Source organism: Microbacterium sp. HM-570, from assembly GCF_054165885.1.
The window spans coordinates 343067-457538 of record NZ_CM135111.1 but is presented as its reverse complement, the minus strand read 5'-3'; the positions used below and the strand labels follow the sequence as shown (position 1 = coordinate 457538).

The 114472-nt window shown below is 66.5% G+C and carries 99 protein-coding genes, 3 tRNA genes and 3 pseudogenes (1 of these 105 only partly in view); 59 read left to right on the top strand and 46 right to left on the bottom strand.

The window, feature by feature from the left end:
* Both ACT9TC_RS02160 and ACT9TC_RS02155 read right to left on the bottom strand, forming a co-directional pair.
* Nucleotides 1–234: the beginning of a hypothetical protein gene (locus ACT9TC_RS02160; protein WP_458041817.1), read on the bottom strand. Its footprint begins 351 nt before the window's first position; 234 of the gene's 585 nt are visible here — the first part of the coding sequence; the start codon lies at nt 232–234; its stop codon lies beyond the left edge, outside the window.
* Between the two features lie 10 nt (nt 235–244).
* On the bottom strand, nt 245–1084 hold the full coding sequence (locus tag ACT9TC_RS02155) for an inositol monophosphatase family protein (RefSeq protein WP_458041816.1): 840 nt from the start codon (nt 1082–1084) through the stop codon (nt 245–247).
* A gap of 100 nt (nt 1085–1184) precedes the next feature.
* On the opposite strand from ACT9TC_RS02155, the gene ACT9TC_RS02150 reads away from it, so the two are divergent.
* Nucleotides 1185–1257 (top strand) — tRNA-Lys (locus ACT9TC_RS02150).
* Nucleotides 1258–1543: 286 nt separating this feature from the next.
* On the opposite strand, the gene ACT9TC_RS02145 is transcribed toward ACT9TC_RS02150, so the two are convergent.
* From ACT9TC_RS02145 to ACT9TC_RS02130, 4 genes are all read right to left on the bottom strand, one after another.
* Nucleotides 1544–1792 (bottom strand): hypothetical protein, encoded by a 249-nt coding sequence (locus ACT9TC_RS02145; RefSeq protein ID WP_458041815.1) that lies wholly within the window; start codon nt 1790–1792, stop codon nt 1544–1546.
* Nucleotides 1793–1838: 46 nt separating this feature from the next.
* The gene (locus tag ACT9TC_RS02140; RefSeq protein WP_458041814.1) at nt 1839–2213 is read right to left on the bottom strand and encodes a hypothetical protein; all 375 of its coding nucleotides are present in this window, start codon (nt 2211–2213) and stop codon (nt 1839–1841) included.
* A gap of 108 nt (nt 2214–2321) precedes the next feature.
* On the bottom strand, nt 2322–3371 hold the full coding sequence (locus tag ACT9TC_RS02135; protein WP_458041813.1) for a zinc-dependent alcohol dehydrogenase family protein: 1050 nt from the start codon (nt 3369–3371) through the stop codon (nt 2322–2324).
* A gap of 242 nt (nt 3372–3613) precedes the next feature.
* The gene (locus tag ACT9TC_RS02130; RefSeq protein ID WP_458041812.1) at nt 3614–4396 is read right to left on the bottom strand and encodes an IclR family transcriptional regulator; all 783 of its coding nucleotides are present in this window, start codon (nt 4394–4396) and stop codon (nt 3614–3616) included.
* 195 nt (nt 4397–4591) lie between these two features.
* Between ACT9TC_RS02130 and ACT9TC_RS02125 the strand changes: the two genes are divergently transcribed.
* From ACT9TC_RS02125 to serA, 14 genes are all read left to right on the top strand, one after another.
* On the top strand, nt 4592–5371 hold the full coding sequence (locus ACT9TC_RS02125) for a CoA transferase subunit A (protein ID WP_458041811.1): 780 nt from the start codon (nt 4592–4594) through the stop codon (nt 5369–5371).
* Between the two features lies 1 nt (nt 5372).
* Nucleotides 5373–6026 carry a 3-oxoacid CoA-transferase subunit B gene (locus tag ACT9TC_RS02120; protein WP_458041810.1) on the top strand — a complete coding sequence of 218 codons (654 nt, stop codon included), beginning with the start codon at nt 5373–5375 and terminating at the stop codon, nt 6024–6026.
* Nucleotides 6023–7228 carry an acetyl-CoA C-acetyltransferase gene (locus ACT9TC_RS02115; RefSeq protein WP_458041809.1) on the top strand — a complete coding sequence of 402 codons (1206 nt, stop codon included), beginning with the start codon at nt 6023–6025 and terminating at the stop codon, nt 7226–7228. The genes ACT9TC_RS02120 and ACT9TC_RS02115 overlap by 4 nt, the downstream gene beginning before the upstream one ends.
* A 209-nt stretch (nt 7229–7437) precedes the next feature.
* Nucleotides 7438–8163 carry a GNAT family N-acetyltransferase gene (locus ACT9TC_RS02110; RefSeq protein ID WP_458041808.1) on the top strand — a complete coding sequence of 242 codons (726 nt, stop codon included), beginning with the start codon at nt 7438–7440 and terminating at the stop codon, nt 8161–8163.
* Between the two features lie 47 nt (nt 8164–8210).
* Nucleotides 8211–9659, top strand: a complete 1449-nt coding sequence (locus tag ACT9TC_RS02105) for an alpha,alpha-trehalose-phosphate synthase (UDP-forming) (RefSeq protein WP_458041807.1) — start codon at nt 8211–8213, stop codon at nt 9657–9659.
* On the top strand, nt 9656–10504 hold the full coding sequence (locus tag ACT9TC_RS02100) for a trehalose-phosphatase (protein WP_458041806.1): 849 nt from the start codon (nt 9656–9658) through the stop codon (nt 10502–10504). The genes ACT9TC_RS02105 and ACT9TC_RS02100 overlap by 4 nt, the downstream gene beginning before the upstream one ends.
* Before the next feature lie 9 nt (nt 10505–10513).
* Nucleotides 10514–12232 (top strand): dihydroxy-acid dehydratase, encoded by a 1719-nt coding sequence (gene ilvD / locus ACT9TC_RS02095; RefSeq protein ID WP_458041805.1) that lies wholly within the window; start codon nt 10514–10516, stop codon nt 12230–12232.
* Between the two features lie 81 nt (nt 12233–12313).
* Entirely contained in the window at nt 12314–14116 is a 1803-nt protein-coding gene (locus tag ACT9TC_RS02090; RefSeq protein WP_458041804.1) for an acetolactate synthase large subunit, read from the top strand.
* A gap of 2 nt (nt 14117–14118) precedes the next feature.
* Nucleotides 14119–14628: an acetolactate synthase small subunit gene (gene ilvN, locus ACT9TC_RS02085; protein ID WP_458041803.1), complete on the top strand. Its 510-nt coding sequence runs from the start codon at nt 14119–14121 to the stop codon at nt 14626–14628.
* An 85-nt stretch (nt 14629–14713) separates the two neighbouring features.
* Nucleotides 14714–15739 carry a ketol-acid reductoisomerase gene (gene ilvC, locus ACT9TC_RS02080; RefSeq protein ID WP_458041802.1) on the top strand — a complete coding sequence of 342 codons (1026 nt, stop codon included), beginning with the start codon at nt 14714–14716 and terminating at the stop codon, nt 15737–15739.
* A 386-nt stretch (nt 15740–16125) separates the two neighbouring features.
* Nucleotides 16126–17076, top strand: a complete 951-nt coding sequence (locus tag ACT9TC_RS02075; RefSeq protein WP_458041801.1) for a CAP domain-containing protein — start codon at nt 16126–16128, stop codon at nt 17074–17076.
* Between the two features lie 139 nt (nt 17077–17215).
* Complete coding sequence (locus ACT9TC_RS02070; protein WP_458041800.1) at nt 17216–17848, top strand: DNA polymerase III subunit gamma/tau; 633 nt, start codon at nt 17216–17218, stop codon at nt 17846–17848.
* Nucleotides 17845–18180 carry a bacitracin resistance protein gene (locus tag ACT9TC_RS02065; RefSeq protein ID WP_458041799.1) on the top strand — a complete coding sequence of 112 codons (336 nt, stop codon included), beginning with the start codon at nt 17845–17847 and terminating at the stop codon, nt 18178–18180. Before ACT9TC_RS02070 ends, ACT9TC_RS02065 begins: the two co-directional genes overlap by 4 nt.
* Nucleotides 18181–18422: 242 nt before the next feature.
* A complete protein-coding gene (serA, locus tag ACT9TC_RS02060) occupies nt 18423–20012 on the top strand; it encodes a phosphoglycerate dehydrogenase (RefSeq protein WP_458041798.1) in 1590 nt (529 codons plus the stop codon).
* A 30-nt stretch (nt 20013–20042) separates the two neighbouring features.
* Here serA and ACT9TC_RS02055 read toward each other — a convergent pair whose 3' ends face one another.
* Complete coding sequence (locus ACT9TC_RS02055; protein ID WP_458041797.1) at nt 20043–20588, bottom strand: TetR/AcrR family transcriptional regulator; 546 nt, start codon at nt 20586–20588, stop codon at nt 20043–20045.
* Between the two features lie 88 nt (nt 20589–20676).
* Between ACT9TC_RS02055 and ACT9TC_RS02050 the strand changes: the two genes are divergently transcribed.
* From ACT9TC_RS02050 to ACT9TC_RS02020, 7 genes are all read left to right on the top strand, one after another.
* Nucleotides 20677–22284 (top strand): MFS transporter, encoded by a 1608-nt coding sequence (locus ACT9TC_RS02050; protein WP_458041796.1) that lies wholly within the window; start codon nt 20677–20679, stop codon nt 22282–22284.
* Nucleotides 22247–23293, top strand: coding sequence for a 3-isopropylmalate dehydrogenase (locus ACT9TC_RS02045; RefSeq protein ID WP_458041795.1), 1047 nt, complete (start codon nt 22247–22249; stop codon nt 23291–23293). Before ACT9TC_RS02050 ends, ACT9TC_RS02045 begins: the two co-directional genes overlap by 38 nt.
* 77 nt (nt 23294–23370) lie before the next feature.
* The gene (locus ACT9TC_RS02040; protein ID WP_458041794.1) at nt 23371–24492 is read left to right on the top strand and encodes a branched-chain amino acid aminotransferase; all 1122 of its coding nucleotides are present in this window, start codon (nt 23371–23373) and stop codon (nt 24490–24492) included.
* A gap of 128 nt (nt 24493–24620) precedes the next feature.
* A complete protein-coding gene (locus ACT9TC_RS02035; protein ID WP_458041793.1) occupies nt 24621–25385 on the top strand; it encodes a fumarylacetoacetate hydrolase family protein in 765 nt (254 codons plus the stop codon).
* 9 nt (nt 25386–25394) lie between these two features.
* Nucleotides 25395–26642, top strand: coding sequence for an MFS transporter (locus tag ACT9TC_RS02030; RefSeq protein WP_458041792.1), 1248 nt, complete (start codon nt 25395–25397; stop codon nt 26640–26642).
* 225 nt (nt 26643–26867) lie between these two features.
* Complete coding sequence (gene gltX / locus ACT9TC_RS02025) at nt 26868–28403, top strand: glutamate--tRNA ligase (protein WP_458041791.1); 1536 nt, start codon at nt 26868–26870, stop codon at nt 28401–28403.
* 79 nt (nt 28404–28482) lie between these two features.
* A tRNA-Gln gene (locus ACT9TC_RS02020) sits at nt 28483–28554 on the top strand.
* A gap of 58 nt (nt 28555–28612) precedes the next feature.
* On the opposite strand, the gene ACT9TC_RS02015 is transcribed toward ACT9TC_RS02020, so the two are convergent.
* A complete protein-coding gene (locus ACT9TC_RS02015) occupies nt 28613–29200 on the bottom strand; it encodes a TetR/AcrR family transcriptional regulator (protein ID WP_458041790.1) in 588 nt (195 codons plus the stop codon).
* 124 nt (nt 29201–29324) lie between these two features.
* Between ACT9TC_RS02015 and ACT9TC_RS02010 the strand changes: the two genes are divergently transcribed.
* On the top strand, nt 29325–31841 hold the full coding sequence (locus ACT9TC_RS02010) for an MMPL family transporter (RefSeq protein ID WP_458041789.1): 2517 nt from the start codon (nt 29325–29327) through the stop codon (nt 31839–31841).
* A 350-nt stretch (nt 31842–32191) separates the two neighbouring features.
* Here the strand turns inward: ACT9TC_RS02010 and ACT9TC_RS02005 are convergent, their stop codons facing one another.
* A complete protein-coding gene (locus tag ACT9TC_RS02005) occupies nt 32192–32512 on the bottom strand; it encodes an ATP-binding cassette domain-containing protein (RefSeq protein WP_458041788.1) in 321 nt (106 codons plus the stop codon).
* A gap of 118 nt (nt 32513–32630) precedes the next feature.
* On the opposite strand from ACT9TC_RS02005, the gene ACT9TC_RS02000 reads away from it, so the two are divergent.
* Both ACT9TC_RS02000 and ACT9TC_RS01995 read left to right on the top strand, forming a co-directional pair.
* Nucleotides 32631–32798 carry a hypothetical protein gene (locus tag ACT9TC_RS02000; protein ID WP_458041787.1) on the top strand — a complete coding sequence of 56 codons (168 nt, stop codon included), beginning with the start codon at nt 32631–32633 and terminating at the stop codon, nt 32796–32798.
* 108 nt (nt 32799–32906) lie between these two features.
* Nucleotides 32907–33065 (top strand): hypothetical protein, encoded by a 159-nt coding sequence (locus tag ACT9TC_RS01995; protein WP_458041786.1) that lies wholly within the window; start codon nt 32907–32909, stop codon nt 33063–33065.
* A gap of 6 nt (nt 33066–33071) precedes the next feature.
* On the opposite strand, the gene ACT9TC_RS01990 is transcribed toward ACT9TC_RS01995, so the two are convergent.
* Nucleotides 33072–35105 carry a GmrSD restriction endonuclease domain-containing protein gene (locus tag ACT9TC_RS01990; protein WP_458041785.1) on the bottom strand — a complete coding sequence of 678 codons (2034 nt, stop codon included), beginning with the start codon at nt 35103–35105 and terminating at the stop codon, nt 33072–33074.
* Nucleotides 35106–35489: 384 nt separating this feature from the next.
* Between ACT9TC_RS01990 and ACT9TC_RS01985 the strand changes: the two genes are divergently transcribed.
* Complete coding sequence (locus ACT9TC_RS01985) at nt 35490–36263, top strand: hypothetical protein (RefSeq protein ID WP_458041784.1); 774 nt, start codon at nt 35490–35492, stop codon at nt 36261–36263.
* A gap of 140 nt (nt 36264–36403) precedes the next feature.
* On the opposite strand, the gene ACT9TC_RS01980 is transcribed toward ACT9TC_RS01985, so the two are convergent.
* Both ACT9TC_RS01980 and ACT9TC_RS01975 read right to left on the bottom strand, forming a co-directional pair.
* Nucleotides 36404–37702, bottom strand: coding sequence for an ABC transporter permease (locus tag ACT9TC_RS01980; RefSeq protein WP_458041783.1), 1299 nt, complete (start codon nt 37700–37702; stop codon nt 36404–36406).
* Complete coding sequence (locus ACT9TC_RS01975; RefSeq protein WP_458041782.1) at nt 37699–38394, bottom strand: ABC transporter ATP-binding protein; 696 nt, start codon at nt 38392–38394, stop codon at nt 37699–37701. The genes ACT9TC_RS01980 and ACT9TC_RS01975 overlap by 4 nt, the downstream gene beginning before the upstream one ends.
* A gap of 159 nt (nt 38395–38553) precedes the next feature.
* On the opposite strand from ACT9TC_RS01975, the gene ACT9TC_RS01970 reads away from it, so the two are divergent.
* The 6 genes from ACT9TC_RS01970 (at nt 38554) to ACT9TC_RS01945 (ending at nt 45455) form a co-directional block, all read left to right on the top strand.
* A complete protein-coding gene (locus ACT9TC_RS01970; RefSeq protein WP_458041781.1) occupies nt 38554–39759 on the top strand; it encodes a sensor histidine kinase in 1206 nt (401 codons plus the stop codon).
* The gene (locus ACT9TC_RS01965; protein WP_458041780.1) at nt 39756–40424 is read left to right on the top strand and encodes a response regulator; all 669 of its coding nucleotides are present in this window, start codon (nt 39756–39758) and stop codon (nt 40422–40424) included. The genes ACT9TC_RS01970 and ACT9TC_RS01965 overlap by 4 nt, the downstream gene beginning before the upstream one ends.
* 99 nt (nt 40425–40523) lie before the next feature.
* Nucleotides 40524–41351: a hypothetical protein gene (locus tag ACT9TC_RS01960; protein WP_458041779.1), complete on the top strand. Its 828-nt coding sequence runs from the start codon at nt 40524–40526 to the stop codon at nt 41349–41351.
* 257 nt (nt 41352–41608) lie between these two features.
* On the top strand, nt 41609–42394 hold the full coding sequence (locus ACT9TC_RS01955; RefSeq protein ID WP_458041778.1) for a DeoR/GlpR family DNA-binding transcription regulator: 786 nt from the start codon (nt 41609–41611) through the stop codon (nt 42392–42394).
* Nucleotides 42391–43350, top strand: coding sequence for a 1-phosphofructokinase family hexose kinase (locus ACT9TC_RS01950; protein ID WP_458041777.1), 960 nt, complete (start codon nt 42391–42393; stop codon nt 43348–43350). Before ACT9TC_RS01955 ends, ACT9TC_RS01950 begins: the two co-directional genes overlap by 4 nt.
* 38 nt (nt 43351–43388) lie before the next feature.
* Nucleotides 43389–45455: a PTS fructose transporter subunit IIABC gene (locus ACT9TC_RS01945; RefSeq protein WP_458041776.1), complete on the top strand. Its 2067-nt coding sequence runs from the start codon at nt 43389–43391 to the stop codon at nt 45453–45455.
* Between the two features lie 76 nt (nt 45456–45531).
* On the opposite strand, the gene ACT9TC_RS01940 is transcribed toward ACT9TC_RS01945, so the two are convergent.
* The 5 genes from ACT9TC_RS01940 to ACT9TC_RS01920 form a co-directional block, all read right to left on the bottom strand.
* On the bottom strand, nt 45532–46185 hold the full coding sequence (locus ACT9TC_RS01940; protein WP_458041775.1) for a TMEM175 family protein: 654 nt from the start codon (nt 46183–46185) through the stop codon (nt 45532–45534).
* Between the two features lie 79 nt (nt 46186–46264).
* On the bottom strand, nt 46265–47530 hold the full coding sequence (locus ACT9TC_RS01935; protein WP_458041774.1) for a DUF222 domain-containing protein: 1266 nt from the start codon (nt 47528–47530) through the stop codon (nt 46265–46267).
* A gap of 202 nt (nt 47531–47732) precedes the next feature.
* Complete coding sequence (locus ACT9TC_RS01930) at nt 47733–47861, bottom strand: hypothetical protein (RefSeq protein ID WP_458041773.1); 129 nt, start codon at nt 47859–47861, stop codon at nt 47733–47735.
* 8 nt (nt 47862–47869) lie between these two features.
* The gene (locus ACT9TC_RS01925; RefSeq protein WP_458041772.1) at nt 47870–48508 is read right to left on the bottom strand and encodes an MBL fold metallo-hydrolase; all 639 of its coding nucleotides are present in this window, start codon (nt 48506–48508) and stop codon (nt 47870–47872) included.
* 135 nt (nt 48509–48643) lie between these two features.
* Nucleotides 48644–49867 carry an integrase catalytic domain-containing protein gene (locus ACT9TC_RS01920; RefSeq protein ID WP_458040749.1) on the bottom strand — a complete coding sequence of 408 codons (1224 nt, stop codon included), beginning with the start codon at nt 49865–49867 and terminating at the stop codon, nt 48644–48646.
* 162 nt (nt 49868–50029) lie between these two features.
* Between ACT9TC_RS01920 and ACT9TC_RS01915 the strand changes: the two genes are divergently transcribed.
* A tRNA-Glu gene (locus ACT9TC_RS01915) sits at nt 50030–50102 on the top strand.
* A gap of 287 nt (nt 50103–50389) precedes the next feature.
* Here the strand turns inward: ACT9TC_RS01915 and vapC are convergent.
* The 4 genes from vapC to ACT9TC_RS01895 all read right to left on the bottom strand — a co-directional run bounded on the left by vapC (nt 50390) and on the right by ACT9TC_RS01895 (nt 53188).
* Nucleotides 50390–50794 carry a type II toxin-antitoxin system VapC family toxin gene (gene vapC / locus ACT9TC_RS01910; RefSeq protein ID WP_458041771.1) on the bottom strand — a complete coding sequence of 135 codons (405 nt, stop codon included), beginning with the start codon at nt 50792–50794 and terminating at the stop codon, nt 50390–50392.
* Nucleotides 50791–50991, bottom strand: coding sequence for a type II toxin-antitoxin system VapB family antitoxin (locus ACT9TC_RS01905; RefSeq protein ID WP_458041770.1), 201 nt, complete (start codon nt 50989–50991; stop codon nt 50791–50793). The genes vapC and ACT9TC_RS01905 overlap by 4 nt, the downstream gene beginning before the upstream one ends.
* A 146-nt stretch (nt 50992–51137) precedes the next feature.
* Nucleotides 51138–52175, bottom strand: a complete 1038-nt coding sequence (locus ACT9TC_RS01900) for a methionine synthase (RefSeq protein WP_458042984.1) — start codon at nt 52173–52175, stop codon at nt 51138–51140.
* 20 nt (nt 52176–52195) lie between these two features.
* A complete protein-coding gene (locus ACT9TC_RS01895) occupies nt 52196–53188 on the bottom strand; it encodes a DUF1852 domain-containing protein (protein ID WP_458041769.1) in 993 nt (330 codons plus the stop codon).
* A 124-nt stretch (nt 53189–53312) separates the two neighbouring features.
* Between ACT9TC_RS01895 and ACT9TC_RS01890 the strand changes: the two genes are divergently transcribed.
* From ACT9TC_RS01890 to ACT9TC_RS01875, 4 genes are all read left to right on the top strand, one after another.
* Nucleotides 53313–54254, top strand: a complete 942-nt coding sequence (locus ACT9TC_RS01890; RefSeq protein WP_458041768.1) for a LysR family transcriptional regulator — start codon at nt 53313–53315, stop codon at nt 54252–54254.
* Between the two features lie 83 nt (nt 54255–54337).
* Nucleotides 54338–54643 (top strand): nucleotidyltransferase family protein, encoded by a 306-nt coding sequence (locus ACT9TC_RS01885; protein ID WP_458041767.1) that lies wholly within the window; start codon nt 54338–54340, stop codon nt 54641–54643.
* Entirely contained in the window at nt 54633–54983 is a 351-nt protein-coding gene (locus ACT9TC_RS01880; protein ID WP_458041766.1) for a HepT-like ribonuclease domain-containing protein, read from the top strand. Before ACT9TC_RS01885 ends, ACT9TC_RS01880 begins: the two co-directional genes overlap by 11 nt.
* 172 nt (nt 54984–55155) lie before the next feature.
* Nucleotides 55156–55437, top strand: a complete 282-nt coding sequence (locus ACT9TC_RS01875; RefSeq protein WP_458041765.1) for a HigA family addiction module antitoxin — start codon at nt 55156–55158, stop codon at nt 55435–55437.
* Between the two features lie 91 nt (nt 55438–55528).
* Here the strand turns inward: ACT9TC_RS01875 and ACT9TC_RS01870 are convergent, their stop codons facing one another.
* The 3 genes from ACT9TC_RS01870 to ACT9TC_RS01860 are packed head-to-tail and all read right to left on the bottom strand — an operon-like array spanning nt 55529 to nt 64017.
* On the bottom strand, nt 55529–56932 hold the full coding sequence (locus tag ACT9TC_RS01870; protein WP_458041764.1) for a DUF2130 domain-containing protein: 1404 nt from the start codon (nt 56930–56932) through the stop codon (nt 55529–55531).
* Nucleotides 56933–56983: 51 nt separating this feature from the next.
* On the bottom strand, nt 56984–59170 hold the full coding sequence (locus tag ACT9TC_RS01865) for an ATP-dependent nuclease (protein ID WP_458041763.1): 2187 nt from the start codon (nt 59168–59170) through the stop codon (nt 56984–56986).
* A 26-nt stretch (nt 59171–59196) separates the two neighbouring features.
* A complete protein-coding gene (locus ACT9TC_RS01860) occupies nt 59197–64017 on the bottom strand; it encodes a DEAD/DEAH box helicase (protein ID WP_458041762.1) in 4821 nt (1606 codons plus the stop codon).
* Between the two features lie 547 nt (nt 64018–64564).
* Between ACT9TC_RS01860 and ACT9TC_RS01855 the strand changes: the two genes are divergently transcribed.
* The 4 genes from ACT9TC_RS01855 to ACT9TC_RS01840 all read left to right on the top strand — a co-directional run bounded on the left by ACT9TC_RS01855 (nt 64565) and on the right by ACT9TC_RS01840 (nt 73417).
* Nucleotides 64565–65197 carry a nucleotidyltransferase family protein gene (locus tag ACT9TC_RS01855; protein ID WP_458041761.1) on the top strand — a complete coding sequence of 211 codons (633 nt, stop codon included), beginning with the start codon at nt 64565–64567 and terminating at the stop codon, nt 65195–65197.
* Nucleotides 65194–65391, top strand: a complete 198-nt coding sequence (locus ACT9TC_RS01850; RefSeq protein WP_458041760.1) for a hypothetical protein — start codon at nt 65194–65196, stop codon at nt 65389–65391. Before ACT9TC_RS01855 ends, ACT9TC_RS01850 begins: the two co-directional genes overlap by 4 nt.
* Nucleotides 65392–65510: 119 nt before the next feature.
* Entirely contained in the window at nt 65511–72140 is a 6630-nt protein-coding gene (locus ACT9TC_RS01845) for a DUF4011 domain-containing protein (RefSeq protein ID WP_458041759.1), read from the top strand.
* A gap of 71 nt (nt 72141–72211) precedes the next feature.
* On the top strand, nt 72212–73417 hold the full coding sequence (locus ACT9TC_RS01840) for an exonuclease domain-containing protein (RefSeq protein ID WP_458041758.1): 1206 nt from the start codon (nt 72212–72214) through the stop codon (nt 73415–73417).
* Nucleotides 73418–73979: 562 nt separating this feature from the next.
* On the opposite strand, the gene ACT9TC_RS01835 is transcribed toward ACT9TC_RS01840, so the two are convergent.
* Entirely contained in the window at nt 73980–74108 is a 129-nt protein-coding gene (locus ACT9TC_RS01835; protein WP_458041757.1) for a hypothetical protein, read from the bottom strand.
* A gap of 152 nt (nt 74109–74260) precedes the next feature.
* Nucleotides 74261–75043: a hypothetical protein gene (locus ACT9TC_RS01830; RefSeq protein ID WP_458041756.1), complete on the bottom strand. Its 783-nt coding sequence runs from the start codon at nt 75041–75043 to the stop codon at nt 74261–74263.
* A 194-nt stretch (nt 75044–75237) separates the two neighbouring features.
* On the opposite strand from ACT9TC_RS01830, the gene ACT9TC_RS01825 reads away from it, so the two are divergent.
* On the top strand, nt 75238–75510 hold the full coding sequence (locus ACT9TC_RS01825) for a nucleotidyltransferase domain-containing protein (RefSeq protein WP_458041755.1): 273 nt from the start codon (nt 75238–75240) through the stop codon (nt 75508–75510).
* Nucleotides 75507–75728 (top strand): hypothetical protein, encoded by a 222-nt coding sequence (locus ACT9TC_RS01820; protein ID WP_458041754.1) that lies wholly within the window; start codon nt 75507–75509, stop codon nt 75726–75728. Before ACT9TC_RS01825 ends, ACT9TC_RS01820 begins: the two co-directional genes overlap by 4 nt.
* Before the next feature lie 20 nt (nt 75729–75748).
* Here the strand turns inward: ACT9TC_RS01820 and ACT9TC_RS01815 are convergent, their stop codons facing one another.
* The 9 genes and pseudogenes from ACT9TC_RS01815 to ACT9TC_RS01775 all read right to left on the bottom strand — a co-directional run bounded on the left by ACT9TC_RS01815 (nt 75749) and on the right by ACT9TC_RS01775 (nt 87388).
* Complete coding sequence (locus ACT9TC_RS01815) at nt 75749–77029, bottom strand: APC family permease (RefSeq protein WP_458041753.1); 1281 nt, start codon at nt 77027–77029, stop codon at nt 75749–75751.
* A gap of 192 nt (nt 77030–77221) precedes the next feature.
* A complete protein-coding gene (locus ACT9TC_RS01810) occupies nt 77222–77962 on the bottom strand; it encodes a CocE/NonD family hydrolase C-terminal non-catalytic domain-containing protein (protein ID WP_458042983.1) in 741 nt (246 codons plus the stop codon).
* 100 nt (nt 77963–78062) lie between these two features.
* Nucleotides 78063–78551 (bottom strand): annotated as a pseudogene (locus ACT9TC_RS01805) (CocE/NonD family hydrolase); the annotation flags it as partial.
* A 275-nt stretch (nt 78552–78826) separates the two neighbouring features.
* Nucleotides 78827–78973, bottom strand: coding sequence for a hypothetical protein (locus ACT9TC_RS01800; RefSeq protein ID WP_458041752.1), 147 nt, complete (start codon nt 78971–78973; stop codon nt 78827–78829).
* Nucleotides 78974–79151: 178 nt separating this feature from the next.
* A complete protein-coding gene (locus ACT9TC_RS01795; protein ID WP_458041751.1) occupies nt 79152–80723 on the bottom strand; it encodes a multicopper oxidase family protein in 1572 nt (523 codons plus the stop codon).
* Nucleotides 80723–81781 (bottom strand): type II glyceraldehyde-3-phosphate dehydrogenase, encoded by a 1059-nt coding sequence (locus ACT9TC_RS01790; protein WP_458041750.1) that lies wholly within the window; start codon nt 81779–81781, stop codon nt 80723–80725. The genes ACT9TC_RS01795 and ACT9TC_RS01790 overlap by 1 nt, the downstream gene beginning before the upstream one ends.
* A gap of 48 nt (nt 81782–81829) precedes the next feature.
* A complete protein-coding gene (locus ACT9TC_RS01785) occupies nt 81830–82318 on the bottom strand; it encodes an AarF/UbiB family protein (RefSeq protein ID WP_458041749.1) in 489 nt (162 codons plus the stop codon).
* On the bottom strand, nt 82315–84840 hold the full coding sequence (locus ACT9TC_RS01780) for a glycoside hydrolase family 65 protein (protein WP_458041748.1): 2526 nt from the start codon (nt 84838–84840) through the stop codon (nt 82315–82317). The genes ACT9TC_RS01785 and ACT9TC_RS01780 overlap by 4 nt, the downstream gene beginning before the upstream one ends.
* Before the next feature lie 130 nt (nt 84841–84970).
* Nucleotides 84971–87388 carry a heavy metal translocating P-type ATPase gene (locus tag ACT9TC_RS01775; protein ID WP_458041747.1) on the bottom strand — a complete coding sequence of 806 codons (2418 nt, stop codon included), beginning with the start codon at nt 87386–87388 and terminating at the stop codon, nt 84971–84973.
* A 263-nt stretch (nt 87389–87651) separates the two neighbouring features.
* On the opposite strand from ACT9TC_RS01775, the gene ACT9TC_RS01770 reads away from it, so the two are divergent.
* From ACT9TC_RS01770 to ACT9TC_RS01755, 4 genes and pseudogenes are all read left to right on the top strand, one after another.
* On the top strand, nt 87652–88227 hold the full coding sequence (locus ACT9TC_RS01770) for a hypothetical protein (protein ID WP_458041746.1): 576 nt from the start codon (nt 87652–87654) through the stop codon (nt 88225–88227).
* A complete protein-coding gene (locus tag ACT9TC_RS01765; RefSeq protein WP_458041745.1) occupies nt 88208–89320 on the top strand; it encodes a cytochrome b in 1113 nt (370 codons plus the stop codon). The genes ACT9TC_RS01770 and ACT9TC_RS01765 overlap by 20 nt, the downstream gene beginning before the upstream one ends.
* Complete coding sequence (locus ACT9TC_RS01760) at nt 89320–89652, top strand: hypothetical protein (RefSeq protein ID WP_458041744.1); 333 nt, start codon at nt 89320–89322, stop codon at nt 89650–89652. The genes ACT9TC_RS01765 and ACT9TC_RS01760 overlap by 1 nt, the downstream gene beginning before the upstream one ends.
* A 322-nt stretch (nt 89653–89974) precedes the next feature.
* Nucleotides 89975–90136 (top strand): annotated as a pseudogene (locus tag ACT9TC_RS01755) (pyridoxamine 5'-phosphate oxidase family protein); the annotation flags it as partial.
* A 536-nt stretch (nt 90137–90672) separates the two neighbouring features.
* Here the strand turns inward: ACT9TC_RS01755 and ACT9TC_RS01750 are convergent.
* Nucleotides 90673–92253, bottom strand: coding sequence for a DHA2 family efflux MFS transporter permease subunit (locus tag ACT9TC_RS01750; RefSeq protein ID WP_458041743.1), 1581 nt, complete (start codon nt 92251–92253; stop codon nt 90673–90675).
* Nucleotides 92254–92610: 357 nt separating this feature from the next.
* Between ACT9TC_RS01750 and ACT9TC_RS01745 the strand changes: the two genes are divergently transcribed.
* The 7 genes and pseudogenes from ACT9TC_RS01745 to ACT9TC_RS01715 form a co-directional block, all read left to right on the top strand.
* Nucleotides 92611–92862: an SHOCT domain-containing protein gene (locus ACT9TC_RS01745; protein ID WP_458041742.1), complete on the top strand. Its 252-nt coding sequence runs from the start codon at nt 92611–92613 to the stop codon at nt 92860–92862.
* Entirely contained in the window at nt 92859–93128 is a 270-nt protein-coding gene (locus ACT9TC_RS01740; protein WP_458041741.1) for a YgaP family membrane protein, read from the top strand. Before ACT9TC_RS01745 ends, ACT9TC_RS01740 begins: the two co-directional genes overlap by 4 nt.
* Entirely contained in the window at nt 93125–93364 is a 240-nt protein-coding gene (locus tag ACT9TC_RS01735; RefSeq protein ID WP_458041740.1) for a hypothetical protein, read from the top strand. The genes ACT9TC_RS01740 and ACT9TC_RS01735 overlap by 4 nt, the downstream gene beginning before the upstream one ends.
* Nucleotides 93365–93574: 210 nt before the next feature.
* Nucleotides 93575–95845 (top strand): formate C-acetyltransferase, encoded by a 2271-nt coding sequence (gene pflB, locus ACT9TC_RS01730; protein WP_458041739.1) that lies wholly within the window; start codon nt 93575–93577, stop codon nt 95843–95845.
* Between the two features lie 67 nt (nt 95846–95912).
* A complete protein-coding gene (gene pflA, locus ACT9TC_RS01725) occupies nt 95913–96629 on the top strand; it encodes a pyruvate formate-lyase-activating protein (protein WP_458041738.1) in 717 nt (238 codons plus the stop codon).
* Nucleotides 96630–96988: 359 nt separating this feature from the next.
* A complete protein-coding gene (locus tag ACT9TC_RS01720) occupies nt 96989–97243 on the top strand; it encodes an ATP-binding cassette domain-containing protein (protein WP_458041737.1) in 255 nt (84 codons plus the stop codon).
* Between the two features lie 597 nt (nt 97244–97840).
* Nucleotides 97841–97951 (top strand): annotated as a pseudogene (locus ACT9TC_RS01715) (integrase core domain-containing protein); the annotation flags it as partial.
* A gap of 150 nt (nt 97952–98101) precedes the next feature.
* Here the strand turns inward: ACT9TC_RS01715 and ACT9TC_RS01710 are convergent.
* The 6 genes from ACT9TC_RS01710 to ACT9TC_RS01685 form a co-directional block, all read right to left on the bottom strand.
* Entirely contained in the window at nt 98102–99328 is a 1227-nt protein-coding gene (locus ACT9TC_RS01710) for an IS110 family RNA-guided transposase (RefSeq protein ID WP_458041736.1), read from the bottom strand.
* 120 nt (nt 99329–99448) lie between these two features.
* Nucleotides 99449–101953, bottom strand: coding sequence for a phosphoketolase family protein (locus ACT9TC_RS01705; RefSeq protein ID WP_458041735.1), 2505 nt, complete (start codon nt 101951–101953; stop codon nt 99449–99451).
* A 500-nt stretch (nt 101954–102453) separates the two neighbouring features.
* A complete protein-coding gene (locus tag ACT9TC_RS01700) occupies nt 102454–102972 on the bottom strand; it encodes a universal stress protein (RefSeq protein ID WP_458041734.1) in 519 nt (172 codons plus the stop codon).
* A 62-nt stretch (nt 102973–103034) separates the two neighbouring features.
* A complete protein-coding gene (locus tag ACT9TC_RS01695; RefSeq protein WP_458041733.1) occupies nt 103035–103361 on the bottom strand; it encodes a universal stress protein in 327 nt (108 codons plus the stop codon).
* Nucleotides 103362–103450: 89 nt separating this feature from the next.
* A complete protein-coding gene (locus ACT9TC_RS01690; RefSeq protein WP_458041732.1) occupies nt 103451–104086 on the bottom strand; it encodes a response regulator in 636 nt (211 codons plus the stop codon).
* A complete protein-coding gene (locus ACT9TC_RS01685) occupies nt 104083–105783 on the bottom strand; it encodes a sensor histidine kinase (protein ID WP_458041731.1) in 1701 nt (566 codons plus the stop codon). The genes ACT9TC_RS01690 and ACT9TC_RS01685 overlap by 4 nt, the downstream gene beginning before the upstream one ends.
* Before the next feature lie 110 nt (nt 105784–105893).
* On the opposite strand from ACT9TC_RS01685, the gene ACT9TC_RS01680 reads away from it, so the two are divergent.
* Nucleotides 105894–106757, top strand: coding sequence for a universal stress protein (locus ACT9TC_RS01680; RefSeq protein ID WP_458041730.1), 864 nt, complete (start codon nt 105894–105896; stop codon nt 106755–106757).
* Between the two features lie 172 nt (nt 106758–106929).
* On the opposite strand, the gene ACT9TC_RS01675 is transcribed toward ACT9TC_RS01680, so the two are convergent.
* The gene (locus ACT9TC_RS01675; protein ID WP_458041729.1) at nt 106930–107796 is read right to left on the bottom strand and encodes a DUF222 domain-containing protein; all 867 of its coding nucleotides are present in this window, start codon (nt 107794–107796) and stop codon (nt 106930–106932) included.
* 127 nt (nt 107797–107923) lie between these two features.
* Between ACT9TC_RS01675 and ACT9TC_RS01670 the strand changes: the two genes are divergently transcribed.
* The 3 genes from ACT9TC_RS01670 (at nt 107924) to ACT9TC_RS01660 (ending at nt 110868) form a co-directional block, all read left to right on the top strand.
* Nucleotides 107924–108265, top strand: a complete 342-nt coding sequence (locus tag ACT9TC_RS01670; protein ID WP_458041728.1) for a MerR family transcriptional regulator — start codon at nt 107924–107926, stop codon at nt 108263–108265.
* Nucleotides 108266–108401: 136 nt separating this feature from the next.
* On the top strand, nt 108402–109034 hold the full coding sequence (locus ACT9TC_RS01665) for a PadR family transcriptional regulator (protein ID WP_458041727.1): 633 nt from the start codon (nt 108402–108404) through the stop codon (nt 109032–109034).
* 88 nt (nt 109035–109122) lie between these two features.
* Nucleotides 109123–110868 carry an ABC1 kinase family protein gene (locus tag ACT9TC_RS01660; protein ID WP_458042982.1) on the top strand — a complete coding sequence of 582 codons (1746 nt, stop codon included), beginning with the start codon at nt 109123–109125 and terminating at the stop codon, nt 110866–110868.
* Between the two features lie 143 nt (nt 110869–111011).
* On the opposite strand, the gene ACT9TC_RS01655 is transcribed toward ACT9TC_RS01660, so the two are convergent.
* Nucleotides 111012–112085, bottom strand: a complete 1074-nt coding sequence (locus ACT9TC_RS01655; protein ID WP_458041726.1) for a DNA polymerase IV — start codon at nt 112083–112085, stop codon at nt 111012–111014.
* A 46-nt stretch (nt 112086–112131) separates the two neighbouring features.
* Here ACT9TC_RS01655 and ACT9TC_RS01650 point away from each other — a divergent pair, with 46 nt between their 5' ends.
* Entirely contained in the window at nt 112132–112476 is a 345-nt protein-coding gene (locus tag ACT9TC_RS01650) for a DUF2200 domain-containing protein (protein WP_458041725.1), read from the top strand.
* Nucleotides 112477–112508: 32 nt separating this feature from the next.
* Here ACT9TC_RS01650 and ACT9TC_RS01645 read toward each other — a convergent pair whose 3' ends face one another.
* Both ACT9TC_RS01645 and ACT9TC_RS01640 read right to left on the bottom strand, forming a co-directional pair.
* Nucleotides 112509–113555, bottom strand: a complete 1047-nt coding sequence (locus tag ACT9TC_RS01645) for an aggregation-promoting factor C-terminal-like domain-containing protein (RefSeq protein ID WP_458041724.1) — start codon at nt 113553–113555, stop codon at nt 112509–112511.
* A gap of 195 nt (nt 113556–113750) precedes the next feature.
* Nucleotides 113751–114464: a hypothetical protein gene (locus ACT9TC_RS01640; protein ID WP_458041723.1), complete on the bottom strand. Its 714-nt coding sequence runs from the start codon at nt 114462–114464 to the stop codon at nt 113751–113753.
* Nucleotides 114465–114472 lie beyond the last annotated feature (8 nt).

Here is a 114472-nt window from a genome sequence, read left to right as displayed (position 1 = left end):
CGCGGCGACGAGGTCGGGTGCGATGAGTGTTTCGCAGGTGAGGTCTTCGGGGCGCGCCACAGGCACGATTGCTGTGCGCGTCGGTGTGGGGGTGGCGGTGGGAGCAGCACTGGACGGCGGCACGGATGGCTCAGCATCCGGTGTCGACGCGCAGCCCGACAGCACCAGCGCGGTCACGAGCGCCGAGGCGCCGAGGGCCGTGCGGGAAAGGTGGAGCGCGCGGGAACGAGTCATGGCGTCCAGATCAGGGGGCCGACGTCGGGGAGTGGACGAAATCGAGGAAGTCTTGGTGCAGGATGCCGTTGGTCGCCATCACCGAACGTGCCGAGAGCGTCTGCTCGCCCTCGAATGACGTGACGCACCCGCCGGCCTCGGTGATGATCGGAACGACGGCGGCGATGTCGTATTCCTGTACGCCGAACTCGGCGACGAACTCGAGGCGCCCCTCGGCGAGCAGCATGTAGGGCCAGACATCGCCGTAGCCGCGGTCGCGCTTGACCCGGCGCGTCAGGGCGATCAGGGCGTCGAGATGACCCGTCTCGTCCCATTGCGCGATGCTCTGGAAGCTGACGCTGGACTCGTCGAGGGTGTCGATCGCCGATACCCGCAGGCGTCGCTCGCCACCCTCGGGGGTATCGGTCCAGGAGCCGAGCCCTTCGGCACCCCACCAGCGGCGTCCGATCGCCGGGATGCCGACGACGCCGACGACGGGCAGCCCGTCGACCGCAAGGGCGGTCAGGTTTCCCCACATCGGGATGCCGCGGACATAGTTGGCGGTTCCGTCGATCGGATCGATGATCCACTGGCGGCGGCTGTCACCTGTTGTGCCGAACTCTTCGCCGAGGATCCCGTCGCCGGGTCGCTCTGTGGCGAGGATGTCGCGGATGGCCCGCTCGGCAGCCAGATCCGCCTCGGACACGGGCGAGGCATCGGGCTTTGTCTGCACGTCCAAGTCCACGGCGTCGAACCGTGCCATGGAGGCCAAAGCCGCGGCATCCGCGAGTCGGAGCGCGAGGGAAAGGTCGTCGGCACGCGAGTGTTCGGTGTGCGCGACGCCGGGGACGGGCGACGTGGGGGAAGTCACGGCCCCAGGATACCGGCGTTTGCCTGGACGATTAGCGAGTGACGTAACCGTGATGGTAACGTTGATCCTCGGTTCGCCCGGCTCCACCTGGGCGGCCTCTGCACCTCTAGCTCAATCGGCAGAGCAACTGACTCTTAATCAGTGGGTTCTCGGTTCAAGTCCGAGGGGGTGCACTGGGAAGCCTCTGAGATCTCGCCATCTCGGAGGCTTTTCTTGTTCTTGGTCAGAGGCTATTTCTGCTCACCGGCATCCCTGCCTCTCGCGCTCCAGGGGGCTGAGCGCGACTCCGCGCGAATCTGCACCGTGCAATCCACGTGCATCCCAGGCTCTGGAATCGCCCATCATCGGCCTGCTGACCGTGCACGGACCGAGGGTGTCAACGTGCTCGATCTGCGCCGGTAAAAGCGTCCGTCCAATTGATCGTGCAATCTGCTGATCAGGTCTTCGACTGAGTAGCGCTCAGAGCGCATCAGCATCGTCACTGCGAGGAGTCCCCCCGCTGTTCGCCGTCTTCCTCAGGGAGCGCATCCTGCCATGGCCGACGACGTAGGACCCACAGCAGATGCCAGACACGATGAACCCGCCGATACCGATAGCGATGGCCCAGCCCAGAGCGAGCCCCAGTTCCAGCGCTCCGGGGTACGCCCCCGCGCCACAACCGATCGCGATGAACACGGTCCAGAACCAAGCCCACGCCTTTGAGGACATCAAGGCACTGTATGCGCGAAGCATCGCGCTTGGATATTCGGCTCGATCACGCGGGCTGTGAGGTGTTGAGTAGGCCCGCCAGGTCGGCACCGAGCCCACCCTGCCCGGACCGGTCGAAACGGTCTGGCCACACGAGCGTCGACGCTCTGATCAGGGCCACCCAGCCCATCAGCACAAAGAACACGCCCACGACGAACAGAAGCCCGGGCGTCAGGAAGTCGACGCTCGGGAAGGGGGTCGGCTCGGGCTTCGGGGCGTTGAAGAACCGTAGATTGCTCACCACAATCCACAGTGCCCATCCGCCGACTCCGAACAGGAGTTGGATGGCTTGCAGCACCGCAACTGTCGTGCCCCCGATAAGCGCGAGTCCTCCGGAAACGAAGAGAGCGGCCGCGGCCGGGCCTCGTCGCCACCGAGTCATCGCTTCCCCCGCCCGTTTGTTCTGCGGAAGTCTGACACGGGCCACATTCTGGGGCCCGCATATCTTGGCGGGTCGAATAACCCGCGCGGCGTGAAGCGAGGGGCGCGATCAGGGCTTCAGGAGGACCTTGATGGCGCGGCGCTCGTCCATCGCGGCATAGGCCTCGGCGACCTCGGCCAGCGGCAGGGTGAGGTCGAAGACGCGACCGGGCTGAAGACGGCCGCTCCAGACATCCGGCAACAGTTCTTCGATGTAGTTGCGGACCGGCGCGACGCCCCCGCTCAGAGCGATGTTGGCACCGAACAGGGCGCCGACCGGCACCGAGTTGCCCTCGGCGGGAACGCCCACGAACCCGACAGTGCCGCCGGGGCGGACGGTCGCGATGGCTTGGTCCATGCTCTCGGAGGTACCAACGCACTCGAGCACGGCGTCGGGGCCGATGTCGTCGAACAGGGCCTTCGCCGCGGCGATGCCCTCGTCGCCGCGCTCGGCGATGACATCGGTCGCGCCGAACTCGCGGCCGAGCGCCTGGCGCGATTCGTGCCGTGACATCAGCACGATGCGTTCGGCGCCGAGACGCTTCGAGGCGAGCACGGCACAGAGGCCGACCGCGCCGTCACCGATAACGACGACCGTGCTGCCGGGACCGACCCCGCCGGACAGCGCGGCGTGGTGGCCGGTGCCGAAGACATCCGACAGCGTCAGCAGATGGGGGATCAGGTCGTCGGACGGATACTCGGGGGTCTTCACGAGCGTCCCGTCGGCGTGCGGCACACGGACGAATTCGCCCTGGGCGCCGTCGGCGAAGTCGCCGAAGTGATCGCGCGAGCCCCACCAGGAGTGCTCGAGACATGAGGTGGAGACGCCGTTGCGGCAGTTCACGCAGGTCATGTCGCAGTCGTAGAACGGCGCGATGACGAAATCGCCGACGGCGACGTTCTCGACATCGTCTCCGATCGCCTCGACGACGCCGACGAACTCGTGCCCGATGCGCGAGCCGGGCTTCGGGGCCCGCACGCCGCGGTAGCTCCACAGGTCCGAGCCGCACACGCAGGCCGCGACGATGCGGACGATCGCGTCACGCCCCGAGCTGAGCACGGGGTCGGGCACCTCTTCGATTCGGACATCACCGGCTGCATGGATCGTCGTTGCACGCATGGTTTCAGCCTACGGCGTGGGTCCGGGGCGCGAGGGTGCCCATTCCGCGTGCGAGGGTGCTTGTCCCATGGCGCGAGGGTGCTTGTCCCATGGCGCGAGGGTGCCCGTTCGGACTGCGGAACGGGCACTCCCGGGTGGCGGAACGGGCACTCTCGGGTGGCGGAACGGGAACTCTCGGGTGGCGGAACGGGAACTCTCGGGCGTGAAATAGGCACCCTCGCGCCGCGGGCGCCGGCGGAGGGTCAGCGTCCCGCGGCGGCGATGCGGGTCGAGAGCTGGTGGGCGTGCGCGAGCAGGGTGCGGCCCAAGCCCGCGAGGCGATCCGGGCCGAAACGAAACTGAACCCCCGTCAGGCTCAGCGCCCACTCCGGATGCCCCGCTCGGTTGAACACCGCGGCGCCGACGCCCCAGCTGCCCTCGACGATCAGGCCCGGGTTGACGGCATAGCCGCGGTCACGGGTTTCGGTCAGCCGCGTGCGGAGCGGGTCGAGGCGGTGTGTCGGGCCCCACGATTCGTCCAGGTCGGGGTGGCGGTCGAGGTATGCGTCGACCTCGGGTTCGGGCAGGAACGCCAGGATCGCGAGCCCGGCGGAGGCGACGCCGAGCGGAAAACGGACGCCCTCGCTGAGCACGAATGAGCGGATGGGAAAGGCCCCCTCCTCGCGCAGTAGGCACACGGTCTCGTCGGCCCGCCGCACGGACAGAAACGCACTCTCTTCGGTCTTGACCGCGAGTGAGCGCACGATGTCGCGCGCCAGGGTCGTGATGTCGTACCGGGCTGCGGCGACGGTTCCCATCAGATAGAGCTCGGGCCCGGGCATCCATCGTCCGGTGGTGGCGTCCTGATCGACCAGTCCCTCGGCCCGCAGGGCGGACAGCAGTCGATGCGCCGTCGAACGCGACAGGTCGGCGCGGCGCGCGAGGTCGGCGGTCGGGGCACCGCTCGTGCCGGTGGCCGTGACGAGGCGCAGCAGGTGCGCCGCCCGGCCGATCGCCTGGGCGCCGGGCACCGTGGAGGTGTTCATAATGTGGACGTTATAGGCCACGGCATCCATATCGCAAGGCACCGATTGCCGTTTGTGGAGCTGGTCGACAGGCTGTAGTTGGGAATCGGGCGGCGGATGCATCCGCAGTATCTGTCCGAATCGTGGACACACCAAATCGCCCAGTATGTGTGCCCGAACGTTCGACAAGCCGGACGTGAAACAAAGGAGTGACGCGTGATCGACAAACAGGTGGCAACCGCGGCCGAGGCCGTGGCCGACATCCCGGACGGCGCATCTCTCGCCGTCGGCGGGTTCGGGCTCTCGGGCAATCCAATCGCCCTCATCGAGGCGTTGCTCGCGCAGGGCACGACGGATCTCAGCATCGTCAGCAACAACTGCGGCGTGGATGACTGGGGTCTGGGTGTGCTGCTGAACGCCCACCGCATCCGCAAGATGACGTCGTCGTACGTGGGTGAGAACAAGGAGTTCGAGCGGCAGTTCCTCTCGGGCGAACTCGAACTCGAGCTGACCCCGCAGGGCACGCTCGCCGAGAAGCTGCGCGCGGGTGGTTCGGGCGTCGCGGCGTTCTACACGCAGACGGGCGTCGGCACGCAGGTCGCCGAGGGCGGGCTGCCGCGCCGCTATGACGGCTCGGGCGGAGTCGCCGTCGCGTCCCCGCCGAAGGATGTCCGCGTCTTCGACGTGAATGGTGTGCCTCGCGAGCACGTGCTCGAAGAGGCAATCGTGACCGACTTTGCGCTCGTCCACGCCCTCCGCGGCGACCGACACGGCAATCTGATCTTCAACAAGGCTGCCCGCAACTTCAACCTCCTCGCGGCGATGGCCGGGCGCGTCTGCATCGCCCAGGTCGAAGAGCTCGTCGAGCCCGGCGAGCTCGACCCCGACCAGGTCCATCTGCCCGGGGTCTACGTCCACCGCATTCTTGAGGTGGGCACCGACATCGAAAAGCGCATCGAGCGTCGCACGGTGCGCGCCGGTTCGGAAGGGAACTGACATGGCTCTCGATCGCTTGCAGATGGCCGCGCGTGCCGCCGCCGAGCTGACGGATGGCTCGTACGTCAACCTCGGGATCGGGTTGCCGACCCTGATCCCCAACTATGTGCCGGACGACGTCACGGTCGTGCTGCAGTCCGAGAACGGCATCCTCGGCGTCGGCCCGTACCCGGCGGACGCGGATGTCGACCCCGACCTGATCAACGCCGGAAAAGAGACCGTGACGACGCTCGCGGGATCCTCGTTCTTCGACTCGGCGACGAGCTTCGGGATGATCCGCGGCGGCAAGATCGACGTCGCAGTGCTCGGCGCGATGCAGGTTTCGCGCACGGGGGACCTCGCGAACTGGATGATCCCCGGAAAGATGGTCAAGGGGCCGGGCGGCGCGATGGACCTCGTCCACGGCGCCGCGAGGGTCATCGTGTTAATGGAGCACGTCGCGAAGGATGGTTCGGCGAAGATCGTCGACGAGTGCTCACTGCCCCTCACCGGGCGCGGCGTGGTCGACCGGATCATCACGGACCTTGCCGTGATCGACGTCACCCCCGACGGACTCGTGCTGGTGGAGGTGGCCTCGGGGGTGACCGTGGCCGAGGTGATAGCGGCGACCGAGCCACCCCTGACCGTTTCACCCGCACTGGAGGAGAAGGCATGAGCGCCCCGACGCAGGACCCACACGCCGACGACATCGTGATCGTCGCCGCCGCCCGTACCCCGCAGGGCCGACTCAAAGGCCAGCTCGCGTCGTTCACCGCGTCCCAGCTCGGCGGTTTCGCCATCCGCGGCGCGCTCGAGAAGGCCGGCATCGCACCGGACGCCGTCGACGCCGTTGTGCTCGGTCAGGTTCTGCCCGCCGGGTCGGGCCAGAACCCCGCACGTCAGGCGTCGCTCGCGGCGGGCATCGGATGGGATGTGCCGGCGTCATCCGTCAACAAGGTCTGCTTGTCGGGTCTCACAGCGATCATCGATGCCGCGCGCATGATCCGGGTCGGCGACGCCGATGTCGTCGTGGCCGGCGGCATGGAGTCGATGACCCGCGCGCCGCACCTGCTGATGGGCTCGCGCGATGGCTGGCAGTACGGCAGCGTCGAGGTGCTCGACCACATGGCGCTCGACGGCCTGACCGACGCGTACGACAACGAGAGCATGGGCGCGTCGACCGAGCGCCACAACGAGCGGTTCGAGGTGACCCGCGAGCAGCAGGATGCCGCTTCCGCCCGATCCCATCAGCGCGCGGCGGCCGCGACCGAGGCAGGCGTCTTCGTCGACGAGATCGTGCCGGTCGAGGTGCCACAGCGGCGCGGCGATCCTGTGCTCGTGTCAGCGGATGAAGGCATCCGTCCCGACACGACCGTCGAGACGCTCGGACGGCTCCGACCCGCGTTTGCCGAGGGTGGGTCGATCACCGCCGGCAACTCGTCGCAGATTTCGGATGGCGCGGCCGCCGTGGTCCTGACGCACCGCGCCCACGCCGAGGCACAGGGATGGCCCGTGCTCGCCGTCGTCGGCGCGAGCGGCCAGGTCGCTGGGCCCGACAACTCGCTGCACGCGCAGCCCGCCCGGGCGATTGCGAAGGCGCTCGAGAAGCAGGGGCTGACGCCGGCCGACCTCGACGTCGTCGAGATCAACGAGGCATTCGGTGCCGTGCTGGTGCGCTCGCAGGCCGAGCTCGGGCTCGCCGATGACGTCGTCAACATTCATGGCGGTGGCATGGCCATCGGGCACCCGATCGGCGCGTCCGGCGCGCGGCTCGTCGTACACGCCGTGCACGAGCTCGGGCGGCGGGGGAGCGGCACGGCTGCGGTCGGGCTCTGCGGCGGCGGCGGACAGGGCGAGGCACTGATCCTCACGCTCTGAGCCGAACATCTCGGCCGCGGTCGGGGCGCGAGATCGCCCCTTAGCGTCGAGCGCGCCGGTTGTTGGCGGGGAATACGCGGCGATTTCGACGCCAAGCGGTGTTCTCGGTGCGCCAAGCGGCGCTCTCGGTGCGCCAAGCGGCGCTCTCGGTGCAACGAGGGGCGCGGGGTGCGTAGTCTGCCGGAGTCAGCAGCACAGACGCGGGACCCGTGATCAGACCGATCAGCGCCGACGACCACGCCGAGTGGCTCGACCTGTGGAACGCCTACATCGCGTTCTACGAGGCATCCGTTCCCGACGAGGTCACGGCGTTCACCTTTGGTCGGCTGATCAACGACGACGAGGCGATGTACGGAGCGATGGCACGGGATGCCTCGGGCTGGGCGGTCGGGATCGTGCGCTGGTTGACGCATTCGGCGACCTGGTCACGCGTTCCCGACGTCTACCTCGAAGACCTGTACGTCTACCTCGAAGACCTGTACGTCGATCCGGCGGCGCGCGGCGGAGGTGTCGGGCGTGCCCTGATGGGGCATGTCGAGCGGTGGGCGCGGGAGCGGGGCGCTGCGAAGGTGCTATTTACGCAGACGCTTCTTGAGGAGTTTCTCTTCCTTGCCGTGAACCGGAGAGTCGTCGGCGATCGTGTGGCCGCGAGATGCGCGTTGCGTGTCCACGATCGCACCGATGACAAGTGCCGCGGTGATCAGCCAGTTGAGCCACGCCAGTGCCTCGCGCCAAGTGAACTCGCTGTCACGCGAACCGCGCATCAGGGTGATGCCGCCGGTGACCGCAGAGATAAGGCCTGTGCCGAAGAGGTACTTGCGCATGGACCCACGCTACCCAAGGTCCGAGCTCCGCGCCCCTGGTTGACAATTCGGTTCGGGTTCCTCAGCCATCCGAAGTCTCGCGACACATCCCTCGCGCGAAGCGCCAGATAACCTGGAGGAAGCACGCCTGCCCGTCCCGATGCTCGTGAGAGGCCCCCGTGACGACCGATCTGCCCGATCGCGCCGACTTTGTCATCGTCGCCAATCGACTGCCTGTCGACCGCGCCGAGGACGGTGAATGGCGGCGCTCACCGGGAGGACTGGTCACGGCCCTCGAGCCGATGATGCGCCGTGCCGATGGCGCATGGGTGGGATGGCCCGGTCAGGCAGAGCTCGAGCTGGAACCCTTCGAATTCGACGGCACCCACCTCGTGCCGATCGCGCTCAGTGCGGACGACGTCGAGCTGTACTACGAGGGGTTCTCCAACGACACGATCTGGCCGCTGTATCACGACGTGATCGCGGCACCTCGCTACAGCCGCCTGTGGTGGGAGGCCTATGTTCGCGTCAACCGGCGCTTCGCCGAGGCCGCCGCCGCCGTGTCCGCCGAAGGCGCGACAGTCTGGGTGCAGGACTACCAGTTGCAGCTCGTACCGAAGATGCTGCGCGAGCTGCGCCCCGACCTGACGATCGGCTACTTCCACCACATCCCGTTCCCGGCATATGGGCTGTACTCGCAGCTGCCGTGGCGCAAGCAAGTGCTCGAAGGTCTGCTCGGAGCGGATGTCATCGGGTTCCAGCGCGTCGCGGATGCCGGAAACTTCGCCCGCGCCGTGCGGCGCCAGCTGCGGTACGACACCAAGGCTTCGGGGATCTCGGTGCCTGTCGGCGATGGCCGCACCCGCATCGCGCTCGCGAAGGCCTTCCCGATCTCGATCGATGCCGAGTCGTATGCCGAGCTTGCCCGCTCACCCGAGGTGCAGGCTCGCGCCAGAGAGATTCGCGAGGGCCTGGGCAATCCGCGGAAGATCCTGCTCGGCGTCGATCGCCTGGACTACACCAAGGGCATCCGGCACCGGATGAAGGCGTTCGGTGAGCTCTTGACCGACGGCAAGCTCGATACCTCCGATGTCACGCTCGTCCAGGTCGCGAGCCCGAGCCGCGAGCGAGTCGTCGCCTACGCCCAACTGCGCGACGAGATCGAGCTGACGGTCGGGCGCATCAACGGAACGTTCGACACGATGGGCCACACGGCCATCCGGTATCTGCACCATGGCTATCCCCGCGAAGAGATGGTCGCGCTGTTCCTCGCCGCAGACGTGATGCTCGTGACGGCTCTCCGAGACGGCATGAACCTCGTCGCCAAGGAATATGTCGCCTCGCGCATCGACAACCGCGGTGTGCTCGTGCTGAGCGAGTTCGCCGGAGCCGCGGACGAGCTCGGCAGCGCCCTGCTGATCAACCCGCACGACATCGAGGGGCTGAAGGAATCGATCATGCGTGCCGTCGAAATGCCCGGTGCCGAACAGGGCCGCCGGATGCGCTCGCTCCGTCGCCGCGTGTTCGAACACGACGTCGAGGCGTGGTCGCAGAGCTTCGTCGCGGCGCTCGACGCCGCACGCCGACGAGACCGGGGACCGGCCCCGAGAGAGGTGGCACCCGCGTGAGCGCCGAAACAAGCGATCTGACGGTGGAGCTCGAGAAGCTCGCCGCAACACCCGTCCTGCTGGTCGCGCTGGACTTCGACGGCACTCTCGCACCCCTCATCGACGAGCCGATGAAGGCGCGTGCCCTACCCGTGTCGAAGGATGCCGTGGCGCAACTCGCGGCGCTGCCCGACACGATCGTGGCTTTTGTCTCGGGACGGATGCTCGCGGACCTTCGCGTCATCGGCGAGCACGCCGACGACTCGCGGATCTATCTGGCCGGATCGCACGGTGCCGAGTTCTGGTACCCGGCCCATTCGCGCGACGCGAGGACTTCGGCGGCGGAAGAGGACTCTGCGGCGGAGCGAGTCCTCTCGCCGAGCGGAACTCCTCTCGACGGGCAAGACGACGTGGACGCCGACGCTGTCCGGGCGGCCGCGGACGCCGTCGTCGCTGACATCGACGGTGCATGGATCGAGCACAAGGCCTTCGGGTTTGCGCTGCACTCGCGCCTCAGCACGCCCGACGACGCCGCGCGGGCAACACGCGAGATCGATGCACTCGTGGTCGAGCGCGCCCCGGGTTGGCGGCGCCGCACGGGCCAGGACATCCTCGAGTTCTCGACGAGTCATGCGGGGAAGGATGCCGCGATCGCCGCATTGCGAGAGGTCACGGGCGCGACGGCGGTGTTCTTCGCGGGCGACGACGTGACGGACGAGGACGCGATCGCTCAGCTAACCGAAGTCGACCTGGGCGTGCGCGTCGGGCCGGGCGAGACATCCGCTCGCGCACGTGTCGCAGACGCCCAAGAACTGGCCGGAGTGTTGTCGACCCTCGCGCGGATGCGGTCGGCCTCGCGGGAATAGACTGGCAGGATGGCTCCGTACGACCCGTCACACAATTCCCCCGTCGACATCAAGCCCCGATCGCGCGTCGTCACAGACGGAATCGAGGCCACGACCTCCCGCGGAATGCTCCGCGGCGTCGGGATGGGCGACGCGGATTGGGAGAAGCCCCAGATCGGCATCGCGTCGAGCTGGAACGAGATCACCCCCTGCAACCTGAGCCTGGATCGCCTGGCACAGGGTGCAAAAGAGGGCGTGCACTCGGGCGGCGGTTACCCGCTGCAGTTCGGCACGATCTCGGTGTCGGATGGCATCTCGATGGGCCATGAGGGCATGCACTTCTCGCTCGTCTCGCGCGAGGTCATCGCCGATTCGGTCGAGACCGTGATGATGGCCGAGCGCCTCGATGGCAGTGTGCTGCTCGCCGGCTGCGACAAGTCGATCCCCGGCATGCTCATGGCGTCCGCGCGCCTCGACCTCTCGAGCGTGTTCCTCTACGCCGGTTCCATCGCACCGGGCTGGGTCAAGCTCAGCGACGGCACCGAGAAGGACATCACGATCATCGACTCGTTCGAGGCCGTTGGCGCGTGTCTGGCCGGCAAGATGAGCGAAGCCGACCTGAAGCGCATCGAGTGCGCCTTCGCTCCCGGTGAGGGTGCCTGTGGCGGCATGTACACGGCCAACACGATGGCGTCCGTCGCCGAAGCTCTCGGGCTCAGCCTGCCGGGTTCGGCCGCGCCGCCCTCGGCTGACCGCCGTCGTGACGCCTTCGCGCACCGCTCGGGCGAGGCCGTCGTCAACCTGTTGCGCCTCGGTATCACGACCCGCGACATCCTGACCAAAGAGGCTTTCGAGAACGCGATCGCGCTGGCGATGGCGCTCGGCGGCTCGACGAATGTCGTGCTCCACCTGCTGGCGATCGCCCGCGAGGCCGACGTCGACATCACGCTGCACGACTTCAACCGCATCGGCGACAAGACGCCGCACGTTGCCGATATGAAGCCGTTCGGGCAGTACGTCATGAACGATGTCGACCGCCACGGCGGGATCCCCGTCGTCATGAAGGCGATGCTCGACGAGGGTCTGCTGCACGGAGACGCCCTCACCGTCACGGGAAAGACGCTCGCCGAGAACCTCGCCGACCTCGACCCCGACCCGGTCGATGGCAAGGTCATCCACACGTTCGACAACCCGATCCACGCGACCGGCGGCATCACGATCCTGCACGGATCGCTCGCCCCCGAGGGCGCGGTCGTGAAGACCGCCGGGTTCGACGCCAGTGTCTTCGAGGGCCCCGCGCGCGTGTTCGAGCGCGAGCGCGCCGCGATGGACGCGCTCGAGCAGGGTGACATCGCCCCGGGCAGCGTCCTGGTCATCCGCTACGAGGGCCCGAAGGGTGGCCCCGGAATGCGCGAAATGCTCGCGATCACCGCCGCCATCAAGGGTGCCGGGCTCGGAAAAGATGTACTACTCTTGACGGACGGACGATTCTCAGGCGGCACAACCGGCCTCTGCATCGGCCACATAGCACCCGAAGCGGTGGACGCAGGTCCTATCGCCTTCGTGCGCGATGGTGATCTGATACGGGTCGATATCGCGGCTCGCACTCTCGACCTACTCGTCGATGACGCTGAGCTCAGCTCCCGCCGCTCTGGCTGGGAACCGCTGCCCCCGCGCTACACCCGAGGCGTTCTGGCCAAATATTCCAAGCTCGTGCACTCCGCCGCGGAGGGCGCGGTTACGGGATAGCCCGCGTCCGACGGATGCGGCGTCTCGTCGGTCCTCTGCCGGCGATTCATCACAGTCATTCCGATCGCAAGGATTCTCACCATGCCCGCCGAATCTGCCACGGCCATTCCCCGGCCGCCCGCTCGCACCGCGTCCGCGCCCGTGCTCACGGGTGCGCAGGCGGTCGTCCGCTCCCTCGAATTGCTCGGCGTCACCGACGTGTTCGGGCTGCCGGGTGGAGCCATCCTGCCCGTCTACGACCCGCTCATGGATTCGACCGATCTGCGCCACATCCTCGTCCGCCACGAACAGGGTGCTGGTCACGCCGCCGAGGGTTACGCCTCGGCATCCGGACGCATCGGTGTCGCCATCGCGACGTCCGGTCCGGGCGCGACCAACCTCGTCACGGCCATCGCCGATGCCTACATGGACTCGGTGCCGATCGTCTGTATCACCGGTCAGGTGTTCAGCACGCTGATGGGAACGGATGCGTTCCAAGAGGCCGACATCGTGGGCATCACGATGCCGATCACGAAGCACTCGATCCTGGTCAAGAAGGCCGAAGAGATCCCGGCCGCGATCGCCTCGGCGTTCGAGATCGCGGGCACCGGTCGCCCCGGTCCCGTGCTCGTCGACATCACGAAGGACGCCCAGCAGGCCGAGGCACCCTTCATCTGGCCGCCGAAGATCGACCTGCCCGGGTACCGCCCGGTCACGAAGGCCCACGGCAAGCAGATCCAGGCTGCTGCGCAGCTGCTGGCAGCGGCCAAGAAACCGGTGCTCTATGTCGGCGGTGGTGTGATCCGCTCGAAGGCGTCCGCCGAACTGCTGCGCCTGGCCGAGGCGACCGGTGCGCCGGTCGTCACGACGCTCATGGCTCGCGGCGCTTTCCCCGACTCCCACCAGCAGCAGCTAGGCATGCCCGGCATGCACGGCACGGTGCCCGCGGTGCTCGCGCTGCAAGAGGCCGACCTGCTCGTCTCGCTCGGCGCGCGGTTCGATGACCGTGTAACCGGCAAGGCCGCGCTGTTCGCCCCGAACGCCAAGGTCGTACACGTCGACATCGACCCGGCCGAGATCGGCAAGATCCGTGCCGCCGACGTGCCGATCGTGGGGGACCTGCGCGACGTGCTGATCGACCTCGAGGGCGCCTACGCCGCGGCTGCTGCCGAGACGACCCCCGACATCTCGGAGTGGTGGTCGTACCTCGACGGGCTCCGCGAAGAGTTCCCCCTGGGCTACGCGCCGACGACGGATGGCCTGATGGCGCCGCAGTACGTGATCCAACGGATCGGCGAGCTGACCGGTCCCGAGGGCATCTACGCCTCGGGCGTGGGACAGCACCAGATGTGGTCGGCGCAGTTCATCAAGTACGAGCGTCCGAACGCCTGGCTGAACTCCGGCGGTGCCGGCACGATGGGTTACTCGGTTCCCGCCGCGATGGGCGCGAAGGTTGCCGAACCCGAGCGTGTCGTGTGGGCGATCGACGGTGACGGATGCTTCCAGATGACCAATCAGGAGCTCGCGACCTGCACGATCAACAACATTCCGATCAAGGTCGCGATCATCAACAACTCGTCTCTCGGCATGGTGCGCCAGTGGCAGACGCTGTTCTACGACGGCCGCTATTCGCACACCAGCCTCAACACGGGCCATGGCACTGTGCGTATCCCCGACTTCGTCAAGCTCGCCGAGTCCTATGGATGCCTCGCCATCCGCGTCGAGAAGGAAGAAGACGTGGACGCCGCCATCAAGCTCGCCCTCGAGACCAACGACCGTCCGGTCGTGATCGACTTCGTCGTGAGCGCCGACGCGATGGTGTGGCCGATGGTGCCGCAGGGCGTCAGCAACAGCTTCGTCCAGTACGCACGCGAGCACTCGCCGGCATTCGGACAGGAGGACTGATCGTGAGCAAGCACGTACTGAGCCTGCTGGTCGAGGACAAGCCGGGTCTGCTGACCCGCGTCGCCGGCCTGTTCGCGCGCCGAGGATTCAACATCGAATCCCTCGCCGTGGGCGTGACCGAGGTGCCGGGTCTCTCGCGCATCACGGTCGTCGTCGACGTCGAAGAGCTGCCGCTCGAGCAGGTCACCAAGCAGCTCAACAAGCTGATCAACGTGATCAAGATCGTCGAGCTCGACTTCTCGACATCCGTCCAGCGCGAACACATGCTCGTGAAGGTGCGCGCCGACAACTCGACGCGGTCGAACGTGATCGAGGTCGTGAACCTCTTCCGCGCCTCGGTCGTCGACTACTCGACCGACGCTCTCGTGATCGAAGTGACCGGCGACCACGGCAAGATCGACGCGTTCCTGCGCGCCGTCGAGCCGTTCGGCGTGAAGGAGCTGGCTCAGTCGGGCCTGCTCGCGATCGGTCGTGGCGGCAAGAGCATCACCGAGCGCGTCCTGCGCGGCTGACACAGACCCCGCTGCCTCGCTCCGGTCGTTGAGCGAGCGTAGCGAGACGAAACGACGACAACACATATCAAGGAGAACCACACTTATGGCCGAGATGTTCTATGACTCCGACGCCGACCTCGCGCTCATCCAGGGCAAGAAGGTCGCGATCGTCGGCTACGGCTCGCAGGGCCACGCCCACGCCCAGAACCTGCGCGACTCGGGCGTCGAGGTCGTCATCGCCCTCAAGGAGGGGTCGAAGTCGGCCCCCAAGGCGTCGGAAGACGGATTCCCCGTCAAGACTGTGGCCGAGGCTGCCGAGTGGGCCGACCTCATCATGATTCTCGCGCCCGACCAGCACCAGCGCGGCATCTACAAGAACGAGATCGCCCCGCACCTGACCGCCGGTAAGACCCTCGCGTTCGCGCACGGCTTCAACATCCGCTTCGGTTACATCCAGGCTCCCGAGGGCGTCGACGTCATCCTCGTCGCGCCGAAGGCCCCCGGCCACACCGTGCGTCGCGAGTTCGTCGCGGGTCGCGGTATCCCCGACATCATTGCCGTCGAGCAGGATGCCTCGGGCCAGGCTTGGGATATCGCCAAGTCGTACGCCAAGGCCATCGGTGGCACCCGCGCGGGCGTCATCAAGACGACCTTCACGGAAGAGACCGAGACCGACCTGTTCGGTGAGCAGGCCGTGCTCTGCGGTGGTGTTTCGCAGCTCGTCCAGTACGGCTTCGAGACCCTCACCGAGGCCGGCTACCAGCCGCAGATCGCATACTTCGAGGTGCTGCACGAGCTCAAGCTGATCGTCGACCTCATGTGGGAGGGTGGCATCGCCAAGCAGCGCTGGTCGGTCTCCGACACCGCCGAGTACGGCGACTACGTCTCGGGCCCCCGCGTCATCGACCCGAGCGTCAAGGAGAACATGCAGGCCGTTCTCGGAGACATCCAGTCGGGCGCGTTCGCCGAGCGGTTCATCGCGGACCAGGATGCCGGAGCCCCCGAGTTCCTCGCGCTCCGCGAAAAGGGTGCCCAGCACCCCATCGAAGAGGTCGGCCGCGAGCTGCGCGCCCTCTTCGCGTGGAAGCAGCAGGACGCCGACTACACCGAGGGCAGCGCTGCGCGCTGACACTTGTCGGTCGTTGAGCGAGCGCAGCGAGACGAAACGTAGCTGCCGCACCGCCTGACGCACACAGACCAGTCGTCCCACCAGGCTCGACTGAGCCCGGCCGTCACGCCCCCGCAACCCGGGGTGTGGCGGCCGGGCCTTTTTCGTCGACGGCCCCTGAGCTTGTCGAAGGGAGCGCCGGATCCCTGCTCCGGCCGTTGGCGCGTAAATCTGAAAGGAAATCCGTGCGGCGGATGCCGCGTAAAGCCCGGATCCGGGTCGTCCCGCCGCGAGATTCCTCTCAGATTTACATTCACCGCGCGCAACCCCATCGCGGGAAGCCGACACGACTCAACGCCTGGGCGCGGAAGCGGTCGAGGAGCCCGATCGTCGCCTAGCGTCAATGCATGCGCGATCTCGACCGTCAAACGAACCGTGCCCTCTGGCGGGGGAAGGCGGTCTTCGCCCGCCTCATGGTGACGGCGGCTCTCGTGCTGGGGCTCGGAGTCGGGGGAGCGGCGAGCCCCGCCACAGCGTACGACGAGGGCACGATCGTCTCTCTGGCGAACCAGGCGCGAGCACAGAATGGGCTCGGAGGACTCGTCCGTAACGGCTCGCTCGACGCGGTGGCGCTGAACTGGGCCAACCAAATGGCAGCGAGCGGCACGCTCTCGCACAACCCGTCGGTCGGATCACAGATACCCGGCGGGTGGCGCGGATGGGGTGAAAACGTCGCGCAGGGCTACGGCAGCGGGGCCGCCGTGCACAACGGTTGGATGAGCTCCTCCGGGCACCGCGCGAACATCCTCGGCAACTTCACCGACATCGGCACGGCGCTGATCGAGGCCAACGGCACCACCTGGGCCGTACAGGTCTTCGCGAACTACCCGGGCAGCGGGTTGCCCGCTCCGGCTCCGCCCGCTCCTGCGCCGGCCCCCGCGGCGCCCGCCCCGGCCCCCGCGGCTCCGGCTGCTCCGGCCCCAGTCCCGGCCGAGCCGTTGCCCGCCGAACAAGCCGCGGCTGACCAGGCCGCCGCCGATCAGGCCGATGCGGCCGCTGCCGCCGCGGCTGACGAGGCTGCCGCTGCGGAGGCCGCTGAGGCGGAACAGAAGGCCGCGGCGGTCATGACGCCGTCGCCCGCGCCCTCGCCGACCCACGCGGTGAGCTCGGCCCCGACGCCCGGGCCCCAGGCATCCGAATCGGCGCCTCTCTCCACCGCCGGGCCGTGGGTCGCCTTCGGGGCGTTCACGGTCGCGGCCGCGATCGCCGCCCTGTGGCCGTGGACCGTGTCTCGGTTACGTCAACGCCGTGCCATCGCCGGGCCCGATCCTGGCGTCGAGCGCGACGCCAGCGCTTAGCCTCCCGTCTGCCGTCCTTCCGCGAGCGCACGACATCAGACCGAGCGCACGGATTTTGTCGCGCACCGAAGCCGTGCACTCGCGCGTGGGGCGTGCAGTCGGCGGAGTCGGCGCGGCCATGCCGGGTTACCCTGGGGTCATGGCGCGACGCGATGAGGACGCCCTCAGCTGGGGCGGCGACGACGACCCCACGCTCGACACGGGGGCTCCGGCCGCCGCGGATGACCCGGTCACCGACCCTGCGTCGCTGCCCGACGGCTGGACCCCGGTCGGCCGGGGGAGCGGGAGCGTTGCGCACAGTGGGCCGCCGGCTCCTGCCGCTCCGCCCCTGCCGACGCCCAACACGGATGACCCTGCCGCGATGAACACCCCCGCCGCGACGGACAGCCCCGTCGCGACGGACGCTCCCGAGGCCTCGATGCCCGAAGCATCCGTCTCCACGGACGCAGAGCCCGAACCGGAGGGGCTCGGCACCGTGGCCCTGGTCTCGATCGGCGTGCTCGGTGGCGTGTACCTGCTGTTCGCAATCGGCTGGCTCGTGGGCGGACTGCGAGTACAAGCACGGAACGAAGACGTGAATCCGCTTGCTTCAGTTGATTTCATGTACCAGGGCGCTCTCTGGCTCGCGACTGCCGCGCCGCTGATCTGGTTCGCCACGACGCTCTTCGCCACCCGCAAGACGCGTTCCTGGATGCGCTGGTTGTGGCTGGCGCTCGGGGTGCTGCTGCTCATCCCGTGGCCGTTTCTCATGATCGGAGCAGTGGGACGATGACGGATGCCTCGGTCCGGACGACCCGGACACCCACCTGGATTCTCGTCGCCATCGGCGGCTTCTTCGCTCTTTTCTATGCCTACGCACTGTGGCAGGCGGTCGGCAACACGATTCAGGCAGCGCAGATCGGGCTGAATGCGCTCGGCTGGCTCATCTGGATCTTCGCGATCCTGTTCCCCGTGATCGCCTTCGCAGTGTCGTTCGCTCTCAGCTACCGACGCGGCGTTGCGATATACGCCCTGGTGCTGCTGAGCGGACTCGGACTCGTCGCGGTGTTCTGGCTCAACGTCATCGCCTATACGAGCTTGAACACGTCGTCCCTCGTCGCCTGAGGCATCCGTTTCGTCTCGATGTGAGTCAACTGCGTCACGATGACCTTCTACGGACGTCACACGCACAAGGCGCGCGTTCGGAGCCGATAGGCTTTTTCTCGCCTCGCCCCGTTGTATCGCAGGCGTGCGGCGCGGCCCACAAGACTCCCGCGCGCTGAGCACGGGGTCGAAGAACCGCCACGTGCCGCGCGCAGACAACATCGCGTGCGCGCACGCAACACAGCGCAACACGAAGGAACACCGTGACGAAGCCCGTCGTCCTGCTCGCCGAAGAACTTTCGCCCGCCACCATCGACGCGCTCGGTCCGGAGTTCGACGTCCGCCACGTCGATGGCACCGACCGCCCGGCGCTGCTCGCCGCTCTCGCCGACGCGAGTGCCGTGCTGGTGCGCTCGGCTACGCAGATCGACGCCGAGGCCCTCGCGGCAGCGCCCGTGCTGAAGGTCGTGGCGCGGGCCGGTGTCGGGCTCGACAACGTCGACATCAAGGCGGCCACCACGGCCGGTGTCATGGTCGTCAACGCGCCGACCTCGAACATCGTGTCGGCTGCGGAATTGACCGTGGGGCACATCCTGAGCCTCGCCCGCAACATCCCGGCGGCGCATGCGTCGCTCGCCGAGGGACAGTGGAAGCGCAGCAGCTTCACGGGCACCGAGCTATATGAGAAGACCGTCGGCATCATCGGGCTCGGACGCATCGGCGCCCTGATCGCCGCCCGCCTGCAGGCGTTCGACATGCGCGTCGTCGCTTACGACCCGTATGTCACACCCGCGCGCGCCCAGCAGCTGCACGTCGAGCTGCTGTCGTTGGAAGAGCTGCTGCGCACGAGCGACTTCATCACGATCCACATGCCGAAGACGCCCGAGACGACGGGCATGATCGGCGATGCCGAGCTCGCCATGATGAAGGAAACGGCGTACGTCGTAAACGTCGCCCGCGGTGGCCTGATCGACGAGGACGCCCTGTTCCGGGCTCTCTCGGCCGGTACCATCGCCGGCGCGGGTCTCGACGTCTTCGTCGAAGAGCCCCCGAAGAACTCGCCGCTCCTCGCCCTGGCGAACGTGGTCGTCACGCCGCACCTGGGCGCCTCCACGGATGAGGCGCAAGAGAAGGCCGGCGTATCGGTCGCGCGCTCGGTCAAGCTCGCCCTCGAGGGAGACCTCGTTCCGGATGCGGTCAACGTGGCCGGCGGCGTGATTGATCCGTTCGTCCGGCCCGGTATCGCGCTCGTAGAAAAGCTCGGTCAGGTCTTCAGCGGCATGTCGCACGCGGCGCTCACGAACCTCGACATCGAGGTGCGGGGCGAACTCGCGGCCTACGACGTGAGCGTCTACAAGCTCGCGGCGCTGAAGGGGATCTTCACGAGCATCGTCAGCGAGAACGTGTCGTACGTCAACGCGCCCCTGTTCGCCGAGCAGCGAGGGATCGAGACCCGCCTGATCGTCGACCCGGTCAGCGAGGACTATCGCAACATCACGACCCTCCGCGGAACGCTCGCGGACGGCACCGTGCTGGCGGTGTCGGGCACCCTCTCGGGCACACGCATGGTCGAGAAGATCGTCGGGTTCAACGACTACGAGATCGAGGTGCCGATCGCTCAGCACCACATCGTCATGCTGTACACCGATCGCCCCGGGATCGTCGCGATCTACGGTCAGAAGTTCGGTGATGCCGGCATCAACATCGCGGGGCTCCAGGTGGCGCGCAGCCAGCGCGGAGCGCAGCTGTCGGTGCTGACGGTCGACTCGCGCGTGCCCGAGGAGCTGCTCGACGAGGTGCGCGAGGCGATTCAGGCCGACCTGCTGGTGCAGCTGGAGATCACCGAGGCCTGAGTGCGTCGGGAACGGCGAGGGTGGGCGGGCTCAGGCGCGGGCGGAGGCCTCGACCAGGGCGATCAGCGCGTCCATCTCGGAGCCGCGGGGGACCGGACCCGGGATGTTGCCACCCTCGAGCGCATTGTTGAAGTAGAGGCCGTCGCTCACGAGCATCACGAGGTCGAGGGATGCCGCGTTATGGGTATGCGGACGTAGCGCGTCGCCCCACCGCTCCCGGATGCGGCGCAGCGCCGCGCTGGCGGACGCGTTGCCTCCCTGCGCGAGACGCGACGTGGAGAGGATGGCCCGGTCGAGGGGATCGTTCTCCATCACGGACGTGCGGAGGAAGTAGGCGATCGGCCCTTCGGTGGCGCTCGTCATGGCCTCGATATCCGCGTCCACCAGTGCGTCTAGCCGCTCGATGACGCCCGCCTCGAGGGCGTCCTTCGACGCGAAGTGGTAGAGAAGTCCGCCCTTCGAGACCCCGGCCGCTTTTGCCGTGGCGTCCATCGTCGCTGCTCGCTCGCCTTCGCCGATGAGCAGCGATTCGTAGGCGTCGAGCACGATTTCGCGGGCGTGAGGGGGTCGGCTCATGCGCTCGATCGTACCCAGTGATTGCCCAGCCAAAATTTGTCCACGTCTGTTACTGTACCGGCTAGACGGTTTACTTACGGAACGGAAAATGGCTACACAATTCGCGGCGTCACGGCACGCCGACACGACCCCGCTGGCGATGAGCGGAAAAGCGGGGCCCCGCGCGTGGACGGCCCTCGCGGTGCTCATGCTGCCCGTGCTGCTCGTCTCGGTCGACAACACGGTGCTGAGCTTCGCGCTGCCTCAGATCGCCTTGCATCTCGAGCCGACGAGCGCTCAGCAGCTCTGGATCGTGGATGCCTACCCGCTCGTCCTCGCGGGCCTGCTCGTCACGATGGGTTCGCTCGGTGATCGATTCGGTCGCCGTCGAATGCTGCTGATCGGCGCATCCGGATTCGGTGTTCTCTCGATCGCCGCAGCCTTCGCGCCGTCCGCCGAACTGCTGATCGCGGCCCGCGTCGGCCTCGGCTTCTTCGGCGCCATGCTCATGCCCGCGACGCTGTCGTTGCTGCGTACGATCTTCCGCGACCGCGAACAGCGCCGCCTGGCCATCGCGATCTGGGCGGCCGGCTTCAGCGCCGGGATGGCGCTGGGCCCGATCGTCGGAGGGTTCCTGCTCGAGCACTTCGCCTGGGGCTCCGTGTTCCTGCTCGCCGTGCCCGTGCTGCTGCCGTTGCTCGTGCTCGCGCCGATTCTCGTGCCCGAGAGCCGCGACCCGCACCCGGGCCGTATCGACCTCCTGAGCATCCTCCTGTCGCTCGGCGCCATGGTGCCGTTCGTCGCCGCGATCAAGTCCCTGGCCGTCGAAGGCTTCGCGGGACCCGCGCTGCCGCTGGCGGGCGTCGGCCTGTTGCTCGCGGTGCTGTTCGTCCGCCGTCAGCTGCGGCTCGAAACGCCGCTGCTCGACATGTCGCTGTTCCGTCGCGGTGCGTTCAGCGGTGCCATCCTCGTCAACCTGCTGAGCGTGATCGGCCTGGTCGGCTTCCTGTACTTCGTCGCCCAACACCTGCAGCTGGTCCTGGGGCTCAGCCCGATGGACGCGGGCATCGCCCTGCTTCCCGGCCTGGTGGTCATGGTGATCGCGGGCCTCGGCGTCGTGCCGCTCGCCCGCCGTCTCGCCCCGCGGGTTCTGGTTCCCGCGGCCCTCGGGCTCTCGGTGCTCGGTTACCTCCTCGTCGCCCTCACCGCGGGTGACGGGTCGCTTGCCATGCTCACCGTGGCGTTCATGTCGCTCGGCGCCGGCATCGGCATGGCCGAAACGGTCTCGAACGAACTGATCCTGTGGAACGCTCCGCCGGCCAAGGCGGGTGCGGCGTCTGCCGTGTCCGAGACGGCCTACGAGCTCGGAGCGGTGCTCGGCACGGCGATCATGGGAGGCATCCTCACGGCGTACTACCGTGCCAACCTGTTGCTGCCTCCGGGCCTCACCCAGGACGCGGCGGATGCTTCGCGCGAAACGCTCGCGGGCGCCATGGCGTCGGCCGAGGGGCTACCCGCGCCGATCGCCGACGGCCTGCGTGCCGCTGCGGCTCACGCCTTCGATGGGGGTGTTGTCATCACTTCGCTGATCGGTGCGCTGCTGATCGTGATCGCCGCGGTGATCGCGGCCACTACCCTGGGAGCATCCCGACCCACCGCACCCCAGGAGCATTTGAGCAATGACGCGCGTCGTGAAGCTGGCACTCATACCCGGTGACGGGATCGGACCCGAGGTCGTCGGCGAGGCCGAGAAGGTCCTCGACGCGGCCGTCGCGGGAACGGATGTCTCGTTCGAGAAGACGCACTTCTCGCTCGGCGCCGCGCGGTTCCTCGAGACCGGTGACACCCTGACCGACGACGATCTGGCCAGCATCGCGGCGCACGACGCGATCCTGCTGGGTGCCGTCGGGGGAGTGCCGGGCGACTCGCGCCTGAAGAACGCGAATATCGAGCGCGGCCTGCTGCTGAAGCTCCGGTTCGAACTCGACCACTACGTCAACCTGCGTCCGTCCAAGCTCTACCCGAGCGTCCCCGGACCGCTCGCGGATACCGGCGCCGTCGACTTCGTCGTCGTGCGCGAGGGCACCGAGGGCCCCTACGTCGGTAACGGCGGGTCGCTCCGCACGGGCACCCCGCACGAGGTCGCGACCGAGGTGTCTGTCAACACCGCGTTCGGTATCGAGCGGGTCGTCCGGTACGCGTTCGACCTGGCCGAGAAGCGGTCGAAGAAGGTCACCTGGGTGCACAAGACGAATGTGCTCGTATACGCCGGGTCGATTTGGCAGCGCGTGGTGGCGGCGGTTGCGGCGGAGCATCCGGATGTCGCCGTAGACTACCTGCACGTCGATGCGGCAACGATCTTCCTGGTCACAAACCCGTCCCGCTTCGACGTGATCGTCACCGACAACCTGTTCGGCGACATTTTGACCGATCTGGCCGGAGCGATCACCGGTGGCATCGGTCTCGCCGCCTCCGGGAACATCAACCCGGATGGCGCATTCCCGTCGATGTTCGAGCCCGTCCACGGATCGGCGCCAGACATCGCGGGGCAGCAGAAGGCCGACCCGACGGCGGCGATCCTCTCCGTTGCTCTGCTGCTCGATCACCTCGGACTCACCGAGCAGGCCGCCCGCGTCACCCGCGCGGTCGAGGCCGACATCGCGGGCCGCGACGGCGGATTCCGCACCACGAGCGCCGTCGGCGACGCGATCACGGCTCGGCTGTAATCAGAATGCGCCCGCTGTAGCCTGAGATATTCAGGGTTTCGGGACGCGCCGCCCCACCTTCGACCGGCAGGACTGACATGACTCTTCTCGACAACGCCAACACGGGCAACGACCCCGACGCGGGCCTCGCGCCGCTCCCGTTCCTCGTTTCGCGTAATCTCCGAGCCAAGAGCGCCGACCAGCGCGCCGAGATCCTCACGGACCCCGGCTTCGGTGTGCACTTCACCGACCACATGGTCGACGTCTGCTGGTCGGTCGGCGGAGGTTGGCACCGCCCGCGCGTGCAGCCCTACGGACCCATCAGCCTCGACCCCGCCGCATCCGTGCTGCACTACGGGCAAGAGATCTTCGAGGGCATCAAGGCCTATCGGCACGCGGATGGCTCGATCCACACGTTCCGACCCGACCAGAACGGTCGTCGGCTGCAGCGTTCCGCGCGGCGCCTGGCGCTGCCCGAGCTGCCCGTGTCGTACTTCATCCAGTCGCTGCGCGAACTGATCGCGGTCGACGGTGCGTGGGTTCCGGATGCCCCGGACCAGAGCCTGTACCTGCGCCCTTTCATGTTCGCCAAGGAGGCATTCCTCGGTGTGCGTCCCGCCAACAAGGTCAACTACTACGTCATCGCCTCGCCCGCGGGGGCGTACTTCCCGGGTGGGGTGAAGCCCGTCACGATCTGGCTCTCGGAGGACTACGCGCGCGCGGGCAAGGGCGGTACCGGAGCGGCCAAGACCGGCGGCAACTACGCCGCGAGCCTGTTGCCCCAGGCCGAGGCGTACGAGAACGGCTGCGACCAGGTCGTCTTCCTCGATCAGGACGGCAACGTCGAAGAGCTCGGCGGCATGAATGTCGTGTTCGTCTACAAGGACGGCACCGTTGTCACGCCGATGTCGGACTCGATCCTCGAGGGCATCACACGCGACTCGATCCTGCAGCTCGCCGAAGACCGGGGGCACAAGGTCGTCGGCCGGTCGGTTTCGCTCGCCGAATGGCGTGAGGGTGTGGCATCCGGCGACATCGTCGAGGTGTTCGCCTGCGGCACGGCCGCCGTCATCACACCGATCGGTGGCCTCAAGGGGCGCAACTTCTTCGACGAGCAGCCCGCGGGATCGCTCGCGCTATCGCTCCGCAAAGAGCTGACCGACATCCAGTACGGCCGTCGTGAAGACCGCCACGGCTGGATGCTGCGCCTCGACGCCTGATTCGGTTGGCGTCGTTTCGTCTCGCTGTGCTCGCTCAACGACCGAGGCTCGCTCCCGGTCGTTGAGCGACGAGCGGAGCGAGGAGACGAAACGACGAACCTGTAAACCGTCGCCAGTAGGCTGAACCGGTGAAGATCGTACGTTTCAGCCACGAAGAAACCATCCGCTACGGCATCGTCGACGGGACCGATCTGGTCGTGCTCGAGGGCGACCCCATGTTCGCCGGCTTCGGCACGACGGGGGAGCGCGTGGCGCTCGGCGAGGTGTCGCTGCTCGCCCCGGTCATCCCGCGGTCCAAGGTCGTGTGCGTCGGCAAGAACTACCACGACCACGCCGCCGAGATGGGCGGCGAAGCACCCGCAGAGCCTCTGCTGTTCCTCAAGCCCAACACCTCGGTGATCGGCCCCGGCGACTCCATCGTCCGCCCGCCGCAGTCGAGCCGGACGGATTTCGAGGGCGAGCTCGCCGTCGTGATCGGTCGGATCGCCAAGAATGTGCCCGCGGCATCCGCTCTCGACTATGTCTTCGGTTACACGCTCGGCAACGACGTCACCGCCCGCGACCTGCAGAAGAGCGACGGGCAGTGGGCGCGAGCCAAGGGGTTCGACACGTTCTGCCCGCTCGGACCGGCCATCGAGACGGACTTCGACTCCGCAGCAGCGACCCTGCAGACGCGCGTGAACGGCGAGGTCAAGCAGAGCGCCCCGCTGACCGACATGATCCACTCGGTCGCCGACATCATCGCCTACGCTTCGGCCGTCTTCACGCTGTTGCCCGGCGACGTGATTCTGACAGGCACACCGGCCGGTATCGGTCCGGTCGTCGCCGGTGACGTCGTCGAGGTCGAGATCTCGGGCCTCGGCGTGCTGCGCAACCCCGTGCGCGACGCGTAGGACGAGCGGATGTCTGAGCCCGTTGCCGCGGCGCCACCCACCGACATCGCGGCGGTCCAGCGCCGCACCGTGCTCGTGCTCGCGTCGGGGCAGGTGCTCGGCGGGCTCGCCCTCGGTGCCACGATCTCGCTCGGCGCGCTGCTCGCGGCCGACGTGTCGGGCGACGATTCGCTCTCGGGCCTGGCGACCGCGTCGCTGACGCTCGGGTCGGCCGCGCTCGCGGTGCCCTTGGCCGCGCTCGCTCGTCGGCGGGGACGGCGGATCTCGCTCGCCTCGGGCATGGTGATCGCGCTCGCGGGCGTCGCGGTCGTGATCACGGCGGCGGCGCTGCGGTCTTTCCCGCTGCTGCTGGTCGGCTTCGTGCTGATCGGGTCGGGAACCGCGGCGAACCTGCAGTCACGCTTCGCGGCCGCGGATCTGGCGACGGATGCCACCCGAGGGCGAGACCTCTCGCTCGTCGTCTGGGCGACGACGATCGGCGCGGTGCTCGGCCCGAACCTCGTGGGCCCGGGTGAGGCGCTCGGCGGGGCGCTCGGCATGCCGACGCTGACGGGGCCCTACGTCTTCACGATCGGCGCGCAGCTGCTCGCGATCGTGCTCTATCTGCTGGCGCTCCGGCCGGACCCGCTCCTGCTCGCCGCGCGGCTCCGGGACGCCCTGACCGACGATGCGCGCACCCGGGCCGTGATGCATCCGGATCGGCCCACGTTGGCCCGCTTCGCGATTTTCGCGGTTGCCGCAAGCCACGGGGTGATGGTTGCGGTCATGGCCATGACGCCCGTGCATCTGTTGCACCACGGGGCGAGTCTGTCGGTGATCGGCCTGACGATCAGCCTGCACATCGCCGGGATGTACGCGCTGAGCCCCGTGTTCGGAATCCTCGCCGACCGGGTCGGGCGCCTGCAGACGATCGCGATCGGGCAGGCGCTGCTGCTCGCGTCGCTGCTGACGGCATGGCTGTGGTCCGAGGTGTCGGGTGCGGTCACCGTGTCGCTGATTCTGCTGGGAATCGGATGGAGCGCTGCGACAGTTGCCGGATCGGCGCTGCTGACCGAGGCGACGGCCGAGCCCCTGCGCACGCGGCGCCAGGGACGCAGCGACCTGGCGATGAACCTCGTCGGTGCTGCCGGCGCGATCGGCGCGGGCTTCGTGCTCGCGTGGATCGGCTACGGCGGGCTCGCGTTCGTCTCGATCGTCGCCGTCGTGGCGGTCGTCGCTGGCCTCGGTCTGATGTGGCGACGGGGCCGCGTGGCCTGAGGCATCCGCGTTCCGTGCCCGCTGCAGCGCGTTCATAATTCAGTCTCGACGACTTGTCGGCCGAGGCACTTCCGCAGAATCCCGCCACACTCCGCATCGGGGCCACACGCACAGACTGAATACGGCACACCGTGGACCCCGTGATCCGAGGCGAGGGGCGTGAGGAGTCGCGGATGCCCGGGTGCGAGCACCGCGCGGACGGCCCCCCGGTAGGCTGAGGTCGCCATGTCTGAAGCCCCCGCATCCGTTTCCCCCGCCAGCGCCTACTCCACCACGACCGCGACGGGACCGGACGTGCGTGTGCGCTTCTGCCCCTCGCCGACGGGGCTTCCGCACGTCGGTCTCGTGCGCACCGCCCTGTTCAACTGGGGGTACGCGCGCCATCACGGCGGCAAGATGATCTTTCGCATCGAAGACACGGATGCCGCGCGCGACAGCGAAGAGAGCTACGCACAGCTGCTCGATGCGCTGCGGTGGCTGAAGATCGACTGGGACGAGGGCGTCGAGGTCGGGGGACCGCACGCGCCCTACCGGCAGTCCCAGCGGCACGAGATCTACCGCGACGTGCTCGACAAGCTCATCGCCGCGGGCGCCGTGTACGAGAGTTTCTCGAACGCCGAAGAGATCGACGCGCGCAACGCGGCCAACGGCCGGGCGAAGCAGCTCGGCTACGACAACTACGACCGCACCCTGACGGATGAGCAGAAGGCCGCGTTCCGTGCCGAGGGCCGCGAGCCCGCTTGGCGCCTGCGCGTGCCCGACGAAGATGTCACGTACGAGGATCTGATCCGCGGTGAGGTGACCTTCCCGGCCGGATCCTTCCCGGACTTCGTGATCGTCCGGGCCGGTGGTATCCCGCTGTACACGTTCGTCAACCCGGTCGACGACGCGCTCATGGGTATCACCCACGTGCTGCGCGGCGAAGACCTGATGCCCTCCACAGCCCGGCAGCTGTCGCTGTACCGTGCTCTGATCGACGCGGGGGTCACGACGTTCATCCCGCGCTTCGGCCACATGCCCCTCGTGCTCGGCGACGGCAACAAGAAGCTCTCGAAGCGCGACCCCCGCGCCGACCTGTTTCTCCAGCGTGAGAAGGGCTTCATCCCCGAGGGGTTGCTGAACTATCTCTCGCTGCTCGGCTGGTCGCTCTCGCACGATCGCGACATCTTCTCGCTCGACGAGTTCGTCGCCGCGTTCGACATCGTCAACGTCAATCCGAACCCGGCTCGCTTCGATCAGAAGAAGGCCGAGTCGATCAACGGCGACCACATCCGGATGCTGGAGCCCGCCGATTTCGCGGAGCGCATCCTGCCGTACCTGGCGTCCGCGGGACTGATCTCGACACCGCCAACCACCCGCGAGCGGGAGCTGATCGACGCATCCGCTCCTCTCGTGCAGGAGCGCATTCCGTTGCTCGGCGATGTGCCCGGGATGCTGGGCTTCTTGTTCGTCGACGAGGTCGCGTACGACGATGATGCGCTCGCGGGGCTGCCCGAGAACGCGGCCGAGGTGCTCGTAGCTTCGGTCGGTGCGCTCGAGCTGGTGCCCGAGAGCGAGTTCCGGGCCGCCGCGATCAAGGAGGCGCTCGATTCGGCGCTCGTCGAGGGACTGGGGCTGAAGCCCCGTATCGCGTTCGGGCCGCCGCGCGTCGCGATCTCGGGGCGCCGCGTGTCGCCGCCCCTGTTCGAGTCGATGGAGCTGCTCGGCAAGGCCGAGTCACTCAAGCGGCTCGCCGCGCTCGTCGCACACCGCTCGAACTAGGTGGGCATGCGGGGGTGGTTTGGAAGGGCCCTCGCGGTCGTCTAGACTAGGTCGTCGGCACGGTTTCGATCGTGACCGGTGGGGTATGGTGTAATTGGCAACACGGCGGTTTCTGGTTCCGTTGTTCTTGGTTCGAGTCCAGGTACCCCAGCAAGTAAGTCTCTCGATTTCGGGGGTCTTTCGTGTTGCACGCCGATGCCGGCCGAAGGTCAGGGACGTGTTCGCTCCGAGCCGAGCACCGCGTCGAGCAAGCGCTCCGCGTCGCCCGGCTGGATGGGCTCGCGGCTGAGCGCGCGGAGCAGCACGGCGCCGATCAGCGCCTCGGCGAGCTGCTCGACCGGCGCACCCTCGGGCAGGTTCGGCATCGTGCCGATGGAGCGCAAGAGGCGCCCCGAGACGGACTCGGATCCCGACAGGCTGTCGCGTAGGCGGCGTCCCACTTCGGCGTACTCTGCCGCCGCCGCAATCAGCGAGCGCAGGATGCACTCACCCTGAGGAGTCTCAAGGAGCGTGAAGATCTCGTTCAACCACACGGTCAGGTCGCGGCGGATGTCTCCGGTATCCGGCAATTGGAGCTGGCCCGCGAGTAGCTTGCCCTCGAGCAGGCACTCCGCGATCACGGCGCCCTTCGACGGCCACCAGCGGTAGATGGTCTGCTTGCCGACGCCCGCGGTGGCGGCGATGCCCTCCATCGTCAGATGGTCATAGCCTCGCTCGGCCAGAAGCAGGGTCGCAGCGTCGAGGATCGCTTGTCGCGCGGCCTCGCTGCGCACGGGCCCGCTGCGGGGGAGCGTCATGACGGTGACCCTTCGATGAACGGACAGATCAGACGAGACGGTGCGTGTTATCTTATCCAAGCTGATCGACGTGGAGCCAGCCTCCTCGTTCGGAGGCGCCTCTTCACGGATACGAGGGAGAGTCGTGGCTGAACTGCTGCATCGTCTGGGATCGTTCGCGGCGCGCCGCGCGTGGACCGTCATCGTCGGGTGGCTGGTCATCCTCGGCCTCGCGGGCGGTGGGTTCGCGCTCGGCTTCGCTGGACTCAGTTCGAGCTTCGACATCCCCGGCACGGCTTCCGGCGACGTCGTCGACGAGTTGCAGGAGCAGCTTCCTGATTTCAGTGGGGCGTCCGGAATCGTGGTGTTCCACACCGAGGATGGCTCGGCGCTGAGCGACGAGCAGCGCGCAGACATCGCGGCGCTGGCGAAGTCGGCGCGCGACCTGCCCGACGTCTCGGACGTGATCGATCCGTTCGCGACCGAGCAACAGATCGCGGACCAGAAGCAGCAGCTCGAGGAAGGGCGCGACCAGATCGCGGACGCCCGCGCCCAGGCCGAGGCGGGCCAGGCCCAGCTCGACGCGGGGCAGGCGCAGCTCGACGCGGGGCAGGCGCAGCTCGACGCCGCGAAGGCTCGACTCGACGCGCGGGGACTGCCGGCCACCGCACTGGAAGCGCAGCAGACCGCACTCGACGCACAGCAGGCGGCTCTCGACGATCAGCGCCAACAGCTGACGGATGGCCTGACCACGATCGACGCGAACGAGACCAAGATCGAACGCGGCGCCGAGCTGCTCTCGTTTGCCGACGGCATCCGCGTCGTCTCGGAAGATGGCGCAACGGCGCTGGTCAACGTGCAGTTCTCGGAGCCGCGACTCGAACTCGCGCAGAGTTCGAAAGACGCCGTTGTCGAGCACTTCGAGTCCGACTCGATCGAGGGCGTCGAGGTGGCGTTCTCGACCGATATCTCACAGGGCGTTCCCGAGATCCTCGGGGTGGGTGAGGCTGTCGGCGTGGCCGTCGCCGCGATCGTCCTCGTCGTCGTGCTCGGTTCGCTCCTCGCGGCCGCGTTCCCGATCGTCACCGCAGTCGTGGGCGTCGCGATCGGTGCGATGGCGACGCTCGCCTTCTCGGGCGTCGTGCAGATGGCATCCGTGACCTCGATCCTCGGTGTGATGCTCGGTCTCGCCGTCGGAATCGACTACTCGCTCTTCATCATCTATCGGCACCGACGGCAGCTGCTCGCGGGAGCGGACGTGCACGAGTCGATCGGCCTCGCCAACGGCACCGCCGGCAACGCGGTCGTCTTCGCGGGGGCGACGGTCATCGTCGCGCTCCTGGCGCTCAACATCACCGGCGTTCCGTTCCTCGGGGTGATGGGCACCGCGGGCGCGGTCAGTGTCGCCGTCGCGGTGCTGATCGCTGTGTCGCTCACGCCCGCGCTGCTCGGGCTGGCCAAGTACCGCATCCTGAGTCGGCGAGCGATCGCGCGTGCGCGCGCGGCGGGTTCGGATGCCGCCGCCCGACCGAACGCATCCGTCCGTCCCATGTCGACTCTGCGTGCCGTGCTGACCGTCGTTGTGGCAACCGTGGCGCTGCTGGTCGTGGCGATCCCCGCCCTGTCGATGCGTCTGGGCCTGCCTGATGGCGGGTCGGAGGCGGCGGATTCTTCCGCGTACCGCGCCTTCACCCTGACGGACGAGGCGTTCGGTGCCGGAGCCAACGGCCCGCTGCTCGTTACGGCGGCGCTTCGGGCGGGCCTCGACGATGACGGCGCGCTCGACGCCCAGCTGAGCGTCGCCCGCGAACTCGCGGCGCAGGACGATGTGGTCTCGGTGGCCCCGGTCGCCATCTCGGACGACAATCGTCTCGCCGCGTTCCAGCTGGTGCCGTCCGAGGGGCCGAACAGCACCTCGACCGAGGCGCTCGTGCGAGACCTGCGCGACCTGCCACCGGTCGACGGCGACATCACCCTCGGCGTCGCGGGCCAGGCGGCCATCAACATCGACATCTCGGAGGGGCTCGCTGATGTGCTGCCGCTCTACCTGGTGGTCGTGGTCGGGCTGTCGTTCCTCATCATGATGATGGTGTTCCGATCGCTGCTCGTGCCGCTCATCGCGACCGCAGGGTTCGTCCTATCGCTGTTCGCGACATACGGGGCCGTCACCGCGGTGTTCCAGTGGGGCTGGCTCGGCGAGCTGCTCGGGGTGCACAACCCCGGGCCGATCCTGAGCTTCCTGCCCGTGATCCTCGTCGGCATTCTCTTCGGCCTCGCGATGGACTACCAACTCTTCCTCGCATCGGGCATGCGCGAGGCGTGGGCGCACGGAGCCCCGGCGCGACTCGCGGTGGCGCAGGGTTTCCGGGCCGGGCGCACCGTCGTGACGGCCGCCGCGCTGATCATGGTCGCGGTGTTCTCGGGCTTCATCACCTCCGAGTCGGTCATCATCAAGTCAATGGGTCTCGGCCTGGCCCTCGGTGTGCTGTTCGACGCGTTCGTCGTGAGGATGCTGCTGATGCCCGCGCTCATGCACCTGCTCGGCCGGTCGGCCTGGTGGTTGCCGCGCTGGCTCGATCGCATCGTGCCGAACGTGGATGTGGAGGGCTCGGCTCTCGAGCGCAGGCATCCGGTGCATCACGCGGGCGTCGCCGGTCGCTGAGCACGCTGCCCTGCGACTTCTCGGCCTTGAGGGTCTGCTCCGCCGAGCGCAGCGCGCGCTGCGCTGCTTCTTGCTCCGACGCGAGCTGTTCGCGGTACGCGCTGTAGGGCCCGCCGTAGACCGACAGAGAACCGGCGCGGAGCTCAGCGGTGCTGTCCATGAGCTCGAGCAGCGCGACGTCGTGGCTGACGACGATGAGGGTGCCGCGCCATCCGCGCACCAACTCGTAGGCCCGCTCGCGTGCGTCCGTGTCGAGGTTGTTGGTGGGTTCGTCGAGCAGCGCTATGTCGGCGCGGCGCAGAGATACACCGACGAGCGCGGCGACCGACCGAGCCTCGACATCCCAGTCGTCACCGACCAGATCGAACAGGTCTTGTTCGATCGTGCCGTCCTCGATCGCGCGAATGGCCGAGGATGTCTCGCACGCCCAGCAGGTCGGCGACGGTGTTGTGCGGACGGAGCGTCACGTTCTGCGCCAGGTAGTCGACGACACGGTTCGTCGTCACGCTGCCGCTCGTCGGGGTGAGGTCACCCGCGATGGCGCGCAGCAGGGTCGACTTGCCGACACCGTTCAGGCCGATCAGGCCCGTGCGGCCGCGGTCGAAGGCGCCCGCGACATGATCGAGGGCAGGGGAGCCGTCCGGCCAGGCAAAAGTGAGGTCGTGAAGCACGACAGAAGGACGAAAAGCGGGCATGCGAATCTCCGGTTTGTGTCAGGGGGTGCTGACACGAGAGACGCAAGAGGGTGCGCGAGTCGGTCAGCGATGTACGCCGGAACCGAAGCCCGCCATGACCCATCCTTCGATTCGCTCCCTCTCACACGCGGCCGGAGTGCCGCAGGAGCGCGGCAGCAAGTTTGCCACACGAGCCGCGGCCGGTCACGCCTTCACGAACGGTCCCGACATGCCGCGCGGCATCGAACTACACGGCGTGTCGCGTCCGCTCGCGAACGCGTGACCCGCGAGCGGGCGCGCAACGGGCGAGGTAGGCCGACGAGCTGCTACTCGCGATAACAGCGCCGTCAACCCCCTCGCGTGAGCCCACACCCAGGGCGAAGATGAGCACATGAACTCTCAGGACGACAAGGACGACAAGATCGACGGTCCGATCGGTAAGCCCAGCCAGGCCGAGGGCGGTGAGCCCGGACCTGCGTCACAGGCCGCCGAACCACTGCCCGGCGAGGGACACCCCTCGCCGGCCGACGGTGGAGAGCCCGACGCGTGACTCTCGCTACATCGCGGCGCCGGTGTAGGAGTACTTGACGAAGACCTCCGACGCGATGCCGGCTTCGTCGAGCACGCCCTGCACGGCGGTCAGCATGTACCTCGAGTCCCACCCCATGTACAGGAACGTCGACTCGTCGAGCGCATCCCACTGTCCGTTCCAGGCCTGTTCGGGGTAGAGCGGCCCACCGCGGCGGGCGCTGAAGGCGACGACGTGCTCGCGGCCGTCGGCCCAGAGGCGCTTGAAAATGCGGTTGAAGAGGTACTTGATGTCGTAGACCTCCCAGTGCTCGCCGCGGTACTCGACGTACTCGAATTCGCGCTCCCACCCGCGTGGCCAGCCGCGTCGGCGCACGGCATCGAGGATCGGCGTCAGCCCGTCGTCGTCGATCGCGATGACCTGCGGCCGCGCCCAGATCTCGACGAACGCCTCGGTCAGTGCTGCGGTACGCGCGGTGATCGCTGCGGTGCCCCAGGCATCCGTTCCCATGATCGCGGTCGTGAGAGTCACCCGGCTCTGCGGATACAGCGCGTCCCGCTTCTCGGGGAAGGATGCGTCGAACCCGCGCTCGGCGAGCGGCGTCTCGACGAGCGTGAGGTTGCCGAGGGTCGGGGCGAGGGCGCGGTGACTGTTCTGCTCGTCTTCGCTGTAGTCGGCCCAGGTGCGTTCGCCGTCGCCCGTCCAGGTGTCGGCGGGCGCGAGGGGGAAGACGTGCTCGAGCTCCAGTCCGTCGTGGCTCTCGACACCCGCGAGGCGCCCCAGTACGTAGGCGGCGTGGGGGAGAGCGCCGTACTTGAGCTCGACGCGGACGCGCTCGTTCGACGGCATGATCCGCGCGATCGCCCGGACCAACGCATCCGGTCCGTCCTCTCGAGCGCGGCAGAGGCGGGCGACCAGCCGGTCGTTCGACAAGCCAGAGACCGTGCGGCGCAGCAGGAGCGACTGGATGTTCTCGAGCGTCGCGATCAGTTCGGCACGTTCGATCACCCCGAGCGCATAGTCGCGGTAGGCGCGCATGACCAGCGGATATATGGCGCGGCCGAAGGTGTTGACATAGCCCAGTTGGCGGCTGATTTCGGCGTCCGGCTCCTGCGACGGATCGAGCAGGATGCGGTAGATGTCGGAGTAGTCGCGCCACTCGGCCGCATTCGCTCGCAGCGTGTCGAGATCGAGGCGCGGGAAGCGCTGACGGAAGGCGTCGTAGACGCTGCGTTCGCCCGCTACGGCGACTTCGCGGCCGGTCGTCATGACGAGGAAGTGGCGCCAGAAACTCGCGATCGCCTCGCCCGTGTTGCGCTCGATCGGCACCCAGTAGGCGTCTTCTATCTCACTCTGCTCGGCGTGCGAGAGGCCCATCAGCACGTAGTTGTGGATCAGCTCGTGGTCGCGCAGGGGCTCGCCCGTGGAGTTCAGGCTCTCGAAGATCTGCTGGGCGTTCGCGCCCGACCCGAGCGTGATCGCGACATGCTCGAGCTTCTGCAGCCCACGCCAGATGCGGGGCACTTCGTCCAGCCGGACCTGGCTGCGGAAGAACGCGTAGTTGTCGTCGAATCTCGACTCGCGGTAGGCGTCTTCTGGCTCGCGCTGCTCGCCTCGCCGGTCGAGCACGACGCTCTCGAACACGCGGGCCCACGCCCGGTGCGGGCGGAGCTTCGTGTGATCGGGGTCGTCTGCCCGCACGAGCACCCGTTCTAGTTCGGCGGCGAGCTCGGGGTCGTCGTCCTGCACGGTGTGGTGGAGGGCCGCGACGAGCAGCATGAGCGTGGTGATGCGCTGTTGCCCATCGATCAGCACGAGCTCACCGGGGGCGGTCGAGGCATCCGTGTCCGCGCTCACGGTCGAGAGGATCGACCCAATGAAGTGCATGTTGCGGTCGTCGAGGTCTGCGACCGCACGGATGTCGCCGAGCAACTGTTCGCACCCGCCGATGTCCCAGCGGTACTGGCGCTGATAGACGGGGACGACGATCGCGGTCTCGGGTGCCGAGAGCCAGGCGACCGTGTTGACCGCGACGGCGTCGACGTTGGTGGCACTGCCCATGGTGTCGCTCAGCCCCTCGCAATACGTCGGAATCGCCGGGGTCGCCCCGCGCGGGCTCCAGTCTAGGCATCCGTCCTTCGCGCGCCCTCGCCCACTCGCCGCCCCGTGCCCCTCGCGGCCCTGGGCCCGCTCACCTGACGCAATGTGTCGGCTGACGGATGCCCGAGGCGACACTTTGCGTCGGGCGAGCCGCTCGGCTGTCACACATCGACCGTGCGACGCGTGCGGAAGGTCGATGTGCGACAGCGGAGCGGATCCGGGAGTGGATCCGGGGCGGGGTTATTCACGGCGGGGGTCAGGGGCGCGAAAAGGGCGCGGAGGTAGGCTTACCTAAGTTGGGCCTGTTAAAACGTGCTGGCCCTCTGACGAAAGGCATGTCACCTCATGGGTTACATCAAATCCGCCGCGCTCGAAGAGACCGGCTATGTCGTGCTCGACTCCTACAACCAGGAGCTCGACCCGAAGGAATGGCTCGACATCGAGTACAACGACTGGAAGTCCTCGGGCGACACGCGCTTCGCGCCGCTCGCCAGCGCTTTCGGTGACATCGAGTGCAACGGCTTCTGGAACCACAAGCCGCCGCGCACCGACAAGGACGGCGTCTGGATCGACTCGCAGATCGAGAAGGCGCCCAACCTCACGCGTCGCGCCATGGAGCCGGGCGCGAACGTCGGCCGCTGCCGCGTGATCGAACTGCAGCCGAACACCTACGCCGACTGCCTCTACAACCTGCACCAGGACGACAACAACCGTCTGAACCCGGATGGCACGGGCTGGGTCGTTCGCGGATTCTTCAACCTCACCGACGACAAGACGAGCTACTTCGTGCTGCGCGACAACCGCACCGACCCCGAGGGTGAGGTGCGTATCGCCCTCCCCGCAGGTGCCCAGCTGATCGTCGACACGCAGCGCCTCTGGCACGCCGCGACCCACCCGGGTACCGAGCCGCGCTACTGCCTGATCACGTCGTGGACGTCGGGCCCCGAGCTCGACGCCTACATCGAGAAGTACAACGGTGTGGCTCACGTTCCGAGCTTCGAGGTTCCGCAGGACGAGCTCGACGCAGGCCAGGCCGAGCAGACCCGCCGCCTCGCAGCGCGTGCCGCGTTCTACGCCGCCAAGGGTCAGGCCGAGAAGGTGGCGATGAGCGAGGCCTGAGCCCCGCGCATCCGCGGGCGTTTCGTCTCGGCCTGCGGCCTCGCTCAACGACCGGGGGTTTGTGCGGCCTCGCTCAACGACCGGGGCCACGCAACCCTCGGTCGTTGAGCGAGCTCAGCGAGTCGAAACGCCCGCCCCCGTTACTCGTAGCGCAGCGACTCGACCGGGTCGGCGTTTGCGGCCCGGGCCGCGGGCAGGGTTCCGGCGAGGAACGCGATTCCCATGACGATCAGGATGACCGTCGCGATCGAGATCGGGTCGAACGCCAGGAGCGTGAGGCCCGGCAGGTCGGCCAGCAACGTGTCTGCGAGCGCCGAGCTGAGCGCCGTGCCGACGAGGATCGCAACCGCGGCCCCGATCGCGCTACCCAGGAAGCCCAGGAACGCGGCCTCGAGGCTGAACAGGCTGAATACGCGGCCCGAGCCCATGCCCATGGCCTTCATCAGCCCGATCTCGCGCGTGCGCTCCTGCACCGACATGTAGAGCGTATTGACGATGCCGAAGCTCGCGGCGAGCAGCGCGATGATGGCGAAGGCGTTCAGCACGAGCACGATTCCGGCGATGATGGCGGAGAACGTGCCGAGCTGATCGGCAACGGTTGTGCCGGTGTATCCCTCAACCTCGAGCCGCTCCTTCAGCGCGTCGATCTCTTCGGTCGTGGCGTCCGGGTCGAACCAGATGCTGGCTTGTGCGAACCGCTCCTGCTCGGCGGCGGGTACCCCGATGTTCTGGAGCTCGACGAGAGCGTCCGTGAGCGCCTGGTTGGGCGTGACCGTCGTCGTCGGACCCGCGAACGCCTGCTCGGCCACGCCGGTTACGGTCGCCTCGACCGTATGCGGCTGGCGTTCGGCATCCGTGATCCCGAACGTCACGGTCTGCCCGATCGCCGACTCCGCATCGTCGAATCCCAGGGGTTCGACCAGCGAGAGGGGGAGGGTGACCTCGGGCGCGTTGGAGGAGTCGTCTGGTTCCGAGCCGGTGGCCAACTGGATGGTTTGGCCCGCCACCAGGCGACCGACGCCCGTTACGTACGGCGTGCCGTCCTCGAACTGCACGTAGTCGGCGTTCACCGAGATCGTCGGCTCGACACGAAGGACCCCATCGATCGCGGCCAGCGCGTCGAGGTCTGTTTGGTCGAGGGCGACGACGGTGCTGCCGGGCGCGGCGGTGGGGCCCGCCGCGATCGCGTCGGGGTTGTATTCGATCGGTCCGCCGCCGGCGGCCACACCCGCGCCAGAGGGCTGCGTGACCGTCATGACATCCGTCGCGCCGATCGAGCTGACGGTGTCGTCGATGTACCGGTTGATGCCGGTGCCGAGCCCGTTGGTGAGCACGAGGGTGAACGCTCCGACGAAGATCGCGAGGATCGTGAGGGTTGTCCGAACCTTCGAGCGGAAGGTCTGCGAGACGGCGGTGGTGATGAGGTCTGAGGTCTTCATGCCGCCACCGCCTCGTCCGCGACGATCAGGCCGTCTCGGATCAGGATGCGGCGGTCACATCGCGCCGCCAGGTCTTCGTCGTGCGTCACGATGATCAGCGTGATGCCGTGCTCACGGTTGAGTCCGAAGAGGATGTCTTCGACGACCGCGCCGGTAGCGGTGTCGAGGTTTCCGGTCGGTTCGTCGGCGAAGATGACACGCGGGTCGTTGACGAGAGCGCGCGCGATGACGGTGCGCTGCTTCTGTCCGCCCGACAGGTCGAGGGCCTTGTTGCGGGCCTTTTCGTCGAGTTCGAGCTGCGCGAGGGTGGCCATGCCGCGGCGTTTGCGCTCGCGACGGCCGACCCCGGCGATCTTCATCGGCAGCATGACGTTATCGAGCACGGTCGTGCCGGACGTCAGGAAGAACTGCTGAAACACGAATCCGAACGTGCGGTTGCGGGTGCGGTTGAGGGTCCGCCCCCGCAGGGAGCGGGTATCGGTGCCCTCGAGGTCGATGCGTCCGCTTGTCGGCTGGTCGAGGAGAGCGAGCAGGTGCATGAGGGTCGATTTGCCCGACCCGCTCTTGCCGACGATCGCGACGCTTTCGCCGGCGCGAATGTCGAGGCTGACACCGCAGAGGGCATCGAAGCGGTTGGCGCCGCGTCCGTAAGACTTGTGGACGTCGGTGACCGAAATCAGCGGGGCGGTCATGTGTGTGCCTTTCGGGTGTATGAAGTCATCTCCCCAGAGTCGCCGGCCACGGTCGGCGGCGCGTCCTGCGAGCGGATGCATCCAGCTACTGCGTTCGCGGTATGGCCCCTGCCACGAGGGGACGACGCGTGCGGCCCGTGCGCGCGCCACACTGGTGTGATGAGGGACGGGGAATACGACGGGCCGTGGGCGATCCCGCATCGCCGCCTGCCCGCGTGGGTCGGTGATCTCATCGCGGCGGCGTTCGTCGTGGTGGCTGCGGTCGTGCCATTTCCGGCTCACGAGTTTCGTCCGCACAGTCCCCTCGTCGTGGTGATCGCACTGCTGCCGGCCGTCCTGCTGCCGCTGCGGCGGCGCTGGCCGCTGGCCGTCCTCGTGGCATGCCTGGGGTGCTACGGCATCGCGGCGCTGCTCGGTACCGTCGCCCCGGGGGTCGTGCTCGCCGCAGCTATCGCCATGTTCGGCGTCGCGAACCGTTCGACCCGGCGACGGGCGCTCATCACGATGGCGGCGGCCGTCCCCGGCATCGTTCTGCTGAGCGCGCTCGCCGCGATCGGAGACGTCTTCGACCCCCGTACCTTCCAGTTCGCCTTCGTGATGGCATTCGCGGCGGCGGCGGGTGACGCGACACGCTCGCGGCGCGAGTACATCAGCGAGATGACGGAGCGGGCTCGGCGCGCCGAGAAGACGCGCGAGGCCGAGGCGCAGCGTCAGATCACCGAAGAGCGCTTGCGCATTGCCCGTGACCTGCACGATGCCGTCGCGCATCAGATCTCGGTCATCAGCCTGAATGCGGGCGTGGCGTCGACGTCGCTCGAGACACGTCCCGAGAAGACGCGCGAGGCGCTCGCGAACATCCGCACCGCATCGCGTAGCGTGCTGGCCGAGATCGGCGATCTGCTCGAGATGCTGCGCGCCGACGAAGGCGGCGAGGACGAGGCATCCGTTCGTCCCCCGCAGCCGGGACTCGAGCGCCTGGACGACCTGGTCGAGCGTTTTCAGCAGACCGGCCTCGATGTGGGGGTGCGGCGAGAGGGCGACCTGACGGTCGTGCCCGCCCCGCTCCAGCGCATCGCGTACCGCGTCGTGCAGGAAGGGCTCACCAATGCGCACAAGCACGGCGCCCTACGCCGCGCGCACGTTCTGCTCGAGGTGGGCCCCGAGGTGTTGGTGGTCGTCGTGACGAACCCCATCCGCGATGACGAGCCCCGGGAATCCGACGCACGAGTCGGGCACGGGCTCACCGGTCTGCGCGAGCGGGTCGCGGCGGTCCGCGGTTCGGTCCAGGCGGGCGCGACACCCGGTGGGTACCGACTCTCGGCAAGCCTGCCCCTCGCGAGACGTCCAGAGGACAGCGCAACATGACAATGGTTCTGGTCGTGGACGACCAGTCGCTCATCCGTTCGGCGGTGCGCGACCTGCTCGAAAACGCCGAAGACATCACGGTCGTGGGGGAGGCGGCCGACGGCGCCGTGGCCATCGCGAGATCGGCCGAGCTACGACCCGACGTGGTGTTGATGGATATTCGGATGCCTCAGGTCGATGGGATCGCGGCGACCGAGGCGATCTGCTCCCACCCGGCGCTCGCGGAGACGCGCGTGCTGATCCTGACGACGTTCGAAGAGGACGAGTACCTGGTCGCGGCCCTGCGGGCCGGAGCGAGCGGATTCATCGGCAAGGGTGCGGAGCCCGACGAGATCGTACGCGCGGTGCGTGCGATCCATGCCGGCGATGCTCTGCTCTCGCCCGCGGCAACGCGCAGCCTGATCACGCGCTACGTGCTCCCGACTCGCGCACCGGCCGTCGGGCTGGTGCCGCCCGAGTTCGCCCACCTGACCGAGCGCGAGCGCGAGGTGCTGTTGCTCGTGGCGCGCGGCCGGTCCAACCAGGACATCGCCGATGAGTTGTTCATCTCGCCCCACACGGCGAAGAGCCACGTCAACCGCATCATGACGAAGCTGTACGCCCACGATCGGGCGCAGCTCGTCATCCTCGCGTACGAGAGCGGCCTGCTGACGCCGGGGACGTGACCGCACGCCGTCCGGGATGGCTCGGGGCGGCACGCGTCCGGGCGGGGAGAGTTCGGGCGCAGCGGGCCCACTCGACATCGGCGCGCCGATAATGGAGACATGACGCCCCAGGCGCCGAGCGACAACGATGCCGAACTCGACGAGCGCGATGCCGACCTCACGCGAGGTGCCGATGAGCTGCGGGAATTGCGGCTGCGGGCATACGGTCCCGATGCCGACATCGAGTCGGACCCGACGGCGCTGGCGCGCTTGCGCGAACTTGAGGGGATGCGTCGCAGAGCCCCGGCGTCACCACTCGTCGCGGGGAAGCCGGGTTCGCTCCCCGTCGACGTGCGGAGTTCGGATGCTTCGGCCGCTGCGACCGGGACTGCTTCAGCTTCTGGACGGGCCGTCTCCGGTACCCCTGCCTCGCCCCGCTCTGGGGCAGGACGCCTCGCTCGGTGGTCGCGCAACCCGCGTGCCATCGCGATCGCAGCCGTCGCGCTCGTTGTCGGGATCGTTGTCGGGATCGTGCCCGGGCTGTTCACCGATCGACCCGATGCTTCGCTCCGTGTCGATCCCGCTTACGCCGATGAGCAGCTCACCACCGACTACCGCCTCTTCCTGCGTCAGATCGGTGCCGATATGGAGGACTTCGAGCGGTTCGAGGACTTCGCGGGCCTGCGGGTGTGGGGCACACTCGCGGATGCTCCGGTGCGGTGCGTTCTCGTGTCCGACGGCCCGCAAGACGTTCGCGCGCTCAGCTGCGTGCCGCGGGGACTCGATCCGGTCGCCGACATGATGGTGTACCCCGGCTCGCCCGTGCCTGGCGACATCGCGGAGCGTTTTCCCGACGCCGGCGATGGCACCGCGGTGCGCTTCACGCTCCTCGGCGACAGTGTCGAGGTTCGCGTCGTTCTGGCCGACGCCGAGTCCGAGTTTTCGTAGGTCTGTCGCGGACGAACCCGCGCGTGGATTCGTCGGGTCTTCGGGCGCCTCCCGTGGACAGCACTCCGGATAGATCGCCGCGCCGGGCCCGATTCACGTCGCCAGCGGCACCGCGGGCAACATACGGCCGGAGTGTTGTCCAGGCGGCCGACGGAGATCCCGATGAGGAATACTCTTGTTTTATGTTGTTTTGAGTTGTAATGTGTGGGAACAATGCGGCAGCTTGGCCGCGGCGAAACCAACGGGGGTCGACTCGCATGTACGCAACGGAGCGCCAGACCGCGATTGAGCGCCAGCTCTCATCGGAGGGCCGCGTTTCCGTCGTCGACCTCGCCCGGACCTTCGACGTCACGACCGAGACCGTGCGTCGTGATCTCGACGCCCTCGAACGCGCCGGTGCCCTTCGCCGTGTGCACGGGGGAGCGGTATCGCTAGACCGCACAAGCACGGTCGAGATCGCCGTCGCCGAGCGCGGCTTGCAGCGCGGCGTCGAGAAAGCGGACATCGCCACACGCGCGCTCGCCGCGATCCCGGCCGGCTTCCGCGGCTCTGTGTTCGTCGACGCCGGCACCACGACAGCGGCTTTCGCCCGGGCCCTGCCCGAGCACCTCCGCGCCGTCGGTGCGACGGCCGAGGTCGTCACGCACTCCGTTCCCATCGCCGCCGAACTCGGTGCGCGCGGCGACCTCGCCCTCTCGGTCATCGGGGGACGCGTCCGCGGGCTGACCGCGGCCGCGGTCGGTTCGTCGACGGTTCGCGCGATCGAGTCGCTGCGTCCCGATGTCGCGATCATCGGCACCAACGGGCTCGCCGCTCCATTTGGCCTGAGTACTCCCGACCCCGAAGAAGCTGCGGTCAAGCAGGCCATCGTCGAATCGGCGCGCCGGGTGATCGTGCTCGCCGACTCGAGCAAGGCAGGACAGGAGTACCTCGTGAGGTTTGCCCGACTCGAAGATATCGACGTGGTCGTGACGGATGCCCCGCTGCCCGGCGACCTCGCCGATGCCCTCGCGGTTGCGGGCGCGGAGGTGTGGCTGCCGTGATCGTCACCCTGACCGCCCACCCGGCGCTCGACCGCTCTGTCGCTCTCGACGCCGCGCTCCGACCGGGCGAGGTCCAGCCCGGCGCGCCGGGACGCGAGGATGCCGGGGGCAAGGGCATGAATGTCGCCCGTGCCATCCGGGGTGCTGGCCACGAGGTGCTGGCCGTTCTGCCGCTCGCTTCCGACGATCCGTATGCGGCTCTCTTGGCGGCCACCGGAGCCTGCGCCTATGTGGTGCCCGTCGCGGGGCACACACGCGTCAACCTCACCCTGACCGACCCGACCGGCGTGACCACGAAGATCAACCTGCCCGGCGCCGCACTCTCGCCCGCCGAGGCGGCGCAGATGATTCAGACCGTCGCCGCCGCCAGCGAGGGCGCCGAGTGGCTCGTGCTCGCGGGCTCACTCCCGCCGGGTGTCTCGGATGACTTCTATGTCCACGTCATCGACGCCGTGCGCGAGCGGTGGGGTGCGGCTGCTCCGCGCATCGCCGTCGACACGTCCGGCGCTGCTCTCGCGGCGGTCGTCGAGCGGGGCCGCCCCGACCTGATCAAGCCGAATGAGGACGAACTCGCCGAGCTCGCCGTGGTGGCGCTCGAGACCAGAGCCGACTCATCCGATCTCGTCCACCGTGTCATCGCGCTGGCGCAGGCGTTCGTGCCCGAGCGGGTCGGCGCAGCTCTGGTCACGCTGGGTGGCGATGGCGCTGTGCTGATCGACGCGGACGGAGCCTGGGTCGGAACCCCGCCGCCGATAACGCTCGTCAGCACGGTCGGCGCGGGCGACAGCTCGCTCGCCGGGTTCCTGCTGGGCGATGTCGACGGGCTCGACGCTGCGGGGCGGTTGCGTCGAGCCATCCAGTACGGATCAGCCGCGGCATCCCTGCCCGGCTCTCAAGCCCCCACACCCGCAGACCTTCCCACGGGACCCATCGACGTTTTTCCTCTCAAACCCTGACGTACCCACAGCACCACCGACCACAGGAGGTCATCGCAGTGTCAGACACCATCACCACCGAGCTCGTCAGTCTTGACGTCGATCTCGGCACCGACAAAGCCGCGGTCATCCGTGCGCTTGCCGAACGCGTCGCCGCGCAGGGCCGCGCAACCGACGCCTCGGCGCTCTTCGACGCGGCCTGGGCGCGCGAAGAGACGGACGAGACCGGACTGCCCGGCGGCATCGCGATCCCGCACGCCAAGACCGCGGCCGTCACCGTTCCCTCGCTCGCCTTCGCGCGTCTGACGCCGGGTGTCGACTTCGGTGCCGAGGACGGACCTGCCGACCTCGTCTTCCTCATCGCCGCGCCCGCGGACGCCGCTGAGGCGCACCTCGCGGTGCTGTCGAAGCTTGCCCGCAACCTCATGCAGGACGATTTCACCTCCGCCCTGCGCGCCGCGAAGACCGACGCCGAGGTCGTCTCGATCGTGCGAGTCGCGATCGGCGAAGAGGATGCGGCGGCCCCGGCTGGCGCGCCGCTCGCCACGGACGCCGCCCCGATCGCCGAGCCCGCGGTCGTCGCTCCGGTCACGCCCGAGCATGGTTCCCGCCCGCACATCGTCGCGGTCACGGCCTGCGCCACCGGCATCGCCCACACCTACATGGCCGCCGATGCCCTCGCGGCTGCCGGGGTCAAGGCGGATGTCGACGTGATCGTCGAGCCGCAGGGCTCGAGCGGCTACAAGGCCATCGATCCCGCGATCATCGCCGCCGCCGACGCCGTGATCTTCGCGGTGGATGTCGACGTGCGTGAGCCGCAGCGGTTCGCCGGCAAGCCGGTCATCCGCACGACGGTCAAGCGCGGCATCGACCACGCAGACGCGCTCGTCGCCGAGGCTGTGGCCGCGGCATCCGATCCCACTGCCGACCGCGTAGCGGGCTCCAACGCAGACGGGTCGGCCGCGGCGGCGAGCACCAATACCGCCAACGAGTCGGTCGGGGCGCGCATCAAGCGCTGGCTGCTCACGGGTGTCAGCTACATGATTCCGTTCGTCGCGGGTGGCGGTCTGCTGATCGCGCTCGGCTTCTTGCTCGCCGGGTACCAGGTGACCGACTTCGCGTCGACCGTGATCATCGACAACTCGATCGTGGATCTGCCCGAGGGTGGACTCGGTCAGTACCTCGGCTCGGTCGCCTTCATGATCGGTGCCACCTCGATGGGCTTCTTGGTGCCGGTGCTCGCGGGCTTCATCGCCTTCGCGATCGCGGACCGGCCGGGTATCGCACCCGGTTTCGTCGCCGGTGCCGTCGCGGGTCTGATGGGCGCCGGCTTCATCGGTGGCATGGTCGGTGGCGTGCTCGCCGGCTTCATCGCGTGGTGGATCGGTCGGCTTCCCGCCCCGCGTTGGTTGCGTGGCCTGATGCCCGTCGTGATCATCCCGCTGGTCGGGTCGATCTTCGCCTCGGGTCTGATGGTCTTGCTGCTCGGTCGCCCGATCGCCCAGCTCGTCATCTGGCTGTCGGACTGGCTGAACAGCCTCACGGGTGCCTCGGCGATCGGGCTGGGAATCATCCTCGGGCTGATGATGAGCTTCGACCTCGGTGGCCCCGTCAACAAGGTGGCGTACACGTTCGCGACGGCGGGCCTTGCCGCGGCATCGACGAGCGACATCTACTCGGCGCCGTACCTCATCATGGCTGCGGTCATGTGTGCCGGAATGGTTCCGCCGCTCGCGATGGCCCTGGCCTCGACCATCCTCGCCCGTAACTCGTTCACGCAGGTCGAGCGTGAGAACGGTAAGGCGGCCTGGCTGCTCGGTGCCGCCTTCATCTCGGAGGGCGCGATCCCGTTCGCCGCGGTCGACCCGCTGCGCGTCATCCCGGCTTCGATGCTCGGTGGCGCGGTCACCGGTGCGCTCAGCATGGCATTCGGTGTTTCGTCTCTCGCCCCGCACGGTGGCATCTTCGTGTTCTTCGCGATCAACCCGATCTGGGGCTTCTTGATCGCCCTTGTCGCGGGTGTGCTCGTCGCCGGCTTCGCGGTGGTCGGGCTGAAGAAGTGGGTCCGTAAACGCGAGCCGGTCGGTTCGCTTTCGTCAGCGGGCGCGGTTCCCGTCTCCGCCTAGGCATTGCTCGCAGAACGGATGGCTCTCCTCGAAACTCTTCGGGGGGAGCCATCCGCCTGCGTGGCGGTGAGCCGGCTCAGGTGTTCTGCGAGGGCGCGCTGCGGTCTCTTTCGCCCCGGTGCACGAGTGCGCTGATGGGTTGCGCGAGCATGAGCAGCAGCAGCGGGTACAGGCTCGTGGCGGGGAAGATCACCGCGATGACGAGCGCCAGCACACCGAGGGGGACTGTCAGCCAGTCGGTCCATGAGGTTCGAGGGGCTGGGACATCCGGTCCGCGCAGCCCGCGACGCACGATGATCGTCTTCTGCAGGCGGATTGCGACGACGGTCGCGAGGATGGTGGCGATGTACACACCCGAGCCGACCGCCGTGGTGCCCGCCGCCTCGACCACGAGCACGGTCGGGAGGGGCAGGAACGCGATGCCGGCGACCCAGAGCAGGTTGGCGTTGATGAGCGACGGGGTCGAGGCCACGACGTCGATGTAGACGTGGTGGTGCATCTTCCAGAATGAGGCGATCAGCGCGAAGCTGAGGGCCGCGGCGAACAGACCCAGCACGTTGTCGGTGAAGAACGTCACGGCGTTGTCGGATCGGGCTTGCTGCGCCGCGTCGACCAGTGGCAGCACGATCAGGGTGATGGCGATCGCGACGACCGCGTCGGTGAAGGTGACGAGGCGTTCGACGCCGCGACTGCGCAAGCGTGCCTGGTGCGATTCAGCGGGGGACTCCATGCCCCACATTCTGTCGGCTGAGGCCTCGGTGAGTCACGACGACAGGCTCAGTGGCCGGGCGACTCGGTGAGCGGACACGCTAAAACGGAGGGGGATCCGTGTTTGGCGTGAAGTGGACTGCGGGTGGTGGCTTGTCGATGTAGACGTGACCACCCGGTGACGTCCACTCCAGCACCCCGCCGCCCAGTTGGCGGACCGTCCAGGCGGTTTCGCCCTTTAACGTGTGGTGCCGTTTGCATAGGCATGCCAGGTTGCACACATCCGTGACACCGCCAAGGGCGTAATCGAGGGTGTGGTCTCGGTCGCATCGATGGGCCGGCTGCCGACACCCGGGGAACCGGCAATGCTGATCCCGAGCCCGGAGGAATCGCTTCATGTCCGCTGAGGGTGTGTACCGGTCGACGGCGAGCACGCATCCGGTGATCGGATCAGCAAGCACCCGATCCCACCCCGGTGCGTGGCGCGCGAGCTGGCGGGCAGTTTCGGCGTCAATCGGGCACCTGCCAACCAGCTGTGCAGGTTCATCCGTGACTCCGGCCAACGCGAGAGCGGGCACGGTGATGTTCACGATTGCCTGAATCGCACCTAGGCCACCGAACCCGTCGGACATGCCCGCGCCGGTCTGCGCGTCGGGTGCGGTGGTCAAAAGCATGTCCGCGATGAGGTCGGCCCGGATCTGATCGAGCGTTCTGGCATCGGTCGGGTCCGCGGTTTTGATCGCCTTGGCCTGCTGCGTGATCCGGTCATGCATACCGTGTGCCAGAACCGCGGGTTGCACGGTACTGAACTCGGCCATCCCATCCCCGATGTCCCGCACATAGGCACCCCGCGACGCGCGAGCTTGCTGATGACGCTCCGCAATAGTCCGCGGTTGCAATGACTCCGCCAACCGTGCGAGCGAGGACCCGAGCCGCCCGGGTGTCGTCGACTCCGCGCGAACCACAGCCTCTGATTCGAACTCCGAGCGTGCCGGTTCCGGAAGCGTCAGTCCGTGTTCCATGATGACCGCTACATGTCCGGTGCTGATGCGGCCTTCACCCCACGCTTCGAAGGTGGCGGGGAAGGACTCGTTCAAGACCGCGGCCTCATTCATCCGATTCTGCACGGTCCGGTCAGAGACCTTCGCGGCGGCGCCCAGCTCGGCGGCGAGAGCGCGATACGGGAGTTCTGCTTCGCGTGAGGACGGCGAGGTGAGCGCGGCAACACGACGCTTGCCTAGGTCAGCTGTGCGAACCAGCACGCGCGCTTGCGCGGCCTGCGCTCGCGCGACTACCGCAGACGCTTCTTCGTACTCGTCCGCGAGGGTGCGAGCCTCGAGGTCGATCTCACTCAGAATCGAATGCATGTTCGATATTCTACGGATCGGCTCCGACATCCGATTCCCGAAAAGGCCTGGATTGACGCGAGTTTGTGGCCGCAGCGATGAGACTTCTCTCATCTGAGCAGCCCGCGCTCCAGGCCACCCGCATCCCGTGCAGGAGACCTCACGGATGTCCCGTTTTCAGGCTTCGTTGATGACAGAGGTGGAGGTTCGCGGATGGTCGGGGTCAGCCCGGAGGTGTGACGATGACGTAGTCGTCGGTCGCCCGGGCGCGTACCGCGGGGCCCTTGACATCCGCGGGCTCGTCGATGCGCGAGACGGCGAGGGTCTGGCCGATGCGTGCGAGGCGAAGCATCCGGTGTCCTAGATATCGATCGATTCGCCGGGTTCGATCGCGAGGAATTCGCCGCCGGTTTCGGTTGCGGCCCACTGGAGGCGGGCACGGTGCATGTCGCGGCCGACGACCGAGAGGGTCATGTCGTGGGTGCCGAAGGCGCGCCGGGGTGCGACGGCGAGGACGAAGTCGATGGCGTCGGAGATCTTGAGCCAGGGTGCGCCGAGGGGTGCGGCGAGCACCTTGACGTCGACGCCTTCGGGTACGGCGTAGGAGTCGCCCGGGTAGTAGAAGACGTCGTTGACGAGCACGCCGACGTTCTGGATCTGGGGGATGGAGCTGTGGATGATCTCGTGTGCGCCGCCGAAGAAGCGGAGGGTGAAGGGTTCGATGTCGACGGTGTCGCCGGGGCCGACGACGGTGATGTCGTAGCCCGCGGCTGCGGTGGCGACGCCTTCGGGTCCGTATATGGGCACGCCGGGGGAAGCTTTGCGGATGCGGTCGAGTTGTTCGGGCGTCCAGTGGTCGGGGTGTTCGTGGGTGAGCACGACGGCGACGACGCCGGTGAGGTCGGGGAAGGGGGTGCTGAGGACGCCCGGATCGATGATGAGGGAGTGCCCGGCTTCTTCGAGCAGGAGGGCAGCGTGTTCGTTCTTGGTCAGGCGCATGCTCTGAGTCAACCGCTTTTTCGAGCCCTCGAGCAAGCGTCGCGGCGTGGCGCGCGCTGATCGAGGTGCCTCATCTAGAAGTGAGCGCGAAGGGTGATGCGGTGCCTCACGTATGGTGAGCGCGAGGCTTGCGGTTCATTTGGTTGTTTGGAGTCGACGGATCGACGTTTCTAAGGATGTCATGTCGAGGTGTCGGCTGGTGGTCATGGCTTCGGTTTTGGCTTGTGATAGCTCGATGAGTTGGAGCTGGATCTGGTTGATCCGGCGGGTCAGATCGGCGGGGTTGATCCCGGTGATCCGGGCCTGAACGACGTCGGCTTGCTCGGCGGTGAGGACCCCAGAATCGCGCACTCGCTGCCAGGGTGTCTTCGGTGCGTCGTAGAGGCGTGTGCGGCGCCCGCTGGCCGCGGTGGCGTATGCGGTGGGCTTCTTCGTCGGGGTGAAGAAATTCAACCGTAGTGAGACGAGCCGCCAGAGCTCGTTCAGCAGCGCGAGCTCGTCCGGGGTGTCGTAGCGCCAATGGAACGCGTGTTTGCGGACGACGTGGTTGTTCTTCGACTCGACGGTCGCTTGGTCGTTTTTCTTGTAAGGGCGGGACCGGGTCTGGGCGATGTCACGGGCTTGGAGCCAGTCCGCGACATCATGGTTGATGAACTCCGATCCGTTGTCCGAGTCGAACACGCGCAGCTCGAATGGGAACATGTTCTGCAGATCGCCGACAGCGCCGACGATCCACTTGGCCGCGTTGTTGCGGATCGAGGCGTTCTCGGTCCACCCGGTGGCGATGTCGGTCATCGTCAACGTGCGTGCGAACTCGCCGACGAACGTGGGTCCGCAATGCGCGACGGTGTCCGCCTCGATCACCCCGGGTGCCGTGACCGGGGCATCCCCGACCTTCGACAACCCGATCGAGTTGCGCAGCAGCGGTGACGGGATCGTCGTAGAGATCCCCCGCAACTGCATCGCCCGACGTGCCGGGCTCAGATACCGGTCGATCGTTGCCGGACTCATTGTCTGAAGCTCGACGATCGTCTGCGGTGTCACGAATGGCTTGTCGAGGTCGCCGGCAGCGTGCAGCAGCGGCATCCACAGCTCCAGCATCACCACGAGGTACTTCCCGCACGGCATGCCCATCAGCGCCCACACATGCTCCAGCAGCCGCCTCGAATCATCGCTATACGTCTTGGCCCGCAACTGGCGTCTATCGACCTGCTTCGCCGGATCCGGCAGCACCGGCCCCGTCAGCATCCGCCGCGCCGTTGATCGGCCCATCCCCGTCGTGCTCATCACCTCGTCAAGGATCCGGGCCTTGTCGTGCTTCGATGCTTTCCGGTACGCGTCACGGAGTTTGTTCGTCACCTGTCGCCTCGCGGCCATCTCAATCTTGCCTTCCACACAGGCAAGCTTCGCGCTCAAAGTATGTGAGGCACCAACACACCCCACGCGCTCAAAGAAACTGAGGCACGTCGCTGATTTGTCGCCTCCGTCGTGGCGTGGCATACTTGTCAGGTTGTCTTGTGAGGCCCCATCGTATAGCGGCCTAGTACGCCGCCCTCTCACGGCGGTAACGCGGGTTCGAATCCCGCTGGGGTCACAAACGACAAAATCCCCCGGATTCCCGGGGGATTTTTTCGTTTCCGTCCCCATCGGGACGAGGCCCCGTCACCCGCGGGTGGGCCCACGCGGCAGAGGCTCCGCGCGCCGCATCGCGGCGTGTGGAGGAGCGGTGGGGGCGAATCCCGCCCGGCGTTCCGAGTCCCAGCGGGGCGCTCCATGAGCGCTCCGCGTCACCTCGTTTCTTGAAGCGCGGTGTTTCTTGAAGCGCGGTGTTTCTTGAAGCGCGGTGTTCCGAGCCCCGGTGTTTCCACGCGCGGTCAACCGTCAGCGGTGCCACACCCGCAGCCCGACAAGTGGTGCCGCATGCAGGAAGTCACGATCGGCGGTCAAGAGCATGTGCCCGTGCCGGATGGCAAGCTGCGCGATCAGCGCGTCGACGGTTCCGATCTGCACACCACCCGCGCGGCAGGTGTTTCGAAGGTCGGCGGCCGCGACGTAGTCGTCCCGGTCGGGCTCCACCAGAGGCATTGCTGCGAATCGCTCGAGTATTTGCGTCCGTCCGCGCGCGGGAACGACGCCCTGGAGTAGTTCCTGAAGGATGAGCCCTGTCGTCACGACGATGTCGTCACCGCCGAGCGCGCGCACGAGTTCGTCGACCTCTGTACTCGCCGCCGGACGATCGCGTCGGAGCGCAAGCGACCAGACGCTCGTGTCGACCAGCAGGCTCATTCGCGCGAGCGTTCGGCCTTGTAGTCGAACGAGTCATCCCACTCCAGGCCGCCGATGAGTTCCAGAATTCGCGCCTGCTCGCGGCGAGCGATGAACTCTTCGAGCGCAAGCGTAACCGCGGCCTTCTTCGATTTCTCCCCGCTGATCTGGAATGCGTGGTCGAGAAGTTCTGGGTCGATTGCGAGATTCGTGGCCATGTGCGCCTCCTTACACAGAACACTACACATGCGAATGACATCACTGCTGCATCAGCCCCTGCCAGATGCCGGCAATGGCACCTGGCCCCGCGTCACCTCATCTTGCGCCGCTGCAATTCCCTGCGTCGCTCCGTCTTCTCCATGGCTCAGACCCCCACGCCACCCAGCTCCGCGCGAACGATCGCCGCGCCGGCGCTCAGCGCCCCGAGCTTCGCCAGCGCAACACCGCGCGGCAGCGGCGCCATGCCGCAGTTCGTGCTCGCGATGAGCTTGTCGGGATCGACGAACGCTAGCGCCCGACGCAACGTGTCGGCCACGGCATCCGGTGTTTCGATCGTGTCGCTTGCCACGTCGATCGCGCCCAGCATGACCTTTTTGCCGCGGAGTAGCTCCACGAGCTCCAACGGCACCCGAGAGTTGTACGACTCCAGCGAGATCGTGTCGATGGTCGACCTCTGCAACAGCGGGAACGATTCTTCGTACTGGCGCCACTCCGACCCGAGGGTCTCTTTCCAGTCCGTGTTCGCCTTGATCCCGTACCCGTAACAAATGTGCACGACCGTTTCGGCGCGCAGCCCTTCCGCCGCCCGCTCGAGTGCTGCGACTCCCCAGTCCTGAAGCTCATCGAAGAACACATTGAATGCGGGTTCGTCGAACTGGATGATGTCGACGCCCGCCGCCTCGAGCTCTCGCGCTTCGTCGTTGAGGATCGTCGCGAACTCCCATGCCAGCTTCTCGCGACTCTTGTAGTGGGCGTCGTAGAGGGTGTCGATCATCGTCATCGGACCGGGCAGCGCCCACTTGATCGGCTGGTCGGTCTGCTGGCGCAGGAATGCCGCATCCTGAACGAAAACCGGCTTCTCGCGACTCACGGCGCCGACGACGGTCGGCACGCTGGCGTCGTAGCGGTTCCGGATGCGTACGGTTTCGCGCCTTTCGAAGTCGACCCCGCTGAGGTGCTCGATGAACGTCGTGACGAAGTGCTGCCGGGTCTGCTCGCCGTCGCTGATGATGTCGATGCCTGCGCGGCGCTGCTCGTGCACGGCCGTGCGAAGCGCGTCTTGCTTGCCCTCGATGAGCTCGTCACCCTCGAGCTTCCAGGGCGACCAGAGGGTCTCGGGCTGCGCGAGCCAGAGCGGCTTCGGCAGGCTACCGACGATCGAGGTAGGCAAGAGCTTCTGCATGATCGATGACTTTCCGGTGCTCATCCGACGGGCGTCGGGTAGTTGGCGGCCCACTGGTTCAGCACCGTGCGGTGACGTCGTACGAAGTGCTCTTCGGTGTACTTGCCCTGCGTGACCGCGAGCTGGCTGCGCTCGACGCGGTCGTAGGCGATCTCGGTGCGCGAGTAGTCGTGCTGGTCGAGGCTCGGTCGGTAGATGGCCGGTGCGGCGGCGTTGGCGTTGTAGATCTCGGGTCGATAGATCTTCTGGAACGACTCCATCGTGCTGATCGTGCCGATGAGCTGCAGGTTCGCGTAGTCGTTCAGAAGATCGCCGCGAAAGTAGAACGCCAAGGGCGCGACGCTGCCAGCGGGCATGAAGTAGCGGGTGTGTAGCCCCATCTTCGCGAAGTATTCGTCCGTCAGCGAGGACTCGTCCTGCACGTATTCGACACCCAGAATCGGATGCTGGTTCTCGGTGCGGCGGTACGTCCGGCTCGTCGAGACGCTGATGCAGATCACCGGAGACATCCGGAATCGTTCCTGATACGCGGGGGAGTCGATGAAATTCTGGAACAGTTTGCCGTGCAGATCACCGAAGTCTTCGGGCACGGCGATATCGGTCGGGGCGTTCTTGATCGCCGGGAGCAGGACGCTGAAGTCGTAGTCGCGCACGTAGGACGAGAAGTTGTTGCCGACGATTCCGTGGTGACGCGTGCCGGTGTGCCGGTCGAGGATCTGGATGTCGAGGACTTCGAGCAGCGGAAACTCCTGATCCTCGCCCTCGGTGGTGAACTGCATCGCGACCGAGACGATCTCGAGTTCGAGGGTGTAGCGGTCACGGTTCGGGTTGTCCCAGTGCGCGAGGTCGTTGAACCGGTTGTCGATCATCGTCAGGGCATTGCGCAGGTTCTGCTGTCGGTGTTCGCCCCGGGCCAGGTTGGCGAAGTTGGTGGTGATGCGCGAACTGTCCGACGGTGAGTAGTCCTCGTCGAATCGGGTGGTGGTGATGTGGAACGTGAAGGCGTTCGTCATGAGCGGCCCATCCAGTGGCTGATCGGCCGGGTTCGGCCGTGCGGAAGTCGGTGGGTCCATGGTGGGGCTGAGGCCTACATATCGAGAAACTTGCCGGGACTATACCTCCGTATAGCCTTTACCTATGGCTCGCGATTCCAGCGGTATCACTCTCCAGCAGCTCCACTACTTCATCGAGGTCGCGGCAGAGGGATCGATCAGCGCGGCCGCCGACCTGCTGTATGTCTCGCAACCGACCATGTCGGCGGCGATGAAAGAGCTCGAGTCGCGGGTGGGCCATGCCCTGCTGCTGCGCTCCGCCCGTGGGGTGACGCTCACAACAGATGGCGCGGAGTTTCTGGGGTATGCCCGGCAGGTCGTCGAGCAGGCGGAGTTGCTCGAGCAGCGGTACCTCGGGCGCCCGCCGTCGCGTCGCCTGCTCGGGGTGTCGACGCAGCACTATTCGTTCGCGGTCGATGCGATGGTGCGGATGGTGAAGGCCAGCGGGGCGGCCGAGTACGAGTTCTCGCTGCGAGAGACGCGCACGTGGGACATCATCGAGGATGTGCGGACGCTCCGGAGCGAGCTCGGCATCCTGTATCGCAACGATTTCAATCGGAACGTCATCGATAAGTTGCTGCGGGATTCGGGGCTCGCGTTCCGCCCGCTCTTTCTCGCCGAGCCGCACATCTTCATCTCGCGGAAGAATCCGCTCGCCTCGCGAGATCGTGTGACGCTCGCCGATCTCGCGGATCTGCCGCGACTGACGTTCGATCAGGGCGCGAACAACTCGTTCTATTTCGCCGAGGAGATCCTCTCGACCCTGTCGAGCAAGCAAGAGATTCGGGTCTCGGATCGCGCGACGATTTTCAACCTGATGATCGGGCTCGACGGTTACACGATCTCGACGGGCATCATCAGCGACGACCTGGACCCCGAGATCACCGCGATTCCGCTCGACATCGACGAACGCATCGAGATCGGATGGATCGGCCACTCCGCCATCCCGCTGACCGAGCAAGCGCAGCGCTACCTCGCGGAGGTGCGTGCTGTGGTGGCGGGGTTTGGGGTGGTGCTGCTCGGGTAGGGGCGGGCGCGGCGTTCGACATCGCCTCGCGGTCAGCGGTTGGAACCGCCATCTCGAGCGTCTCAGCCTCTATTCTGGGGAACATGCTCACCCAGGCTGCGCTTGACCGCACTGCGCTCGCACGCGCCTGCGAACAATTCGGTGTTGCGCGGCTGCGGATTTTCGGTTCGGCGGTCAGCGTGAGTTTCGACCCTGAGACGAGTGATGTGGACTTTCTCGTCGATTTTCGCGCGGATGCGCCCGGGGGCATAGCGCCCTTTCTCGGTTTGAAGGACGCGCTCGAACGGATTGTGGGACGAGAGGTCGACCTGGTCGAGGCTGGTGCGGTTCGGAACCCCTACTTCGCCAAGAAGGCGTTCGGCGAGGCCGTGGACCTCTATGCGGCCTGAATCTGGTGCGCCCCTCTGGGACGCCGTCGACGCGGCGAAGACGATCGGTACGTTTCTCGCCGGTACGTCGCGAGAGGACTATTCGCGGGAGCTGATGCGCCGCCGCGCGGTGGAGCGCGAGTTCGAGATTATTGGCGAGGCGCTGAACACCCTTCGGCGCATCGATCCTGAAACCGCGGCCCGGGTTCCCGGACTGGCGAACGCCGTGGGGCTGCGGAACATTCTGATTCACGGCTACGCGGAGATCATCGACACTCGCATCTACGAGACGGCGGTGCAGGATCTGCCCGGACTGATCGACATCCTCGAGACGTTGCTCCACGAGGCGGGTGACCCCTGACCGTGACCATTCAGCACCAGAACGCGTTCGAGACCGGGATCATCGCGCGACGGTGATCTCGCCGATCACTGGTCGATCTGGGTCAATGGCAACTGGCGTGTGACGTTCCGGTTCGTTGGGCAAGACGTGGAACTCGTCGACCACCAGGATTACCACTGAGGAGGGAACGAACATGATGAAGAATCCGCCGCATCCCGGCTTCGTACTCGGGGAAGACGTGCTCGGGGAGCTCGGGCTTACCGTCGTTGAGGCTGCGGCCCGCCTCGGTGTATCTCGTGTGACACTCAGTCGTGTGATCCACGGTCACGCGGGGGTGAGCCCGAATCTCGCCGTGCGGCTCGAGCGTGCCGGGGTCGGCACCGCACGCGCGTGGCTCGCGATGCAGACGAACTACGACCTCGCCCAGGAGCTAGATGGCAAGGAGTACGACGTCCGTCCGCTCGTCGTCGCGTGAGGTCGCTGAGTAGTCGACGTCTTGGGTGCCACTGAATATTGCGCTTCAGCGACATCGAATATTGCGGGCCGGCGCTTCACTGGCCTGACGTTCAGTCTTCCAGCGTGCCCTGCTCCAGCTCAGCGAACTTCGTCGCCATGGTCGGGTTGCCCTTCGTGAGCTTCTTGATCGTCAGATCTTGCGCCTTGTCGTTCGCAAGCCGAAGGTTGTTCGCGGACTTGTGGAGCGCGTCCTTCGTTTTTTCGAGGTCTTTGATCGCCTCGTCGATGCGCTTCACTGCCTCTTCGAAGCCATCCGAAGCAAGTCGCCAGTTGCGCCCGAAGGTGCTCTTGAACTCTTCGACTTGCTGTTCGAAGTTGGTGATGTCGACGTTCTGCGCCTTCACCAGTGCGAGTTCGGCCTTGTACTTCAGCGAGTTCAGAGCCGCGTTCCGGAGCACCGTAATGATCGGGATGAAGAACTGCGGACGAACGACGTACATCTTCGGATATCGGTGCGACACGTCGACGATGCCCGAGTTATACAGCTCGCTGTCGGGTTCGAGTAGCGAGACGAGCACCGCGTACTCGCAACCCTTCTCGTTGCGGTCCTTGTCGAGCTCCTTGAGGAAGTCCTCGTTCTTGTGCTTCGTCGCCGTGCCGTCGGACTCGTTCTTCATCTCGAACATGATCGACAGGATCTCGGTTCCTGCGCCGTCGGCTTCGCGGAAGATGTAGTCGCCTTTGCTGCCCGTGCGTGCGTCGTTGTCTTTCTCGAAGTAGGCAGTCGGGAAGGCAGTCGCCCGGATCTGGTTGAACGTCGTCTCGCAGTGCTGCTCAAGTGTTTCGCCGACCATCTTGGTCGAGAGTCTCGCCTTGAAGTCCTTGAGGCGCTCGATCTGCTCGTCGCGATCCTTGATCTGCGTCTCGTACTTGTCCTTCAGCGCGGCTTCGGCGAGTTGCTTCTCCAGCTCGATCCGCGCCAGACCGCTCTTCAGCTCCTCGCGCTCCTTTTCGACCACGCCGACGGCCTCAGTGATGGCGAGCTTTCGCGCGACGGCATCGGCGTCGAGCTTCGCCTTCAGATCCTGAATCTCAGTGTCTTTCGCGACTGCCGCCTTCTGCAGCTCGTTGACGAGCTTGGCTTCCGCGATTTCGAGCGCTGTCTGCTTTTCGGTCTTCGCCTTCTCGAGCTCATTCGCCAGCGCGTTGCGCTGCTTCTCGGCGGTGGCCAACGACTCGGCTACTGCCAGCTTCTGCGCGGCCTCGGCAGCGTCGATCTTCGCCTTCAGATCCTGAATCTCAGAGTCCTTTTTCGCGGCTGCCGCTTGCAGCTCGGCGGTGACCTTCGCCTCGGCAAGTTCGATCGCCGACTTCTTGTCCTTGTCCGCGAGTTCGAGCCGTTCGTGCAGTTGATTCTCGAAATCGTCGTCGCGGACTTGCTTCAGGATGTCGGCGTAGCCAGCCTCATCGATGGTGAATGCTTTGCCGCAACTCGGGCAGAAGATCTCGTGCACGTCGGTTCCGTTCTCGATAGGTAACAGAGTGTGCCGCAAACGCCCCTGGATCTAGGGGAGAGATGTCGCGTTCGCGAGGAGCGCGGAGGCATTGGGATCCGCGACTTCATGGATGGGGCTTTCGTTCTCGAAGATGTTCTTCATGACCTGTTCGAGTTCCGTCTTGATGCTCACCCCAGATTCACCAAGGTCCGCGAGGTACATGTGAAGAGTCGAGCAGGCGCTGCGGTACTCGATCGCCTGCTTCACCTTGTCGCGCTGCTGCGATCGACTGGCGTAGTAACTCTCGATCGCCCCGAGCGAAAGCACATTCGTATTCGACTCACGCAACAGATCGATGAGTTCAGCCTTCTTTGCTTGGATGGCGCCGGTTGCAGACTCGAGAACAGCGAGCCTGTCTCCTTTCCGTCGAAACGCGAAGAACGCGTCAACAGCGCGACTCAACGCCTCGAACGACTCTGGGGTGTCGTCGAGCACTGATCGAGCGCTCTCCACGGCTCCCCAGAGGGCATGGGCTTCGCCCTTCGCTGCGATCTCCTTGGCCTCACCTTCGGTAATTTCGCGCGCTTCGGTGATCTCTTGATCCACCAGTTGCAGCAGGGCGCCGCGTGCGGTTCTTGCGAGTTCGCTCGGCTCAAGCTTGTCGAAACTGCCGATGAGCGCGTCGAGGTCGCATACGACGTGCACGGGTATCTCGAACTTCTTGAAGAATGAACGATAGCTCGCAATGTTGCCCTTGCCGTTGGTGCGGGCGAATGCGATGTTCATTTCGACTGCGTCCCACTTCGGGTTCAACAGCTTGGCAAGATGTGGCAGTAGAAGTGCGTCGCTGTCGCCTTCAACCAGCACTACCTTCTTGGCGAAGAAGCCAATGCTGTTGTTCTCGTGACAGATGATCTGAAATGCCGTCTTGGCAGATAGGTCGCTCCCGATCGATATTGGCGAAACCGTTGTGTGCGGAGAAGATGCCGGGTCTGGCCTCACCTTTCGGAACCTTACAAACGACTCAGTGGTGTCTGCATCGAAAAACATCGGAGAGTGAGTGGTGACGAGAACCGGGTAATCCTTGGCGAAGACTTCTAGCGCAGCGAAGAGTTGGCGCTGTGCAGGAGGGTACAGATAGAGTTCCGGCTCCTCGAACAGCAGCCAGTAATGGCCCTTGACAGTCCCGGCATTTGCTATTCCCGATGAGCGCAGCGACGTGTAGGCGCGAAGGATGGCGAACGCTACGGCGCGTTTCAGCCCGTCGCCCTTGGAAACAATCGGACCCTCATGTCCGTCATCAGCAGATATTTCCGCGGACGAGAGAATGGTCTTCATCTTCGGCATCGGAACGTGGATCTTAAGGCCCACATCAGGAAAGGTCTCATTGACGAACTGGTTGATCAGACTTTCAATGGTCTTCACCTCGTCGAGCCGCGAGTCGACGAGTATTCCGTCTTCGCCAGTCACTCGGCTGAGCTTCTTCTGGATCTCCCGGAACTGCTCCTCAACCTCCGAGAACTGGTCCTGAACTTCCTCGAGCAATATACCCAGCAGCTTGCCGAACGTAGCGGTATCGGTGGTTTTCACCTCGTCGGCAACATCTTTCACTGCCTCGATGTAGATAGGCTCAGGCAGAAAATTCTTGATTCCGGCATCGAGCCCGGTGCCGAGAGGCTCGTCCCGGTACACCAACTCTTCAGCCGTCATCTCGCTCACGTGCGACTCACGAAGTTCTTGAGCTTTCGCGTGAGTGGGTTTCGCGGGGAGCAAGCTATCCAGCTCAGGTAACTCCTGCACAATGACCGCACGGAGCTCGGCCCCTGAGTGCCCCTTCATCAGAGCCGCAAGGGAATTTTGTGTCCAACGCTCCTCTGCGGGGCCGAGCTTCGAGATAGAGAGTTGTGACTTGCTGACTACGCCTTGCACAGGCGGGTCGACCAGCCTCACAAAGCGCACTGACCCGTCCACGACGTCCGGGGCGAAACTGGCCCTGTGCTGATCGGTAGCGATGCGATCGAGATCGGACTGAACAATTTCGGTCACTTGCAACTCGATGCGGATCGACTTGGTCTGATCGTAGAAGTCTGATGGGCCGGGCTTCTTGCTCGAGCTCGGGAGCAAAAGCAGTATCGCCTGGAGGGCGGAGGATTTGCCGGAGTTGTTCTCGCCAATGAAACAGCCGAACTCAGAGAGGGGAATCGTCACCTCCTTCAACCCGCGGAAATTTTCGATCTTGATACGCGTGATCTTCACGTTTGCCCCTCTTCTATTCCGCGGCTCTACGCATCCTGGCTGCCGCCGGGTGAACTTTGCACTCGGCCCGATTCCGGCAGAATCACCAGTGGTGGGAGCGACATTACGATGTTCACTGTCTCGACGCTCACGGTGACGATGCGCGCGAGCAGGTCGAGGATGTAGCGGGGATTGCCCTGCTCCTCGGCCCAGTCGTTGGGGTCGTTGACGATCCCCGACGCCTTGTCGGTCTTGACCTGGTAGCGCTCAATGATCCAGTCGATGGCAGAACGGGAACCGAGCATGTACTCGTGGGCCTCGTCTGGGATGCCGGAGACGGTGATACCACTGTTGTAGATAACCGTGGTCTTGTCGGCCACGCGGCCTGACTTGGCGTACTTCATCTTCTCGACGCCGTAGCTCGCGTTTGCGCTGCGCTGTTCGTGGAGCGGGTATGACTCGACGGTCTCGTAGCCCAAATGAAGCTTGGCGAGCCTCCGCCCCGCATCGCTGAACGCGTGGAAGTCATTGACCTTCGGGATGCGCGGGAGCATTTTCTTGAGGTCGCCCTCGAACTGCTCGCGGTAGTCGGGAGAGTGAAGGATGCCGTAGAGGTAAAAGAAGATGCCGTCCTTCGTGATCTCCCGCCCGAAGGTCTTTTGATAGTCCTCGAGGATCTCGTTGGTGATGTTATCGATGCGTCTGTAGCCTGTTCCGTCATCATCGAGGGCAGAGAGTAGATCACCGTCGTGTTCGCGTTGTTCGAAGCTGTAGCGGGGGAAGAACTGGCCCCCTTTCCCGTAGATGTCTAGGCAGGGGAGGGCGTCGAGGGCGAGCACTGCAAACTCGCTCGTTGCGTGCACCCCATTGAGGTAGAAGCCCCAATTGTCGGTCTCAGCGGAGGGGAAGGCTCTATCGAGTTGATACACCATGTCGTTGAGGCCGCGGTCGAAGTAGACCTTTTGCTTCGAGAACGGGCGGTAGACACTGGTCCGAATTCGATCGCTGTCGAACTTCAACATCTTCCCGCGTCGCAGACTGCTCTCGTCGGCGCGGTTCCAACTGATCTTGCCCGCGTCGTCGTTTCGATTCCACGCTAGGCCCGCTTCTCGTGCGACTCGAGCCTCGTCCACCTGTTGGTTATGGAACTCGATCATGCGCTTGACGTTCTGCTCCAGCGCAAGACGCGAGTAGTTGTAGACCCATGCGTCGCGCGCAGTCGCCAACCCGCGAGAGTAGGTGGTCAAGACGCGAGGTTCGCGCGAATCGCTCTTGTCCTTGGAAGCGAGGAGTGTGAACGACTCGAACTCGGCGTTGCGCTGGTTGACCCAGTCGCCCTCGGCGTTGGGCGTGATGGGTATCCAGTCGATGCCGGTGTAGCTGCGAGCGCTGCGGACGGCTTCGAGCTTCTGCTCGCGGGTGAGGTAGTCGCCGATGTCTCGGTAGAAGACCTTGCCGAGGGTTGGGCCGTCGGGGTTCTTGATGAGCAGGTAGATGGCGGCGGTAGTGCGCGTTCCCTGACCGAAGACGTTGTCCTTCTCCTTGCGTCGTTGCTCACCAGCGGTACGCGCGTTGCCGCGAAGGTTGAACACGTAGATGGAGTTGAACTCGGCCGCGAAGCTCTTTCGGAGACCATCTGCGGTGTTGCCGTCGATGAACCCGCCGTTAGAGACGAACGAGACGATGCCTCGGTCGCCGACGCGGTCGGAGGCCCAGCGGATTGCGCGGATGTAGGAGTCGTAGAGGTTGTTTTTGTTCTGCGCCGTGGAGCGTGCGGCATACGTCGCGGCGATCTTCGAATCGAGCGTTGGGTAGCTGAGATTTTGGTTGTTGTCGTTGCCGGACTCCTGACCCTTCGAATATGGAGGGTTGCCGATGACGACACGGATGTCGAGCGCTTTTTGCGCCTCGGCGCGTTCGTTGTTCTCCGGAAACACGCCGTGGTTGTCGAGTTCGTCGTCGGCCTCGTTCATCTGGAACGTATCGGTCAGCACGATGCCCTCGAAGGGCACGTAGTCGCCACCGACGAGGTCGTGGTAAGTCTCTTCGATGTTGATCGCGGCGACGTAGTAGGCGAGCAGCACCAGTTCGTTGGCGTGCAGCTCGTACCGGTATTTGTAGGCGAGGTCTTCGGGCTTGATGAGTCCGGATTGGAGGAGCCGGACGATGAAGGTGCCGGTGCCGGTGAAAGGGTCGAGGACGTGCACGCCCTTATCCGACAGGCTCGCCCCGAACTCCGCCTTCAGCGCGTCATCGACGCTGTGGATGATGAAGTCCACGATCTCGTTGGGGGTGTAGACGATGCCGAGGCGGTCGCTGGTCCCCGAGAAGGCGGTCTGGAAGAACTTTTCGTACAGCTCTTTGACGATCTGCTGCTTCGCCGCGGCATCCGTGATTCCGGATGCGCGGGTGCGCACAGAGTCGTAGAACTTGTCGAGCTTCTCGGTCTCTTTCTCTAGATGCTGCTCTTCGAGCGCATCGATCATGTGCTGCATGACCTGCGAGACAGGGTTGTGGTCGCTGAAGGCATAGCCCTCGAACAGGGCGTCGAACACCGGCTTGGTGATGAGGTGCTGCGAGAGCATCTCGATGGCTTCCCGTTCGGTGATGAACGGGTTGAGGTTGTCTTGCAGCCCCTTCAAGAAACGAGCGAACTCGTCGTGCAGAGTCGCATCTGAGCCCTCGACCAGCGTCTTGATACGGGTCATGTGGTCAGAGGCGATGCCCGCGACATCCTTGGCCCAGTTCTCCCAGTAGCGACGCTCGCCGACCTTCTGCACGATCTTGGCGAGGATCGCGTCGCGCCACTGGTCGAGAGCGGGGAAGTCGAGCATGACGGCGGTGTTGCCGGTCTCGTTCTTGTCGTCGTCTTTGCCTCCACCGCCGACGCCGATGACAGAGAGCTTGCCCTCGGTGGACTTCGTGAGGTCGATCTTGTTGACCATCGCGTCGAAGCGCTCGTCGTGCGCGCGAAGGGCCTGAAGCACCTGCCACACGACCTTGTACTTCCTGTTGTCGTTCAACGCGGTCGCCGGATCCATATCGGCGGGCACGCCGATGGGCAGGATGACGTAGCCGTACTTCTTGCCCTCCAGCTTGCGCATCACCCGACCCACAGACTGCACGACATCAACGACGGAGTCGCGGGGGTTGAGGAACATCACCGCGTCGAGAGCGGGAACGTCCACGCCTTCGGAGAGCACCTTGGCGTTGGTCAGGATGCGGGCGTTGCCGGCGCCGGGATCTTGCTTCAGCCAGTCGAGCTCTTTGTTGCGGTCGAGCACGTTGTAGGTGCCATCGACATGGTGCACTTCCACATCGAGAAGATTCGATGCGCTCTCGTCCGTCTCTTGATCGATGAGGTCGATCTCGGCCTCGACGACCCGCTCGAACAGATTGGCGATCTTCTTCGACTCAGAGATGTTCTTGGCGAACGCGACCGCTCGCTTCATCGGCTCGGGGTCGAGGGCGAACTCTTCCGGAGTCAGCGAGCGCTTGGAGAGGCCATTCCAACATCCGACGATCTTCGCGGCATCGTCGAGGGTCAGCTCGTTATTCTCGTCAGCCAGCAGGCGCTGGAAGCGGGAGGAGATGTACGACTCGTCCACGGCGAGCACGAGCACCTTGTAGTCGGTGAGTCGCCCCATCGAGACGGCCTCGCCGAACCCGAGACGGTGGAACTCTTCGCCGTAGAACTCGGGGCTGTCCATGTCGGTCAGGACTGCACCGGCCTCCTCGGCCTTGGATCTGCTGGCGTCAGCGTAGATGCGCGGCGTGGCCGTCATGTAGAGGCGCCGCTTGCCTCTGATGTAGTCCTGGTTGTGCACCTTGACGAACGCGGACTCTTCATTGCCAGCCAGCGTGACACCGGTCGTCCGGTGCGCTTCATCGCAGACGATGAGGTCGAACTCGGGCACACCCTCGGACTGCGCCTTGGCGACGACGTCAATCGACTGGTAGGTCGAGAACACGACGGTGATGCCGTCGAAGTCGTCTGGTATCTCTGAGAACTTAGCCACGAGCTTCGTGGTGTTCGTTGTCGCCGGGTAGGCGAGATCGGTAACCGGGATGTCTTCGTCGGACTTTCGCTTGCCGACGCTCACGTCCGAGCAGACGGCGAACGAGCGCAGCGGAAGAGCGGACTCGATCGTCCACTCCTTCAGCGTCTGGGACAGCAGTGAGATAGAGGGAACGAGAAACAGGACGGTGCCGCCACGGGGCACGACCTTCTCGACGAGCTTGAGGCTCGTGAAGGTCTTGCCGGTTCCGCAAGCCATGATCAGCTTGCCGCGGTCGGCTGTCTCGAACCCCGCGACGACCTTCGAGATTGCCAACTCTTGATGAGGGAACGGCTGCTTTGCGGCCTTCTTCGTCAAGTCGCCAGGGGAGTTGAGGGAGAACTGGTCCCAGTCGATCGAGGAATCATCGAGATCCTGCACTCGCAACCGCTGCACGGGCGGGTTCTGGTTCTCGACCGCATCCTCGGCGTTGCTGCCCCAGTTGTCGCTCGTTGAGATGACAAGGCGAGCAGCAAACTCAGGCTTGCCGTCGAGGTTCTTGCTGGATGCCGCGAGGAACGAGTCCAGCATGGGCTTCGTGACCGTCGTCGATGGGTCGAAGAACTTGCATTGGATCGCCGTCAGCTCGCCGGTGTCACGAGCGCGAGCAACAAGGTCAATGCCGGTGTCTTTGCGCCCGCCGCGCTGCGGGTAGTCCGTCCACATCCACACCTCGTCGAAGAGCTGCGCATACTGCGGCTCTATCGTGAGGTAGGCCTGCATGAGCCGTTCGAAGCGGTCGCCCTTGTCGCGCTCGTCATAAGAGACCGAGCGGAGCTCACTCAGGATGTCGTGGATGCTCGCTGCCATGCGGTGCCTCTTTCGAATTTGCCCGTGGTCCCAAGTTATCGGTCACAGTTCACATCTTCGCCAGGCCCGCGAGCGCGGCGCTTCCTCCACATCAACTCATCGAGGCTATGCACCCCCAAAACGACGGACGCGGAGCCGACCAGTAGGCGGAAGTCTGCATCCTCGTTCTGGAGGACTGATGACGGATTGGATTGCCCGCTACGAAGAGGGGTGCGTCACTGCTGGCGGCGCAGTCATGTTGCTGACGGATAGGTTGCACCGCGATCATCCTTGGCCTTCCCCTGAGGATGCACTGCGGGGATGGTTGTCGCGCGCGGATCTTCAAGGACCAGACGTGCACCGATACGGAAATGGTCTGGAACAAGTGGACGATGTGCGGGGCCGTCCCGACTTTCGCGCGGTCGATGTTGTCAGCATCTGGCGTCGGGTCACCTTTTACCGTGTGAATGAGCTCCCTGTTCTCGCGTGGTGAGAGGAGGGAGCCAGCAGCGCTTGCTCAACGGCCGAGGGCGTTCCATATTCGTGACAATCGTGCCAATATCGTCACATGAACCTGAGTGAGCCGTTGGATGGACTCACGACCCCTGTCGAGGCGGCCGTGTTGCGAGTTCTCGCGCGCACCGACTCGGGATTTTCGGGTCGACAGGTTCACGTGCTCGCTGGAATTGGCTCGACGTCGAGTGTGCATCGCGCACTGAGGAACCTCGTCCGGATTGGCGTAGTGGTAGCCGAGGCCCGGCCACCCGCGATCATCTACCGCGCCAACCGTGGGCACGTGCTCTGGCCGGTAATCCAGATGGGCCTGGGCGCACGTTCACGGGTCATCGATAGCATCCGGGATTTTTGTGAGCACGCGCCTGACGAGGTTCCGGGCGTGCGCGATGTCTCTGTTGTTCTCTACGGCTCCGTCGCGCGGAGAGAGTCGACGATGGACTCCGATATCGATCTGCTCGTTGCGTATCCAGGCGGATTCGATGCAGACGGCCGGGCCGCATTCGACTATCACCTCGCGGAGCACGTCACGCGCATCACTGGCAACGAGGCCCAGGTCTTCTCCCTCGAACGGTCCGAGTTCGACCAGCGTCTCCTAGAGAGCGATCCATTCATCGCAGATGTCGCTGGCCAGAGCATCCACATCTTCGGCCCGAGGCTTCCGCCCGTGGCAACTGGCGCGGTATGACGGCGATTCGTCATTTGCCGGTCAAACCAGCTGAGCTCGAGGACGTCTTGTACGCATCGGACGCTGGGCACAGTGGCGCGATCAAGGCCCTGCTTCAAAAGAGCGACTTTGCAGCGCTCGTGGAAGTGCTGGTGGCGATGGGGCTCTACGAGAAGACGCGCGGCGAGGCGGAGCGGGCCGCGAGCGCGGGGTGAAGGCCTGACTCACGTCGGCTGAGGCCCGTCCCTGGGAGATTCCGACGCCTTCCCCTAGGCTCCCGAATGGGACTGCCCGGCCACGCCCTCAACCTGTCGCCGGTCTGGGAGGACAGCGTATGGCGAATGAAGCTCGTTACCTGGTCGGGGAATCGTTAGACGATTTGGCGGAAGGCCTGCGCCCATTCATCGAGGTCACCTTCGCTGAGCAGTTGCCGGGTGGCCCCACCTGGGTGCAGGTCATCGCCGAGAAGGATGCGTTGGCCGGGCGTCCGACTACCCATCACCACACGAACGACATCGGCTTGATGTTGCGAGTCATCACGGAGAAGTTGGGGACTCTCGGCTACCCCTTTGACCGACGCCTTTCGCGGCAGGCCGTGAATTGGGCGAGCGAGCTGCGAGAGGTTCGAAATCGCTATGCGCACCAGGCCGAGTTCACCGCAGCAGAAATGTATCGAGCACTCGACTCAGCCGAGCTGCTACTGCGCGAGATCGGGGCTGACGCGGAGGCGTCGCGAGTTGCCGCCCGCAAACCTGTGGTGATGGCCGCTCTGTCTGGCACCCAAGCGAAGCCACTCCCGATGCCCCCGCCGGCACGGATGTCACCGAAACCCGGGCTGGAGCAGAGCCAGTCGGCCGTGCCTGCAGTTCACGGTTTGCCGGTCGCTCCCGCACCCGTCACCGCACCGGACTCGGGGGAGCAAGGCTCGATTCCGGCTCCTCCCACTCGCCGCAGCCTGCGCGAGGTTCATGAGCCCCAGCCATCCGCGCCGCCCGCGCCGCCGCAACCTGTCGGACTTGCGCAGCTGGCGATCGAATCCGTTGCCGAGCTGAGCTACGCCGTCGCCCATGCGCGCATCGTTGCGGTGCAAGAGGTGCGGATCGCATACGACGGTCCAGAGCTTCGCGGTGCTTCCCTCGAGATCGAGGCGACGTGCGCGACGGGTTCGCTCGGAGGGCCCAAGATCGTGTTGCTCGATCTGGCACCTCACGGCACGGTTGTAGTGACCGCGCCTGACCTGCTCATGCTCGATCCCGGATCGATGCTCGCGGTCGATACGCAGCAGCCCGGTCAGATCCGCGCAACCCTGCGTGACTCGAGCGGTGTCGTGATCACCCAAGTTGCAAACGACGTCATTGTGCTCGCGGCGAATCAGTGGATCGCTCGCGAGCTGCACCTGGGGCTCGAACTTCTGGCATCTTTCGTTCAACCACAGGCGACCGCTTTGGCACCGGTCCTCCAGGCCGCTTCGGATCGCCTCGGCGAGGCAACAGGTCGATCCGACCTCGACGGCTATCAGAGCGACAATCCCGAACGTGTCGACGCTACGGTCGAATCCATTTGGGATGCGGTCAGGTACGGCGACATTCGCTACGCTGAGCCGCCCGCGAGCTGGGGAATCTCGGGGCAGAAGGTGCGGACTCCGCACGAAGTCCTGGGTGATCGTCTCGCCACCTGCCTCGACACAACCGTCACCCTTGCTGCGCTCCTCGAGCAGGTCGGCATCAACTCGACCCTGTGGTTGACCGAGAACCACATTCTCCTCGGCTATTGGCGTGAAGACGCAACGCTGGGCGACCCCGCGACGACAGACATCGAGGAGGTCATCAACCTTGCCGAGTTGGGCAAGATCGGTCTGGTCGAGACGACTATGGTCACCGGCGGTGAGGCATCCCGGTCTTTTGAGGATGCGCGACGAGCGGCTCGAACATACCTCGTTGAGCGACGGCACGAGGTCTTGGGGATTACCGATATCCGCGGAGCGCGCGAGAATGCAATCCTTCCGCTGCCCAGCCGTGCACGTAGCGAGACGGGCGAGGTTGTCGTCACGGAGTACCGGCTGACCGAGACCTCGTCGATGGCCCCTTATGTTCCTGGCGAAACTACTCGCTCGTCGGCCGGCCGCCCGGTGCCGCCCCCTCGGGTTTCGCAGTGGAAGAACAAGCTGCTCGACCTCACGCTGCGGAATCGCCTCATCAACTTCACTGATCGAGCGGGCTACGCCCTCGCGGTGCCGGGCGATGCTCTTCCTCGTCTGGAAGACATGATTAACGACAAGCAGAGCATTAGTCTGCTGCCGTCCGACGGCGTGCCCCAGATCGCGCGAGAGCGAGGCATCCGGTTCGGTCGCGATCTCGATCCAACTAATCGCGAAGCCCTCCTGGCCGACAAGCGCCAGGCGTATCTCTCTGACATCACCGCGGCGACCTACACCAACCGCTTGCGCGCTCTCGCGAGCAAGGCGAAGACGCTGGTGGAAGAGACCGGCGCGAACAACCTCTATCTTGCGTTCGGGACGCTTCGGTGGACCTTTAACGATCGGGAGCTCACGTCGCCCCTGATCCTCGTGCCCGTCACGCTCGAGAGCGTTTCGCGAGGCCAGTCCTTCAAGATCGTTCTGGACGAGGCGGGGGCATCGACACCAAACTACTGTCTCCTTGAGAAGCTGCGTGTCAGTTTCGGCCTCGAGATTCCCGGCCTCCAGAATCCCGCTGAGGATGCTTCCGGCATCAACTTGCCCGAAGTCTTTAACGCTGTCCGCCAGTCGATGATCGACGCGAAGCGTCCTTTCGTCGTTGAGGAGTCAGTGCATCTCGCGATCCTGCAGTTCGCGAAGTTTCGCCTATGGAAGGACCTCGACGACAACTGGGAGCAACTGCTCGGCAACGAGCTTGTTCGCCACCTCGCTGAGTCACCCACCGACGCCTTCGTCGAGTGGGCGCCCCGGCCGGTCGACGTTGACCTGGACGTGTTGGCGACACAGGTGCCTGTGTCGGCCGACTCATCACAGCTTGAAGCCGTGGCCGAAGCGGTCGCGGGCCGGACCTTTGTACTCGAAGGTCCTCCCGGTACCGGCAAATCGCAGACGATCACGAACCTGCTTGCACGAGCGCTCGCAGCCGGGCGGCGCGTGCTTTTCGTAGCCGAGAAACGTGCAGCGCTCGATGTTGTGAAAGCGCGTCTGGATGCAGTTGGTTTAGGCCCGTTCTCGCTGGACCTGCACGACAAGGGCGCGCGCCCGATGGCGGTGCGGGAGCAACTACGAAAGGCGCTCGAGGCGCAGGCGCGCCCCGATATGGCTGCGCTCAACACCCAACGAGAGACATCCGAAACGAGCCGTGGGACTCTTTCGAGATACGCGCAGCGTCTGCATGAGCCGAATGCCGCGGGCTACTCCCTGTATTCGGCGCGAGCACATCTACTCGCCGCGCCCGAAGACGTGGTGGCACTCGATGTGCCTGCTTCGCTGGCAAGCGGAGGCACCGGGCAGGACTTCGACGAACTGCGTTCTGCCCTGAGATCGCTGGCCGCCGTGAGTGATCTGGCTCGGCCCGCCGAGCTACATCCTTGGGGCTTCGTGGACATTGCCAACGGGCAGCGCGTGGACGCGGTGGCGGTGCACCAGGCGGCTCAGGAATTCGATGGGGCTCTGGTGGGTGCATCGGAGGAGCGGGTGCCGGGGGACATCCTCGCGCACGTCAGAAGACCGGAGCAGCTAGACATATGGGCCAAAGTCGCCAGAGCCCCTCGGTATTCGCTCGACGCGATTGACTACGCGGCGGCGCCGGTAGGCGCTGCCGAGATAGCACGACTGCGTGCCGACACGCTGGCGTTGGCTCCCGGTTCAGGATGGCTGACGTCGCTAGATGCCCGCGTCGTGGGGCGCGACGTTGCGAGCGTTCATGCCGCGGCTGTCGCCGCCGACGAGTCTTCTTTCTTCGGGCGGAAGAAGCGTCGTCGCGCCGTTCTCGAAATGATTGCGCCCGACCTCGTCGTCGACAAGTCGACGATTTCTCTCAAGCAACTGTCGACGATCACCGCCGCGGTTGTGGATTCTGCCTCACGTATGGCGACGGTCAGGAACGGGTTCCTTCAACTTCCTGCGCCTCTTATCGATAGCGCTTGGAATCCGTTCATGCCAGGTGCTGCCGACGCAATCGTCGTTGCGGTCGACGACTTGGCAGAGACCGCGCGCCTGCTTGGTTCCGACCTCTCGCCAGCGGGTGACCTCCGAGAAGATCTCCGTGGTTACTACGCCACGACATCCTCGGAAGCGCTTGCGGCGGAACGGATCGGTGCTATCGCCGAAGCGTGGCGCGCTCTGGTGGCACAGCCACACTCTGGCCCTGCCGACGGATCCCCTCAGGATCGGTTCACGACCTGGGCGGGTGACGTTGGTGTCATCCCCGCCTGGGAGCAGACCCGCGGCGCTCGTAACGTCGTGACCGCCGAGCCGGTGACTCTCAATCGCTGGATCGGTCTGCTCGATCACCTCGAACCGCTGCGACGAGCTGGAATGACCGATGCGCGCGCCGGGATCCTGGCGGGCCGGGTGGATGCGGACGATGCTTCGCTTGCGTTCGACAAGGGTCTCGCTGCTGCGTCGATCGAGGAACGCGAAGAGGCGACGGCGCTCTCGTCGTTCGATCCCGTCGCGCACGATCGGGCGATCACTCGCTTCACCGACAGCTCATCGGCGATACGCGACGAGCTTCCGCGCGCCATCCCGGCGGAGATTCTGAGTCTGCGCAGATTCGACGCCGCGTTCGATGGTGGCGACATGGGAGCCCTCAAGCGCCAGTTGGCGCGTCAGCGCGGGGGCGACAGTGTGCGAGCGCTGATGGAGAAGTACGGCGACCTGATCACGCAGATCGCGCCGTGCATGCTCATGAGCCCGGAATCCGTCGCACGCTTCTTCCCGGCGAGATCAGGCATGTTCGATATCGTCGTCTTCGACGAGGCATCCCAGATTCGCGTGGCCGACGCCGTGGGTGCGATGGGCCGCGCGAGATCTGTGGTCGTCGTGGGCGACTCGAAGCAGATGCCGCCGACCTCGTTCGCCGAGATCAGCGTCGATCCTGAGGACGAACAGGAATCGGCGGCGATGCCGGTCGCTGACGAAGAGTCGATCTTGACGGAATGCACGCAGGCACGTGTCCCGAGCAAATGGTTGTCGTGGCACTACCGGAGTCAGGACGAGGCGCTGATTTCGTTCAGCAACCACCACTACTACGACAGCAGGCTGTCGTCATTCCCGGCGCCCGTTCGCACAGTCGACAGCGTGGACGTGGCGGCTTCCGGTGCCGGTGAAGCTTTGCGCGTTGACCACGGGATCTCACTCGTGCGAGTTCCCGGTCAATTTGCGCGCTCTGGCGGTCGCGGGGTGTTGCGCACCAACAAGGTCGAGGCAGAGGAGATCGTTCGTGAGATTTCTGAGCGATTCGCCCGCTCGGCCGACGAGACGCCGTCCCTCGGCGTGATCACGTTCAACGTGCAGCAGCGGGATTTGATCGAGAACATGCTGCGCGATGCCCCGGACGAACGAATCGGTCGTGCGATGGACGAACGGGACGGGCTGTTCGTGAAGAACCTCGAGAGCGTACAGGGCGACGAACGCGACACCATCCTCTTCTCCGTCGCGTTCAGCGCGAACGACCGCGGGATGCTCCCGTTGAACTTCGGACCGCTTTCACGCGCCGGTGGTGAGCGTCGTCTCAATGTCGCCGTGACGAGGGCGCGCCGACAGGTGATCCTGTACTCGAGCTTTGACCCCGTCGACCTCCGAGCCGAGCAGACTTCATCGCGTGGAGTCAAGGATCTGAAGGCGTACCTCGAGCTCGCGCAGCGCGGGACCGAGGTACGCGACGATTCCGCGCTCCGTGAGGCCGTGAACGATCGGCACCGCGAAGACATCGCGACTGAACTGAGATCTCGCGGGGTCGTTGTCAGGACGGACGTGGGTCTGTCGGACTTCCGCGTCGATCTCTCTCTGGCGTCGGCGACTGACCCAACTCAGCCGTTGGTGGCTGTCCTGTTGGACGGCGAGGGTTGGCGCTCGCGTCGCACAGTCGCCGACCGTGATGGGCTACCCGTGGAGGTACTCCGCGGGCTCATGCGCTGGCCGGCGGTCGAACGTGTTTGGCTACCGGCCTGGCTGCAGGAGCGCGACGCCACCGTCGAGCGTCTTGTTTCTGCGGTCACCGTTGCGGCAGAAGCGCACGCGGCAGATGAGATTGTCACTAAGCGCGATGTGTCGGCCGCGCCGATCGGAGTGGACGGTGCGGCTGCATCGCCTACCGAGCCATTGGAGAGTCCTTTGGTGCGGGCATCGGCGGTTCTGGAACCGGTAGCTCGAACTCTGGTGTCGACGTCGCCAGTCGGTCGGTCACGGCATCCAGATCTTGTTGTGTTCGATCCGTGGAGGCCGCCGTATCTTGGGGGTACTGACGTCCTTGACGGGCTTCCTGGTGCACTTTCCGCGCAGCGCGTCAGGGCTGCGCTGCTCGCGGCTATCGAGCACGAAGGACCCATCGCTAGCGTGCGGCTTGCAAAGCTCGTCGCGGAAGCGTTCGGGCTCTCGCGAGTTCAAGGCTCTCGCGCCACCGCGATTCTCACGCAGCTCTCCGCCGCCTATCTTCGATCAGTTGATCCCAGCTTTGTCTGGCCTATGGGCATCGAGCCTCGCTCGTGGCATGTCGTCCGGACGAGCGAACCCGGAGAGGGGCGCGCGCTCGATCACGTGAGCCTCGTTGAGATCGCGAACGCCATGGCCGTGGTCGCCCAGCTCAGCGGAGGCATCGGTGAGACCGAGATTAAGCGCGAAGCTTTGTCCCTGTTTGGAGGTAAGCGTCTCACGGAGCAGATATCTGCGCGCTTGGATCAGGCTCTGGAACTTGCGCTCGCGCTGAACAGACTCGTGCGGATGGGGAGGGGCTCGTTTTTGGCGGCTCCGCGCGAGTCGTAGCTCGTTGGTGTTGTCCGCGAGCTAGTAGGGCAGTGCGGTTCAGGTACGGAATGAATCTGGAGGAGACATAGATGGCACGCGGATTTGCCGTGATTGACCTGGAGACGACCGGGCTCTTTCCCGACCGCCACGACCGGATCGTCGAGGTGGCGATCGTTCATGTGTCGCCGAGTGGCGAGATCGAGGGCTCGTGGGAAACGCTGGTCAACCCGATGCGCGACATGGGTGCCCAGAAGATCCACGGCATCGGCGCCGCTGCCGCTTCCCGAGCGCCAGAGTTTGGCGCCGTCGCGCCGAGCATCGCGAGTCTGCTGCGCGGACGAGTGCCGGTCGCGCACAACGCCAGCTTCGATGCGCGCTTCTTAGAAGCCGCGATGACACAGACGGGGGAGTGGTGCCCCGATCGCGACTACTGGATGTGCACGATGCAGCTAGCAGCCACCTTCTTGCCCGGGCGCCGCAGCCTGGCGGATTGCTGCGGGGCGATCGGTGTGACTTTGGAGAACGCGCATCGCGCATCTGTTGACGCGCTGGCGACTGCCGGTCTTCTCCGCGCCTATCTCAGCGCAGGCCAAGATCGGGCCTGGTGGGATCAGTGGCTCGCGTCGACGGATGACTGGCCGCATCCGGTTGAATCGCCCGTCGGATGGATGCCGCGTGAGGCGGTTGACGTGATTCCCCGGTCGGTGCTCGAACGCCTCCACGTGCTGGTTGCCCCAGCTGAAGATGATGGCGCACTGAACCTCGACTATCTCGCCATGCTCGATCGCGTGCTCCTTGATCGCCACATGTCGCTCACGGAGGCTGATGCGCTCCTTCGCTTCGCACAAGACATGGGATTCGCGCCGACAGCGATCAAGCGGATGCACCGGGCGTATTTCGATGGGCTGGCCACGGCCGCGTGGGCCGATGGCGAACTCAGTGCACGCGAATGGGACGACATACAAAAAGTCGGGCGACTGCTCGAGATTGATGCGTCCGAGATTGAGGCTGCTGCGGCGGGTCCCGGGCCGGTGGCTCCGGCGCTCACCACCGGGTTCCGACTTGTCGCTGGCGACACTGTTGTGATCACGGGAGATACCCGACGCGACCGCTCGGAGTGGTTCGAGATCCTTGGCGAACTTGGGCTCGTTGCCAAGGACAACATGGTCAAAAGCGCGAAGGTGCTCGTCGCCGCGGACCCTGATTCCATGTCTGGCAAGGCCAAGCAGGCCCGTCAGTACGGCATTCCGATCATCACCGAGGAGAGCCTCGAGCGGCTGGTGGGCCTGGACTAGGTGTTCTTCCGTACGACGACATCGTTGCCACCATGTCGGCCAGGACGTTGACGCGCACGAGCGATATACGCCGCGTTGCCTGAGGGGCGTTTCGTCTCGCTGCGCTCGCTCAACGACCGGGGGAGGTGTGCACGGCCGGATCCGGTCGATCGAAGCGCGTGACCCGTATCCTGTGACCGCGTTCGCTCCGACAGTGCTTGACCGCACCGCGATCGCTCGCGCTTGCGAGCAGCATGGCGTCGCTCGGTTGTGCTTGCGGCGACGGACACCTTGGCGATCATTGCACTGGTGACATTGGCAGCATGGTTCCCCTCGGCCGATCCGTGGATCATGGTCATCGGCACGCCTATTGTCATTGTGGGAACAGGGCTCGGAGCGAACTTTGTGCAGCGGTGCAACGCAGCCAGGCGTCGCGAAGGCGGATAGGGCGAGGCATCCGCTCGGCTCGGGGCGGGGACGGGTGCGTCGCTTCGACAGGCTGAGCGACCGTTGGCGGGCTCAGCGATCGTGAGCGTCCGGTGACGTCGTCTGGTTCGCGGCGGATGTCTCGGTCAGGCGTTTTCTATCGACGCTCGCTTGCGCTGAAGCGCCGACGCAGGCTCTGCCGGGTCACGGGGTCCTGCCAGATCGCCCACGCCGTCGTGGCGAGGGCGCCACCGCCGACGAGCAAGAGGATGATCAATGCCGTCATGGGTGGAACTCCTTCGTGGCGGACGTGCAGGAACTCGTCCCCTCCAGTATGCAAAAGTCGCAGCGCGAGCAATAGGCGTATTGGGTTGGGTAGGTCACTTCGACAAGCTCAGTGACCGCGTTGGGTTGAGCGTTTCGGCTCGCTGCGCTCGCTCAGCGACCGGCCCAGGCACGGACGTGGTGGACGGTCGCGGACTTCGGGTACGAGCCCGAGGGCGTTCCGATTTCGAACAGGTCGATCATGAGGAACAGCGGATAGTCCGGAGCCTGAGGCATCCGGCGCACGACGAAGCCGTCGCATCCGATCGTCGTCTCGCCGTCGCCCCAAATCGCGGTCCAGGTGTGCGGTTGGCTCGCGTCGAGAGGCACCGTCACCACGGCCATGTCGGTCGTCAGTCGAGGATCGTGGTGCGCCTTGATTCCAGAGCGCGCGGTCGTGGTCGGCCCGATTGCGTCGGCGTCGATTTCGAAGATGCAGATCTCGCCCGAGTCGGCGGGGGAGAGGTGCTCGGTGGCGACCAGCCAGGCCGCGAGCATGCACCCGGTATCGCGACTGGCGGTCACGGTGATGTCGACTTGCCCGCCCGAGGGTGCGAAGAGAAGCCGCTCGGGTGTCTCGGTGCGGACGAAGAGCTCGTCGGTACGGTGGCGGTGGGCGCCGCGCACGGACCCGCCGGGGCCCGAGAAGGTACCGGTCTGCAGGTTCGATACGCGCAGCGGTGCGTCTTCGGTGCGCCAGTCGAGTTGGTCCTGTTCGATCCGCAAATCGATGCCGCCTGGCGTGAGGCGATACCGGGCTTCGGATCGGTCGGGCGTGGTCCAGCGCGGTAGATAGTGCGGGATCCAGCGCTCCGCCGACAGTCCGGCCGAGAAGTCGTCGTCGAGATCGGGCGCCCTGTCCGGCGGCGGGGGCAGCGGGTCGCGAAACACAGGCATGCGCGATGATCTCATGCCGTGAGGGCTGATCCAGATGAGCGGCTGGTGGCGGAAGCATCCGGCGTCGCGGGGGCTTTCTAGAGGACCCGTTCCATAAACGAGACATTCGCGTCAAGACTGATACATGAATCTGCGGAACCGTTCGAGGACCTCACCTCCGCGGTCGAAGTGGCCGTCCTGGCGCTCGGACGCGGGTGTTCGACAGCATCCGGAGCTTCTTCCCCCAGAACGCCTGTGACGACGCTCCCGCTGAGAACCGCGTCACGGCTGTGGTCCACGGCTCCGTCGCGAGAGACGACTCAAATCTCGACTCGGACGACGACCTGCTTGTGGTCTATCCCGACGGGTTAGGCCGAGGGGCGAAGTATGTGCCGCGACGGTACAGCGCGAGCCGCGAGGGCGGTGAGCCGAAGCATCCGCGGGCTTGCTCGATAGAGTTCTCGCACACGAAGCGGAGGCAAACATGAGGCTATGGCTGGCGATCGGCGTGATCCTGTTCGGCATCGTCACGATTGGGGCGGGCGCGGTCGCCATGTATGGGCACGCGATCATCGCGGACGAGACCGGAATCAGCGGTTGGAACCCGGCCCTGTGGCTTGTGCTGTTCGCGGGTGCGGCCGTCTTCTTGCTCGGAACCGTGCAGATCGCGGATGCCGTGGGCTCTCGTCCGGAGCGCCCCGAGTAGGTCTGGGGGTGCGGTGTGGCTCAGCGCCCCCGCACCTTCACCGTAATCACCTGGCCGACGAAGATTGCGGCGGCCACCGCGGCGGCGACGACGATCGTGAGCGGGTCGTTCTGGATCTTCAGGATCGTGAAGGGGATCAGGATCGCGAGGTCGAGCACGATCGTGAGTACCGGCAGCCAGAGCGAGGCATGGATCTTCTCGCGCAGGCGCCGGATGACGCCCCACTGCACGGCGATGTCCATGGTGAGGTACAGCAGGGCGCCCATCGAGGCGATCTGCGTGAGGTCGAGGAACGCGGTCGCGACGATCGCGAGACCGGCCGTGATGATCAGCGGTTGGTGCTGCACCTTCGCCGGCAGCGCCGGTGCCTGACGCATGTCTTGCAGCATCGCGTACAGCCGCGAGACGGAGTACAGGCTCGCCAGCAGCCCCGAAACGGTCGCGACCGCCGCGATGGCCACGGTTATGCCCACGCCCCACGAACCGAACAGGGGCTCGGCCGCCTGCGCGAGTGCGTAGTCGCGGGCGTCGGCGGCGCCCTCGGCGCCTATACTCGACTCGACCGAGATCGTGATGAGAAGGTACAGGGCCGCGCAGATCGCGAGTGAGATCACGATCGAGCGGGCGATGTTCTTCTTCGGGTCGCGGATGTCGTCGCCCTGATTGGTGATGGTCGTGAAGCCCTTGTATGCCAGCACGCACAGCGTCGTGCCCGCCAAGAGACCGACCACGTCGGGCGCATCGCCTGAGCTGTGAGCGAAGAGCCCGTCACCCGCGACCGCGGTGCCGACGATTCCGGCGATGGCGAGGACCGCGATGGCGAGGATCTTAGCCACGGCCGTGGTGGTGGCGGATGCCTCGACCAGCCGGTTGCCGAGCAGATTCACGATCGTGGCGGCGGCGATCACGATCACGCCGAGGAGTGGCACGAGCACGACGGAGTCCTGCAGTCCGAAGGGTCGGAGCAGGTAGGTGCCGAATGTGCGTGCGAGCAGGCTCTCGGCGACGACCATCGACACGTACATGAAGAGCGAAAAGGAGCCCGCGATGACGCCCGGGCCGTAGGCATCCTTCAGCAGCATCGCGATGCCACCCGAGCTCGGGTTGACGCTGGAGTAGCGGATGTAGGAGTAGGCGCTCGCGCCCGCGACGATCGCGCCCAGCAGGAACGCGAGGGGAAACCAGTCGCCCGCGAGGCCGGCGACCTGGCCGACGAGTGCGAAGATGCCGGCGCCGATCATGACACCGGTGCCGAGCGAGACCGAGCCAGCGAGCGAGATCCGGGCCTTGTCGTCGCTCATGCGTGCCTCCCTGATCCCTACGTCGACAACCGGGTTCCCGGCGCTGCGTGGGCAACGGTAACGGGGCGGCTCCGCGTTGTGTACCCCCTTGACACGATCAGCCTTCGAACTTCGTCAGCGAGCTTGCAGGTGCCTCGTCACGGCAGAGCCGGAGCGCGGCGGCCGTGAGTCACGCCGGCCGGTGAGCTGGGATCACGGGACGAGCAGTGCCGAATTATACTCACCGCCCGTCAGCAGGGTCGTCGTGTGCGTCCGCAGCTGCGCGCGATCGGTCGAGTCGTCGTGCGCCATCGGCCCCAGCTCGTCGTCCTCGGCTCGAACACGCATCACGAGCGTGTCGCCGGCACCCAGCGTGATCGACGTTGGCCAGATCTCGATGTCGAGCGCGACGGGCGTATGGGGGAGGAGCGCGGCACGATCGGTGTGGCGGTGCACGGGGCGGTAGGGCAGCGAGCGCTCGTCGTCCAGCGTGCGATGGGATGCGCGGAGCCACCCCATCGCGAGCGCGATCGGCCCGCCCTGCGGCGCGATTCCCAGCCGGACGTTCCCGTCCCGATCCTCCACATGAATGTGCAGCATCACATCGACGTCGTCGCCGGTGCTGGACACCCACAGTCGCAGTGCCGTCGGCCCGGTGAGCTCGACGTCTTCTGTGGCGGTGAAGGCGAACTGTCGTTCGCCGTCCTCGGCTGAGTACGAGGTGGTCGCGGCATCTGCGGGTGCATCCCACGCCATCGAACCGTCGGATGCATCGAGGTACAGCTTGCGCCACTCTGTGCGCGCGATCGGCCATTCGTCTTCGTCGCGCCACTGGATCTTGTCGCGTCCGCGGATGGCGAGGCGGACCGGCGCGTCGTTCTCGGCGCCGTTCTGTTCGCCCTCGAGGAAGCGTTGTTGCCGTGCTTTCGCCCACGGCTCGGAGAACGGTCCGATGCGCGTGCCCGAGGTAACGGCTGGCGTACCAGTCGTCGATGAACTCGCGCTTCTGCATTTCTTCGAACAGCAGTACCCGGTGGGATGCGAGTTCTTCCGGAGTCTGGGTGTTGTAACCGTGCTGCTGAGGCGCGATCTGGAGCCGCCACCAGAGCTCCAGGAAGGCCTTGGCGAAGATCCCTCCCTGCCGTCCGAACTCCCGATACGGATCCGTGGATCCCTCCCACGGAATGATCGCGGCCAGGTGCGGGGGGCGCTGCGCAGCCACGAGCCATTGCAGCATGGCGAGCCACGAGATGCCCATGCTTCCGATACGGCCGGTCGACCACTCCTGCACACCCGCCCACTCGATGACGTCGTAGAAGCCGTCCACCTCTTCGGTTCCGAGTAGGTCGAGCCGCCCCGGCGATGCAACGGTGCCCGGCGAGTCGGCCCGCACGATGACGTATCCGCGTGCGGTCCACCACTCCGGGTCCGGGGTTTCCCACACCGCGTCGTCGCTCTGATCCGCCTGGTCGTACAGCGGGTAGCGATCCGGCCAGTGAACGTCTTTGCCGTAGGGGCTCTCATGGTTGCGATCACCGGCCACGGGCCTGCGCCATCCGGCCGGAAGACGTTCACGCTCACGAACTATCCGGCTTGCATGGGGACGTCAACGTTCCGTTCGATGATCACGGGCGATGCCCTCTCGGTTCGGGTGCGAGCACGGTGTGCGGCACCGGGTTGGTCCGGATGCACGGGGTCGGCAAGTGAGACACGGTTGACTCCTTCGTCACGGTCGGGGCTCGGGGCGCCCGCGGGTGGCTGCGTGGTGATCCCTCACGCCGTGGCCACCCGCGGACGGAGCGGCATGTGCCGCCCGCGTCACCGGGCGGCGACGGGCTCCGCATCCGGTAGTGCTGGTTCTTCGTAGCGACCGCGGTTGATGCTGATGTCTTCATCGAAGCCTCGAACCACTGCTGCACGCAGGATGCCCTCCTTCTCCTGGGCATCCGGACCGGGAGCCCTCACGACAAGGCTCCCGTGAACCGGGTGTCGCGGTCAGGGGCGAACGTCCCATCGTCACGGGAGAATTTCCGGTGAGCGGTGGTGGGCTGCACCGTAATCTCGCGAGTGACCCTTGTTCCGAGCCCAACGAACCGCGGCCTCGAGTCCGCCTCCGACCGGCAGACACCTGCAGTCGCGCGGTTCACCCCTCGTAGGCAAGGACCGTCATCATTCCCGCCTCGGCGTGGTAGATGTTGTGGCAGTGTGCGGCCCACACTCCCGGGTTGTCGGTGTCGAACTCCACCACGAGTTTCGTGCGCGGCAGGACGATGGAGGTGTCCTTCCGCGGTCCTCCTTCCGCGTGCTGGTAAGTGTGGCCATGCAGGTGAAACGGGTGCCACATGTCCGTGTCGTTGGTGACGGTCAGTTGCACCCGTTCTCCTTGGCGAACCCCGAGTGCGCCGGCGAGGGGAGACTTCGCGTCGAAACGGCGTCCGTTGATCCCCCAGTCGTACTGTGCCATGGAGCCCGTGAGCGAGATGGTGAGTCTTCGGGCGGGGGAGGATGGCGCAAGCAGCACGTCTGAACTGGCCGTCAGTCCGGACGCGTCTCCGACTTTCCGTGCCAACTCTGGGACTTCGACGTCAGCCGGAGGGGCCGACCCCCCGCCTGTGCGCACTATGGCGAACGCCCGGTCCTGCTTCCCTTCGGCTTCCGCCACCATGGGGAAGACGCCGTCGGCGAGGGTGACCAAGACGTCGTACCTCTCGCCCATCCCTAGGAGCAGGGTGTCTACGTCGCGCGGCTCTACCGGGAACCCGTCGGTGTGCGTCACTGTGAGGCGGTGCCCCCCGAGAGCGAATCTGAATGCGGTGTCGCTTCCCGCGTTGATGATGCGGATCCGCACCCGCGACCGGGGGGTCCCGCTGAACACGGTCGGATCGGCCACCGGCTTGCCGTTGATGAGGTAATAGGGGTAGTAGACGTCTCCGGCGTCCCCGCCGAGGAGGTCCGAGGTGGCCCCCATCAGCATGTTGCCCATCCGCATGGGCATGCCGTCCATCCCCATGGCGGACATCCCTCGGCCGAGTTCGGCCATCACCTGTTCAGGGGTCGTAGTGACGCCGTCCAGCCAGTCGTCGAGAATGACGACCCACTCGTCGTCATAGGAGAGCGGCTCATTGGGGTCTTCGACGATCAGCGCCCCGTAGAGGCCGTGGTCGAGTTGCGGACCGACGTGCGGGTGAAACCAGTAGGTGCCCGGGTGCGGGGCGATGAATTCGTAGTCGAAGGTGCGTGCTGGCTGAATCGGCTTCTGGGTCAGCGGGGGAACGCCGTCCATGTCGTTGCGGAGTGCGAGTCCATGCCAGTGCACCGACGTCGGGTCGTTCAGCTCGTTCCGCACCCGCGCGCGCAACGTGTCGCCCGCGCCGACCCGGATAACGGGGGCCGGAAGGCTTCCGAAGGTCCAAGTGTTGGCGGTCACACCGGCAAGGTCCAGCGAGGAGGCGGCGGCAACGAGATCGACGGTGGTTGTCCGTCCGGTGCCTTTCCTCACCTTCTCCTGCTCACCGACGGCAGGGCTGTCCGAGCGGAGGTAACGGGGGTCTGTTGTGCATGAGGCAAGCAACAGGCCCGCTCCCGCTCCCCCGAGCAGCACCGCTCTGCGGCTCAGCGAGTTGCGCCCGCCGACGCCGGTGTGGCCAGCCCCTTCCCGGTCGGCCTGTGCACGGAGCTCGACGGTACTTCTCGAGTCCAGTTCGTGGTCACCCATCACTGTTCCTGCGATTCGTGGCTCGCGGTGTCCAGGAAGTCCTGTCGCACGCCGAGTGTCTGATCGGTCAGCCGCATCGAGCCAACGGCGCTGCTCTCGCCGGTCAGGGCGCGGATGGCGTCGATGTTCTCCGGGATGACAACCGCCTGGTTGTCGACGGTGTAGGTGTAGAAGAGCTCGTTGCCTTTAACGGTGAGGATGTCCGCCCACAGAGCCACCTCATACATGTCGCCGCGCCGGCGCCCGATATCCCGCATCAGCTCCTGCGTGCTGTTGAGCGCAACTATGCCGTCGGACCGGCGGACGAGGGCGATGCGGGGCATGGCGCGGAACGCTGCGAGGACCTCCTCGGTGCTGGCCTCGCGGGTGAGCTCGACTGTCCAGAAGTGCGCGTGGTTCTGGACATGGGAGCCCTTGGCCGCGATGGTCACCACATCGAGGTCGGGGATTACGGTCTGGGCGTCGGGGCCCTGGTGGCTCGGGATCCTCGCTTCCGGCACGACGGTGTTCATGATCCCGGAGTGGTCTGATTCCCACGGGTCGGTGGCGCGGCGGATCAGCACGCCACGCGCCCTGGAGAGCAGCTCCGCTTCCTTGAGTGCCGACAGGGTGCGGACCGTCGCAGTCGTGTTGCAGGAGACCACGCGCGTGGTGTCCCGTCCGACAGCGGTGCTGTAGTTGGCGGAGGCGACGAAGGAGTGGCCAGTCAGGCTGTGCTTCTCGCCGCCCTGAAAGATCGCCTTGACGCCGTGCTCACGGTAGTGGGCGAGGTTCGCGGCGCCGATGCCGGCCGGGGTGCAGTCGACCACGACGTCGACCCCGTGGAGGAGGTCGTGCAGTCCGCCGGCGAGCGGCACCCGTGCACCCATCTCGGGCGCCTTGTCCTCCGACGAGCAATAGATGGGAATTCCCATGCCGACTGCTGCCGTAACCCGGTAGTCCGAGATGACGTCGCTGACACCGACAAGCTCCATGTCGGGCTGCACTCGCACAGCGTCCGCGATCCGCTTGCCGATCACTCCGTAGCCGTTGATCGCGACGCGTACCTTCTTGGGCATGTTTTCTCCTTGAATCGTGGTTCCAGAAACCGGTTATGGATGTGACGGTCAGGGCCGAGGGCCCCGTCGGCGCGCTTTCCAGGTGAGGGAGGTGCCGAAGGCTCGGGTTCCGTCGAGAAGGGTCGCGGCGTGCACCTGGCGGATCGACGCCGAGGCGAGCGGTTCGAGGTCGAAGGATGAGAACTCATCCTCCGTGCTTCGTCCGACCTCGGTCTCCGCAATGATCCGGATCACCTCGGAAGGGGCGGGGGGAGCGTGGTCCTGCCGCTGGGCCAGCTCGATCTGGTACTCCGGAGGCACCAGGTCCGAGCGGGTGGAGAGCAGTTGGCCGAGCTTGATAGAGGCGGGCCCGAGCTCCGTCAGTGCGATGCGGAGATGCTCAGGGTTCGTGTACGGCTCCTCACGGTGATCATGGCCGAGGAGCGCGCGCTCGAACGGGAGCCATCTCTGCAGGCCGATGACACCCACGAGGAAGCCGAGTCCATGTCGGGCGAGCGTCTCCGCGATCTCCCGATAGCGTTCCGCGTGACTTGTCACGCCTTCTCCTGTCGCTGGAGCCCTTCGGGCTCACCGTTCCTGGAATCGGCCGGGAGGTGGAGTCTAGCGGGTGCCGAGAGTGGATGCTCCCAGCGGTCTCCCGGTCTCAAGGTCTTCTCGATGCCCTGGATGCATACCCGGACAGATCGCGCGGAGCAGTGGTGCAGACGCAGGCGGACGCTGTCTTGGGTGATGTCGACATCGATGGGCTGGTTCCGGTAGCGAAGGTGGAAGGAGGCCGCGGGAAGCTCGCTGGGGAGCAGAGGGTGGAGCCGCAGAGTGTCTGCCCGGGTCTCCACACCCCCGTAGCAGCGGATCACCATGTCGGCGGTGCCCGCCATCGCCCCGAGATGGATGCCCTCTCGAGTCGTGCCGCCCTGCGTGTCCGCGAGGTCGGCTTCCAGCACCTGCTCAAACAGGGACCACGATCGGGCTCGATCAGTGCGTGCGAGGACCCAGCTGTGGACGAGCCGGCTCAAGGTGGAACCGTGACTGGTCCGGGACAGGTAAAAGTCGACGGTCTTTGGGATCGTCTCGGGGGAGAGCGGGTAGCCGAGGCGCGCGAACATCGTCTTCAGCTCCTCGGCGGGGAACAGGTAGAACAGCATGAGCACGTCCGCCTGCTTCGACAGCCGGTATTTGTTGGTGCTGTCGCCTTCGGCCGCGAGGATCAGGTCGAGCCGGCCGATGTTCTCGTAGCGTCGGCGGTACTCATCCCAGGGGAACTCTTGGAGCCGCTCGTACCCATCGAACTGGCTGATCACGCCGTCGGCATGGAACGGGACACGGAGCCGACGACCGATGTGGTCCCACTCGCGCATCTCCTCGTGGGTCACCTCGAGGCGCTGTCGAAGCGCTGCGGCGTCGTGATGAGCGAGGAGGGTCAGAGCGTCGGCAGCTCGTGCGAGGGTCCAGGATGCCAGCACGTTCGTGTAGGCGTTGTCGCGGACCCCTGCGCCCGGTGCTCCGGGATAGCCGTCGTGGTACTCGTCGGGGCCCATCACTCCCGTGATGCTGAACCGGTCGTCGGCGCCGTCGTAGGCGGCGCTGCTCGCGAAGAGCCGGGCCACCTCGATGAGGATCTCCGCTCCGACGTCGGTGAGGAACTCAAGGTCCTGCGTTGCCTGGTAGTACTGCCACACGCTGTATGCGACGGCGAGACCGACGTGGCGCTGGCGTCGGGAGTTGTCCGGCATCCACTGCCCGCTGCGTTCGTTGTACAGCTGCGACGGGGTCTCTTCCCGCCCGTCGCTCCCGCTCTGCCAGGGGAAAAGGGCGCCGCGCAGTCCGACCTCCCGTGCCGCGGCTCGCGCCTCCCCGAGCCTGCGGTGCCGGTAGAGGAGAAGTGCTCGCGTCAGAGCGGGGCGGCGGAGGGTCAGGAGGGGGTAGACGAACAGCTCGTCCCAGAAGATGTGACCCCGGTACCCTTCGCCGTGGAGGCCCCGGGCGGGGACGCCGGCATCCAAGTCGGCTTCGGCAGAGGCGGTGCTCTGCAGGACGTGGAAGGTGTGCAGGTTGAGGGCGAGGGACTGGCGGTGACCGGTCTGGAGGACGACGCCGAACCGGTCCCACATCTCGCTCCACCTGCTCACATGCACGGAGAGCAGGGCGTCGAAATTTCCCACGCGGCGGATGCGGTGCGAGGCGTCCAGGAGGGGAGTGGAGAGGGCACGGTCCCGAGAGGTGGCAACCGCAGCGACCTTCTCGATCACCACCGGTGCCCCCGGAGCCACTTGGACGTGGAATTCGAGACCTGCCGACGCTTCGTCGTTGATGTGGACACTCCCGGACAGCACTCCGGACGGGTGCAGAGAGGTGCGGGCGGCAGTGGCGACGGTGATGCCGGACTGAATCGTCCTGCTCTCCAGCAGCACCGTCCACTCGTCCAGATGGTGCGATATCCCCGGCGTGAAGTGCTGGGTCTCCAATCGGCGGTCCGCCGCGACGTTCGTGTTGCGGGAGCGCCCGTCGATCGAGGAGACCACGCGGAGGTCTCCGTGCCAGTTCTCGGCCTGCACCGTCATCCGCAGTGCCGCCAGGTGCGGTTCTGCCATGGACTGGAACTGCTCGGTGGTCACCGTCGTGATCCGTCCCTGCTGGTCGCTGTGCCGCATCGTCCGGGTGAGGACGCCGCGGCGCAGATCCAGCTCCTGGCGGTAGCCGACGAGGTCCGCGGATGAGGGGTGCAGTGCCGTCCCGTCCGGGGATTCCACGAGGAGCGCCGTCCAGTCGTGGGAATTGACCAGGTGCTCCGTCTCGAACGGGCCCCCCAACCCTTCTGTGACGACGCGGTTGTAGACCCCCGCGAGGTACGTACCCGGGTAGTGGACGGCGTCCGGGACGCTTCCGGGCACCGCTCCCCGAGTCGCCCAGTAGCCGTTGCCGACCGTGCACAGCGCTTCCCGGGTCCCCTCGTCCGCCGGATCGAAGGAGTCGTAGGCAAGCAGCCACGGGTCGGACCCCACCGGAGTGGAGCCCGACGGTGCGGGAGCCTGTACGAGGTTCGGGAGGGGCAGGCCCACCAGCCGAGGGAGGGGCGGCCTCCCGGCGCTGGCCGGGCGCCCCCCCTCCACTGTGGGTGAGGCGCCGGCCGTGGTGTCGGTCATCTCTGAAGCTCTCTCGTCGGCGGGGTTCTGCGGTGTCTCGGCGAGGTCATCCGCCGACCGGTACCGGCTCGCGCGAGGCTGCGGGAGCCGCCGCGGGCTGAGCCGCGGCCGGCAGGCGGAGCCGCTTCAGGAGGAGCGCGTTGACGGCGACGATGAAGCTCGACCCGGACATCGACAGCGCCGCGATCTCGGGGCTCAGGGTGAGCCCGATGAACGCGAACACTCCGGCGGCGATGGGCAGTGCAATGGTGTTGTAGCCGACGGCCCAGCCGAGGTTCTGCCGCATCTTCCGCAGCGTGCCCTTGCCGATGCGGAGGGCGATCGGAACATCCAGCGGGTCCGATCGCATCAGGACCACATCCGCCGTCTCGATGGCCACATCGGTGCCCGCGCCGATGGCGATGCCCAGGTCGGCCTGCGCCAGTGCCGGTGCGTCATTGACGCCGTCGCCCACCATGGCGACCTTCCTGCCTGACCTCTGGAGCCGGGCGATCTGCTCCGACTTGTCGCCGGGCAGCACCTCGGCGATGACGGTGTCGATGCCGAGCTGTGCGGCGATGCGCTTCGCTGTCGCCTCGTTGTCTCCGGTCAGCATCACGACCTGGATGCCGGAGTCATGGAGTGCGGCGACCGCCGGTGCGGCGGTCTCCCTCGCCGCATCTGCCATCGCAATGACTGCTGCCGCGCGGCCGTCGACGGCCACCAGCACCGCCGTCCGGCCGCTGGCGGCCAGCCGGTCTCGGGCGTCGGCGAGCTCGCCGAGGTCGACCCCCCGGCCGCTCAACAGCTTGCGGTTACCCACCAGCACTCGCCGCCCCTGCACCTCGGCTGACGCACCGTGGCCGGGGACGTTTTGGAAGTCGGACGCGGACAGCCGACGGGCTTCGCGCTTCTCAGCGTGGCGGACGACAGCTCCGGCCAACGGGTGTTCGGACTCCCGCTCGACCGCCGCGACCAGGGCGAGGAGCTCCCGCTCGTCGATGCCGCTGACCACCACATCGGTGACCTCCGGCTCGCCCTTGGTCAGGGTTCCGGTCTTGTCCATGACCACGGTGTCGATGCTTGCGGAGGTCTCCAGCGCGGTCGCGTTCTTGAACAGGACGCCGCGCTTCGCGCCGAGGCCGGTGCCCACCATGATCGCTGTCGGTGTCGCGAGGCCCAGCGCGTCGGGGCAGGTGATGACCACGACGGTGATGGCGAACAGGAGCGCGGTGGGCACGGACCCGGTGAGCGTCAACCACACGAGGAACGTCGCTGTGCCGCCCAGGATGGCGACGAGGACAAGCCAGAAGGCAGCCCGGTCGGCGAGGCGCTGACCTGGCGCCTTGGAGTTCTGCGCTTCCTGCACCAGAGCAACGATCTGTGCGAGAGCGGTGTCTGACCCGACTCTGGTCGCGCGGACCCGCAGGGTGCCGGTCGTGTTGATGGACGCGCCGATGACCTCGGCGCCCGCTGACTTCCCGACCGGGAGGCTCTCTCCGGTCACCATCGACTCGTCGACGTCGGACTGTCCGTTCTCGACTCGGCCGTCGACGGGGATCTTCGACCCAGGTCGGATGAGCAGGAGGTCGCCCACCTGCACCTCGGCGGTGGGCACCTCGACCGGTTCGCCGTCCCGGATGACGAGTGCCGTCGACGGGGCGAGCTCCAGGAGCGTGCGGATGGCCTCGTTCGCTCCGCCTCGGGCTCTCATCTCGAACCAGTGACCCAGCAGCACGAAGGAGGCAAGGATGGTCGCTGCTTCGTAGAAGACCTCTCCGCCGCCGGTCAGGGTCACGAAGAGGCTGTAGAGCCAGCCGGCCCCGACCGCGATGGACACCAGGACCATCATGTCCAGGGTACGAGCACGAAGCGCGCGGAAGGCGCCGTCGAAGAAGATCCAGGCCGAGTAGAAGACGACGGGCAGCGACAGGATCAAGGCGAACTGGTCGTCGCGTAGCCCGAACGGGGCGGGAACTCCGAAGCCGAGGACATCGCGACCGATCGGTGACCAGAGCGTGACTCCGAGGGAGAAGACCACGGCCACGAGGAAGCGGTTGCGCATATCTCGCACCATGTCTGCCATCGACATCCCAGCGTGGCTGCCGCCGTGGCCCATGACGTCGTGGGCCGAGTGCGTCACGGGCTGGCCGTGGCCGCTGTGCCCGGTGTGTGCGCTGTGATCGGGTTGGGTGGGGCCGGTGTGGTCGGGCTCCGCGGGGTGGCCGGTGTGGTCGGGCTTCGCGGGGTGGCCGGTGTGGTCGGGCTTCGCGGGGTGGCCGGTGTGGTCGGGCTTCGCGGGGTGGCCGGTGTGGTCGGGTTCCGCGGGGTGGCCGGTGTGGTCGGGTTCCGCGGGGTGGCCGGTGTGGTCGGGTTCCGCGGGGTGGCCGGTGTGGTCGGGTTCCGCGGGGTGGCCGGTGTGGCCGAGTCCGGAGGTGTGTCCCGTGTGTCCGGCGTGGTCGGATCGGGAAGGTCGGTCCTGCATGATTCTCCTCTCGGAGCGCGAGGCGACTGTCGTCGCCGGCATCGAACGGCCTCCGGCGGCTCGATGGCGTTCCACTCTTGTCTGGTCTCTTCTGGCTCTTGCAGGTGCGACGGTAGCTGCGGAATCCGTGCTGCAGACAGGGCCGTTGGTCCCTTTACCGCTGAGGCGTCGTGCCCTAGCTTTCAGTCATGCAGAGGAAACAGTTGGGATATTCCCAGGCGAATCAGGTGATAGTCCGGCCTCGCGGCGCTCACGGAATGAGGATGTGGACGGGCCTCGCCGTCGTCCTCTTGGCCGTGGCCGCTCCAGCCCAGGGGGCGTGGGCGGACGGAGGCGAAGCGACCGATGAGGGCTACGTCATGGTCCAGGGGGCGCTGAGCTTCCTCGCCAACGACCCACGGGAGCTGGGGCAGCAGCAGGCTCTCGCCATGGTCGACGACGCGCTCGCGGCCGAAGACCAGGACGGCGTCGATGTCGCCGGACTGCAAGAAGGAAAGTCCGCGCTCGAAGCGGGACAGATCGGGGACGCCCAGCGCCTGCTCCAAGATTCGATCAGCGAAGCCGTCGCCAACCTGGAGCCCGCCACCGGTGACGAGAGCGGAACGGGCGTCGTACTGCCGCCCCTGGCATCGCAGGGAGCGGTGGTCGGCTTCGACTGGCTCTTCCTCGCGGTCTCGGCTCTCGCGCTGCTCGCCGGGGGGGCGCTGACCTATCTCTTCCGGCCCCACGAGACTCTCAGGGAGCTCCGCAGGGACGTGCTGGCGGCTCAGAACGTTGTTCGCTCCGACCACGGGGCGATGACTGGAATGGAGGTGCGCAATGGAGACCCGACTCGCTGATCGAACCGGTGACCGAACAACAGATGCCGCAGGGCGCCGCGCGCCGGGGTGGGTGCGCAAGGGCTGGGGATGGGTGGACGAGCGCCTCGGCATCAATGCCCTGGCCTACCCCGTGCCGGAGCACGCGAACCGGATCGCCTGGACACTCGGCGGTGTGACGGCGGTCGCGTTCGCAATCCTCATTGTCACCGGCATCGTGCTGGCACAGTTCTACTCGCCGATGCCCGAGGTCGCGAACCAGTCGGTCCGGGAGATCGAGACGGGCATCTGGGCCGGCAGCTTCTTCCGGGGCGTGCACTTCTGGGCTGCCCAGGCAATGTACGTCACGGCCTTTCTGCACCTTGTGCGGGTCTTCCTGACGGGCTCCTTCAAGAAGCCGCGGGAGGGCAACTGGCTGGTCGGGGTGGCCATGTTCGGCCTGATCACCTTCGCCATCTTCACCGGCACGGTGCTGAAGTGGGATCAGGAGGGCTACGAAGCCCTCGGCCACAACATCGAGCTGGGCGGCCTGCTCGGTAACGCAGGCTTCTGGTTCTCGCCCGGCTTCTCGGAGCAGGTGCCGATCCTGCTGCGCCTCTATGGCGCGCACGTGGTCATCATCCCCGGCATCATCCTCGTGTTGGTGATCCTGCACTTCCTGCTGGTGAAGCGGCACCACATGTCGCCTCACCCGTCACTGCCGGTCGGTGAAGTCAGCGAGCAGGCAGCCGCAGCCGAGCCCACCGAGCCCTTCACCGGACACCTGCGCCGCCTGGTCTCCCTCGGCATCACGCTCGCGGGCATCCTCGGGGTCCTGGCCGTGCTCCTTCCGGCCCCGCTCGGGTCGAGCCCCGTCCCGGGAATCGAGGTGACCAAGCCGCCGTGGATGTTCTGGTGGCCGTTCACCCTCGAGAACTGGTTCGGGGTTGCAGCCATCGCGTGGGGACTGATCGTGTTCTTCGTTCTCCTGGCCCTGGTGCCGTTCATCGAACGGGGGCCGGAGCGGTCCTGGCGGAGACGACCGGTTCCGATGATCGCGGCGGGGGTCGTCGTCGCGATCCTGATCCTGCTGACCATCCTGATGGCCGTCACGCCGACCCAGACGCACCTCTGATGGGCGCAGCCAGAAGCGCTGGAGCGGCGAATCCCTCGCCGCTCCGGCGGGCGCACCAGTCACTCGCGGTGCTGACCGTCGCAGCCATCCTGCTCGTCGGGGCGGCATCTGCGCTGGCCAATGCGCAGCCCAGCCCGCTCGTGGGTCTCGGCTTCGGCGTGATTGCGACGCTCGCTGTTGCTGCCGTCCTGCTGGCGGCCCGCGTGACCATCGCCCTGGAGCGCGCTCGGCGGAGAGTGCTGCCGCCCGCCCCCGCCCGTCCCGTATCGGCACCCGTGATGACTCGCCTCGTGAGCCGCACTGGCCTTCTGCCGGGCAGGGACCGGGACTGAGCTACACGGCTCGGATCGCCGGCCGGTGGGGGGGGGCAAGCGCGCGCCGAGGGACCGACGCAGCGGTGCCGGCGGCCGGGCGGGACGTTCGCCCCTGCCGGGCATCCGGCCGCCGCTGCACGATGAGAGCTCCACCGAAACGCGCGGAACTCGCCATGACATGTCTCCTGCTCGCTGGGCGCGAATGCGCTCACCCTGCCCGATCTCGGTCGTCCGCTCGCGTTGAGAAGCGAGGGAGGTGAGCCCGATGAGGACTGATGACATGGGCGACGAACTCGTCGCGGACCTCTCCGAGGAGGAGTGCTGGTAGCTCCTCGCGCAGGGGGAGATGGGTCGACTCGCCCTCAGCGTAGGGGGTGTGCCGGACATCTTTCCGGTCAACCACAATGTCGACGGGCGCTCCCTTCTCCTGCGCACCGCGGAGGGCGCCAAGCTGCTTGAACTGACGATGAACTCCTGCGTCGCGTTCGAGGTCGACGGCTGAAACGCCGACTACGCCTGGAGTGTGGTGCTGCGCGGAACTGCCGCGGTCATCGAGCGGGAGATCGAGCAATTCGCTGCCTCCGGTTGGGCGTGATTCCGTGGACGCCCCTCCCCACGACCGTCTTCGTGCGGATCTCCCCTCTCGCGCTCACCGGCCGGCGCATGCAGCGCGGGGGCTTCGACCGCTGGGCGTGAGTGCGGCGCGGCCGCGGAGGACGCGCTCCGCGGCGCGCAGCACACCGCTGCGCCCGCCGGCTCGATCGCGGATCGTGTCGTGCGCTGCGCCCCGGCGGTGGGAGGCGCCACCGGGTCCCGTCCCACTGCGGTGCCCGGCGCCCCGGTCGGCCGAGTTCTGGCCCTGTACCGGATGCCGCTGCTGAAGCGCCCTCGTCAACCCCGCGGGCAGAACAGCGGAGGGGACAGGCGAGCCGGCACCGGCACACTCGCCTCGCCACGGTTCGCGGGCGGGAGAATGGGATCGGCAGAGGCGGAGTCGTCTGACCCGCGCCCGCATCCTCCCGCGGAGCAGCGAGGCCCTCAGGCGCCAGAGCCAGGGCCGGTGAGCCGTCCTGCTCCGCCCCTTCCGACCCGGGTCGGCGTGCGCATCCGCCGGGTCGGGTCGGCGAACATCAGGAAGGCGAGCAGGGCGGTAGCCAGTGCGATCGTCGCGTTGACGAGGAGGCCAGTGGAGAACCCCGCGATGAACGCCTCGTGGTGCGCTTCTGCGGACCCGGCGGAGAAGGCGGCTCCTGGGCCGACCGCGGTGAGAATCACGCTCATGATGGAGATGCCGAGAGCGAGGCCCGCTGCCTGTGCGGTGTTGACGACGCTCGAAGCCATTCCGTACGCCCCTTCACCGGCGCTTCCGAGCGCGGCGCTGGTGGTCGGCGTCCGCGCGAGCGCGATGCCGAATCCGGCGAGGGCGAGCCACAGCATCAGGCCCACGAGGTCGGAGCTCGAGCGCAGGCCCGACATGCCGAGCAGTCCCACGCCGAGCAGCGCGGTGCCACCGACGACAAGAGCCCGAGTCCCGAATCGGTCGCTCAAGCGCCCGGCGATCGGGGCGACCAGCACGATGGTGAGGGTCAGCGGCAGCAGGGCGGCGCCCGACGCAAGAGGGGTCAGCCCCACGACGGTCTGCAGGTAGAGCGCCAGGAAGAAGAACAGGCTGCACATGACGGCGGTGGAGAAGAGCGTGACGACGGTGGCCCCGGTGAACACCCGGTTCGCGAAGAGCCGCAGATCCACGAGAGGGTGGGAGGTACGGCGCTCATGGACGACGAAGAGTGCGAGGCCGAGCGGCACCAACGCGAGCAGCCCGAGGGTTGCTGGCGATGTCCAGCCCCAGTCATTGCCCCGGCTGAGCCCAAGCAGAAGCCCGAGCAGGGCCACGGCCGACAGGGCGGCGCCGATCAGGTCGGGGCGGCCCTGCGGTCGTCTCACTCCGGTTGCAGGGAGAACTCGCCAGGCCACGAGCCACGCGACCGCGCCGAGCGGAACGTTCAGGAGGAAGATCCAACTCCAGCCGAGGGTCTCCGTGACGTACGCGCCGACGATCGGTCCGATGCCGAGAGCGCTGCCCGAGATCCCGGCCCAGATTCCGAGCGCCGTCCCGCGCCGGCGGTCGGAGAATGCGCCGGCGATCAGCGCCAGCGCTGCCGGAGCCACCATAGCCGCGCCCGTGCCCTGCACGGTGCGGAAGGCGATGAGCAGCGACACGCTTGTGGTCAGACCAGTGAGGAGCGAGCCGGCGATGAAGACGGCCAGCCCAACGAGGAAGATGCGGCTCGCTCCGATCCTGTCGGCCAGGTGGCCGGCCAGCAGCGTGAACACGGCGAGCGCGAGGGTGTAGGAGATGACCACCCACTCCTGCGCCTCGTACCCGAAGCCCAGCTCCCGTTGCATCGTCGGCAGCGCGACCGAGACGGCCGTGTCGTCGAGGAGCACGAGGAGGGTGACCAGACTGATCGCCGCGATCAGCGTCCACCTGGACCCGCCGTCGGCGGAGCTGCTCGGCTGCTGGCGGCTGCCCGTGCTTGCGTGGCCCCCGGAACGTTCAGCAGGGAGGCCGGGAACCTCTGCTCGGTCTCCTCTCTCTGCAGGCCGTCTCTTGGTCACCCCATGCTCCTCGCCGTCCCTCGCCCGATCACGCGTGCCCTGACCCTCGCACGTCCCGCGTCCGCGCTGCGGGACCGAAGTCCCATCGGTTTCCGGTGGCCGACCCGTGGGCCGAAGAGCCCGCGGGCGCTGCACCCAGCGCCCGCACGAGAGGCAGCCCGACCGGAGATGTCGACGGCAGGTCCACCCCCGATGGACTCCGTTCGCGCCTGTCCACACGGGCAACCCCATCTGGAGTTCGCATTCACGAGCGAAGAGGGAGCAGAAGGACGAAAGCCTCTACCTGCCGCCTTCCCCCTTCGGGACTCTTGAAGCACGGCGGATGAACACAATCGCCGTCTGATGGAGGAGGTTCTGATGATGTATTGGAATGAAAGCGTCGGGGGCTGGTGGGGATATGTGCTCATGGTCCTCACGATGCTGCTGTTCTTGGCTGTGGTCATCACCGCTCTCGTCATAATGATCCGATCCTTCTCGCCCAAGGGTCGGGCCGAGGGACCGCTCAGTACAGAATCCGAGCGGCTGCTGGCGGTTCGATTCGCTCGCGGCGAGATCGATGAGGCTGACTACGCCCGCCGAGTCGATGTTCTGAGAGGAGCACGAGCATGAAGAACCCAGCGCAGGATGGTCGCGGCCGCGGTCGCTTCCCGGTGAACATCAGCACCCTTGAGAGGGTCGGCCGAGTCGTCTTCGGAGTCGCGGCCGCGGTTGTCGCGATCGTCCTCCTGTACGCGAATCCTTTGGCGTGGCAGGCGGCGTTGGAGGTCCTGTTGATCCTGGCCGGCCTGGATCTGATCGTCACCGGAGCGACCGGCTACTGCCCGCTCTATCACAAGCTCGGGCATGTTTCCCCGACGGCAAGGGGACTGCGATGATGCACGATCACCAGAACAGCGAAGTGTCGACGCCCGACGCCGCTCCCCGCAAGGAGGGCCGCGGAGGCGGCTCCATCTGGATGATGATCGCCTGCTGCGCGCCGATGCTCGTAGTCGCCGCGCTGCTGACGATCGGCGGCGTGCTCCAGCCGGCGTTTCTCATCGTCGCGGTCGTCGCGATGGTCGCGATGGTGCTGCTGATGTCCGGCCTGCACGGAGGCGGGCGGCACGAGTGACTCGGCGCAGTCTCACGGGACGGAGGCTGCCGCGCGGGGCGCCCCGCTCGGGCAGGAAGGCTCGAGTCGAGGCTGGGTGACCTCGCCGCGCGGAGTCCGCGTACCGGGCCGAGGGAGCACGACGTGACCAAAGGCCCTGCTCGAGGCTTCCGGCCGCCGCGAAGCTATTCCCACCGAAGGCTCTCTGCGCTCGGTCGAAAGGACACCGACATGACACTCACTGCTTCTTCTCGCAGCGCGGTCCAGCGGAATGATCAGGACCCGTGGCGCGGCTTCTCCGGAACCGCCTGGCGCGACGGCATCGACGTGCGCGACTTCATCCAGCGCAACTACCACCCCTATGACGGCGATGCACGATTCCTGGCCGGCGCCACCGAGCGCACGTCAGCGCTCTGGGCGAAGCTCACCCGACTGTTCCCGGAGGAGCGCGCACGAGGCGTCTTCGACATCGACACCGGCACGCCGTCCGGCATCACGGCCTTCCGACCGGGCTACATCGACAAGTCGGCAGAGTTGATCGTGGGTCTGCAGACCGACGCCCCGCTGAAGCGGGCGATCATGCCTTTTGGGGGCTGGCGACTCGTCGCAACCGAACTGGAGACCTACGGCTATGAGGTGCCGCAGGAGCTTGAGACGATCTTCACCAGCTACCGCAAGACGCACAATGATGCGGTCTTCGACGTGTACCCGCCCTCGGTGCGGCGGGCGCGGCATTCCCACCTCATCACCGGGCTACCCGACGCGTACGGCCGTGGCAGGATCATCGGCGACTACAGGAGGGTCGCCCTCTACGGGGTGGACCGGCTCATCGCAGAGAAGGGCCAGGAGGGCACCGTGCTCGGAGCCGCCTATTCGAGCGAAGACGTGATCCGCGCCCGCGAGGAGAATGCCGAGCAGGTTCGTGCGCTCCGCGAGCTGAAGCAGATGGCAGCCTCGTACGGCTACGACATCTCGGCTCCTGCCGGTACGGCACGCGAGGCGGTTCAGTGGCTCTACTTCGGCTACCTCGGAGCCGTCAAGGAGCAGAACGGTGCGGCCATGTCGATCGGCCGGAACACGACCTTCCTGGACATCTACTTCGAGCGCGAACTGGCCTCCGGCTCACTCACGGAGATGGAGGCGCAGGAGCTCATCGACGATCTCGTTATCAAGCTGCGCATCGTGCGATTCCTGCGTACCCCCGAATACGATGCGCTGTTCTCCGGCGATCCGACCTGGGTGACGGAGACGATCGGGGGCATCGGCGACGACGGGCGGTCGCTCGTCACGAGGACCGCCTTCCGCTACCTGCAGACGCTCTACAACCTGGGGCCGGCTCCTGAGCCGAACCTCACCGTCCTGTGGGATGCGGCGCTCCCCGAGGGGTTCAAGCGATTCTGCGCGCAGGTGTCCATCGACACCTCGGCAATCCAGTACGAGTCCGACGCGCTGATCCGCAGCGCCTGTGGAGACGACGCGGCGATCGCCTGCTGCGTCTCCCCGATGCGGGTGGGCAAGCAGATGCAGTTCTTCGGGGCGAGGGTGAACGTGGCCAAGGCGCTGCTCTACGCCATCAACGGCGGTAGGGACGAGCTCACCGGCGAAGTGGTCGTCCCGGGACGTGCGCCGCTCACCGGCGACGTCCTCGACTATGAAGAGGTCCGAACCGCCTACTTCGAGCTTCTAGACTGGCTGGCGGGAACCTACATGGAGGCTCTCAACTGCATCCACTACATGCATGACAAGTACGCCTATGAGCGTCTCGAGATGGCTCTCCACGACCAAGAGATACTGCGGACGATGGCCTGCGGCATAGCGGGCCTGAGCGTCGCCGCGGATTCCCTGTCCGCCATCAAGCATGCGACGGTGCGCCCCCTGCGTGACGAGCGCGGTCTCGTCGTCGACTATGTCGTCGAGGGGGAGTTTCCGAAGTACGGCAACGACGACGACGAGGTGGACGGCATCGCGGAGGATCTCGTGCGGCGCTTCATGTCGATGCTGCGCAGCCGCGCCACCTACCGGAACGCCACCCCGACCCAGTCTGTCCTCACCATCACATCGAACGTGGTGTACGGCGCGCACACCGGGAACACTCCGGACGGCCGACGCGCCGGAACGCCATTCGCCCCGGGGGCCAATCCCATGAACGGCCGGGACACCCACGGCATGCTCGCCTCGGCCCTGAGCGTCGCGAAGCTGCCATTCGACGATGCGCAGGATGGCATTTCGCTGACCTCGACCGTCGTCCCTTCCGGGCTGGGTCGGGAACCGGGGGAGCAGGTGACGAACCTCTCCGGTTTGTTGGACGCCTTCACCGGGGCCGGGGGGTACCACCTCAACGTCAACGTGCTGAACCGGGAGACGCTCTTGGACGCCATGGCGAACCCCGAGAACTATCCGCAGCTGACGATCCGCGTCTCCGGGTACGCCGTGAACTTCATCCGGCTCACCCCGGAGCAGCAGCGCGACGTCATCAGTCGCACTTTCCACGATGCGGTCTGAGGCGACGCCCGGGCGCGCGTCCTCGCGCTCGACGAATCTCAGCGAGCGACGAGCCGGCACCCAGGGCATGGTCCATTCCTGGGAGCTGGTGACGGCCGTGGACGGACCGGGTACCCGCATGACCGTCTTCCTGTCCGGCTGTCCGCTCCGGTGTCAGTACTGTCAGAATCCGGACACCTGGGTTCTGCACGACGGTCGAGCCACCGAACTGGAGGAGATCGTCGACCGGCTCGAGCGGTACAAGTCGGTCTTCGATGCGACCGGAGGCGGGCTCACCCTGTCCGGTGGCGAACCGCTCCTTCAGCGTGCCTTCGTCGAGAAGATCTTCGCTGCGTGTTCCGAGCGGGGGATATCCACCGCGCTCGACACTTCGGGCTACCTCGGCGATCGGGCATCGGACGCCCTTCTCGACACCACCAGCCTCGTTCTGCTGGACGTCAAGTCGGGGCTGCCCGACCTCTACCGCGTGGTGACTACTCGCGACCTCGAGCCGACGGTCCGATTCGGCGATCGGCTGAGCGACCGGGGAAATCGCATGTGGATCCGGTTCGTGCTGGTTCCCGGACTGACGGATGCTCAGGAGAACGTCGAGGCGGTTGCCGACATCCTCCAGCGCTGGAGCACAATCGACCGGGTCGAGGTTCTCCCCTTCCATCAGATGGGGCAGCACAAGTGGGAGGAGCGCGGAATTCCCTACGCCCTGGCCGATCTGCGCTCCCCGGACGAGGCGCTTTTGCGGCGCGTCGAGGAGCAGTTCCGCCGGCGAGGTCTGCCCGTCGTCTGATCGCCGGGGATGGTCGAGCGGCGCCGTCGAGTTCAGGGTTTGTCCCGCAAACTCGAGCTCCTCGTGGTCAAGTCCCTCATTGGTGGGGATCGCCGGGACTGCCGCCCAAGCGGGAGATGCCGCGCGCCCGCGGAAGCCATACCTGCGGATCGTAGATGGCTCGCATCTGCCGCTCGCCTCCAGGGGGACGAAAGCCTGTGTCATCGGGGCCGGCGCGTAGGAACGCTTCAGGTATGACCACCGTCGAGCAGCGAGACCCGGGTGACATCGCGAGCGAGCGCCAGCGTAGTTTCGTCCTGGAAGCGACAGGGGTATCGAAGACCTAGCGGCAGGGGATCTGGTCCTTCCGTCGCAGCAATGTGGTCCTCGATGAGGTGCAGCTCACTCTCACGGCGGGGGAGGCGGTCGGACTGGTCGGGGAGAACGGGTCCGGGAAGTCGACACTCATGCAGATCCTCGTCGGCGCGCTGTCGGCGGACTCCGGGAGCGTGTCCGTTCGCGGCTCGCTCGGGTACTGCCCGCAGCACCCGGTCGTCTTCGAGCGCCTCACCTGCAACGAGCATTTCGCTCTTCGGCGTCGCCTACGGGCTGACCCGGGCCGAGCGACATCATGAGCAGGATCGCCTCTATCGGCGCTCGACTTCAGGCGCTACGCGAACACTCGCGCGGATCGCCTTTCTGGAGGGACACTGGCGAAGCTCAACCTCGGCCTGGCGTTGCTCGCGGATCCGGCAGGCCTGCTTCTTGACGAGCCGTATGCGGGGCTTCGACTGGGATACCGGGGTGTGACACTTTTCGTAGACAGTCGTCATGAGGAATGAACGTCAGGACGAGATGTCTACGAATCGAAGGATCGTCTGCTCCTCGACGCCGGCCTCACTGAGGGGTTCGACGAGAGCCGTGGGCTGTTGCTCGGGCTCGCCTGGGCCACGGGTTCCGCCGTGGTCGTCCTGCTCATGCTCGTCTCGCGCACGAGAGGGGTCCGCAGACGTGTTGCGGGGGCGACGTACGTCTCCCGGGGCGAGGCGACGCCGCACGCGCGTCTGGATGCACGACCTTCGCTTCCCTCATAGCGCGCCGCACGGGGAAGCGCTTCATCCCGTGAGACCGGTCTCTTGGCCGCCCGAGTATGGCTGTGCCGTGGGTGCCGCTCATGGACGCTCCCGGCCTGACGCAGATCAGAGACCGACAGGCTCTGGGCGTCCTGTAGAACGGCGGCTTCACGGGCCCTCGCGGCCTGGATCGAGTACTACAACTCTCGACGACGCCACTCAGCCCTCGGAGGCCATCCCCCGATCGGCCGGCTGCAACCAACCTCATGACCGCGTACAACTGATATGTAGTGCCTTCTTGTCAAGAGGCATGGCGAGGCGCCGTCCGGGATTGTTCCTGGACGGCGCCTCTTGCTTCGTGATCTGGCTGGTCGGTGAGCGTGTCTTCGACGCGCGGTCAGTCTGATATTCGCGGGTTGGTTACCGCAGGACGGTTCTTCGGCAGGAGCAGGACCGCGTGTCTAGGAACGAGCGTCGATGACCCTGGGGTCGCCTGCTCATGGTTGTTTCGCGGGTCGCTCCTCGCGCTGCCACCGGCTGCTGGATCGCGAAGCAGCTCAGAGGATCAGTCGTGCATGACAGCCAGAGACCAGCACCAGCCGGCCAGCTCGCGAGCGACGGCGACATTCGCGATCGTGTGTCGTTTGCGGCGTTGCCCGAACCGCACCCACCGGTCATGCAATCGCCGGTTCCCCAGGTCGCCGCGTGCTCTCGCAGCCGCGGACGCGAGTTCCCAGCGACCACGCATAACCGCGCCGACGGATACTGGGGTTGGTGATGCCAGGCAGCTTCGACGAGCAGCCTGCGCGCGTGACCGTTGCCGGTCTTGGTGATCGGCCCTTGCACCCGCGACTGCCCCGAAGAGAACTCGGAAGGGACGAGGCCGACGAAAGCGCCGATGCTGTTGCCGGTGAATCGGTCCCAGTCGCCGATCTCGATGGCCAGCGCGAACCCGGTCAGCACGCTCACGCCTCGAAGGCAACCGAGCCGACGCACGATCGGGGTGAACTCGCTGTCACTCGCGAGATCTCCGATCGCCGTGTCGAGTCGGTCTCGGCGGGCCTTAACCTGCAGCACGGTCTCATACTCCGCGTCGAACGCGGCCCGAGACGCGGCGCCACTGAGGTGCTGCTGAGTGAGCCACCGGTCGTGCTTGGCCGTCCATGCGGCGCCATCGTCGTAAACGATGCCGTGCCGCAGGAGCAGCTTGCTGAGCCGGTGTCGTGAGCGCATCAGATCTCCGCGGCAGTCTTCCCTCGCCCGCACCAGATCCCGGGCAGCCTCCTGATCAGCTGACGGAACAGACACCGATGTGATCTCGTCCAGCCGCAGCAACCGGGCCAGATGCACCGCGTCCTTCGCGTCCGTCTTCACCCGATCACCTGAGGGGCGTTGCAGCTTCGACGGCGCGGCGACCACACATCGCACTCCCGCCGCTGTCAACGCCCGGAACAGCCCGAACCCGGTGGGTCCGGCCTCGTAAGCGACCGCGACCGGGTCAGGCAAAGTCCGCACCCAATCCAGGATCCGATCATTGCCGGGCGGCAACTTCGTCTGGAACAGCTCGCCTGTCACGCCATCGATCGCCGCTGCCGCGACGGAACGGGCATGCACATCGAGCCCAACACTCGTACGCTCAGTAAACACGGGGCCTCCCACAACTGTCGGATAGGCCGGGCGGACCGCCTCCACCCGGTAACCCACGAGTTTTGTGAGCGAGGCCCCGTCCCGTAACCCCCTCACCAGAAGAGGGCCACTACATACCGTCTAGTCGTTGTCTCCGCCGGTGGAGCCGATCACTGAGACCTGCCCGCTGCCGGTGTTGGCGCCGCGGGCTCGACCGGCGGCTGCACCGTCCCAGGTCCAGTCGGTTACCTCCGGGCTGTCCTCGCCGTGCGCGCGGGTGTAGTCCCGCGCGGCGAGGCGGGCGTCCTGCATCCGCTGGCGCAGGACGCCGTGACGCTGGGCGAGGCCGGGGACGCGGTCGAGCACATCGATGACGAGGTGGAAGCGGTCCATGTCGTTAAGCATGACCATATCGAAAGGCGTCGTGGTGGTGCCCTCCTCCTTGTAGCCGCGGACGTGGATGTGCGGATTGTTGGCACGGCGGTAAGTCAGGCGATGAATGAGCCACGGATAGCCGTGGTAGGCGAAGATCACCGGCCGGTCGACCCCGAAGAGCGCGTTCCAGGCGGCTTCGCTGAGGCCGTGCGGGTGCTCGCCTTCGGATTGGAGACGCATGAGGTCGACGACGTTGACCACGCGGATCCTCAAATCCGGGATTTCGGTGCGGAGGATGGACACCGCGGCGAGGATCTCGAGGGTGGGGACGTCACCGGCGCAGGCCATCACGACGTCGGGCTCCTGGCCGGCGACCTCGCTTCCCGCCCAATCGAAGATGCCGATGCCCCTCGTCATGTGGGCGATGGCGTCGTCCATGTTCAACCAGTCGAAGGACGGCTGCTTGCCGGCCACAACCACGTTGACGTAATCGACGCTGCGGAGACAGTGGTCGTAGGCGGACAGCAGCGTGTTCGCGTCGAAAGGCAGGTAGACCCGGACGACGTCGGCCTTCTTGTTCACGACGTGGTCGATGAAGCCCGGGTCCTGGTGGGAAAGCCCATTGTGGTCCTGCCGCCATACGTGGGAGGAGAGCAGGTAGTTGAGGGAAGCGATCGGCCGCCGCCAGGGGATGTGCTTGGTCACCTTCAGCCATTTGGCGTGCTGGTTCAGCATCGAGTCGACGATGTGGATGAACGCCTCGTAGCTGGTGAACAGGCCGTGCCTCCCGGTGAGGAGGTAGCCCTCGAGCCACCCCTGGCACTGGTGCTCGCTGAGCATCTCCATCACGCGTCCCGCCCGGGCGAGGTTCTCGTCGCTGGGAAGGTAACCGCCGTTCCACTGTTTGTCGGTGACCTCGAGGACCGCGCCGAGCCGGTTGGACGCGGTCTCGTCGGGTCCGAAGATCCGGAAGTTCGTTGGGTTGGCGCGGACGACGTCGGCGAGCCAACTGCCGAGCACCCGTGTCGGCTCGTGGATCGCTGCGCCGGGGGAGGGGACGTCGACGGCGTAGTCGCGGAAATCGGGCAGGACCAGGTCCCGTTTGAGCAGCCCGCCGTTTGCGACAGGGTTAGCGCTCATTCGGCGGTCGCCTTCGGGTGCGAGCGCAGTCGCCGATGTCACCGGGGCGCCGTCCGCATCGAACAGCTCGTCGGGCCGATAGGAGCGGAGCCATCCCTCGAGCAGCTGGAGGTGCTCATCGGTGTCGCGGGCATTGGCGAGGGGAACCTGGTGCGCCCGCCAGTTGTCCTCGGCAGGATGTCCGTCGATCTCCTTCGGACAGGTCCACCCCTTCGGAGTACGGAGGATGATCATTGGCCAGGCGGGTCGTTCGGTCTGCTCCCCGCGGGCGGCGGCAGCCTTGATGTCTGCGATGTGGTCGAGGACAGTGTCCAGGGTCGCAGCCATGCGACGGTGCACCTCGATCGGGTCTTCGCCGTCGAAGCCGCCGGAGACGACATACGGCGTGTGGCCGTAACCGCGCATAAGCTCGAGGAGCTCCGACTCCGGGATACGGGCGAGGATCGTGGGGTTCGCGATCTTGTAGCCGTTGAGATGCAGGATCGGCAGGACCACTCCGTCCTGCTGCGGGTCGACGAACTTGTTGGAGTGCCAGCTGGTCGCGAGCGCGGCAGTCTCCGCCTCACCGTCACCGACGACCGCCGCCACGAGGAGATTCGGGTTGTCGAAGGCGGCCCCGTACGCGTGCGAGAGCGCATAGCCGAGCTCGCCACCCTCGTGAATGGAGCCCGGGGTCTCCGGCGCGGCGTGGCTGGGGATCCCGCCTGGGAAGGAGAACTGGCGAAAGAGCGCCCGGACGCCGTCCTCAGTCCGCGAGATGCGCGGGTAGACCTCGCTGTAGGTGCCGTCGAGGTAGGCGTTTGCGACCATACCGGGGCCGCCGTGGCCAGGTCCGCAGACGTAGATGGCGTCGAGGTCGCGTTCTTGGATCGCCCGGTTGAGGTGCGCATAGAGGAAGTTCAGGCCAGGAGTCGTTCCCCAGTGGCCGAGTAGGCGCGGTTTCACATCGTCGGGCGTGAGTGGCCGTCGGAGCAGCGGGTTGCCGAGAAGGTAGATCTGGCCGACTGACAGGTAGTTCGCCGCTCGCCACCAGGAGTCGAGCCGGCCGAGCGCTGCGTCCTCAATCGGAGTGCCGCCACCCCGGCGGAAGGCGGAAGCTGGAGGTGCGGGAAGCGAGCGGGTGACAGTCATGACTCCACCTTCCGCCTGTGGAGAGGCGGAACGGAAGAGCCAAAGGTCCCGGTCATGTCGTCATCGGGACGTTGAGCACCGTGGCCAGGCCGGGCTCCACCGCGCCCGTCTGGAGGGTGGCTCCGCACACGACGGCGGTCCCATCCATAAATCCCAGGAGAACGAGTAGAAGGGTCCGGGAGAGACGCTCGACATGCATGAGCCACACTCGTGATCGCTCTGTTGAACACGAAGGGCCCGAAGTCCTACCCAACCGGCTGCGCCGGCGGTTGGCTGGCGACGGGCGAGTCCGAGGACGTCCTACCCGCAACGGGCGCCGAGTCGGCGCCGGGGAGAGCAGGGACCGAGAAGTGATGACACGAACAATCGTCACGCCGACAGAATGGGTCCGACTCAAGCGGGATGGCGCGCGCCGGATGAGTCGGGGGCTCAGCGAGCGGCGGCAGCCGCCGCGGAGTGACGCCGGATCCCCGCGGCTCACGGACGCCCCGGGAGCCTCGTCACCCCCAGGACAGCGTTGACTCCGGCGGGCCGAAAGGCCAAGCGGGCAGCGTCTCGACGCGCTGTGCGGGCACGATCGCCACCGGCACCGGAGCATTGAGCAGAACGTCATGGGCGACGGACCCGAGCTGGAGGAGATCCTTGAGAATGCCGCGATCGGCGCGGGCGACAACGAGGAGCTGAGCCGTCTGAGCTGCTTCGACAAGCTCGGGGATGGTCGGACCCTCGATCAGAGTGGTTGCTACGTCCGACTCGGGGTGGCGGCCACGGATTCCCGTGGCGGCTCCCTGAAGTACCGTCTCAGCGGCGTCCCTGATCGCCTCCCACGGGTAGTCGACGAAGTGGAGCGGAGACGGGTAGGCGGGGCCCGCGGCCCAGACATGCACGAGTGCGATAGCTGCCGCCCGGAGCATCGCCTCGTCCTCCGTGAAGGCCACCGCGGCCTTCGCGGGGTCGTCGTCGCCCACTCCGAGGAGCACCGGACCGTAGTGAGGAGTCCAGGTGCGCGGCACCACCACGAAGGGAGCCGCGCTCCGCGCGGCCAGGCGCAAGGGGACAGTGCCGTAGACGAGGTGCCGCGCTAAGGGTGTCTGTCCGTGCCGACGACCAGAATGTCGGTGAACGAACTGGCCTCCATCAGACGCTCGCTGGGGTCGCCGTGGGTGAGCATGCTCGAAACAGTCTTGAAGATAGCAGCCTGCTTCGCGAAGTCCGCGGCCTCTCGGACGTTCTCCTCGTAGAAGGTACGCACTGTGCCGAGTGTGCGGAGTCCAGGCGGCGGCACCGGAACGACTGTGACCAGCCCGACCTGGGTGGGCGTGTGCCGCGCTCGTTCGATGACCCAGTCGAGCGCGACGCGGCTGGTGAGGCTTCTGTCAATGCCGACGGTGACTATGCGGATGGTCATGGTGGACTCTTTCTCGAACCCCTCGCCATGATCCGCCCGAACGACACACCTGCTCAGGGGCGAAAGTCCCTACGACCGTGGAGAAGAGCTCAGTCGGTGCGGCGGTGCGCGGCGCCGTACACGGCGGCTTGCGTGCGCCGTTCGAAGCCGAGCTTGTCGAGCAGCCCCGACACGTAGTTCTTGACGGTCTTTTCCGCCAGGCCGAGTCGCTCGCCGATCTGCCTGTTCGTCATGCCATCGGTGATCAACTCGAGAATCTGCCGTTCACGTAGCGTCAGGTCCGGATCGTCACTGGTCGAGGCCTGTCGAAGCATCAGCCGCTCACCCGCGCGTCGCCGCAGTTCGCCGGGAATCAACTGCCTACCGGCGGCCGCGCGCCGCACCGCATCGACCAGGCCTGCCCCGCGGATGTCTTTGAGCAGCCATCCGCTGGCTCCTGCTAGCACAGCCGCGTCGAGGGCCGCCTCGTCGTCGAACGCCGTCAGCATGATGCAGGGCAGTTCGGGGTGACGGGAGCGGATCTTCCTGCACGCGTCGACGCCGGTGCCGTCCGGCAGCCGGACGTCGAGCACGACGATGTCCGGGAGGGTGGCGTCCACCCGCGCGATTGCGGCCCGGACGGTCCCCGCTTCTCCGACCACCGTGAGATCTGACTCGCGCTCCAGCACGTCCGCAATGCCGCGTCGGACGAGTTCGTGATCGTCGACCAGGAAGATCCGTATCATGCGGTGGCGCTCTTTCGTCTGGGCATCGGGATCCGCCAGTCGAGCACTGAGCCGCCGGCCGGGCCGGGGTGCAGCACGGCGCTGCCGCCCCACGCCTCCGCCCGCTCTGCGAGATTCGTGAGCCCGCTGGACCGGGTGGCTTTGCCCGCCCCCCGGCCGTCGTCCTGCACCGTCACCCGGATCTCCTCCGGTCTGGCGATCACGCTCACCGATACTCCGTTCGCTTCGGCATGCCGCGCTGCGTTCGATAGTCCTTCGCGCACAACAGCTTCCAAATCATCGAGCACAGGTTCGGGGACGAGGAGGTCGAGATCCCCCTCGAGTGAGACGTGCGGCGGGTTCGGGAATGCGCCTGCGGCATCGCTCACGATGTCCAGCAAGCGTTGGCGGGTAGCGGGCCGTCCGGGTGAGGAGGCGCGGAGAGCGAACACCGTTTTCCGGATCTCCGCGATCGCCTCATTCAGAAGGTTCGTCACCACGTCCACCTTCTCGCGGACGCCTGAGGGTAGACGCTCCACGTCTACACCGTTCAGGGTCAGGCCCGCCCCGAAGAGGCGCTGAATCACGTTGTCGTGCAGATCACGGGCTATGCGGTTCCGGTCTTCGAGGAGCGTGAGCCGCTCGTGTGCACGCCGGGCCTCGCGCAGCTCCAGCACGACGCTGGCGTGTGTCGCGAACTCGATCGCCAGGTCCAAGTCCACCTCGAGGAAGCGGGCGGCATCACGTGGGCGGGCGATCGCCAGCGCCCCACGGGTGCCGTCCGGTCGGCCGATGGGAACCACCATGGCGGGTCCCGTCAACTCGTCGGAGCGGTCCGGGTACGGCACGCCGGCCGACAGGCGCGGGTTCCCCGACTCGATTACCGTCTCGCTCAGAGTGGTCGCCGCGGGGTAGATGCGTCCGCGGAAGGCGTCCGCCTCGTCCCCCCACGCGCCCTCCACCACCGCTCCACCGCTCGGGGACGAGGCGACGAGACACACCACGGCGGCGTCGGTGAGACGTGCGACGGCCTGGGCGACCGCCGCGAGGGGATCTGCAGTCTCCTCGCTGAGCAGTGCCGCCCCGGTCTCGGCCGACGCGAGCGCCCACCGCTGACGGAGCTGCGCATCCCCGAAGAGGCGAGCGTTGTCGATCGCCACGGCAGCCGAGGTGGCCAGCGCAGTGAGGAGCTCTTCGTCCTCCGCGGTAAAAGAGCCGCCGGTGCGATTGGTGAGGTAGAGGTTGCCGTACACCTCATCCCGCACCCGCACAGGAACGCCGAGGAAGCTGCCCATCGGCGGATGATTTGCGGGGAACCCGTGCGAGCGCATATCCGTGCCCAGGTCATCCAGACGGATCGGGGCGGGGTCAGAGATGACCGCGCCGAGGATCCCCCGCCCACGAGGAAGGTCGCCGATCCGCGCGGCCGTGGCATCGTCTAAGCCGACGTGGATGAACTGCTCGAGTTCCCCGTCGGGGCCGATCACTCCGAGCGCGCCGTACTGCGCGCCTACGAGGTCGACGGCGGCCTGAGCGATGCGCCGGAGCACGGTGGGCAGTTCCAGCCCTTCGCCGACGGCTCGGGTTGCCGCGAGCAGCTCGCGCAGCCGTCCTTGAGTGGCGAGCACCCGGTTCGCCTTGTCGACCAGTTCCGCGATCGCCAGTTCGAGCTCGGATTGCGGCAGGTCCGGGAAGTGCACGGAAGGATGGGCGCCCACACGTCTCCTCGAGCCTCGGGAACCGGCGGGACCAACGGCCCTGCCAGATCCATAGGTTACGCCCCAGCATCGACCCTGCTCCAATTTGCTTCTGGCGAAGAAAGGTAACCATGATCAGCGACACCTTCGTGCCCGCGCGCCGGATGTCTCCGGAGGAGCGGACCGACCCGCTGCTCGGCCCTGGTGGCCGCTACATCGTGGGAGTGGACGGCTCCGCCTCGAGTCGCGCCGCCCTCACCTGGGCGGCCGCGCGGACGCTTCCGGACGGCGCCATCAGCCTTGTGGGGATCGCCGACGACGACGCGGGATCTGTGGGCGCCGAGTACGGCGACGATGTGGCTCGAAGGCTGGCCCACGTCCTGTCAGATGCGGCGGACGACCTGCTGAATCGCTACCCGACGGCGCGGATCACCACGACTGTCGAGCGCGGGATGGTGGCAGACACGCTCGCCCGGGCTGCAGACCAGCGGGATGTCGTCGTTATCGGCTCCGACAAGACCGGCTACGCCCGCGGACGGATGTTCGGTCTCCGCGCGGTCCAGCTGGCGGCCGCGGTGCGCGGCACCATGACTGTGGTCCCTTCGATCGACCTTCGCCTATGCACAGGTGTGGCGGTGGCGGTGGCAGACTTGCAGAACGCGCCCGCGCTTGCGCAGCGTGGCGCGCAGGAGGCCGCGCGTCGCGGCTGCTCTCTCGCTATCGTTCATGCCGTCTCATCCGGCGGGCAGCTGCGTTCGGCCTACCGCGACGACGTGCTCGCGGCTGCCCGCACCGCCGCACTGGACACCGATTCGAACCTAGACGTGTGGGCGCACGTCGCGCAGCGGCACCCTTCGGACGCGATCCTCAACCTGTCCCGTGACAAGGCGCTGCTCGTCGTCGGACGATCTCGGCAGACCAGCGCTCTGGGGGTGGGTCAGACGCTCCACGAGGTGCTGATGAACGCCAACGCCCCCACGGTCGTCGTTTCCTGACTCTGCGCGCCCTGGACCTTCGTCCCTGTGTCGGGCAGCAGTTCCCTGACGAATTGGATCAGCCGCTTCGTGCGGTCAGACATCGAGTCAGGAGTTTCCGGCGTGGATCCCGTAGACATCGCCCGCCAGCAGTTTGGGCTGTGTCAAATTTCGTAGACAGGTTCTTTGTTGGTCAGGCCGCGGTGGCGGTCTGAGTCACCCCGCCGTGGGCGTGGTCCATCGTGTGATCGACATCGCAGCGTTTCGCGGGCATCCGGCATCCGGGGAATCGACAGTGCTGATCTCTGACGGCGAGGTGTCTTCGTTGCTGCTCGCTGGGCCGGTATCGGTCGACGGCGAGCACCTGACCGGAGATCGGATGTGTGAGGATCCGGTCCCACCCGGGTGCTCCGGCGGTGAGCACGCACGCGGTTTGCGGGTCGATGGGGGAGTGCCCGACGAGGAACGCGGTCTCGTAGGGATCTGTGATGCGCTTCTCGATCAGCGACATGACCGGGACCGTGATGTGAACGGTTGCGCGGATCCCGGCCAGGTCGGTGGGTCCACCGTCGTGGCCGGTGGGTGCGGCGGTGAGGAGCAGGTCGCCGAGGATGTCGGCTCGGATCTGGTCCGTCGTGCGGACATCAAGGCTGTCGGCGGGCTCCGCCTGCCCGCATCCGCCCGCGTCGGTAGCCGGGTTCGCAGCGTGCCGCCGCGCGTCAATCACGGTTCGTGCCATTTCGCTGAAGCGGTCGTGGACGCCATGCGCGATGGCGGCGGGCAGGATTGCACGGAGTTCGGCCATGCCGTCGTCGAGGTCGGTGACCCAGACGGTGCGGTCTTCGACGGCGCGGCGGTGGCGTTGTTCGAAGGTGGTGTGGGCGTACCATTCCGCCCGCCGCTTCGCCAACGGCGTCAAACGCGTCGCGGATCCGGTGGCTGGCCCGATCGACCGACGTGGTGGCGGGGGTATCGGCGGCGAGGGCGTACCGCGGCTCACCCCGGGGCTGCTCGTGGTGCTCTGCGTTCTGATGACGCTCAACCCGATCGTGGCAAACATGTACCTGCCACGGTATCCCGTCGACATCGAGTGTGTGTCGCATGGAGAGTGCCTTCTGTAGCGTGCCGGCGTTGTTCATCGTCGATGACGCTAAACTCTGACATCGTGTCAAGGTCAAGAGGGGCGCATGAACATCGGTGAGCTCAGTCGACGAAGCGGAGTGAGTCCTCGTTCGTTGCGCTACTACGAGAAGCACGGACTCATCCACGCGGAGCGGAGGGGTAACGGCTACCGCGAGTACGACGACACCGCGGTCGAGCGCGCGAGCGTCATCCACACCATGTTCGGCCTGGGTTTCGCTCGTCCCGTCGTCGAATCGGTACTCACCTGCACCGGCGAAGCGCCCGCTTCGGTGCATCGGGAAGTCGCGCAGCAGCTCATTGCAGTGCGGAACGACATGGCCGACCGTATCGTGCAGCTGTCGCACACGCACCGCCTGCTCAGCGAGTTCATCGACGCGTCCGTCTGACGGGCCTGTTGTCGCGCGCGAGGCCGTCCCGAAGCACACGGCGACTTCACAGGCATCCGCGTATCGAAACGACCCTCAGCGACATATCGTTGACTATCGTTGGATAGGCGGCAATCGACACCGCATGGAGGTCATGATGAGCGATTCATTCGGAACCAACGGCTTCGGATTCGGCGGCGGAAGCGGCTTGGGCAATGGTGGCTTCGGCGCCGGACTGGGCTCGGGCTTCGGCAAGACCGGCGCCGGAATCTGGGATGCGATGGAGCAGCTTCGCGACGAGTTCGAGCGTCGCGTGATGCCCAAGGGCGGGGCCCGCATGGGCCGCGGTGATGTGCGTGCGGCCGTTCTGGCCCTGCTCGCCGAGAGCCCGATGCACGGCTACCAGATCATTCACGAGATCGAAGAGCGCAGCGGCGGCAGCTGGAAGCCCAGCCCCGGCTCGGTCTACCCGACCCTGCAGCTGCTGACCGATGAAGGCCTCGTCACCGCCGAAGAGGCGAACGGTCGCAAGACCTATGCGCTGACCGAGGCGGGACGCGCCGAAGCGGATACCGCGGGTGAGCGTCCGGCGCCGTGGCAGACATCCGCAGCCGGCACCGGCGCTCGCGAGAGCAGCGGACGCGCGACGGCGCTGCCCAAGGCCGGCGTGGAGCTGGCCCAGGCTGCGGCTCAGGTTGCCCGCACGGGTACCCCCGAGCAGGTGCAGCAGGCCGTCTCCGTGCTCGAAGACGCGCGTCGTAAGCTCTACTCGATCCTCGCCCAGGACTGACGGGAGTGCCCTCGGCGCGAAGGCGTCGCGAGGGAGCACAGTGAGCGGCAGGGTCGTCGATGAGACCGATGCGTACGATGCCGGCGCCATGCGCGCCCGGTATCGGCGCATCCTGCGGTTCGCTGCGCGCTTCCTTGCTCAGACGTGGTGGTTCGAACTCGTTCTGCCCCGCATCGGCCTGACCCGGATCGCGGTGCGCACACGCAACAAGCGCATGAAGCGGTTCGCTCGAGCATTCCATGGGCTGGCCGTCGACCTCGGTGGCTTGATGATCAAGGTCGGACAGTTCATGTCCTCGCGCCTCGACGTTCTACCGCCCGAGATCACGAAAGAGCTCGAGGGGTTGCAGGACGAGGTTCCTGCCGTGCCGTTCGATCGCATCCGATCGGCCGCCGAGGCCGAACTCGGCATGCCGCTCGAACGCGCCTATTCGTGGTTCGACGAGACTCCGGTGGCCGCGGCATCCCTCGGGCAGGCGCACCGCGCCCGCCTGTCGGCCCTCGACGCGAGCGAGACGGGGCTCGACGCGGTCGTCGTCAAGGTGCAACGCCCGGGCATCCAGCAGATCGTCGATGTGGACCTCGCCGCGCTTCGCAAGGTCGGCGGATGGCTCAGCCGCATCCGGCTCGTCTACACCCGCGTGAATGCGCCGGCGCTCGTCGAAGAGTTCGCGGTGACGAGCCTCGAAGAGATCGATTACGTCCACGAGGCCGCCAACGCCGAACGCTTCGCCCGCGACTTCGAGGGCGACCCGCGGGTGGCGGTGCCCGAGGTCGTGTGGGAACGCTCGACCGGGCGCGTACTGACGCTGCAGGACGTCACGGCGATCAAGATCAACGACTACGACGGTCTCCGCGCCGCAGGCATCGACCCCGACGAGGTCGCCCGTGAGTTCGCGTCGGTCATGTTCGATCAGCTGTTCGACCACGGCTTCTTCCACGCGGATCCGCACCCGGGTAACGTCTTCGTGACGTTGATGCCGGATGCCGCGGGCACCGGCGCCGGCGGGAGCGGCGTGGTGGCGGGCGCGAATGCCGGGGCCGATGCATCCGCCTCGGTTGCCTCGTCGCCCGCGTGGCGGTTCACATTCATCGACTTCGGGATGATGGGCGAGGTCCCTCCCGGGCTTCGCCGGGGGATGCGGCAGCTGCTGATCGCCGTGGCGTCGCGCGACGGGCGAGGGCTCGTCGACGCGATCCGGGAAGTCGGGGTGCTGCTGCCCTCGGCCGACACCGGTGAGCTCGAGCGGGCCATGACGGCGCTGTTCGCGCGGTTCGGTGGCATGGGCTTCGCCGAGCTGCAGGAGGTCGACCCGCGCGAGTTCCGCGACTTCGCGATCCAGTTCGGGGATGCCGTGCGGTCGCTCCCGTTCCAGCTGCCCGAGAACTTCTTGCTGATCATCCGGGCATCGTCGCTCACGTCGGGCGTCTGCAGCGGACTGAACCCCGCGTTCAACCTGTGGGACTCGGTCGAGCCGTACGCGGCACAACTGTTGCGCGACGAACGCGGCAACATCGCCCAGGCGGTCGGTAAAGAGGCGCTGTCGATCGCGACGCTGGCGGTGCGACTCCCGCGGCGCCTCGACGATCTCGTCACCCGCGTTCAGGACGGCGATATCTCGGTCGACACCCCGCGGCTCGACCGGCGCGTGGCTCGGCTGGAGCGGATGGCGCGCCGGGTCGTCTCGGCTGTGCTGTTCGCCGGACTGTTCATCGGCGGTGCCGTGCTCCGCCCGGAGGACCCGGTGTTCGGCACCGTACTGATGGTCGGTTCGGTGCTGCCGCTGATGCACGCGCTGTTCGCGGGAATACGGCGGGGGCCGGGCGCGGGCTGACGCCGCGTTTTTCCGACGCCGAGTGCGGGCCTGCCCGGGCCGCGCGAAGTGAGGACTTCGGCTCGGTGAGAGGATCCGTCTGCGGCCAGGATCCTCCTCCGTGCCGGAAGCCCTGCTCTCGCGCGGTGGTCCCTGCGGTAGCCTCACCACCCGCTGCGGGTCGGTGTGTGACCCCCGCGCGCATCTTCCGGCGTCGCCATCTCGGCGCGGATGCCGAGCAGTCGCACGGGCCTGTCGGGCGCGATCTTCGCAACCAGGGCCATGGCCTCGGCCGTGACGATCGAGGTATCCGTCGTCGCCGACACCTTCCGCGTGAACGTCTTCGTCAGGAACGGCGCGTAGCGCACCTTCAGTCCCAGTCCGACGACAGGTCGCGCATCGGCCGCGACATCCGCCAGCACCTGGGCGAGCAGTAAGCGTGCCGCATCCTCGATCTCCTCGCGTGCCTCGAGGTCCTGCTGAAAGGTCGTTTCGCGGGAGTGCCCGCGCGGCACATAGGGGGTGTCGTCCACTGTCGCCGAACCTTCGCCCCGCCCCAGTTGCGCGTACCAGGGACCGATCCGCGGACCGAATTCACGGGCGAGCGCGCCCTCGTCCGCGCGGGCCAGTTCGGCGATGGTTCGGATGCCGAGGGTCGCGAGCCGCTTCGAGATCTTCGACCCGATGCCCCACATCTCGAGGGTCGGGCGCTCTCCCATGACGTCGAGCCAGTTCGTCGCGGTGAGCCGGAAGACACCGCGAGGTTTGCCGAAGCCGGTCGCGACCTTAGCGCGCACAAGCGTGTCACCGATGCCGACGCTGCAGTGCAGCTTGGTTCGCGTGAGAACGGCGGTCTGGATGCGCCGTGCAAACCCCTCCGGATCATCGGTCGTCACTCCGACAAACGCCTCATCCCAGCCCAGAACCTGCACGACCGCGCCGGGCTGACCGCGTACTACCGCCATGACCTGCGCGGAGGCGGCGTCATACGCCTCGCGATCCACGGGCAGAATCACCGCGTCCGGAGCTTTCCGGGCGGCGATCCGCAGCGGCATCCCGGATCCCACTCCCAGCTCGCGCGCCTCATACGAAGCGGTCGACACGACCGCGCGCTCGGTTGGGTCGCCGCGCCCGCCCACGATGACCTGCCTGCCCGCCAGTTCCGGGTGCCGCAGCACTTCGACCGCTGCGATGAACTGGTCGAGGTCGACATGGAGGACCCACGGTGCGCCGCTCATGCAGCTAGTGTGCGCGGTGTCGCAGGTGCATGGCTAGGCTCACGGCATGCACCGCATCTTCACCACCGCCGTATCGGCGGTGTACCCGCACTACGTAGCGAAGGCCAAGCGCAAGGGACACACGCAGGGCGAGGTCGACGAAGTCATCGAGTGGCTGACGGGGTTCGACAAGCCGACCCTCGAACGACACCTCGCCGACGGGACGACCTTCGAGCAGTTCTTCACCGAGGCCACGCTCAACCCGAATGCTGCCCTGATCACGGGGACCATCTGCGGCGTGCGTGTCCAAGAAGTGGAGGATCCTCTTATGCAAAAGATCCGCTATCTCGACCTGCTCGTCGATGAGGTCGCGCGCGGCAAGAAGATGGAGAAGATCCTGCGTCGCGAGTAGCCGCTTGCGGGGCCGACGCCCTTGCTAGCTGCTCAGTACCAGCCGACCGACTGCGATTGCGACCAGGCGCCACACGGGGTGCCGTAGCGACCCGAGATGTAGCCCAGACCCCAGGAGATCTGCGTCGCCGGGTTGGTCTGCCAGTCAGCACCGGCCGAAGCCATCTTGCTCCCCGGGAGGGCCTGCGGAATACCGGTTGCACCACTCGAGCGGTTGTATGCCTGGTAATTCCAGCCGGACTCCTTGTTCCAGAGCGAGACGAGGCAGGAGAACTGGTCGTCGCCCCAGCCGCGTGCGGCAAGCATCCCGCGCGCGGTCGCTTGCGCCTCCGCGGCGCTCGTGCCGCTCTGGGCGAGCGCCGGTGCGCCACCGGACGACGCACGGGGAGCTGTCTGCTTGGCGGCTGCGGCAGCAGCGGCGGCCTCTTCGGCCGCGACGCGCGCGGCTTCGGCGGCGGCGGCTTCTTCGGCCGCCTTCTTCGCAACGGCCGCCTCGAGGCTGCCGCGCAAACCGGCGACACGTTCGTTGACCGGCGTGACGAGTTCGTTCACGTCGGAGATCAGCCCCAGCACCAACGGGGCAGGCAGCATGTCAGCACCCTCGAGGCGATCGGCGGCCTTCTCGAGCGCAGCAGTGTCGACGCTGGTGTCGGGCTCGCCCACGTCGAGGCCTGATGCCTGGATGTCCGACGTCACCGCGGTGGCCGCCGAAATCGAGGTATCTGCCGCGGCAAGAGCTTCGCGCATCTCGGAGGAGCCCTCATCCGTGCCTGTCGCCGTGAGGATCGGCGTTGTCGCAACGGACGTCGTGAACGAGGCACGAGTCATCGTCAGCGTCGAGTCCGACCGGTCGGAGACCGACGACGCCTCAGCTTGCACCGAGGGAACGGTCGAAAATGCGAGGGCCCCGACGAGCGCGACAGCGAGTCCGGACGTGATGAGGGCGGGGCGGCGGCGTGCTCTGCGAGCGCTTTGCTCGGCGAGTCGGCGGGTGCGGCGGGCAGGCAAAGAAGTCGAGGCAGAGCGCATGAAGACCAGTTCCGTATCGGTGAGCAGCGCCCTCGGGCGGGCGCGTCGCATCCGCACCTGCGGACACAAAGCAACGACTTTGGCACACCCCACCTGGGTGCTTCCGGTACGTTCCCTGGACGCCCGGTGAGAACGGGCTTCCAAAAAAGGCCAGATGGCGGGTGTTCGCGGGCTCAGAACGAGGCGGTTGGGCGATCTCTGCCTGCCCTACGGCGGCGAAAACGCCCGTGATGGCGGTCGTTCCGCTCAGGATGGTCGGGTAGTCCGACGACGTGTCCACGATCGTGCCGTTCGCGCCGAGCGTCTCGACGTCGATGCCGGCGAGATCGAAGACGTAGTCGGCGTTCGGGTTCTCGAGAAAGACGACGTACCACCACGTTGTCGGGTGGTACGACGTGCGACCGAGAGTGGATTCCACGACGACGAGGTCTTCAGCCGCGGTCGCAGGGTCGACGGCATGCTCGTCAGCGCGATGAGCGCCACGACGAAGCCGGCGAGCAGAACGAAACCCGAGAACCAGGTGACGAAGGCCACGAACGCCATGACCAGACCGATCAGCGCTAGGACGAGACCGATGATCGCGAGCGTCTTCGGTCGCGATCCGGGCTGGGGAGCGGCGCCGTCAACGGGAGGCGGCAGGTAGCCACCCCCATAGGCTGCCGCGGGCGGTACGCCAGGGTAGGGCTGCACAAGTGGCGCCCCCGCGGGAACACCTTCTGGCGCGGCGCCCGGGTAGACCGGTGCTGCGTCGGGGTAGCCGCCAGGGAAAGAGCCTCCCGGATACGACGCCGCCGCGTAGGGCGGAAGAGGCGGAACGGATGTCGGGGGCGCGGGGTGCTGCAGAGCGTGTTGATCGCCCGCCAGATCGGGTGATTGCTCGCCGGGCTGCTCGAGGGTCTGCTCCGGAGTGACCTCGGACGCGGGCTCGCCGATGCCGTTCGGATCGCGCGGATCTGACATGAAATTCT

Excerpts from the sequence above, each read along its gene's own strand:
- ACT9TC_RS02145 (WP_458041815.1), bottom strand. The coding sequence starts at position 1,792 with ATGTCCTCAAAGGCGTGGGCTTGGTTCTGGACCGTGTTCATCGCGATC.
- ACT9TC_RS02140 (WP_458041814.1), bottom strand. The coding sequence starts at position 2,213 with ATGACTCGGTGGCGACGAGGCCCGGCCGCGGCCGCTCTCTTCGTTTCC.
- ACT9TC_RS02135 (WP_458041813.1), bottom strand. The coding sequence starts at position 3,371 with ATGCGTGCAACGACGATCCATGCAGCCGGTGATGTCCGAATCGAAGAG.
- ACT9TC_RS02130 (WP_458041812.1), bottom strand. The coding sequence starts at position 4,396 with ATGAACACCTCCACGGTGCCCGGCGCCCAGGCGATCGGCCGGGCGGCG.
- ACT9TC_RS02120 (WP_458041810.1), top strand. The coding sequence starts at position 5,373 with ATGGCTCTCGATCGCTTGCAGATGGCCGCGCGTGCCGCCGCCGAGCTG.
- ACT9TC_RS02115 (WP_458041809.1), top strand. The coding sequence starts at position 6,023 with ATGAGCGCCCCGACGCAGGACCCACACGCCGACGACATCGTGATCGTC.
- ilvD (WP_458041805.1), top strand. The coding sequence starts at position 10,514 with ATGGCTCCGTACGACCCGTCACACAATTCCCCCGTCGACATCAAGCCC.
- ACT9TC_RS02090 (WP_458041804.1), top strand. The coding sequence starts at position 12,314 with ATGCCCGCCGAATCTGCCACGGCCATTCCCCGGCCGCCCGCTCGCACC.
- ilvC (WP_458041802.1), top strand. The coding sequence starts at position 14,714 with ATGGCCGAGATGTTCTATGACTCCGACGCCGACCTCGCGCTCATCCAG.
- ACT9TC_RS02075 (WP_458041801.1), top strand. The coding sequence starts at position 16,126 with ATGCGCGATCTCGACCGTCAAACGAACCGTGCCCTCTGGCGGGGGAAG.
- ACT9TC_RS02070 (WP_458041800.1), top strand. The coding sequence starts at position 17,216 with ATGGCGCGACGCGATGAGGACGCCCTCAGCTGGGGCGGCGACGACGAC.
- ACT9TC_RS02065 (WP_458041799.1), top strand. The coding sequence starts at position 17,845 with ATGACGGATGCCTCGGTCCGGACGACCCGGACACCCACCTGGATTCTC.
- ACT9TC_RS02055 (WP_458041797.1), bottom strand. The coding sequence starts at position 20,588 with ATGAGCCGACCCCCTCACGCCCGCGAAATCGTGCTCGACGCCTACGAA.
- ACT9TC_RS02050 (WP_458041796.1), top strand. The coding sequence starts at position 20,677 with ATGGCTACACAATTCGCGGCGTCACGGCACGCCGACACGACCCCGCTG.
- ACT9TC_RS02045 (WP_458041795.1), top strand. The coding sequence starts at position 22,247 with ATGACGCGCGTCGTGAAGCTGGCACTCATACCCGGTGACGGGATCGGA.
- ACT9TC_RS02040 (WP_458041794.1), top strand. The coding sequence starts at position 23,371 with ATGACTCTTCTCGACAACGCCAACACGGGCAACGACCCCGACGCGGGC.
- ACT9TC_RS02030 (WP_458041792.1), top strand. The coding sequence starts at position 25,395 with ATGTCTGAGCCCGTTGCCGCGGCGCCACCCACCGACATCGCGGCGGTC.
- gltX (WP_458041791.1), top strand. The coding sequence starts at position 26,868 with ATGTCTGAAGCCCCCGCATCCGTTTCCCCCGCCAGCGCCTACTCCACC.
- ACT9TC_RS02015 (WP_458041790.1), bottom strand. The coding sequence starts at position 29,200 with ATGACGCTCCCCCGCAGCGGGCCCGTGCGCAGCGAGGCCGCGCGACAA.
- ACT9TC_RS02000 (WP_458041787.1), top strand. The coding sequence starts at position 32,631 with ATGACCCATCCTTCGATTCGCTCCCTCTCACACGCGGCCGGAGTGCCG.
- ACT9TC_RS01995 (WP_458041786.1), top strand. The coding sequence starts at position 32,907 with ATGAACTCTCAGGACGACAAGGACGACAAGATCGACGGTCCGATCGGT.
- ACT9TC_RS01990 (WP_458041785.1), bottom strand. The coding sequence starts at position 35,105 with ATGGGCAGTGCCACCAACGTCGACGCCGTCGCGGTCAACACGGTCGCC.
- ACT9TC_RS01985 (WP_458041784.1), top strand. The coding sequence starts at position 35,490 with ATGGGTTACATCAAATCCGCCGCGCTCGAAGAGACCGGCTATGTCGTG.
- ACT9TC_RS01980 (WP_458041783.1), bottom strand. The coding sequence starts at position 37,702 with ATGAAGACCTCAGACCTCATCACCACCGCCGTCTCGCAGACCTTCCGC.
- ACT9TC_RS01975 (WP_458041782.1), bottom strand. The coding sequence starts at position 38,394 with ATGACCGCCCCGCTGATTTCGGTCACCGACGTCCACAAGTCTTACGGA.
- ACT9TC_RS01970 (WP_458041781.1), top strand. The coding sequence starts at position 38,554 with ATGAGGGACGGGGAATACGACGGGCCGTGGGCGATCCCGCATCGCCGC.
- ACT9TC_RS01965 (WP_458041780.1), top strand. The coding sequence starts at position 39,756 with ATGACAATGGTTCTGGTCGTGGACGACCAGTCGCTCATCCGTTCGGCG.
- ACT9TC_RS01960 (WP_458041779.1), top strand. The coding sequence starts at position 40,524 with ATGACGCCCCAGGCGCCGAGCGACAACGATGCCGAACTCGACGAGCGC.
- ACT9TC_RS01955 (WP_458041778.1), top strand. The coding sequence starts at position 41,609 with ATGTACGCAACGGAGCGCCAGACCGCGATTGAGCGCCAGCTCTCATCG.
- ACT9TC_RS01940 (WP_458041775.1), bottom strand. The coding sequence starts at position 46,185 with ATGGAGTCCCCCGCTGAATCGCACCAGGCACGCTTGCGCAGTCGCGGC.
- ACT9TC_RS01935 (WP_458041774.1), bottom strand. The coding sequence starts at position 47,530 with ATGCATTCGATTCTGAGTGAGATCGACCTCGAGGCTCGCACCCTCGCG.
- ACT9TC_RS01930 (WP_458041773.1), bottom strand. The coding sequence starts at position 47,861 with ATGCTTCGCCTCGCACGCATCGGCCAGACCCTCGCCGTCTCGCGCATC.
- ACT9TC_RS01925 (WP_458041772.1), bottom strand. The coding sequence starts at position 48,508 with ATGCGCCTGACCAAGAACGAACACGCTGCCCTCCTGCTCGAAGAAGCC.
- vapC (WP_458041771.1), bottom strand. The coding sequence starts at position 50,794 with ATGAGCCTGCTGGTCGACACGAGCGTCTGGTCGCTTGCGCTCCGACGC.
- ACT9TC_RS01905 (WP_458041770.1), bottom strand. The coding sequence starts at position 50,991 with ATGGCCACGAATCTCGCAATCGACCCAGAACTTCTCGACCACGCATTC.
- ACT9TC_RS01900 (WP_458042984.1), bottom strand. The coding sequence starts at position 52,175 with ATGCAGAAGCTCTTGCCTACCTCGATCGTCGGTAGCCTGCCGAAGCCG.
- ACT9TC_RS01895 (WP_458041769.1), bottom strand. The coding sequence starts at position 53,188 with ATGACGAACGCCTTCACGTTCCACATCACCACCACCCGATTCGACGAG.
- ACT9TC_RS01890 (WP_458041768.1), top strand. The coding sequence starts at position 53,313 with ATGGCTCGCGATTCCAGCGGTATCACTCTCCAGCAGCTCCACTACTTC.
- ACT9TC_RS01885 (WP_458041767.1), top strand. The coding sequence starts at position 54,338 with ATGCTCACCCAGGCTGCGCTTGACCGCACTGCGCTCGCACGCGCCTGC.
- ACT9TC_RS01880 (WP_458041766.1), top strand. The coding sequence starts at position 54,633 with ATGCGGCCTGAATCTGGTGCGCCCCTCTGGGACGCCGTCGACGCGGCG.
- ACT9TC_RS01875 (WP_458041765.1), top strand. The coding sequence starts at position 55,156 with ATGATGAAGAATCCGCCGCATCCCGGCTTCGTACTCGGGGAAGACGTG.
- ACT9TC_RS01860 (WP_458041762.1), bottom strand. The coding sequence starts at position 64,017 with ATGGCAGCGAGCATCCACGACATCCTGAGTGAGCTCCGCTCGGTCTCT.
- ACT9TC_RS01855 (WP_458041761.1), top strand. The coding sequence starts at position 64,565 with ATGAACCTGAGTGAGCCGTTGGATGGACTCACGACCCCTGTCGAGGCG.
- ACT9TC_RS01850 (WP_458041760.1), top strand. The coding sequence starts at position 65,194 with ATGACGGCGATTCGTCATTTGCCGGTCAAACCAGCTGAGCTCGAGGAC.
- ACT9TC_RS01845 (WP_458041759.1), top strand. The coding sequence starts at position 65,511 with ATGGCGAATGAAGCTCGTTACCTGGTCGGGGAATCGTTAGACGATTTG.
- ACT9TC_RS01840 (WP_458041758.1), top strand. The coding sequence starts at position 72,212 with ATGGCACGCGGATTTGCCGTGATTGACCTGGAGACGACCGGGCTCTTT.
- ACT9TC_RS01835 (WP_458041757.1), bottom strand. The coding sequence starts at position 74,108 with ATGACGGCATTGATCATCCTCTTGCTCGTCGGCGGTGGCGCCCTCGCC.
- ACT9TC_RS01830 (WP_458041756.1), bottom strand. The coding sequence starts at position 75,043 with ATGCCTGTGTTTCGCGACCCGCTGCCCCCGCCGCCGGACAGGGCGCCC.
- ACT9TC_RS01820 (WP_458041754.1), top strand. The coding sequence starts at position 75,507 with ATGAGGCTATGGCTGGCGATCGGCGTGATCCTGTTCGGCATCGTCACG.
- ACT9TC_RS01815 (WP_458041753.1), bottom strand. The coding sequence starts at position 77,029 with ATGAGCGACGACAAGGCCCGGATCTCGCTCGCTGGCTCGGTCTCGCTC.
- ACT9TC_RS01795 (WP_458041751.1), bottom strand. The coding sequence starts at position 80,723 with ATGGGTGACCACGAACTGGACTCGAGAAGTACCGTCGAGCTCCGTGCA.
- ACT9TC_RS01790 (WP_458041750.1), bottom strand. The coding sequence starts at position 81,781 with ATGCCCAAGAAGGTACGCGTCGCGATCAACGGCTACGGAGTGATCGGC.
- ACT9TC_RS01775 (WP_458041747.1), bottom strand. The coding sequence starts at position 87,388 with ATGCAGGACCGACCTTCCCGATCCGACCACGCCGGACACACGGGACAC.
- ACT9TC_RS01770 (WP_458041746.1), top strand. The coding sequence starts at position 87,652 with ATGTGGACGGGCCTCGCCGTCGTCCTCTTGGCCGTGGCCGCTCCAGCC.
- ACT9TC_RS01765 (WP_458041745.1), top strand. The coding sequence starts at position 88,208 with ATGGAGACCCGACTCGCTGATCGAACCGGTGACCGAACAACAGATGCC.
- ACT9TC_RS01760 (WP_458041744.1), top strand. The coding sequence starts at position 89,320 with ATGGGCGCAGCCAGAAGCGCTGGAGCGGCGAATCCCTCGCCGCTCCGG.
- ACT9TC_RS01745 (WP_458041742.1), top strand. The coding sequence starts at position 92,611 with ATGATGTATTGGAATGAAAGCGTCGGGGGCTGGTGGGGATATGTGCTC.
- ACT9TC_RS01740 (WP_458041741.1), top strand. The coding sequence starts at position 92,859 with ATGAAGAACCCAGCGCAGGATGGTCGCGGCCGCGGTCGCTTCCCGGTG.
- ACT9TC_RS01735 (WP_458041740.1), top strand. The coding sequence starts at position 93,125 with ATGATGCACGATCACCAGAACAGCGAAGTGTCGACGCCCGACGCCGCT.
- pflB (WP_458041739.1), top strand. The coding sequence starts at position 93,575 with ATGACACTCACTGCTTCTTCTCGCAGCGCGGTCCAGCGGAATGATCAG.
- pflA (WP_458041738.1), top strand. The coding sequence starts at position 95,913 with ATGGTCCATTCCTGGGAGCTGGTGACGGCCGTGGACGGACCGGGTACC.
- ACT9TC_RS01705 (WP_458041735.1), bottom strand. The coding sequence starts at position 101,953 with ATGACTGTCACCCGCTCGCTTCCCGCACCTCCAGCTTCCGCCTTCCGC.
- ACT9TC_RS01695 (WP_458041733.1), bottom strand. The coding sequence starts at position 103,361 with ATGACCATCCGCATAGTCACCGTCGGCATTGACAGAAGCCTCACCAGC.
- ACT9TC_RS01690 (WP_458041732.1), bottom strand. The coding sequence starts at position 104,086 with ATGATACGGATCTTCCTGGTCGACGATCACGAACTCGTCCGACGCGGC.
- ACT9TC_RS01680 (WP_458041730.1), top strand. The coding sequence starts at position 105,894 with ATGATCAGCGACACCTTCGTGCCCGCGCGCCGGATGTCTCCGGAGGAG.
- ACT9TC_RS01675 (WP_458041729.1), bottom strand. The coding sequence starts at position 107,796 with ATGTTTGCCACGATCGGGTTGAGCGTCATCAGAACGCAGAGCACCACG.
- ACT9TC_RS01670 (WP_458041728.1), top strand. The coding sequence starts at position 107,924 with ATGAACATCGGTGAGCTCAGTCGACGAAGCGGAGTGAGTCCTCGTTCG.
- ACT9TC_RS01665 (WP_458041727.1), top strand. The coding sequence starts at position 108,402 with ATGAGCGATTCATTCGGAACCAACGGCTTCGGATTCGGCGGCGGAAGC.
- ACT9TC_RS01660 (WP_458042982.1), top strand. The coding sequence starts at position 109,123 with ATGCGCGCCCGGTATCGGCGCATCCTGCGGTTCGCTGCGCGCTTCCTT.
- ACT9TC_RS01655 (WP_458041726.1), bottom strand. The coding sequence starts at position 112,085 with ATGAGCGGCGCACCGTGGGTCCTCCATGTCGACCTCGACCAGTTCATC.
- ACT9TC_RS01650 (WP_458041725.1), top strand. The coding sequence starts at position 112,132 with ATGCACCGCATCTTCACCACCGCCGTATCGGCGGTGTACCCGCACTAC.
- ACT9TC_RS01645 (WP_458041724.1), bottom strand. The coding sequence starts at position 113,555 with ATGCGACGCGCCCGCCCGAGGGCGCTGCTCACCGATACGGAACTGGTC.
- ACT9TC_RS01640 (WP_458041723.1), bottom strand. The coding sequence starts at position 114,464 with ATGTCAGATCCGCGCGATCCGAACGGCATCGGCGAGCCCGCGTCCGAG.